The organism is Enterobacter sp. YSU (assembly GCF_016082135.1).
GTDB classification, from domain to species: Bacteria; Pseudomonadota; Gammaproteobacteria; order Enterobacterales; family Enterobacteriaceae; genus Enterobacter; species Enterobacter hormaechei_C.
Genome location: NZ_CP059487.1, coordinates 476,220 through 590,797 on the forward strand (window position 1 = coordinate 476,220; position 114,578 = coordinate 590,797).

The following is a 114,578-nucleotide window of genomic DNA, read 5'->3' on the forward strand; positions in this document are numbered from 1 at the left end:
AACCCCACCAGCAGGGAGATCGTCGTCATCGCGCCGATGGCCCACAGCCACGGCCAGAGGCTGGCAGGCGGTAATGCGGCGGGGAGTACCGGTTTGAGCAGCACCATCAGCAGCTTTTCAAACAGCAGCCCTATCGCCCCGCCGGTCAGAGCCGACAGCGCCAGCACCATTAGCCACTGGCCGACAATCAGCTTGCGCAGCTGCGCGCGGCCCGCGCCGAGGGTTTTGAGGATCGCCACCAGATCGTAACGGCTGCGGCAGTAGTGCCCCATCGCCACGGCAACCGCCGCAATGGCAAGCAGCAAGGTTAACAGCGCCGACAGCAGCAGGAACTGCTGGGAACGTTCGAGGGATTTGCCGAGCGCCCCGTCATCCTGCTCCAGCCCGTACCAGCGGTGTTCCGGCTTGAGCTGCGGCAGGAGCCATTTTTCGTACGCCTCCAGCTGAGCAGGCGTCCCGCCAAACTTATACCGCCAGGTGACACGGCTTCCCGGCTGGACGGCGTTGGTTTTCGCCACATCAGCGGTGTTCATCAGCAGGCGCGGCGCAAGCTGGAACGGATTAAATCCGGAGTCGGGCTCCTGCACTACTTCCCCGGCAATTTTGAGTGTCGCGTCGCCGACGTCGATACTGTCGCCGGGTTTCAGGTTCAGCAGCGCCATCAGTCGCGATGCCAGCAGGACCGTACCGGCCGTCGGTTTTAGCCCCGGCGGGCTGGTTTGTAAGTCACCATACATCGGGTAGATGTCACCCACGGCTTTTACGCTGGCAAGCTGCGGCGTGTCGCCCGCAAAGGTCATAGTCTGAAAGGTGATCTGCTCCCCTACCTTCAGCCCCTCTTTGCGCGCTTCCTCAATCCAGCCCGGCGGCACGGGGCGAGAACTTTGCAGAGCCCGGTCCCCGGCCATAAATTCCCGACTCTGCTGGCTAAGCCCTTTCTCCATACGATCGCTGACGCTGCCGAGCGCCAGCACGCAGGCCACCGCCAGGCTCAACGCCAGCCAGACAATCAGCAGCGAGGGCGAGCGCCACTCGCGCCAGAACCAGCGGGCAATCATGCTTCCTCCTGAAGAATACCGTTCACCAGCCGCAGGCGGCGGTCGCAGCGGGCGGCCAGCTGCGGATCGTGGGTAACCAGAATCAGCGTGGTGCCGTGCTCGCGGTTGAGGGAAAACAGCAGATCGGCAATCTTGTCTCCGGTTTTACGGTCAAGGTTACCAGTGGGTTCATCGGCAAACAGCACTTCAGGGCGCCCGTTAAACGCCCGCGCCAGCGCCACGCGCTGCTGCTCACCGCCGGAAAGCTGTGCCGGAAGATGGTCGAGACGTTTTCCCAGCCCCAGCTGTTCCAGCAACGCCTTGGCGTGATCGCGGCTTTCACGAGTATTGTCACCACGCAGCAGGCCGGGCAGCTCAACGTTTTCCAGCGCGTTCAGCGTCGGGATCAGCATGAATGACTGAAAGACAAACCCGATATGCCGGGCACGCAGCGCGGCGCGGGCCTCTTCATCAAGCGCGTGGAGGAGCTGGCCGACCAGGTTCACTTCCCCACTGCTGCCATCGTCCAGACCGGCGAGAATGGCCAGCAGCGTGGACTTACCGGAACCGGATTCACCAATCAGGGCGATGGTTTCGGCACGTTTGACAACGAGTTCAACTCCGGTGAGGATGGAAAGCTCGTGTTCTCCCTGACCGACGGACTTCTTAAGACGATGAACTTCAACAATGTTTTCCGCTGGCATTTGCCCTTCCTGTTTTTGATGCTGATGACCTTCCGCGCGGCGGCTGCGGACACGTTATTGATTCTGGGCGACAGCCTGAGCGCGGGCTATCGTATGGCCGCCAGTGCGGCCTGGCCCGCCCTGCTCAATGATAAATGGCAGTCCCGGGCGTCTGTCGTGAACGGCAGCATCAGCGGCGATACGTCGCAGCAAGGCTTATCGCGCCTGCCTGCCCTGCTTAAGCAGCATCAACCGCGTTGGGTGCTGGTTGAACTGGGCGGTAATGATGGTTTGCGCGGCTTCCAGCCTCAGCAAACGGAGCAAACGCTGCGGACCATTTTGCAGACCATTAAGGCCGCCAATGCCCAGCCGCTGCTGATGCAAATTCGCCTGCCCGCCAACTACGGCCGTCGGTATAATGAGGCGTTTAGCGCGATCTATCCTAAGCTTGCCAAAGAGTTTGATATTCCGCTGCTGCCATTTTTCATGGAAGAGGTCTATCTGAAACCCCAGTGGATGCAGGATGATGGCATTCACCCCAATCGCGATGCCCAGCCGTTCATTGCCGACTGGATGGCAACCCGGCTGGCTCCTTTAGTAAAACATGACTCGTCAAACAGCTGAGAACCTGACAGGTAAAGTTATGCAAAAATCGGTCTTAATAACAGGATGTTCCAGCGGAATTGGCCTTGAAAGCGCCCTTGAACTGAAACGTCAGGGGTTTTGGGTACTGGCAGCCTGCCGCAAACCCGAGGATGTCGAACGCATGCGAGGGCTGGGATTTACCGGCATTCTGCTGGATCTTGATTCGCCAGAGAGCGTAGAGCAGGCCGCCGATGAGGTTATCGCCCTGACCAACAACCGTCTTTACGGTCTGTTCAACAATGCGGGCTACGGCGTGTACGGCCCGCTACAGACTCTCTCACGGGAACAGCTGGAGCAGCAGTTCTCCGCAAACTTTTTCGGGGCGCATCAGCTTACCATGCGCCTTCTCCCCGCCATGCTGCCGCACGGCGAAGGGCGCATCGTGATGACCTCCTCGGTCATGGGCCTGATCTCCACGCCGGGCCGCGGGGCTTACGCCGCCAGTAAATATGCGCTTGAAGCCTGGTCCGATGCGTTGCGCATGGAGCTGCGCCACAGCGGTATTAAGGTCAGCCTGATTGAACCGGGCCCGATCCGCACCCGCTTTACGGAAAACGTTAACCAGACGCAGGCGGACAAACCGGTCGAAAACCCCGGCATCGCGGCGCGTTTTACGCTTGGGCCAGAAGCCGTCGTTGCCAAAGTGCGCCACGCGTTTGAGAGCGATACCCCTAAAATGCGCTATCCGGTCACGCTGGTAACCCATGCCGTCGGCTGGTTGAAACGCCTGCTGCCGGGGCGGATGATGGACAAAATTTTGCAGGGTTGAGTTGAAGCGACGACGCTTACCCCCATGTAAAGAGTAAACCGATAAAAGAGAATGCCGCATGTCCGTACAGAATATCGTCAACATAACTGAAGCTAACCTGCAACAGACGCTCGAACAGTCAATGATTAAACCGGTGCTGTTCTACTTCTGGTCTGAACGCAGCCAACACTGCCTGCAACTGACGCCGGTCCTGGAAAGCCTTGCCGCGCAGTACAACGGTCAGTTCATTCTGGCGAAGCTGGATTGTGACGCCGAACCAATGGTGGCTTCCCAGTTTGGCCTGCGCGCGATCCCAACCGTCTATCTGTTCCAGAACGGTCAGCCGGTGGATGGCTTCCAGGGGCCGCAGCCGGAAGAGGCGATCCGCGCCCTGCTGGATAAAGTTCTGCCGCGCGAAGAAGAGCTGAAAGCGCAGGAAGCCATGGCGCTGATGCAGGAAGGCAAGTACGACGAGGCGCTGCCGCTGTTAAAAGACGCGTGGCAGCTGTCGAACCAGAACAGCCAGATTGGTCTGCTGCTGGCAGAGACCCAGATTGCGCTGCACCGCCCTGAAGACGCGGAAGCCGTGCTGAAAACGGTGCCGATGCAGGATCAGGATACCCGTTATCAGGGTCTGGTGGCGCAGATTGACCTGCTGAAACAGGCGGCCGATACCCCTGAAATTCAACAGCTTCAGCAGCAGGTTGCGGACAACCCGCAGGATGCCGCGCTGGCAAGCCAGCTGGCGCTTCAGCTTCATCAGGTGGGGCGTAACGAAGAGGCGCTGGAGCTGCTGTTTAGCCATCTTCAGAAGGACCTGGGCGCCGCAGACGGACAGGCGCGGAAGATGTTCCAGGAGATCCTGGCCGCGCTGGGTACCGGTGACGCGCTGGCGTCGAAATATCGTCGTCAGCTGTACGCGTTGCTCTACTAGTAAAAAAATGCCCGGTGGCGCTAACGCTTACCGGGCCTACAAAAGCCGATATTACCCCGTCTTTTTCAACTGCGTCACCACCAGCTGGTGGCGCGCGTTGTAAAACTTCCGATAGGTCAGGTAGCAGGCAATGATGGTGGACAGGCTCGCCGTAGAGAGCAGCATAAACGTCACCATAATCTGGTACTTAATCGCTTTTACCGGATCGATACCGGCAAAAATCAGCCCCGACATCATGCCCGGCAGGCTCACCAGACCCACCGTTTTGGCGGAATCCACCGTTGGGATCAGCGAAGAGCGAATGCTGTCGCGGATCAACCGCGCAGAGGCCACCTTCGGCGTCGCGCCCAGGCTTAGCTTCTCCTGAAGCTGCTGCTGTTCACTGCTGAACCGTTGCCCCAGATTGTTGTAGCACAACCCGACCGCCACCATCGCATTGCCCGCAATCATCCCGGAAATGGGGATCACCTGCATCGGCGTAAATTCTATCGAGCCGGAGAGTACCAGTACCGCCAGCGTTAACGCGGTCCCGGTAGTGATGGCGATCAACGACGAAATGAACGCTTTATCGATGTATTTACTGCGTTTCTGCGCGTTCCATGCCGCGTTAAAGCAGATAAACAGCACCATCAACAGGGTCAGCACGGCATGATTGACGTTGAAGATGTATTTCAGCACATAGCCGACGATGATGAGCTGAATGACCGCGCGGGCGATACTCCAAAGAATATCTTTTTCCAGCCCCAGCTTTTCCCGGTAGCTGACCACAATCGCCACCAGCACCAGGACCATCGACAGCGCCAGCGATTCGTTGGTTATGTTATGTTCACCCACGATGAGCCTCCTCCATTTTCCCGCCCTGCGGCCTGAGCGTGATGACATCATCCGCATGGGTAATTTCATTTGAATCATGCGTCACCCACAGCACGGCAATATTCTGCTCCCGGGCGTAGCGATGGATAATGTCATTGACGTTGCGCTTGTTAGCGTCATCCAGCGCGCTGGTGATTTCGTCCAGCAACAGCGCCTTCGGCAAGAATTGCAGGTTACGGATCAGCGAGACGCGCTGCTTTTCCCCTCCCGACAGTTCGGCGATCGATTTGGTCAGCGTCTCCGGCGAAAGCCCGAACCGGGTCAGATCGTCGGTAAACTTTTTCGGATCAGGCGTTTGGTTGCGGATGTGCCAGGGGAAAACCAGATTGTCGTACACCGTGTCGCCAAACAGGGACGGCGTTTGCACGCAGTATGACACCTGCTGGCGATAGCTTTCCGGTGAAAGCGTGGCGATATCTTTTCCTGCAAACAGGATGGTTCCCTCCGTTGGGCTCAGTAGCGAAGCCACGATTTTCAGGAGGGTGCTTTTGCCGCAGCCGGAGGGGCCAGTTATCAGTTTAAATTCGCCCGGAGAGAGACAAAAATCAACGTGCTGAAGGATGGTGTTATCACCCACACGAAAGCCAACATCCGTGATATCCAGAAGATTTTTTTTATTATTCATTCCGATTCCATTAACCGCTGTAATAAGAACAGCCTTTAGCATAATCCTTTCCGCTACGCAGCGCGAATAGCCTTAACGTATAGCAAGTGTTAAACTTTTTGCTCGCTAATTGTCACCTCTATAACTACAGGAAGTCAGCAACATGACACATATCTTTTATGAGTTCTCTTCCCTGAAGCCTGGTGTTCCTGATGTGGAAACATTAATGGAAGTCATCAATTCTTCTGAACTCACGCGTTTTGTCATGGGTGCAGAGGTGGTCGATTTTGTTAAGAAGGCGCTCATCGTTAACACCACAATCGGTAGCTTTAAAAACTGCTATTTTGCATTCGATGATGGAGCGTACTTTCTCGAGTTTGACGGCAAGGGTAAATCCAGACGCTTTACTGAGGTGCCGGACTGGTTCGTTTCCCCCGCGGAATTTGCCCGCTCGCAATGGCTGATTAACCATGATCTGGCCGATGTGAAGGCGACGGCGTTTATTGACGTGCTGATGTCCTACCCGCTTAAAGAGCGCCGGGCGCACTGCAATCTGCTGTTTGGTCTGGATCTGCATAAGGTCAATGTGGTTCCGGCGCCTACAGCCCCTGCCGGAAAAATGGGCAATAAAAACGGAAAAACCACCAAGCCTCGCGTCACGGATCTCGGCTCTTTTGAGCTTTTTACCGCGTTCTTTGCGCGTATGAAAACCGCCGTCAATGCTAATGAATTCCCTACCCTACAGGTGCTGACCGGCCAGGAGGATCTTACAAAAGCGCCGCACAGCTTAAAGCAAGGGATCAGAACCTGGTTTAAGGCGATTACCGGCGATCTGCCGCCGAACAACAAACGTGTCGGGGCGGGCAATGCGGTATTGTTCTGCGCTCCCGTTCGCGAGCAGATCCAGCAGATAGAGGCCATCGGCCTGGAAAAATACTATCAGGGCTTATCAAAAGCTATCGCTGACGCCGGGGATGGGTTTATCACTGACTTCAGCTATACCTGGTCTGAAAAGTAACGCTTTGCGCCCCGCATCCCGAACGGGGCGTTTTATTTCTGCCAGTCCGGTTCCCACCTCTTTACAGGGGCGAAATCCTGTTCGTTAGCCGATATACTTACGTTCAACAAATACGCAGTTTTTCTCGTTACGGCATGCAAAACAGGAGGTTTTTATGCTCATCGTTGTTCCTGTCCTTATATTCGTTGCGCTGGTTATCGTGGGCGCAGGCGTCAAAATTGTCCCGCAGGGTTACCAGTGGACCGTCGAACGCTTCGGTCGCTACACCAATACTCTTCAGCCGGGTTTAAGCCTGATCGTCCCGTTCATGGACAGAATTGGGCGTAAGATCAATATGATGGAGCAGGTGCTGGATATCCCTTCCCAGGAAGTCATCTCCAAGGATAACGCCAACGTCACCATCGATGCGGTGTGCTTTATTCAGGTGATTGATGCGCCGAAAGCGGCCTATGAGGTGAGCAACCTGGAGCTGGCGATCGTCAACCTGACCATGACCAACATCCGTACCGTGCTTGGCTCAATGGAGCTGGACGAAATGCTCTCCCAGCGCGACAGCATAAATACCCGCCTGCTGCACATTGTGGATGAAGCCACCAATCCGTGGGGGATCAAAGTGACACGCATTGAGATCCGCGACGTGCGCCCACCGGCAGAGCTGATTGCTTCCATGAACGCGCAGATGAAGGCCGAGCGTACCAAGCGTGCCTATATTCTTGAAGCCGAAGGGGTGCGTCAGGCTGAAATCCTGAAAGCGGAAGGGGAAAAACAGTCGCAGATCCTGAAAGCCGAGGGCGACCGTCAGTCTGCCTTCCTCCAGGCGGAAGCGCGTGAACGTTCGGCAGAAGCGGAAGCCCGCGCGACGCAAATGGTCTCCGAGGCGATTGCCGCCGGGGATATCCAGGCCGTGAACTACTTCGTCGCGCAAAAATATACCGATGCGCTGAAGGAGATCGGCTCCGCGAACAACAGCAAGGTGGTAATGATGCCGCTGGATGCCAGCAGTCTGATGGGATCTATCGCCGGAATTGCCGAGTTGATCAAAGACGGCGGAAACGAGCGTAAAAAATGATAGAGCTCATCGTTGCACATCCTCATGCGTTCTGGCTAAGCCTTGGCGGCTTACTGCTGGCCGCCGAGATGCTTGGCGGCAACGGTTATCTGCTGTGGAGCGGGGTTGCCGCGGTGATTACCGGGCTGGTCGTCTGGCTGCTGCCTGTCGGCTGGGAGTGGCAGGGCGCGCTGTTTGCCGTGCTGACGCTGCTGGCCGCCTGGCTGTGGTGGCGCTGGCTGAACAAACGGGTGAAGGCGCAGAAGCCGGTCGACGCGCACCTCAACCAGCGTGGGCAGCAGATCGTGGGTAGACGCTTTACGCTTGATAACGCGCTGATCAACGGACGCGGTCATATGCGCGTGGGGGACAGTTCGTGGCCGGTGGTGGCCGACGATGACCTCAGCGCCGGCACGCGGGTTGAGGTCATTGCGGTGGAAGGCATTACCCTGCGGGTTAAAGCCTGTTAGGCGTGGGTTTTACGGTGGCAGCAGCCGGAAAGATTGTCGATAATCGGGCACTCGGCGCTGTCATCTCCCGGGCAGGATTCTGCCAGCTGTAACAGTTGCTCACGCATCGCCTGTAATTCGATGATATGGCGTTCGATCTCCGCCACTTTTTCCAGCGTACGTTTTTTCACGTCGGCACTGTGGCGTTTCGGATCGTTAAACAGGTTAACCAGCTCGCCGCACTCTTCAAGGTTAAATCCTACCTGTCTTGCCTGGCGCAGTAACGTCAGTTCATCAAGATGCAGCTGCGTATAGCTGCGGTAGCCGTTCTCACTGCGCAACGGTGGCGTCACCAGCCCTTTTTCCTCATAAAAGCGAATCGCTTTGCTGGTTAAGCCGGTTTTTTTCGCAACATCGCTGATATTCACATTTCCCCCTTGACCTTCCCCTTGATGGAAGGTTTAACCTTCATAACAGTTAGCGAAAAGCAGAGTGAAGGTCAACAATTGACCAGAACATTATACGGGAGTTTTGTTATGTCTCACACTATTGACCTGACACTGGACGGCCTCTCCTGCGGCCACTGTGTCAAACGCGTTAAAGAAAGCCTGGAGCAGCGTCCTGACGTGGAAAGCGCTGAGGTGACTATCGATCATGCCGCCGTGACCGGCAGCGCCAGCGCCGACGCGCTGATTGATACCATTAAACAGGCCGGTTACGGGGCGGAGTTAAGCCACCCAAAGGCTAAACCGCTGGCAGAGTCATCATCCCCGTCGGAAGCACTGACAGCGGCCACTCCTGAGCTTCCGGTAGCTGATGACATTGATGACAGCCAACAGCTGCTGATCAACGGCATGAGCTGCGCCAGCTGCGTCTCCCGGGTACAAAACGCCTTACAGGCGGTACCGGGCGTCGCACAGGCACGGGTAAACCTGGCGGAGCGTACTGCGCTGGTGATGGGCAGCGCCTCCGCCGCAGAGTTAGTGAAGGCCGTGGAGAAAGCGGGCTACGGGGCGGAGGCCATCGAAGATGATGCCGAGCGCCGCGAGCGCCAGCAGGAAACGGCTGTCGCCACTATGAAGCGTTTCCGCTGGCAGGCGATTGTCGCCCTGCTGGTCGGTATTCCGGTGATGGTGTGGGGCATGATGGGTGACAACATGATGGTCACCGCTGACAACCGCACCCTGTGGCTGGTGATTGGTCTGATTACCCTTGCGGTGATGGTGTTTGCTGGCGGACATTTCTATACCAGCGCCTGGAAGAGCCTGAAAAACCGCACCGCGACGATGGACACGCTGGTCGCGCTCGGTACCGGCGCGGCGTGGCTGTATTCGATGAGCGTGAACGTCTGGCCGCAGTGGTTCCCGATGGAGGCGCGCCATCTCTATTATGAAGCGAGTGCGATGATTATCGGTCTGATTAACTTAGGCCATATGCTCGAAGCCCGCGCGCGTCAGCGCTCGTCGAAAGCGCTGGAAAGATTACTCGATTTAACCCCGCCGACGGCCCGCGTGGTCACGGACGACGGGGAAAAAAGCGTTCCGCTCTCAGAGGTACAGCCGGGAATGACGCTGCGCCTGACCACCGGCGACCGCGTGCCCGTCGACGGTGAAATCACCCAGGGCGATGCCTGGCTGGATGAAGCGATGCTGACCGGCGAGCCGATACCCCAGCAGAAATCTCAGGGCGATGCGGTGCATGCGGGTACGGTGGTACAGGACGGCAGCGTACTGTTCCGCGCCAGCGCGGTCGGGAGCCATACCACGCTGTCACGCATCATTCGCATGGTCCGCCAGGCGCAGAGCAGTAAGCCGGAGATTGGTCAGCTTGCCGATAAAATCTCCGCCATTTTTGTGCCGGTGGTCGTCGGTATTGCTCTGCTGAGCGCGGCGATCTGGTATTTCTTCGGCCCGGCGCCGCAGATTGTCTACACCCTGGTGATCGCCACCACGGTGCTGATCATCGCCTGCCCTTGTGCCCTTGGCCTGGCCACGCCGATGTCGATTATCTCTGGCGTCGGACGCGCCGCCGAATTTGGCGTACTGGTCCGTGATGCTGACGCCCTGCAACGGGCAAGCACGCTGGACACCCTTGTCTTTGATAAAACCGGCACGCTCACCGAGGGCAAACCGCAGGTGGTGGCCGTCAGTACCGTTGGCTGTACGGAGACGGACGCCCTGCGCCTTGCCGCCGCGCTGGAACAAGGTTCCAGCCACCCGCTGGCGCGCGCCATCCTGGAGAAAGCCGGTGATGGCCGTCTGCCGCAGGTCAGCAACTTCCGCACCCTGCGCGGTTTAGGGGTCAGCGGTGAAGCAGAAGGCCATACGCTGCTGCTGGGCAACCAGGCACTGCTGACTGAACACGGCGTTGATACGTCCGCGCTGGACGCAGAGCTAAACGCGCAGGCCTCTCAGGGCGCGACGCCGGTTCTGCTGGCGAGGGATGGTCAGGTGGCGGCGCTGCTGGCCGTGCGCGATCCGTTACGCCAGGACAGCGTAGATGCCTTACAGCGCCTGCACCGCGCGGGCTATCGTCTGGTGATGCTGACCGGGGACAACCCGACCACCGCCAACGCCATTGCGAAAGAAGCCGGTATTGATGAGGTGATCGCGGGCGTGCTGCCGGACGGCAAAGCGGACGCCATCAAGAACCTGCAAAGTCAGGGTCGCCAGGTGGCGATGGTGGGCGACGGCATCAACGACGCCCCGGCGCTGGCGCAGGCTGACGTAGGCATTGCGATGGGCGGCGGGAGCGATGTCGCCATTGAAACCGCGGCGATCACCCTGATGCGCCACAGCCTGATGGGGGTGGCGGATGCGCTGGCGATTTCGAAAGCCACGTTGCGCAACATGAAGCAGAACCTGCTGGGGGCCTTCGTCTATAACTCGCTCGGCATTCCGATTGCCGCCGGGATTTTGTGGCCGCTGACCGGTACCCTGCTGAACCCGGTTGTTGCGGGTGCGGCGATGGCGCTCTCGTCAATTACCGTGGTGAGCAACGCTAACCGTCTGCTGCGGTTTAAACCGAAGGATTGAACCTTGTACCCGTACGCGCTAGCATGAACCTTTCCGATCATGGAGCGCGTATGGGTCTGTTTAATCGTCTAAAAACATCGTTTCGCGCCCTTTTTCCCCGCCGTTATGCCTGGCCCGGTATGGATATTTCGCTTCCGGGCGGGCAGCATCTGCACCTGGTGGGAAGCATTCATATGGGCACGCAGGACATGTCCCCCCTGCCCTCCGGCCTGATTAAACTGCTGAAGCGCGCCGACGCGCTGATCGTCGAAGCCGACATCTCCGGCCATGAATCGCCGTTTGCCGGGCTGGAAAGCGATCGCACCCTGGCGGAACGTCTTAACGAGACGCAGCTGGCTAAGCTTACCCGTCTTGCGGATGAGACCGGCGTCTCGCTCTCAATGCTCGACACTCTGCCCCTGTGGCAAATTGCCATGGTGCTACAGGCCACCCAGGCGCAACGCCTGGGGCTGCGCGGCGATTACGGTATCGATTATCAACTGCTGAATGCGGCAAGGGCGCGCAACCTGTCCGTCATTGAACTGGAAGGCACGGACAGCCAGATTGCGCTTCTTCGCCAGCTTCCCGATGACGGCCTGATGCTGCTGGATGATACCCTGACCCACTGGCACACCAACGCGCGTCTGCTGCAAACGATGATTGGCTGGTGGCTGGATGCGCCGCCCGCAGACGGTAAGCTGGCGTTACCGTCGACGTTCAGTGAATCGTTGTATGATGTGCTGATGAACGCGCGCAACCAGGCGTGGCGGGAGACACTATATGCCCTGCCTGCCGGTCGTTATGTTGTCGCGGTTGGCGCGTTGCATTTGTACGGAGAAGGGAATTTGCCGTCGCTGCTGAAATAAAAAAATGGCCAATATCTCTATTGGCCCGTCAAAGAGGAATTTCATCGTTTTTATTATACCGAAGTGACCTTCGGCTACGCCGATTGTCGCTCAAAGTAACCATCACTGCCAATACTATTGCGCAAGATGGTGCTATTTTTTAGACAAACGTCAGGCGTATGCTGCTGGTATGAATCGTCTGTCGTAAGAAGGATAGCCATGACTCCCGCCGTTAAATTACTCGAAAAAAACAAAATTTCTTTCCGGATCCACACCTACGATCACGATCCGAACGAAACCAACTTTGGTGATGAAGTGGTGCGCAAGCTGGGGCTGAACGCGGACCAGGTCTACAAAACGCTGCTGGTCGCGGTGAACGGCGATATGAAGCACCTCGCCGTGGCAGTGACGCCCGTCGCCGGACAGCTTGATCTGAAGAAAGTGGCCAAAGCGCTGGGAGCGAAAAAGGTCGATATGGCTGACCCGATGGTTGCGCAACGCACAACGGGTTATCTGGTCGGCGGGATCAGCCCGCTCGGCCAGAAAAAGCGTCTGCCGACGCTGATCGATGCGCCTTCGCAGGAATTTGAGACGATCTATATTTCTGGCGGCAAACGCGGGCTGGATATCGAACTGGCCGCAGGCGATCTGGCGAAAATGCTGGACGCGAAATTTGCGGATATTGCGCGCCGGGATTGAGAAAATTGCCCGGTGGCGCTGCGCTTACCGGGCCTACGATTCGAATGTAGGCCGGGTAAGGCGAAGCCGCCACCCGGCAAAAAAACGCACTACTGCCAGCTTACCTCGCCTTTCGGCTCATACATGTTCACGTCAATCGGTGAATTTTGCTGGATAAACTGCTTCAACACTTCCGCATCAATAAACCCGGTATTTACATAGCCCGGTTTGTTATCGATATGCGGATAGCCGTCGCCGCCGGTGGCGTTAAAGCTTAACGTTGCCAGGCGGTAGGTTTTCGCCGGATCAACCGGTTCGCCTTTGATTTTGAGATCGTTAAGCTTGCCGTCCTTCGCGACGAAGCTGACGTTAGCAAACTGCGGATACGCCCCGGAATCCGGCTTCATCTGCGCCACGGCGGTCAGGTAGTCAATCACCTCCTTCCCGCTCATGTCCGCATAGACCACCACGTTGCCAAACGGCTGCACTTTGAGCACGTCTTTATAGGTGATGTCTCCGCCTTCGATGGAATCACGAATACCGCCGCCGCTCATCACGCCGAAATCCGCATTCGTGCGCGCCATCTGCGCGGCCAGCACCAGACGCCCCATGTTGGTCTGTACGAAGCGGACTTTGCTGCGGTCCCCTTCCAGTCGTCCGTTAAGCGTGCCAATCTTCACGTCCAGCTGCGCTTTCCCTTTGCTCTGGAACGGCGTCAGCAGAGAGAGCATCTGCTGGTTTTCAGCGATCTCTGGCGTGTAGAGTACCCGCTCGCTTTTGCCGTCCGGGTAGGTCACTTTCTTCTTCAGGTTGACCGGGATGAGCTGATAGTGCACCAGCTTCATCTCGCCGTTACGGAATTCGAAATCCGCGCGGCCAACGTATTTACCCCACTCGTGGGCCTGTACAATCCAGATCCCGTTCTGACGATCCGGCGCGCACGGCGTGCCGGGCACATAATCTACCTGCTTTTTATTCTCAGAGGCCATGCAGACCGGATCCTGCGAATGACCGCCCACAATCATCGCCAGCGAGCCCGCAGGAAGGCTGCGCGCCATCTCCACGTCGCCCGGCGCGTTAGAGCCGTGCTGACCGTTATCGTAATGCCCCATGTGGGTGGTCGCGATAATCACATCCGGTTTTTCATTCTGCTGCAACTCCTGGATCACCAGCTTCGCTTCGTCCGCCGGTTTACGGAATTCGATGTCGGTGAAAAATTCAGGATTACCAATTTTGGCCGTATCGTCGGTGGTTAAGCCGATGACAGCGATCTTCAGATCCTGACGCTTAAACAGCGCCCACGGTTTAAACAGGCGCTCGCCGGTGCTTTTCTGATAAATATTGGCGGAAAGGAACGGGAATTTGGACCACTTCTCCTGCTGGCGCAATACGCTCAGCGGATTATCAAACTCGTGGTTTCCGACCGCCATCGCGTCGTAACCAATTAAATTCATGCCGCGAAAATCAGGCTCGGCATCCTGCAAATCAGATTCCGGCACCCCGGTATTAATATCCCCGCCCGACAGCAGCAGGACGCTGCCGCCCTGGGCCGCGACCTCTTTACGAATGCCGTCCACCAGCGTTTTTTGCGCCGCCAGGCCATATTCACCGTATTCGCTGCGCCAGAAATGGCCGTGATGATCGTTAGTATGCAGAATGGTAATTTTATAGGTTTTATCTTTTTCATACGCCTGCGCGGGCAGGCTTGTCAGCCCCCATGCGGCGATGAGCGCCAGCGCGACGCCACGCTTCATTAACTTCATCTTCTCTCTCCCTGACCCATAGACAAACGCAAAAATTACAGTGACTCACAAGAATAGACAAATAAGTTTTCAGAATTGCGACTTTCTTCAAATGTCACGGACGGGTATGTTAGTCGGATAATAATTACTCCCTGCATCTCTAATAACAAATCGACGTGGTATTTATGGCAATCAGTGAATCAACCCAGCCCGTCCAGGGCGCTCCGGCGTCGCCGCCGAAATCGCGCACTTCCTTTAAAGTATTAGGCGCAATCAGTCTCTCTCATCTGCTCAACGACATGATCCAGTCGCTGATTCTGGCGATCTACCCGCTGTTGCAGTCTGAGTTCTCATTAACCTTCGTGCAGATCGGGATGATCACCCTGACCTTCCAGCTGGCCTCTTCGCTGCTACAGCCGGTGGTGGGCTACTGGACGGACAAATACCCGATGCCATGGTCCCTGCCCATTGGGATGTGCTTTACCCTGAGCGGGCTGGTGCTGCTGGCCATGGCGGGCAGCTTTGAGGCGGTACTGGTTGCCGCGGCGCTGGTGGGAACCGGTTCATCGGTGTTCCATCCGGAATCGTCCCGCGTGGCACGTATGGCCTCCGGCGGACGTCACGGGCTGGCGCAGTCTCTGTTCCAGGTGGGGGGTAACTTTGGTAGCTCCCTCGGTCCTCTGCTGGCGGCGGTAATTATCGCGCCTTACGGCAAAGGCAACGTGGCGTGGTTTGTGCTGGCCGCGCTGCTGGCGATTGTCGTCCTGGCGCAAATCAGCCGCTGGTATGCCGCGCAGCATCGCGTAAATAAGGGAAAACCTGCCGCGAAGATAACCAATCCCCTTCCGCGCAATAAGGTGATCCTTGCCGTCAGCGTGCTGCTGGTGCTGATTTTCTCGAAATATTTCTATATGGCGAGCATTAGCAGCTATTACACCTTCTATCTGATGCAAAAATTCGGATTATCAGTACAAAACGCCCAGTTCCACCTCTTTGCCTTCCTGTTTGCGGTGGCGGCAGGCACGGTGATAGGCGGCCCTGTGGGGGATAAAATTGGACGTAAATATGTGATTTGGGGCTCTATACTCGGCGTCGCGCCGTTTACGCTTGTTTTACCGTACGCAACGCTGGAATGGACCGGAATATTGACGGTGATTATTGGTTTTATTCTCGCATCGGCATTTTCAGCCATCCTGGTCTACGCGCAGGAGCTGCTACCGGGACGTATCGGTATGGTTTCCGGTCTCTTTTTCGGTTTTGCCTTTGGCATGGGCGGCCTTGGCGCAGCCGTGTTGGGGATGGTTGCAGACCACACCAGCATCTTCCTGGTCTATAAAATCTGCGCTTTCCTGCCACTTCTGGGGATGTTGACCATATTCCTGCCTGACAATCGTCATAAAGCGTGACTTCACGGCTGCCAAAGTTAAACTTTGGCAGCCGGATAACCTGATGCCATAAGGCTTTCCTCTCCCTCCCCTCAGCAAATTTATCAAAATCTGCCTTTTTTCATGCTTATTGCTTTTTTATTGTGATTTCAACAATTATTCATAAACATAAGCGTAAAAATTGTCATAAACTATTAATCGGCTTTTTGGTATTTGCACCAAAAATGGATCACCCATCGCGAAAGGAGACGGAATGCACCACGCCACACCGCTTATCACCACCATTGTTGGTGGACTTGTGCTCGCTTTTATTCTCGGCATGATTGCCAATAAATTGCGTATTTCGCCCCTGGTAGGCTATTTACTGGCGGGCGTGCTGGCAGGGCCCTTTACGCCGGGTTTTGTCGCTGATACCAAACTGGCGCCTGAGCTGGCGGAATTGGGCGTGATCCTGCTGATGTTTGGCGTCGGACTGCATTTTTCCCTGAAGGATCTGATGGCGGTAAAGTCGATCGCCATACCGGGAGCGATCGCCCAGATAGGGGTGGCGACGCTGCTGGGCATGGCGCTTTCGGCGGTGCTGGGCTGGTCAATCATGACCGGTATCGTATTTGGGCTGTGTCTTTCAACCGCCAGTACCGTGGTGCTGCTGCGCGCGCTTGAAGAGAGACAGCTGATAGACAGCCAGCGCGGACAAATCGCGATAGGCTGGCTGATTGTTGAAGATCTGGTGATGGTGTTGACGCTGGTTCTGCTGCCTGCCGTTGCCGGGATGATGGAAAAAGAGAATATCGGCTTCGCCTCGCTAGCGCTGGATATGAGCATTACCATCGGTAAAGTCGTGGCGTTTATCGCCATCATGATGCTGGTGGGCCGCCGTCTGGTGCCGTGGATCATGTCCCGCAGCGCCGCCACGGGCTCGCGTGAACTGTTCACGCTTTCGGTCCTTGCGCTGGCGCTGGGCATTGCCTTTGGCGCCGTCGAGCTGTTTGACGTCTCCTTTGCGCTGGGCGCGTTCTTCGCCGGGATGGTGCTGAACGAGTCCGAGCTGAGCCACCGTGCCGCGCACGATACCCTGCCGCTACGTGATGCATTCGCGGTGCTGTTCTTTGTCTCCGTCGGGATGCTGTTCGACCCGCTGATCCTCATTCAGCAGCCGCTGGCCGTGCTGGGTACGCTGGCAATCATCATCTTTGGTAAGTCCGTTGCCGCCTTCTTCCTGGTACGGATGTTCGGCCATTCGCCGCGCACGGCGCTGACCATCGCCGCCAGCCTGGCGCAGATTGGCGAGTTCGCCTTTATTCTTGCTGGTCTGGGGATGGCCCTGAACCTGCTGCCACAGGCGGGGCAAAATCTGGTGCTGGCGGGGGCGATCCTCTCCATCATGCTAAACCCGGTATTGTTTGCCCTGCTGGAGAAATATCTCGAGAAGACCGAAACCCTCGAAGAGCAAACCCTGGAAGAAGCGATTGAGGAGGAGAAACAGATCCCCGTAGATATCTGCAACCACGCGCTGCTGGTCGGTTTTGGCCGCGTCGGCAGCCTGCTCGGTGAGAAGCTGATGGCCCAGGGAATCCCCCTGGTAGTGATTGAAACCTCCCGCACTCGCGTCGACGAGCTTCGCGAGCGCGGCATCCGCGCGGTGCTGGGCAACGCGGCTAACGAAGAGATTATGAATCTGGCGCATCTGGACTGCGCTCGCTGGCTGCTGCTCACTATCCCGAACGGTTACGAGGCTGGCGAGATTGTCGCCACAGCCCGTGAAAAATGCCCACATATCGAAATCATTGCCCGCGCCCATTATGATGACGAAGTGGAGTACATCACCGAGCGCGGCGCGAATCAGGTGGTGATGGGTGAGCGTGAGATTGCGAATACAATGCTGACAATGCTGACAAAACCGCCAGTTGAAGAGGCGGTGACGGGTTAAGTTTTGTGCGGCCTGATGCCCTCACCCTGGCCCTCTCCCACAGGGAGAGGGAACAAACACTAAAAACGGCAACCACAGGTTGCCGTTTTGCTTTTACCTGTCCCAATACGCCTCTTCGAGGCTGTCTTCCCGTTCCGGCAGCCCCCGCGTTAAGCGCGGTGAATGCTGGTTCAGCACCTGATAACTCACGCGGTTCGCGTACTTGCACACCTGCGCCAGCGAGGAGTAGGTCAGCCAGTTGAAGGTGTGCTTGCTGGAATTCGGCACATTGGTTTTGTGGTAGGCGTTGGCGGTGATGTCGTGCAGCAGCGCGGCCAGCGCGCCGTCGCCCGCGCCGTTGGTGTTCATGATCTTCTCGGGGCCACCCATATACGGTGCGATGTGGGAGAAGATACGCAGCGGGTTGATGCAGTCTTTATGACGCATGGCGCGGCTGAACTCGTACTGGTTAAATTCGGCGATTGCGCCCGGCAGCAGCGGGTGCTGGGTTTTCCGCTTGCTCTCTTCTTCCGTGAAGCCCGCCATATACAGCCCGACCGGCCCGGCGGTGCAGAGCACCAGATCTACCCAGTCCAGCGCCTTATCAGACGCCAGCAGCGGATCGCTTTCGCCGGTCAGCGCTTCGGCTTCTTCTTCATTCATCGCCAGAATCGAGACGTGTTCTTTCAGGAAGGCCTGCCACCACTCCGGGTTGTCGGCAATGACGAATTTGGTGCCCAGCGTCAGAACCACAGGCACGTTGTATTTCTTCGCGTACTCAATTGCCTTCATGGTTGCGTCCGGCATTGGTTCGCCCGGCTTGCAGCGCACCAGATAGGAGGTCAGTACCAGCGCAGACGCGCCCGCGATCACCTCTTCCGGGATACTTTCAGCGCGCAGCTTGTTCATATGGCCGGGGCTGATGGCAAAGGTACGCTCGCCGGAATCGCTTATCAGCGTAAAGCAGCGGCCAATCGGCCCGTCAACGCCCTGCAAATAGTTCAGATCGGTGCGGCTGGAGGTATTGCACAGGTAGCGGTAGGCATAGCCACCGATTTCGATATTGCTGCACATCACGCCAAGCAGCACCGAGCGGTCGTCTGCCAGTACGGAGTAGTTGTGCATGGTGTTGCCGATGGTGCCGCCGGCAAACTGGTGGGTGATAAGATTTTCGCGCACCAGCTCCTGATACAGCGCTTCAGCAACGTCATCCTCAATCACCAGCGAGTGCCCGGCGCTCAGACCGTAACGTGCGACAAACGCATCATCCACTTTGGCTTCAATGTCCACCAGCGTCTGATCGATACCGACCACCCAGGCAGCGCTGGTTTCGCTTTCCTGCTGAATTTGCTGTAACAGCGGATCGCGGGCATCGACGGGGAAATAGTGTTTGGACTTACGTTTACCGGGAAATTTCATGGTCTGAACTGTGCAAAGAATACGGGCCGGGAATGGTAGCACAAACCCGGCCCGTAACGCGATCAGCGGCGGGTGGTGACCAGTGACACCATCATGTCGATGTGTTCAGGGGAGTCGTTAAGCGCAGGAATGTATTCGTATTTCGTTCCGCCTGCCTCCATAAAGAACTCTTTGTTCTGGACAGCAATCTCTTCCAGCGTTTCCAGACAGTCCGCCGAGAAGCCCGGCGACATCACCTGAATGTGCTTCACGCCCTTCTCGCCCAGCATCTTAAGCGTTTCATCAGTATACGGGGTGAGCCACGGTTCACGGCCGAAGCGCGACTGGAAGGTCATCATCACCTTCTCAGGCGGCAGGCCGAGGGCGGAGACCAGCTCGCGGGTGGTATCGCGGCAACGCTGGGGGTAATCATCCCCTTCGTTCGCGAAACGCTGCGGAATACCGTGATAGGAGAGCAGCAGCAGATCCGGCTCGCCGTGTTTTTCAAACGACGCGCGCGCGCTGCTGGCAAGCGCCTGAATGTACAGCTCGTTATCGGCGTAGTCGCGGATAAAGGTGATACCCGGTATACGGCGGCGGGTCGCCAGAATGCGCGCCAGTTCGTCCCAGACGGCAGCTACCGTGGAGCACGAATACTGCGGATAAAGGGCCAGCACCACAATGTGTTCAACGCCCTGCGCCAGCAGAGAGTCGACGGCGCTTTCCAGGGACGGCTTACCGTAGCTCATGCCGAGCGCAACGGGCATGTCCGGCAGGCGGGCGGCCAGCGCCTTCTCCTGACGACGGCTGTACACCATCAGCGGCGAGCCCTCTTCCATCCACACGGACTGATAGAGCTTTGCCACACGCGGGGAACGAATCGGCAGAATGACGCCACGCAGCAGTGGCCACCACAGCAGTCTTGGGGTATCCACGACGCGCGTGTCGCTTAAAAATTGTCGCAGGTAGCGTTTGACCGCCGCTGGAGTAGGTGCTTCTGGGGTGCCCAGATTGGCAAGCAGGATGCCGGTTTTCGCCTGACTCATTCACGCCTCTTAACCATTTGATAGGCTGTCAATTGTAGCGGAAATGCGTTTAAACGAAACCCATTGCTGTAATAGGTAAGATGAGAATTTTTCTCACCCGGGGCTCCGGGTGAGAGAGGTGCGCTTAGCCGAGGATTTTTTCCAGCTCTGCACGTACGTCAGCCACGGCTTTGGTGCCGTCCACTTTCGCGTATTTGGTGTTACCCGCCTGCGCTTCTTTGGTGTAGTAGCCGATCAGCGGTGCGGTCATCTGATGATATTCCACCAGGCGTTTACGCACGGTTTCTTCCTGATCGTCTTTACGGGTGGTCAGCTCTTCGCCGGTCACGTCGTCTTTGCCTTCAACCTTAGGTGGGTTGAATTTGATGTGGTAAACGCGGCCAGAAGCAGCGTGTACGCGACGGCCAACGATACGGTCAACGATCAGCTCGTCTGGTACGTCGAACTCCAGCACGTAATCCACGTTGATGCCCGCTTCTTTCATGGCGTCAGCCTGAGGAATGGTGCGCGGGAAGCCGTCAAGCAGGAAACCGTTACGGCAGTCTTCCTGAGCAATGCGCTCTTTAACCAGCGCGATAACCAGTTCGTCGGTCACCAGTTTGCCTGCGTCCATGATGTCTTTCGCTTGTTTACCCAGCTCGGAGCCAGATTTAACAGCGGCGCGCAGCATGTCACCGGTGGAGATTTGCGGAATACCGTATTTCTCCATGATGAACTGAGCCTGAGTTCCTTTACCCGCGCCCGGAGCGCCAAGCAGAATAATACGCATTGCGAAAATCCCCTCAAAAGTCGATTCAATTTTTCAAAAAGCGCTAAACAATACCACCAGAACGGGTATGGCTCAAGGAAGGCGGGAAGGCTGAAACGGTTAACGGGGGGAGATAATTTGGCTTCGTGCGGTCTGGTGCCCTCACCCTAACCCTCTCCCACAGGGAGAGGGAACTCTTTCACCCTCTCCCTGTGGGAGAGGGCCGGGGTGAGGGAAGATTACGCCAGCAGCAGCGCATTCACACGTTTAATGAACAGGTTAGGATCTTCCAGCGTACCGCGCTCGGCCAGCAGGGACTGAGCCAGCAGCAGTTCAACCCACTCCGCAAAGCGGGCGTCGTCCTGGGTATCCGCCGCGCGTTTCACCAGCGGGTGATCCGGATTAAGCTCAAAGATATATTTCACTTCCGGCACGGCCTGGCCCGCCGCAGCGAACAGTTTCGCCATCTGGGTGCTCATTTCGTCCGCATCGGTGGTGACAATGGCTGGCGTATCGGTCAGACGGTGCGTGAAGCGCACCTCTTTCACGCGGTCGCCCAGCAGCGTTTTAACGCGCTCAACGAACGGCTCCAGCGCCTTCTCGGCTTCTTTCGCGCTGTCGTCCACTTCATCCGCCAGCTTATCGATAGACTCGTCGGCTTTGGCAACGGACTGGAAGGATTTACCGTCGAACTCGGTCAGGTAGTTCATCATCCACTCGTCGATGCGGTCAGACAGCAGCAGCACTTCGATGCCTTTCTTACGCAGCAGTTCCAGATGCGGGCTGCTCTTCGCTGCCGCATAGCTGTCGGCGGTGATGTAGTAGATCTTCTCCTGCCCTTCTTTCATGCGGGAGACGTACTCTTCCAGCGACACGGTCTGGGCGGAGGAGTCGTTGTGCGTAGAGGCGAAGCGCAGCAGTTTAGCGATAGCTTCCACGTTCGCAGTATCTTCCGCCGGACCTTCTTTCAGCACCAGGCCAAACTGTTTCCAGAAGGTCTGGTATTTTTCCGCATCGTCCTTCGCCAGTTTTTCCAGCATCTGCAACGCACGTTTGGTCAGGGCGTTGCGCAGGTTACGGGTGACGGTGCTGTCCTGAAGAATTTCACGGGAGACGTTCAGCGGCAGATCGTTGGAGTCTATCAGGCCACGCACAAAGCGCAGGTAGTTCGGCATGAACTGCTCGGCGTCGTCCATGATGAAGACGCGCTGCACGTACAGCTTCAGGCCGTGCTTGTGATCGCGGTTCCACATGTCCCACGGCGCCTGCGCCGGAATGTACAGCAGGCTGGTGTACTCCTGTTTCCCTTCCACACGGTTGTGGCTCCAGGTCAGCGGATCGGTGAAGTCGTGGGCGATGTGCTTGTAAAACTCGTTGTACTCGTCGTCTTTAATTTCAGCTTTATTACGCGTCCACAGCGCCTGCGCCTTGTTGATTTTCTCCCAGGAAACCACGGTTTCGCCGTCTTTCTCTTCCTGTTTTTCAATCTCTACCGGCAGCGCGATATGGTCGGAATATTTGCTGATAATGGAGCGTACGCGCCAGTCGTTCAGGAAATCGTCTTCGCCTTCACGCAGGTGCAGGGTGATTTCGGTGCCGCGATCCGCTTTGGTGATGTCATCAACGGTGTATTCACCTTCACCTTTAGACTCCCACAGCACGCCGTTCTCGACGCTGTCGCCCGCGGCGCGGGTGCGCACGGTGACTTTGTCCGCCACGATGAACGCCGAGTAGAAGCCTACGCCGAACTGACCGATCAGCTGGCTGTCTTTCGCCTGGTCAGAGCCCATGGACTCAAGGAACGCTTTGGTGCCGGATTTGGCGATGGTTCCGAGGTGGTCAATCACCTCGTCGCGGTTCATCCCGATGCCGTTATCGGCGATGGTCAGGGTGCGGTTCTCTTTATTAAACGAGACGCGCACGCGCAGCTCGCCGTCGCCTTCATACAGATCCGGGTTAGACAGCGCGCGGAAGCGCAGCTTGTCCGCCGCATCAGAGGCGTTGGAAATCAGCTCACGCAGGAAGATTTCTTTGTTGGAATACAGGGAATGGATCATCAGGTGCAGAAGCTGTTTTACTTCTGACTGGAAACCACGGGTTTCTTGTCCTTTCATCTAAGTCGACCTCAACAATGCCATTTAATGGGGTTGTAAAACGTTGAGTGAGAGATGGGGATAAGGGGAGGAATTTTCAAGCGGAGGCCGCGCGCGCAGCCTCCGTTTGGTCAGAAAATAATCTTGTGACGTCCGGCCAGCGAGTGTGACAGCGTGGTGCCGTCGACCATCTCCAGCTCACCGCCGACCGGCACGCCGTGGGCGATGCGGCTGGCGTCAACGCCGTACTGCGCGCACAGTTCGGCGATGTAGTTGGCGGTTGCCTCCCCTTCCACCGTCGGGTTGGTGGCGAGGATCACCTCTTTGATGGTTTCCGACTCCAGGCGCTGCTCCAGGCGATCGAGACCGATATCGTCCGGGCCGATGCCATCCAGCGGGGAGAGATGCCCCATCAGCACGAAATAGCGGCCGGAAAACTGCCCGGTTTGTTCGATGGCGTAGATGTCCGCCGGACTCTCCACCACGCAAATCTGACCGTTTTCCTGACGACGCGGGTTCGTGCAGATGTTACATACGTCCTGCTCGGTAAAGGTCCGGCAATCCGCACAGTGACCAATTTCTGACATGGCGCGGGTCAGAGCCTGCGCCAGGCGCATCCCGCCGCTGCGGTCGCGCTGCAATAGCGTAAACGCCATACGCTGCGCCGACTTCGGGCCAACGCCCGGCAGGCAGCGCAGTGCTTCCATTAACTGCGTGAGCAGCGGACTGGTTTGCATCAGAATGGCATCTTAAAGCCCGGCGGCAGTTGCATACCGCTGGAAACAGAGGCCATTTTCTCTTTCTGGGTTTCGTCGATACGGCGAGCGGCATCGTTAAACGCGGCTGCAACCAGATCTTCCAGCATCTCTTTGTCGTCTTCGAGCAGGCTCGGGTCGATTTCAACGCGACGGCAGTTATGCGCACCGTTGATGGTCACCTTGACCAGACCGGCACCGGATTCACCCGTGACTTCCAGCTGAGCGATCTCTTCCTGCATCTTCTGCATTTTTTCCTGCATCTGCTGAGCCTGCTTCATCAGGCCACCCAGACCGCCTTTTCCACCAAACATAGGCTTCTCTCTTCTTTCACGTTAAGGATTACAACCGTAAGTCAGACTCACGATCAAATGGGGCGAATACTCTCTTCATCCAGATCGGCGTCGAAGAACCGGCGCAGGGTCTGGATGTTGTTATCCGCAATAATCGCCTCGCGCGCCTGCGCGAGCTTCTCTTCATAAATGGCCTGACGCCACTCGAGCGGCGTTTTCACCGCCGGATTATCATCTTCAATGATAGTCAATTCAACCGGCACACCCTGTAATGCGGTAAGCGCCTCGGCCAGCGCCTTTTGCGCGCCAGGGGAGTTGAGGTGCCGCTGGCCAGGGCGCAGGTGCAGACGCACCTGATTACCGTCCTGCTCTTTCCAGGCGTTCAGCGCGACCTGCTCCACCAGCTTCGGCAGTTGCAGTTTGCTGACCTCGGCGGCCCAGGCATCGCGCTCAATGGATTCTTCCGCGAGCTTCGCGGACAGCTCCGGCGTTTTTTCATGCTCCAGCGCCTTTTTCAGCGCTTTTGGCGTGGCGACCACTTCCTTGACCGTTTCAACAACGGTGGTCGCCTTCCAGCGGTATGCCTCTTCTTTCGCCGGGGCTTTTTGCTCGAGCGCGGACGGTGCCGGACGCGACTGCACGCGCTCCGTTACCGAGGCCAGTCGTTCAAGCGCGGCGTTGTTCACCGGCCGCGCTCTTGCAGGCGCTGCCGGTTCACTCTTTTTTGGTTTGGTTGCTCCCTGCGCACGTTGCAACTGGCTTCGTGCGGCAAGCACCGAACTGGTGGCATCCGACAGCGGCACATTTTGCAGCGGCGGCGATGCCGGTTGCGGTGGCACCTGCTGCGGTGACATTACCGCGGTCGGCGCAACCGGCGCAAAGGACTGCCGGGGCGTTTCCGGCTCCGGCAATGGCTTGCGCGGATGGAAGGCCAGCGCGCGCAGCAGCGTCATTTCAACGCCCATCCGGCGATCCGGTGCAAACGGCAGCTCTTTGCGGCCAATCAGCAGCGTCTGATAATAAAGCTGAACGTCAGCCGGCGGCACGGTGCGCGCAAGTTCACGCATCCGCTGTTCAATGGTCGCCATGTCCGCGCCAATGGCCGACGGAGACAGTTGCAGCATCGCCACGCGGTGCAGCAGGCTGAGCATCTCGACCAGCAGCGCTTCCCACTCAATGCCACGGGCAGCGGCGTCGTTGACGAGGGTCATTACCCGCTCACCGTTGGCGGCAATCATCGCTTCAATAAGCGACAGCGCCTGATCGTCATCCAGCGTGCCGAGCATGGTACTGACCGCGTCGGTGGAGAGTTTACCGTCACCGCTGGCAATCGCCTGATCGGTCAGGCTCAACGCATCGCGCAGGCTGCCGTCCGCGGCACGGGCCAGCAGTTGCAGCGCACGCGGCTCGTGGACAATGTTCTCTTCATCGAGGATATGCTCAAGCTGAGCGCGGATCTGCTCAACGTCGAGCGCCTTCAGATGGAATTGCAGGCAGCGCGAGAGGATCGTGACCGGCAGCTTTTGCGGATCGGTGGTCGCCAGCAGGAATTTGACATGCGCAGGCGGCTCTTCCAGCGTTTTCAGCAGGGCGTTGAAGCTGTGGCGCGACAGCATGTGCACTTCATCGATCAGATAGACCTTGAAGCGGCCGCGCGCCGGGGCGTACTGCACGTTGTCGAGCAGATCGCGGGTATCTTCCACTTTGGTGCGCGAGGCGGCGTCGATCTCAATCAGATCGACAAAACGCCCCTGCTCGATCTCACGACAGTTGTCGCACACGCCGCACGGGGTGGCGGTGATCCCGGTTTCGCAGTTCAGACCTTTTGCCAGCAGACGGGCAATAGAGGTTTTACCGACGCCGCGGGTGCCGGAAAAAAGATAGGCGTGATGGATGCGACCTAGCGACAAGCCGTTCGCCAGGGCCGTCAGCACATGTTCCTGACCGACAACGTCAGCAAAGGTTTGTGGTCGCCATTTACGGGCTAACACCTGATAACTCATGGGCAGGCTCTGCAACGCTGGAAGGTGAATTAATGGAGGGGAATGCTATCACAACCTCACCCATTGAGCGAGGTTGTGAGATACGGGATTAATGTCCCGGGAATGGCACCAGGCTGTAGCTGGTAATACCCTGTTTTTCCAGGCGCTGCTCGCCGCCGAGATCGAACAGGTTGATGATGAATGCCGCGTCGGTCACTTCCCCGCCCAGACGACGGATCAGCTTCACGGTCGCTTCGATGGTGCCGCCGGTTGCCAGCAGATCGTCCACCACCAGCACTTTGTCGCCTGGCTTGATGGCATCAACGTGAATTTCCAGCTGATCGGTGCCGTATTCCAGCTCATAGCTCTCAGCAATGGTTTCACGCGGCAGTTTGCGCGGCTTACGCACCGGCACAAAACCCACGCCCATCGCCAGCGCAACCGGTGCGCCAAACAGGAAGCCACGGGCTTCAGTACCTACTACTTTGGTGATCCCGGCGTTTTTATAACGCTCAACCAGCAGTTCAATGCTGAGGGCGTACGCTTTCGGGTCTTCCAGCAAGCTGGTGACATCGCGGAAAAGAATGCCAGGTTTTGGATAGTCCTGGATACTTTTGATGCTATTTTTCAGATATTCAAGCTGCTGTGCAGTTGCGGTCATCGGTTTGTGCCTAAATGAAACAGTGTTACTCACGGCGCGCGACGAGTCGGTCAAAGTAACAGTTGTTTAACCTTTGACCAGGCGCACCTGTGCTCGAAAACGGTCGAATTTACTGGCTGTGCGCCATAATTGCAACCGCCATGATGAGGCTTCAGTGCTTTTGTTGCTTTTCATCAACCACGGGGATCCGCCACATAAAGATCAGCAGGCAAACCAGGATCGCCAGCAGCAGAATGCGCACCCACATCATTTTCACCAGCCATAACGAGACGGCGAAGGTGATCAGGATGAAGGCAATGGCGCGCGGCTTGGCCCCGGGCGGCATGGCCCGGTGTTTTTGCCAGTGCCGCAGGTAGCCGCCAAACCACGAGCGGTACAGAAGCCAGTGGTGAAAACGCGGCGACGAGCGGGCGAAGCACCAGGCGGCCAACAGGATAAACGGGGTGGTCGGCAGCAAGGGTAAAACCACACCCAGCGTGCCCAGCACTACCGCGAGCCAGCCAATGATGATTAAAATAGTACGCTGCATAATGCGAATCGTTATCAAACTGAACGGCTACTTTACCACTGGAGAGCGCCTTGAAAACAGCACTGCTTCTTGAGAGGCTGCAAAATCAGCTGATCGCGCTGCGGGCGCAGGCCACGCCGTTGATGGGCCACGCCACGCTGAAACCGCGCTTTGACCGACAGCTCTTCCGCACCCGCAGCACCGTCATTGAGGATTATCTTGCTGAAGCGCAGACCAATCTCGACGAGCTTCGTCACGCGGTTGAGAGTGAACAGCAGGAACAGGTCGCGTGGCTTGCGGAGCATCTTACCGAGCAGATCACCGCCCTGCACCGGGAAATCGCCGCCTGGCCGTTACGGGCGTGGGACAGCGCCTCGCCGGGGCTCGGTAAATGGCAGCGCAAGCGGCTGGAGAACCAGGAGTTTGAGCGCCGTCTGTTTGAGATGAAGCGCGAGCGCGAAGCCCGCCTGAACACCAGCGAAACGCTGGAAGAGCAGCAGTTATTAATGCGTGAAATCAGCGCGCTGGAAGGCCGCATCGTCCGCTGCCGTCAGGCGCTGGATGAGATTGAACGCGTCATTGAACGCCTGACCCGTTAACAGGAGCCACTGATGTCACTGGAAAATGCCCCCGACGAGGTCAAGCTGGCCGTCGATTTAATTATGCTGCTGGAAAATCACGAGATCCCGGCGGAGACGGTGCTGAAAGCGCTGGAGATTGTGCGACGAGATTTTGAGGGGAAACTTCCCCCTCACCCTACCCTCTCCCCAGAGGAGAGAGGGAAATAGATTAGGCGGGAGTAGGGTCGTCCCCCTTAATTTCGCGCTTCACTTCCGTATGCTCATCGCCTTTCTCGTTGCGCAGATGAACCTCAAGCTGGTTAAAGGCGATATTAATATCGTTTTCACGACACAGACGGTCAATGGTGCGGTTCAGCTCATCGACGGTGTAGCTGCGATCGCGCAGTTCGCGTACGTACAGGCGCAGCTCATGATCCAAAGTGCTCGGCCCGAAGGTGGTGAAGAATACCGCTGGCGCAGGATCGTGCATCACTTTTGGATGGTCAGCTGCCGCCTTCAGCAGTACCTCTTTCACCTTGTCCAGATCCGAGCCATAGGCCACCCCGAGTCGGATCACCACGCGAGTGGTGGTATCCGAGAGCGACCAGTTGATCAGACGCTCGGTCACAAACGCTTTGTTCGGGATGATCACCTCTTTACGATCGAAGTCGGTAATGGTGGTCGCACGAATGCGGATCTTGCTGACGGTCCCGGAGAAAGTACCGATGGTGACGGTATCGCCGATACGCACCGGACGTTCGAACAGGATAATCAGGCCAGAGACAAAGTTACCGAAGATCTCCTGCAAGCCGAAGCCCAGACCCACTGACAACGCCGCCGCCAGCCACTGGAGTTTATCCCACGAGACGCCCAGCGAGCCGAATACCGTCATCGCCCCGACAATAATAATGACGTAGTTCAGGATGGTGGTAATGGCGTACGACGCCCCCTGACGCAGGTTCAGCCTTGAGAGCACCAGCACTTCCAGCAGACCCGGCAGGTTGCGGATCAACGCCCAGGCAACCACTGACGACACCAGCGCAAAGAGCAGGCTGCCCATGGTGACGCTTTTCATTACCGCAGCGCCCGCTTCGGTACCGTTGTATTGCCAGAGCGTGATACTGTCGAGGTAGGCGAAGACGGTAATTAAATCAGACCAGATGGCCCAGAACATCACCGCAAACAGGGCGATCATCACCAGCATGGTAATACGCATCGTTTGCTGGTTAACCTGCTCCAGAGCAATGGTCGGCTCTTCCTGCGGCTCTGCCCCTTCAGCCCCCTCTTTCACCTGATGCTGCCGACGGGCAACAGCACGACGATACGCAATGCGGCGCGCCGCCACGCTCAAACCACGCAGCACGGTCTGGAACAGCAGGTTCCATACAATCACCAGATAAACCGTTTCGATCCAGCGACCGGACAGACGCAGCGTGGTATAGAAGTAACCCGTCGCCGTCAGCACCATCAGCGCCAGAGGAATGATCGCCAGTACCGTTACGGTAGCCAGACGAAGATTGTGGGACTCTTTATCCCGCCAGCTGTCGCGGCACATTGGCCACATCAGAACGGCAATCAGCAGCAGGTTCAGCATAATCACCAGTTGCCCCAGCACGTCATCCATCAGGTGCAGCGGGGAAAGCTCCGCCACAACTGACCAGAAGTGCAGCGGCAGCAGCGCGAGGCTGATGCGCACAATCTGGCGACGCCAGTGGCTGGTGAGTTTTTCCGGCATGTTGAAGTGGCGGACGGCGACGCCATCTTTTTCCAGCACTTTCCAGCACAGACCAAACACCAGCCAGAACAGCGCCAGCTTCTTGCTGAACGCCCACAGCAGATCGCTGATATTCAGCTGCATGGTCAGCAGGATCAGGCCCACGGCGAGTATCAACAGGCAGACCGGCAGAGCACGGATCAGATCGATCAGGATCGCTTTCGGGGTGTGCAGCTGGCTGTCGTTACGCAGTTGCCCCACTTCCGAGGCCAGCTTCGCCTGGTACTGTTTCAGCCATTTCAAACGCCAGCGTATGACGCCAGCGATGAGCAGCAAAGGCAGCCCCGTCAGGAAGGCGATCATCACCGCAGGCCAGGCTTTCTCCCAGTTCACGGTAATTTTCATGCTTTTGATCTGGGATTTCAGCGTTTCCGGGAAAGATTTAAACCAGTCCCAGTCCATGGGTTTATTGCTGTTCACCCAGAAAATCTGCTGGGTCAGGATCTCCTGGAGGCTTTTAGAAACGCTCACCAGCTGCTGCTGGTTGATTTGCAGGTTAATCGCCATCATCAGCTGGTTGCCCAGCTGCTTGTTAAGCTGATCGAGCAATTCGCGGCGCATGTCCACCACCTGCAACAGCGCGTCGTGAACTTCAGCGTTCACTTCACCTGAATGGCCCTCTTCCACTTTGGCAACGAAGGTATCGCTCTGAAATAGCGCATCGCGCTGCTGGTTAACGTCAAACTGTTCAAGACGCAAATCCGCAATGCGGTTGGTCATGTCTTCCAGCTCGTCGGCGGAAGGCAGCGTCTGCTGTTGCTGGTAGAGAATGCGCGACAGCAGCAGGCTGCCCTTCAGGACGGCAATCTGCTCCTTGACGTTGCGCTCGGCCTGCAAAGCGCGATCCAGCCAGTTTTTGACCTTAATATTTTGCTGCACCAGCGCGCTGCCGTTTTCAGTCGCCTGAATCAGACGCTCGCTCAGCTGGTGGTTAATCTCCAGCTCCTGCTTCACCAGCGGGTTGGCCTGAATACGGGCCGTCTCGTCTGGCGAAACCGCTTCCTGCGCCGTTTTTTCAGTCAGCGTCAGGCGCTTGCTGTTCACCGCTTCCTGCAACAACTGAAGCTGATGCTCAAGCCGGTTGATATTCGCGGTCACGTAGTCACGCTGTTTTTGCAGCGCATCCTGTAGCACCGTGTTGCCTTCCAGACTCTTACGCTGCTGTTCAATCTCCGCGTTTAGCAGCGTCTGCTGGATGTTCAGCAGCGTTTGCTGGGTGGGACGAAGCGCCCCTTCCCCCACGGTGATGCCATTCAGACGGTTACGTATCTGCTGTAGCTGTTGCGACGCCGAGTACATGGCGTTCTGCACGCGCTCAGGCTGGGTTTGCAGCGAAACCAGCTGGCTGTTGTAGGTTGAGAGATCGGATTGCGCCGTTTGCAGATCGTCCAGCAGCTGCGCCACGCGCGACTCAAGCTGGCGCAACGACAGCGTGGCAAGCGTTTTTCGGGTTTCATCGTCGTTATCGACGTCGCTGAGCGCACTCAGCGCCTCCGTTGCCTTACGCATGTTCTCCGGCGCCTGAGCGACCTTCTGCCGTAGCTGGGCCGTTTCGGCTTTGATGCGTTCGATCTTGTCCAGCGTTTCCAGGGTTTCCGTCAGATCCTGCTGAACGAGTTTTTCCTGGGCGGAGAGATCTTTTTGCTTATTCAGGGTGTCGAGTTGCGACTGAACATCAGCACGCGTGGGAATGTCACTGCCGTTGTCTGCACGGGCCCATGAAAGCGGCGCGGCTGCAAAGTAAAACAGCAGGATCAAAAACAGGGCCAGAACAGGATGTTGCGAGCGATTGATGTGCAGCATAGTTGTGAATGTGATGTGAGAAATGACCGGAAATAGTCGGGCATGAAGGATATCACGCCCGGCTGAAGCAGAATAGTACGACGGAAAGGGTCTACGATTTTTACCATGCCCGATCAGGCAGAGCGCGGGCTAAGTTTACTTTGAAGGGTCGGACAGAGCTGGCACATCTCAAGAAAAATTTCGACGTAGCTGCGCGCCTCTGATCTGAGATCGAACGACTCCGGAGCAAAAAGCCAGTTTTCCATCAGGCCGGAAATATAGCTGCGCATCAGGATCGCCGCCCGGCGGGTGAGTAATGTGGCAGGAAGCATTTTGGCCTGCATGCACTCCGTGAGGACCTGTTCGATGCGATCGTAGCTTTCCAGACACAGGTCGCGCTGCGCCTGTTGAACCACCGCCATTTCACCAACGAACTCACATTTATGGAAGATGATTTCCATCATCAGACGACGACGCTCTTCAACAACCGTCGCTTCAAGGATATATACTAGAATTTCTCTTAACACTGAGAGTGGATCGTGAGGGAATTTTGCCCGATACTCACTCTCAAGATCGCTAATGCTGGACTCTGAAAGCTCCCAGATTTCACCAAACAGATCGGACTTGTCTTTGAAATGCCAGTAAATCGCTCCCCGCGTGACGCCCGCGGCCTGAGCAATCTGTGCCAGCGAGGTTGCCGAAACACCCTGCTGTGAGAACAAACGCATTGCCACATCCAGAATGTGTTGTCGGGTTTCCAGCGCTTGTTGTTTGGTTTTTCGTGCCATACGTTGATGAATTTACAGGAGTCAGATTTACATACATTTATGAATGTATGTACCATAGCATGACGATAATATAAACGCAGCAATGGGTTTTTAGACTCAGGACCCTTGATCAATTTGAAATCGGACACTCGAGGTTTACATATGAACAAAAACAGAGGGTTAACGCCTCTGGCGGTCGTTCTGATGCTCTCAGGCAGCTTAGCGCTTACAGGATGTGACGACAAACAGGCTCAACAAGGAGCTCAGCAGGTGCCAGAAGTTGGCGTCGTGACGCTCAAATCCGAACCTCTCCAGATGACAACAGAACTACCGGGCCGCACCAGCGCCTACCGCATTGCGGAAGTGCGTCCGCAGGTGAGCGGTATCATCCTGAAACGTAACTTCACCGAAGGCGGTGATGTCAAGGCAGGCGAGTCTCTGTATCAGATTGATCCAGCAACCTATCAGGCGTCTTATGAGAGCGCTAAGGGCGATCTGGCTAAAGCCGAAGCGGCAGCCAAAATCTCGCAGCTGACGTTGAATCGTTACAAGAAACTGCTCGGCACGCAGTACATCAGCCAACAGGATTACGATTCTGCCCTGGCCGATGCACAGCAAGCCAACGCAGCCGTTGTGGCGGCGAAAGCGGCGGTAGAAACCGCGCGTATTAACCTGGCCTACACCAAAGTGACCTCCCCTATCAGCGGTCGCATTGGTAAATCAGCCGTCACCGAAGGTGCGCTGGTGCAGAACGGTCAAACCAACGCGCTGGCCACCGTGCAGCAGCTCGACCCGATCTACGTTGACGTCACCCAGTCCAGCAACGATTTCCTGCGTCTCAAACAGGAGCTGGCTAACGGCACCCTGAAACAGGAAAACGGTAAAGCCAAAGTGGAACTGGTTACCAACGACGGTATCAAGTTCTCACAGACTGGCACACTGGAATTTTCTGATGTGACCGTCGATCAGACCACCGGCTCTATCACCATCCGGGCCATTTTCCCCAATCCGGATAAAACCCTGCTGCCCGGTATGTTCGTACGCGCCCGTCTTGAGGAAGGGACTAACCCAAGCGCCATTCTGGTTCCTCAGCAAGGTGTGACCCGTACGCCACGCGGCGATGCGAGCGCACTGGTTGTGGGTGCCGATAACAAAGTCGAAACACGCAATATCACTGCAACGCAGGCGATTGGCGACAAGTGGCTGGTAACGGAAGGTCTGAAAGATGGCGATCGCGTAATTATTACTGGTTTGCAAAAAGTTCGTCCTGGTGCGCAGGTCAAAGCTCAGGAAGTGAAATCTGACGACAAACAACAAGCGTCGGCCGCTGGCCAGTCAGAACAAACCAAGTCTTAACTTAAACAGGAGCCGTTAAGACATGCCTAATTTCTTTATCGATCGCCCCATATTTGCGTGGGTGATCGCCATAATCATCATGCTGGCCGGGGGACTTGCGATCCTGAAGCTGCCTGTCGCGCAATATCCAACGATTGCGCCGCCGGCAGTGACGATCTCCGCAACCTATCCGGGCGCTGATGCCAAAACGGTGCAGGATACCGTTACGCAGGTTATCGAACAGAACATGAACGGTATCGATAACCTGATGTACATGTCCTCAAACAGTGACTCAACCGGTACGGTTCAGATCACCCTGACCTTTGAATCCGGTACGGATGCGGACATTGCACAGGTTCAGGTGCAGAACAAATTGCAGCTGGCGATGCCTCTGCTGCCGCAGGAAGTACAACAGCAGGGCGTGAGCGTCGAGAAATCGTCCAGTAGCTTCCTGATGGTTGTCGGCGTGATCAACACCAACGGCACCATGACGCAGGAGGATATTTCCGACTACGTGGGCGCCAACATGAAGGACGCCATCAGCCGTACGTCTGGTGTGGGTGACGTTCAGCTGTTCGGTTCCCAGTACGCGATGCGTATCTGGATGGATCCGAATAAACTGAACAACTTCCAGCTGACGCCGGTTGACGTTATCAGCGCAATTAAAGCGCAGAACGCCCAGGTTGCCGCCGGTCAGTTGGGTGGTACACCGCCGGTGAAAGGCCAGCAGCTTAACGCGTCGATCATCGCGCAAACGCGTCTGACCTCCGCCGATGAGTTCAGCAAAATTCTGCTGAAGGTGAATCAGGACGGTTCGCAGGTTCGCCTGCGTGACGTGGCGAAGGTTGAGCTGGGCGGTGAGAACTACGACATCATTGCGAAGTTCAACGGTAAACCGGCTTCCGGTCTGGGTATCAAACTGGCGACGGGCGCGAACGCCCTGGACACCGCGACGGCTATCCGTGCAGAACTGAAGAAGATGGAACCGTTCTTCCCGTCAGGTCTGAAAATCGTTTATCCGTATGACACCACGCCATTCGTTAAAATTTCGATTCACGAAGTGGTGAAAACCCTGGTTGAGGCGATCATTCTCGTCTTCCTGGTGATGTACTTGTTCCTGCAAAACTTCCGCGCAACGCTGATCCCAACCATCGCCGTGCCGGTTGTACTGCTCGGGACCTTCGCGGTGCTGGCGATATTTGGCTACTCGATAAACACCCTGACGATGTTCGGGATGGTGCTCGCCATCGGCCTGCTGGTGGATGACGCCATCGTGGTGGTCGAAAACGTCGAGCGTGTCATGGCGGAAGAAGGCCTGCCGCCGAAGGAAGCAACCCGTAAATCAATGGGCCAGATCCAGGGCGCGCTGGTCGGTATCGCGATGGTACTGTCTGCGGTATTTATCCCGATGGCCTTCTTTGGCGGCTCTACCGGTGCGATTTACCGTCAGTTCTCCATCACCATTGTTTCGGCGATGGCGCTGTCGGTACTGGTTGCACTGATCCTGACGCCAGCCCTGTGCGCGACGATGCTGAAGCCGATTCAGAAAGGCGGTCACGGCGAGCATAAGGGCTTCTTCGGCTGGTTCAACCGCATGTTTGATAAGAGTACGCACCACTACACCGACAGCGTGGGTAACATCCTGCGCAGCACCGGTCGTTACCTGCTGCTCTATATCATCATCGTGGTGGGGATGGCTTTCCTGTTCGTTCGTCTGCCAAGCTCGTTCCTGCCAGATGAAGACCAGGGCGTGTTCCTGAGTATGGCGCAGCTTCCGGCCGGTGCGACGCAAGAGCGTACGCAAAAGGTGCTGGATGAGATGACCGACTACTTCCTGACCAAAGAGAAAGACAACGTCGAATCCGTGTTTGCGGTTAACGGCTTTGGCTTCGCGGGTCGTGGTCAGAACACCGGTATCGCCTTCGTTTCTCTGAAAGACTGGTCTGAACGTCCGGGCGCAGAGAACAAGGTAGAAGCCATTACCGGCCGCGCGATGGGCACCTTCTCACAGATTAAAGATGCGATGGTCTTCGCCTTTAACCTGCCAGCGATTGTTGAACTGGGTACGGCGACCGGCTTCGACTTCCAGCTGATTGACCAGGGCGGTCTGGGCCACGAAAAACTGACTCAGGCGCGTAACCAGCTGTTTGGCGAGGTGGCAAAACACCCTGACCTGCTGGTGGGCGTTCGCCCTAACGGTCTGGAAGATACGCCGCAGTACAAGATCGATATCGACCAGGAAAAAGCGCAGGCGCTGGGTGTTTCCATCAGCGACATTAATACCACGCTGGGTGCAGCCTGGGGTGGCAGCTACGTCAACGACTTCATCGACCGTGGTCGCGTGAAGAAAGTCTACGTGATGTCCGAAGCGCAATACCGTATGCTGCCGAACGATATCAACAACTGGTATGTTCGCGGCAGCGATGGCCAGATGGTGCCGTTCTCCGCCTTCTCAACCTCGCGCTGGGAATACGGTTCACCGCGTCTGGAGCGTTATAACGGCTTGCCATCGATGGAAATCCTCGGTCAGGCAGCGCCGGGCCGAAGCACCGGTGAAGCCATGAACCTGATGGAAGAACTGGCCAGCAAACTGCCTGCGGGTGTCGGCTACGACTGGACCGGCATGTCCTATCAGGAACGTCTGTCCGGTAACCAGGCCCCTGCCCTGTACGCCATTTCACTGATTGTGGTGTTCCTGTGTCTGGCGGCATTGTATGAGAGCTGGTCGATTCCATTCTCCGTTATGCTGGTGGTTCCGCTGGGGGTTATCGGTGCGCTGCTTGCCGCAACGTTCCGTGGGCTGACCAACGACGTTTACTTCCAGGTGGGCCTGCTGACAACCATTGGCTTGTCGGCGAAGAACGCGATACTAATCGTCGAATTCGCCAAAGATCTGATGGAGAAAGAAGGAAAAGGCCTGATTGAAGCAACGCTGGAAGCCGTTCGTATGCGTTTGCGTCCAATCCTGATGACGTCCCTGGCATTTATCCTCGGCGTTATGCCGCTGGTTATCAGCTCCGGCGCGGGCTCCGGCGCACAGAACGCAGTAGGTACCGGCGTAATGGGTGGGATGGTAACCGCGACCGTTCTTGCGATCTTCTTCGTACCGGTGTTCTTCGTGGTGGTTCGCCGCCGCTTCAGCCGTAAGAATGAAGACGTTGAGCACAATCATTCGGTAGAACATCACTGATACCGGTTTCACATGATAAAAAGGCCGCATTTGCGGCCTTTTTCTTTTTCAGAAAAAATCATAAAATAGACCTATTGCCTTTCTATTTATTTTCCTCTTTTTTAATAAGGCCTATCATAATAGGCCGATAACTTACACCAGGAACTCAGCATTCTTTTATTATCATTTCGTGACGTAAATTATTCGGACTATTCCTAAGCAATGGAAAATATCTGAAGATATCTGGTTTCGGACTTCACATGAAACTTTGCGCTAACTCAATGAATTCTAAGGAACCGATAAAAATCGTCTTTTTTATTGATTAACGCGTTCGCTGCAAAAGGTAGATTTGCGTAAAGGCTCGAACAGTAACGATTTAATTGTAATTTTTCGTAATAGCGCGGTGAAATCTTGATCAGAGTGGCTTATAGTTAGAGTTATCAGGAACACAGCTCCCGTGTGGCTAAGCAAGTTGTATCCATCCCGACATGATGTTCGGTGAGTAAAAAATCACTCAGAAGGGGATGCGCTATGGACGAGTACTCGCCAAAAAGGCATGATATCGCGCAGTTGAAATTTCTCTGCGAATCCTTGTACCATGACTGCCTTACCAATCTTGAAGAAAGTAACCATGGCTGGGTGAACGATCCAACGTCTGCTATCAATTTACAGCTTAACGAGCTGATCGAGCATATCGCCACCTTCGCACTTAATTATAAAATTAAGTACAATGAAGATAATAAGTTGATAGAGCAAATTGATGAATACCTGGACGACACCTTTATGTTGTTCAGCAGCTACGGCATTAACGCACAGGATTTGCAGAAATGGCGTAAATCAGGAAACCGTCTATTTCGCTGCTTCACTAATGTCAGCAGAGCTAATCCGGTTAGTCTTTCCTGTTAAAATTATTACAATTACTAAGGTGAATTTATGTCTGATAAACCATTAACAAAAGTCGATTATTTGATGCGCCTGCGACGCTGCCAGTCAATTGACACTCTCGAACGTGTTATTGAGAAAAATAAATACGAGCTGTCTGATAATGAACTGGCGGTATTTTATTCAGCTGCCGACCATCGTCTTGCTGAGCTGACCATGAATAAACTGTATGACAAGATCCCCTCTTCGGTGTGGAAATTTGTTCGTTAATCGTTGAAGAGAGACTGTAAAGGCATTACGCCCGTTGTTAAGCTGAATTTACCTTTCGAATTACGCTTCAAATGCAAACGCCAGGTTCCCGTATAAAACGTATTTATGCGCAAGAATGTTGTGACTCCCGTCACAGCCACTTTTAGGGAACGTTCCCTTTCTGGTTAATCCTCTTTACGCTGCGTAAAACGATTCCAGAGAGGTTCCCATGAGTGAAGAAAAACAGAAGATGATTGCAGGTGAATATTACCGCCCTGGCGATGACACGCTGAGGGCTGACCGTTTACGCGCGCGTCATCTTGTTCACCGCTATAACCATACCGCACCCGATGAGAAGGCCGAACGTCGCGCCTTATTAGCTGACCTGCTGGGTCAAAGCGAAGGTGCCTATATAGAGCCAAGCTTCCGCTGCGACTACGGGTATAACATCTATCTGGGCAACAATTTTTACGCTAACTTCGATTGCGTCATGCTGGACGTCTGCCCTGTACGCATTGGCGATAACTGTATGCTTGCGCCGGGAGTGCACATTTATACGGCCACGCATCCTCTGGATGCGACCGAACGTAACAGCGGGCTGGAGTACGGTAAACCGGTCACCATTGGTGATAATGTCTGGATCGGCGGACGCGCGGTGATTAATCCAGGCGTGACCATTGGCGATAATGCCGTTATCGCTTCCGGCGCGGTAGTGACCAAAGACGTGCCGGCCAATGCGGTAGTGGGCGGGAATCCGGCGAAAATCATTAAAATGATCTAAGCGCATCCTGAGTAACTGTTATGCTTTTTCCTGGCATAACTGTTACTTTCATCGCATAAACCCCTCTCATAAAATAGGCAGATCACCTGTATTTTTAACAATCATAAAGGCAAAAAATGACAGAGATACAGCGCCTGCTTACCGCCACCATCGACGATCTCAATACCCGCGAAAAGCGCGACAATCGCCCGCGCTTTAGCATCAGCTTTATTCGCAAACACCCCGGATTGTTCGTCGCCATGTACGCCGCCTGGCTGGCAACGCTTATCGTCATGCTGAAGTCTGAAACACTGGTCGATTCCGTCTGGCTACTGGTTGTGCTGTTCGTGGTGTTTAACGCGTTTTTCTTTTTCGACGTCAATCCGCGTTACCGGTATGAAGATATCGACGTACTCGATTTCCGCGTGTGCTACAACGGGGAGTGGTACAACACGCGTTACGTGCCGAAGGAGCTGATCGACAATATCCTGCTCTCGCCGGCCGTCGAAGCCGGGCAAAAAGAGAAGTTGCAGAAAATGGTCATCACTAAGGGCCAGCTCTCTTTTTATGATGTCTTTACCCTTTCCCGCCCCACTGCTGTGTAATGAGCGTCTGAAGACGTCGGATACCCGGCGCAAACTGCGAAGCAGAGGTATTACCGTAACCTAAAACCAGACCGGTTTGCCCCTGCTTCGTCTCAAGGTAATACCCGCTCAGCGCAGCGGGTGCCAGCTGAAACGCTCTCGCCTGCTCCACCAGCCGCTGGTCGTCGATACCGTCAATCGCCAGCGTCAGGTGCATTCCCCCTTCCCAGGCAAGAACACGGTGCGGCGTATGAAGCTCTGCGCTCAGCACCTCCCGCAGCTGGCGGTAACGCTTACGATAAAGGCGGCGCATGGCGGCAAGATGTCGTGCATAGTGGCCTTCCTCAATAAACAGCGCCAGGGTGCGCTGTTCAGCGCGATGCCCGCCGCGCAGCAGCGAGCCGATGGCCGGACGCGCCGCCTTCGCCAGCGCTGGCGGTAACACCATGAACCCCATCCGGAGCGATGGAAACAGCGTTTTGCTGAACGTCCCCAGATACACAACGGGCGCATTGTTGACCATTCCGAGCATCGCCGGGACGGGCTCACCGGTATAACGAAATTCGCTGTCGTAATCATCCTCAATGATCCACGCGCTGTGCTGCCGGGCCAGTTCCAGCAGCGCCAGACGCCGCCGCGCGCTGAGCACGCTTCCGCAAGGGAACTGATGCGATGGCGAGGTAAAAATCAGCGTGGGTGAAGGCGCAGACAGCCCTTCCCAGCACATCCCCTCGTCATCCACCGGTATGCCGGTCATCGCCAGGCCGGTTTTGACGAAAGCGCTTTTGGCGCCGCTATAGCCGGGATTTTCCACCCAGGCAACATCCCCCGGCTCGCTTAACAGCATCGTGCACAGATTGACGCCCTCCAGCGCCCCTTCGGTTATCACAATCTGGCTGGCATCGCAGTCAATGCCGCGGGACAGCGCAAGATGGCGGGCAACGGCGGCCCGCAGCGTCGGCTCGCCGGCCGGGTCGCCATACCCTAACAGGGTGCTTCCCTCCTCGCGCAGAACACGATCGTACAACCGCCGCCACAGCGGTAAGGGGAAATAGTTGATGGCAGGCGTTCCCGGCGTAAACGCCATCACCGGGGTGTCGCGCGGCACAGGCGCGGGCAGCAGGGCGACACGTTTTGTCAGCCTGACGTCCGGGTCCGGTAATGTCCGGGTAATCGTACGAGGAGCGAATTGCCCCACCCGCGTACCCTGGCGGCTACGCAGCAAATAACCTTCGAGCGTGAGCTGGTCCAGCGCCGCGTTGACGGTGTTTCGGGACACCGAGATCTGCTGCGCCAGCGTTCGTGAGCCGGGCAAATGGCTGCCGGACCGAAGCCTTCCGCACAGTATGGCCTCCCGCAAAGCAAGATAGAGCGCACGCTGGAGCGTCTCTTCCCCACGTTTTTTCAGCGCAGCATGGAGCAAGGTGTAAAGCTCATCACCCGGTATATTCATCATTCCTCCTCGTGGTACCAGAAAAACATAGCCTGGTGGTTCTTTTTAAGGAACCAGCAATTCATTAATCTGGAGATCTTTTCAATTTGACGGGAATAAAGATGAATACATTCAATGAGTTTGGACAACCTGTAGGCGAAAGCCTCATCGACTGGCAGCCTCGCCCGCACCCGTCCCGGGTGGTACTTCAGGGTCGCTATTGTCGGCTTGAGCCTCTGCGCGTGGAGCATGCCCCGGCGTTGTTCTCTGCGTATTCCCTGGCCGGAGATACCCGAAGCTGGACGTGGCTGCTGCGTGAACCCGATACCACCGCAGAGGAGTTTGCCAAATGGGTGGCGAGCGTGAGCGAATTAGCCGATCCCATCCACTTTACCGTTATCGATAACCAGACCCAGTCTCCTGTCGGGACGCTGTCCTTGATGCGGATCGATCCTAAAAACGGCGTTGTGGAAGTGGGACATGTTCACTTCTCGTCACTGTTAAGTCGCACGCCCATGTCGACAGAAGCGCAGTATCTGCTGATGCGGTACGTGTTCGATACCCTGGGCTACCGGCGTTATGAATGGAAGTGCAACAGCCTGAACGAACCATCCCGCAAAGCGGCTCTGCGTCTGGGCTTTCAGTTTGAAGGGCGTTTTCGCCAGGCGCTGGTCATTAAAGGCCGAAACCGGGACACCGACTGGTTTTCAATTCTCGACAAAGAGTGGCCAGCGCTGGCGAGCGCGTTTGAAAGCTGGCTTGCCACCGACAATTTTACCGCCGATGGCAAACAGAAAAGCTCCCTGGAAAGCTGGCGAGAGACGCGCGTTTAGCGTCTTTTTTTACGTCCCTGCACCGCCTTAAAGCGCGGGTTAGATTTGCAGATCACGTATAAGCGTCCCTTGCGTTTGACTATCTGGCAATCCGGGTGACGCTGTTTTGCACTGCGTAATGAGTTCAGCACCTGCATGATTAGCCTCGCTTCGCATCAAGAAAGCCACCAAAACGCTTGCGGAAGCGTGCCGCGCTGCCATCCGTCGAGAAGGTCTTCTGCTTCCCGGTATAAAACGGATGTGATTTAGAGGAGACATCAAGGGTAACGTAGGGATACGTTTTCCCCTCCAGCTCAATTTCACGGTCTGTCTTAATTGTTGAGCCGACTTTAAAGTATTCATTAGCCGTGGTGTCGTGAAACACAACGGTGCGATAGGTTGGATGGATATTCGGTTTCATCTCTGGCCTTCATGTATTGTTATAACATAACAAAATACTATCTGAGCTTTGCTGCAAAAACAACCCCTGTCACGCACAGCCTGTTTTTGAAAGGTTGATTCAGATACCTGCTTGAGACTGTCACATGCTATAACTATATCATTTAGCGATAAAAAACTTTTTCTTCTGGCGCGCAAACTCCAGGCCCAAGGTGGGCATATGGAAAGGATAAAGCAGCATGCGAACCCGACATCTGGTCAGCCTGGTAACAGGCATACTGATCTTCTCTGTGCTGGTCCCTGTGTGCCTCAGTATCTGGCTGGCGCATCGTCAGGCAGAGGATAAATTTGTGGACGCTCTGGACAGCTATGCCTCGCGCGTCCTGATCCGTACCGACAGAGTCGTTGCGCAGGCAAAACAGGCGCTCACGCACCTACAGACATTCCACGCCCCCCCCTGCACTCCCCCGCATTTACGCGAAATGCGTCGGGTTGAATTCTCATGGCGCTATATTCAGGAAGTGATGTATATCGATAACCTGAAGCCGCTCTGCTCATCCCTTGAACAATCCAGTAATACGGCGATCTTACCGCCCCCGATGCGGATCACCGCAGACGGGTATAGCGCGTGGCTCACCTCGCAAAACGACCTCGGCATTCACCGCTATATGGCCGTTCTGGGGAAAGGACATTATCTGGTGATGGTTGATCCTGCCTCGCTTGTGGATGTTGTCCCGTTTGGTGAAATTTCGATGGATGCCGCCCTGGTGGGCAGTGAAACCCATCGGATATTTGCCAGAAGCAATATTGTCGACCCGTATATTCTTTCTGTCGTTAAGGAGCAGCAGGACGTTACGCGCGTACAATACAACGGCTCGATGTACGTGTTGAAACCTGTACCCGAACTGGGTTTTACGGTGATCGCGTGGGCGTCGTTAAAACCGCTGGCGGAATCCTGGCACCAGCAACTGATCATCTGGCTACCGGCTGGCATCTTGCTAAGCCTGGCTGCTGCCCTTATTGTCCTGCGCATCCTCCGCCGTTTGTTATCCCCGCGTAACCGCCTGATCGACGCAATCAACAACCGGGAGATCGAGGTTTACTATCAGCCCATCGTGGCGCTGTGCAGTGGAAAACTGGTGGGTGCTGAAGCGCTGATGCGCTGGCCGCAGCCAGATGGCAGTCACCTGTCGCCCAATCTCTTTGTGCCGCTGGCTGAGCAGACGGGGCTTATTTCAACGCTGACGCAGCTGGTGGTGAATAAGGTGTTTGAGGATTTAGGCGCCTGGCTGCATCAGCATCCGGAACTGCACATTTCTGTCAACCTTGCGCCATCGGATTTAACGTCCCCCGAGCTGCCTCGCCAACTGAGTCAGTTGCTCAACAAATGGGGCGTCCACCCGCGCCAGATCGCCCTTGAATTAACCGAGCGCGGCTTTGCCGATCCCGCCGTCAGCGTGCCTGCCATCGCTGCGTTTCGCCGCGCCGGGCACGCTATCTACATTGATGATTTTGGTACGGGTTACTCCAGCCTGAGCTATTTGCAGGACCTGGATGTCGATACCCTGAAGATTGATAAATCCTTTGTGGATGCGCTGGAGTACAAGAACGTGACTCCCCACATCATCGAAATGGCCAAATCGCTTAAACTGGCGATGGTCGCAGAAGGCATTGAAACTGAAGGGCAGATCGAATGGTTGCATCGCCACGGCGTGCAGTACGGCCAGGGCTGGTATTTCAGCAAGGCGCTGCCTAAAGAGGATTTCATTCTCTGGGCCGGGCACAACCTGGAGAAGCACATTACTTAAGGTACGATTTGATCACCTGCATCACGACCCCGAGATCGGCCTCGCGCTGCGCTTCCTCTGGCTCTTTCACCACGTGATCGGTTAAATGTCCCTCAATTACTTGCATCATCATGCCGTTTACCGCGCCCCTGATCGCCGCCAGCTGCTGTAACACCTCGGCGCATTCATGATCGCTGTTGAGCATTTTTTCCAGCGCAGCGCTTTGCCCCTGAATTTTTTTCAGGCGGGTCAATAACTTCTTTTTATCACGAACCGTGTGTGACATCGCTTAGCTCCTCTTTGGTGGCCTAAAAAGCATATCACGCTCTACTCCCCCTGGGTATTTTTCTACTGGGGGGTAGTATTATACTACTGGGGGGGGAGTAGTATTCTCGGCATGTTTTCCACCCCGGAATGTTCAATGAACGCTTTTTCTTCTCTTCTTCAGCAGGGTAACGCCTGGCTGTTTGTCCCCAGCGCCATCCTGCTTGGCGCGCTCCACGGCCTCGAGCCAGGCCATTCAAAAACAATGATGGCGGCTTTCATTGTGGCGATCCGCGGTACGCTGAAACAGGCTGTGTTGCTTGGGTTGTCCGCAACGCTGTCTCATACGGCGGTCGTCTGGATCATTGCGATGGCGGGATTATGGTTTGGTCGGGGATGGGATGCAGATACTTCTGAGCCCTGGTTTCAGTTGATTTCCGGGGTTCTGATCGTGTTGATCGCCCTGTGGATGGCGTGGCGAACCTGGCAGGAGAGCCAGCCGCATCACCACCATGATGATCATCATCACCATCATGATCATCACGACCACACGTCTCCTCTGGTTGAAGAGGAGTGGCAGGATGCCCACCAGCGCGCACACGCCCAGGACATTAACCGACGCTTCAACGGTAAAGAGGTCACCACCGGGCAAATCGCGCTATTCGGCCTGACCGGTGGGCTTATCCCCTGTCCGGCCTCCATTACGGTGCTGCTGATCTGCCTGCAACTGAAACATTTCGCGCTCGGCGCCACGCTGGTGTTCAGTTTCAGTATCGGACTGGCGCTCACTCTCGTCGCCTCTGGCGCAATTGCCGCATTAAGCATGAAACATGCGGCGAAGCGCTGGCCCGGCTTTAGCGCCTTTTCGCGCAAGGCGCCGTGGATCTCAGCGGCACTGATCGCGGTAGTCGGAGTTTATATGAGCATTCACGGCGTAATCGGGATCCTGAGATAAGCATTGCGGCCACGGCAGTGGCCGCACGTGTCGGCTCAGCCGTTCTGCTGCCAGCTAAACGTGTATCGCAGCCGGCGGTTTTGCAGAATGAAGGCCGGGGCTACGCTCGGGCTCCATGAGTCGTCTCCCCCTACGCCCATGTGAAACGCATCAAGATTTAACCAGCAGCCAGCCTCTTCCCGCAGCAAATGCTGATGCGTTGTCTCATGCAGCTGCCGCTGGCTATAACGGCTCAGGGAGAAATGGAACTGTCCCTGCAACTGATGGGAGCCAAACGTCAGCTCGCGGGTGTCGCAGCGCAAACCGTTCTCCGTCGGGAAGATATACGGCGTCTGCATCTCTTCCAGCGGTAACGCCCAGCGCCCCTGCTGCGCCGCCAGTTTTCTGTCCGGATAGTTCTCCAGCGGGCCTAGCCCCAGCCAGCGCACCGTTTCCGGGATATCCGCCAGCATAACGCTCAGGCCCACGCGAGCGGGCTCAGGAATGTCAGACGCCACCGTCACCTGCACATCACCGTGCAGCACCCCGTGGTCATCAATCCGCCAGAGCTTGCAGCTGATAAACAGCGCTTTACCCTGATGCTTCCACACGTGCTGCGTGGTCACCACCACCTCACGGGCATGCTGCTCCGCTTCACACTGGAGGAGGCGCGCGGACATCCCATACATCCCTGCCGCTTTCCAGCGTTCCACCCACGCGTTCGGATCGATGCGGGTCGCCTCGCTGACGCCAATGTCATTGTCCAGCGGCGCACGGGTGAAGTTATCCGTTAGCGGGGAACGGAGCGTTTCAGCGCCCTCGTTCCACCACTGGGTCAGGTTTCCGGTGAGACGGCTAAACTGCCAGCGCTGCTGCTGATGAGTAATATCCAGCGCTTCGTCCTGCACCGTTAGCTGCGGAGGGGTTCCGCCTGCTTTCGGTGGCGCAAGGTACAGCGGAGCCGGGAGCGGCCACTGATCCCAGGCACAACGGTGGCCGGGCGGCGACCACGGCGTGGCCTGCGGCTGAACGATCTCCACGTTGAGCCAGACCTCGCCCGGCTCAGCATCAAGCTCAGGCGGCGGGATCTCAACGCGCTGCGTCTCCTGAGGCGCAATAGAAAGGGGTGTTTCGCCGGAAGCCAATACCGCACCGTCACGCGCCACTGACCATCGCAGATGCTCGTTGTCAGTATGACGGAACAGATAATCGCTCTGGATATCGACGACCAGCGGAACGGTGCTCACCAGCGTAAAGGTAAAGAACTGCTGGGCACGCTGCGCCTCGTAAAGGGCGGGGTGCGGAGTGCGATCGGGAAACACCAGCCCGTTGAGGCAGAACTGACGGTCGTTGGGCTTATCGCCAAAATCGCCGCCGTAGGCCCAGTATGCCGTGCCGTCTTCCGCTTTTTTCGTCAGCGCCTGATCGACCCAGTCCCAGACAAACCCGCCCTGCAACCGGGGATGGCTGCGGAATGCCTGCCAGTAGCTGGCAAAGCCGCCAAAGCTGTTGCCCATCGCGTGGGCATACTCGCACAGGATCAGCGGACGGGTTTCGTCCGGCATGCCGATCCACTTTTTAATCGACCACTTTGGCACCGCCGGGAATGGCTGATCCTGATCGACGCGGGCATACATCGGGCAGACAATATCGGTAGCGGCCGTACTGGCGCCACCGCCTTCGTACTGCACCGGCCGCGTGGGATCGGCGGTTTTCAGCCAGCGGTACAGCGCATCGTGATTCGCCCCATGCCCGGACTCATTCCCCAGGGACCAGATGATGATGGACGGATGATTCCGGTCCCGCTGCACCATACGCGTTACGCGTTCGCTCATGGCAGGCAACCAGCGCGGATCGTCCGCCAGGCGGCTCATCGGCACCATGCCGTGGGTTTCAATATTCGCCTCATCGACCACGTACAGGCCGTAGCGATCGCAAAGCGTGTACCACAGAGGATGGTTCGGATAATGCGAGCAGCGCACGGCGTTGAAGTTATGCTGCTTCATCAGTTCGATGTCGCGGCGCATGGTCGCCTCATCCATCACCTGCCCCTTCTCAGGATGATGTTCGTGACGGTTCACGCCGCGGATCAGCAGCGGTTTGCCGTTAAGCTTCAGCAGGCCGTTGCTGATTTCGACGCGTCTGAAACCGACATCGCAGGCTTCAGTCTCCAGCACGTTACCCTGCGCATCCCGAAGCGACATTGTCAGCCGATAGCATTCCGGTGTTTCAGCGCTCCACAGCGCGGGAGCGTTCACGGGGATCGCCACCGTGAGCCGTTCTGCCCAACTGCCACGTTCGTCCACGATGGCCGATCCGGGCTGCTGCGTGGTTTGCGCGCAGGCTTCGCCGTTACGCCACAGGGTAAACGCCACCTCACATTCGGCGTAGCGTGAGCCTTCCAGCGCAACGTCAACCCGGAGTATCGCCCGATCGCATTCGGCATTCAGATCGGTCACGATCTGATAATCGGCAATTCGCGTTTCCGGCTTGTGCAGCAGCGAGACGTCACGGAAAATGCCGCTCATCCGCCACATGTCCTGATCTTCCAGGTAGCTTCCGTCGCACCAGCGTAACACCATCACCGCCAGACGGTTCTGCCCCGGTCGCAGCACCGCGCTGAGATCGAACTCCGCAGGCAGACGGCTGTCCTGCGAATAGCCCACCCACTGGCCGTTACACCACAGATGAAAAGCTGAATTCACCCCGTCAAAAATAATGCGGGTTTGCCCGCTGCACAGCCAGGCGTCATTCATCTCAAATGTGAGCGAGTAACAACCAGTTGGGTTTTCAGCCGGAACATACGGCGGGTTCACATTTATCGGATAGGTGACGTTGGTATAGATGGGAGTGTCAAATCCCTCCATCTGCCAGTTCGACGGCACGGGCATCTCAACGGCGTCAGCCAGATCGTCCGTTATCCATGCCTCGGGAACCTGCTCTGGCGCCGGGAAAAAGCTGAATCGCCAGACGCCGTTAAGCAGACGCTTGCTTAGCGAAAGTTTATCCTCGCGGGCGAAGGTTTCATCGCGCCAGCTATGAAAAGGCGCGTGTGTGGCCAGACGATTCCACTGCGTCACGCCCGGGTTTTCCCAGTCACGACGCGCCAGAAGTGCGCTGAGGGTCAGCGGCAATGTAGAAGACATATCAACCTCTTTGCGAAGCGCTCACAATTTTAGCCAACATGCCCTGGTAAACGGTGGCGGTAAAGACTTTGATCGTCACCAGGCGAGCACGATCACAAAAGTGCTAGCTGCGCGCCAGTTTCTCCGCCAGCAGCGCCAGCGTTCTGAGCTGTTGCGCCAGATCTTCACGATCGGCCTGCTGTGCGGCGCGCGGCGCGGTGGAATGACGTACTATCAACGTAACGGGAAGTTGTTCCTGCCAGCATTCGTCGTGATGGTCAGGTGCCATCAGCCACTCCACGCTGCGCTCACCGGCCTCGCGGAACGCCTGCCGAACGGTGGTGAGCGGAGGTGAAAACCACGCGCTGTCAGCCGTATCATCAAACCCGACAACCGAGATCTGCCCCGGTACCGCAACGCCTTTTTCCGCACAGGCGCGTAAAACGCCAAGCGCCATCTGATCGTTAGCGACGAGGATCGCCTCCGGCAGCTGCGCGCCCGCCAGGAGCTGATGCCCTTTCTCATAGCCCGAGGCCGCGCTCCAGTCGCCCTGCGCCACCGCAAACGCCTCCACGCCGGCCCGGGCCAGCGTGGTTTTCCATCCCGCCAGACGAGCCCGGGCAGAGACAGAACTTTCCGGCCCGGCGAGCAGCGCAATTCGCTGGTGCCCCAGCGAAAGCAGATGCTCTGCCCCCAGGCCAGCGCCCTGTTCGGCATTGAAAACAAGGCTGTTAACCCGAGCTGTGGGGGAAACATCGAGAAAAAGAACCGGGGTCGGCGAGGCCATTTCCTGAAGCATTTCTGCCTGTGCATCTTCCAGCGGAACGTTCACCAGCAGCGCCTCCACGCGCTGCGCCAGTAATTCCTGCAAAGCAGCCTGACACTGCGCGGGTTGCTCCACCATGGAGATGAGTACGCTAGCCCCCTGCTCCACTGCCCGGGATTTTACAGCTGAGGCGATTTGCGACGGCGCATGCAGCGCCAGATCGCTGGTCATCAGCCCCAGCGTGCGGGTACGTTTCCCGGCCAGCTGCTGCGCGCCACGGTTAGGCACATAGTGTAGCGCCGCCATGGCCTGCCGGACCTTTTCCCGCGTACGGGCAGAAACGTGTTCTGCGTCGTTAATCACCCGGGAAACGGTCTGATAGGAAACGCCCGCCACGCGGGCAACGTCATAAAGAGTGATCGCTTTCATACATTCTGGCGTCGTAAAAAGAGAAGTCTCTATTCTGACACAGTTACGCCATCATAGCCTGTGAGCGCTTCGCAAAATTAAACAATCCGCTCCGGCCGCGCGGCTTTCTGAAGGCGCGGTCCCTGACGAAACCACGGCAAACAGAGCTGGATCAGCGGGCCGATGGTTAATGCATACAGTACGGTTCCAACGCCAAACGCTCCCCCGAGGAGGTAGCCGACGATCAACACGGTCACCTCGATCGCGGTACGCACGCTGCGGATCGACCAGCCCAGCCGGGCATGTATGCCGGTCATCAGACCGTCGCGCGGGCCTGCGCCAAAACCCGCGCCGATATACATCCCGGTGGCAAGGGCGTTAACCACAATGCCGGAAACCAGCAGGGTGATGCGCACGGGCAGCGAGGTGAGCTCAGGGATCAGCGCCATTGACGCATCGGCCGCCAGACCAATACAAATCACATTACTGATAGTACCCAGTCCCGGCAGCTGACGCAGCGGGATCCACAGCAGCAGCACCGCGGCCCCGGTTAAAATAATCACCGTGCCGATACTCATCCCGGTCTGGATGGCGACGCCAAGGTGAAAGACATCCCACGGGTCGACACCCAGATCCGAACGAATAAACATCGCGGTTGAAAGCCCGTACAGGCCTAAACCGACATAAAGTTGTACCAGACGACGTACCATTTTCTCTTCTCCGAAGAACCAGGTTCCATCTTCGGTGAAAATGGCACTATGATTAATGTCCAGTTTTCAAATAGTGGACTGCATATGTCATCACGTCGTTTTGGAAGCCAGTCTCTGGTACGCCTGTTAGGGCACTGGCAGCAAGCCTCTTCCCGCACCCCGCTGTGGCGCCAGCTGGCTGACGCGTTACGCCTGTTAATTCTGGATGGCAGGCTGGCGTTAAACACGCGCCTGCCCGGAGAGCGGGAACTGGCCGCCGCTCTGAGCGTAAGCCGCACCACCATCAGCAGCGCGCTGGCGCATCTGCGGGAAGAGGGTTATCTGGAGAGCCGTCACGGCAGCGGTTCGCGGGCGATCCTGCCAGACCGCCGCGCCGTGCCCACGCTTTCTACTGCCAGCGCGGCGCTGGATCTCTCAACCGCCGCACTCAACGCGGGACCAGAGATCCACCAGGCCTACGCCCACGCGCTGACGGCCATCACGCCGAATCTGGCGCTGACCGGGTACGATCAGCTTGGGCTTCCGGCGCTGCGTGAAGCTATCGCCGCCCGCTACACCGCACGCGGTCTGCCCACCCGGGCAGACGAAGTGATGGTGGTGAACGGCGCCGTCAGCGGCTTCGCCCTGATCTTAAGAATGATGACCGGTCCCGGGGATCGCGTGGTGGTGGATCATCCCACCTACCCGCTGGCGATAGCCGCTATTCAGGGGGCGCTATGCCGGCCCGTGGGCGTCTCGCTGCCTGAAACGGGCTGGGATACCGACGGTTTTGCCGCAACGCTTGCCCAGACAGCCCCGCGTCTGGCCTATCTGATGCCGGATTTTCATAATCCAACCGGACGTTGCATGGATGCCGCGACGCGCCAGACCATAACCGACATCGCCGCGCAGACCCGCACCACGCTGGTGGTGGATGAAACCATGGTCGATCTCTGGTTCGATGTTCCCCCGCCGCCGCCGCTGGCCGCCTTTAACCCGGAGGCCACGGTGATGACGCTGGGTTCCGCAGGTAAAAGCTTCTGGGGTGGGCTGCGTCTCGGCTGGATCCGCGCCTCGTCACGCACTATCGCCACCCTCGCGCAAACGCGCGACACGCTGGATCTGGGCTCGCCGGTGCTGGAACAGCTGGCCACGCTGTGGCTTATCGAAAACAGTGCAACCTTCCTGCCTGCCCGGCGGCAAATGCTGGCAGAACGGCGCGACCGCTGCGGCCAGATGCTGCGGGAACATTTCCCCGAATGGCGGTTTCAGGAAGCGGAGGGAGGGCTTTCATACTGGATTGAATTACCCGGCATGCTGGCGACACAGCTGGCGGCACGCGCCGAAACGACAGGCATCATTATGGGCACCGGCACGCGTTTTGGACTATCAGGCGCGTTTGACCGCTACCTGCGTATGCCCTTCTCACTCAGTTCACCAGAACTTGAAGAGGCATTATTGCGGATCAAACCGCTGTGGCGTGCATTAAATAAAAGTGTAGCGCCAGTAAAACGGAGCCTGGTGTAAATTATTCGCCAGAAACAATAAAAACTGCTGATTGTATCGCATGCAGTCAGCAGTTTACATGAAGAACAACTTAATGTTGAGGAGGGATCGGGAAGCCTTTCAGCGAAATAATGAAATTATCCCCTTCTTTCTTTATTTTTGCACCGGTATCACACCAGTCAGACGCAATACGAAAGAACTCATCACTTCCTACATTCCAGCCAAGACGAACATGTTTCACGTAGCCGGAACGTAACAGGTTGCAGGCCTCGTTGTAGTCACTGGCAGTCGATAGTTGTTGTTTCATTTTCTCTTCTTCAGAAGTTTACGTAGTGCTTTGATTTCTTTAGGAGTAAATGGAGTTACGCTCTCTTCTTCCGTATGCTGATTATCAACATCCTCTTCCGATACTCCCGCCTCTTCTACTGCTTCAAATGCCAGCAGCAGCAGTTTCTCTGTGGTCACGCTTAAATTCTCATTATTGTCTTCCGCATAGTGGCGAAGTCTTTCTTTTAGCGCTTCATCAATTTTAACGTTTAAAACCGCAGTAACCATGATTGTCACATCCTTTCGGAACACGTTTTTAATTTAATACACGAAGATAAGTTTGTTATCCAGATATATATTTTTTAGCTTATGACAGAATAAAGGCATCGAAAAATAAAATGACAGTCTATTATTACAGGTTTATGACATTATTATTTCAGTTAAATGAAGGTTGCATTACAAAAAATACAATAGTCACATAATTTAGAAGGTTTATTCAGGGGAACGACTGGAGAGGAGCACAAATGGGTGGGGGCCCTGCCAGCTACATCCCGGCACCCACGTCGTCTGCCCTGGCTGCTTCCTTCCGGACCTGACCTGGTGAACAGAGTAGCGTTGCGGGAGAACCAACAGAGCCCCCATTGAGAGCGTTGATAACCAACGCGCTGGCGCATTATCCCTGTGGAGCACCTCAATTGCAAGCCGCTGGCAACCGGATGCTGGATTATTGCGCAAACTGCCCCGACAATCTTCTTTATCTTCGTATAACATTACCCTTCGCTGATTTCCCGCAGGAGAAACAATGGACGAACATGACACTTTCCCACAGCGAGTGTGGCAAATCGTAGCCTCGATCCCGGAAGGCTGTGTCACGACCTATGGGGAAGTCGCCCGGCTGGCGGGTTCTCCGCGCGCGGCGCGTCAGGTAGGCGGCGTGCTGAGGAGGCTACCGGAAGGAAGCACGTTACCGTGGCACCGGGTCGTCAATCGCCATGGCGCCATTTCCCTCACCGGGCCAGACTTGCAGCGCCAGCGTCAGGCTTTACTTTCAGAAGGGGTGCAGGTGTCCGGGGCAGGACAAATTGATATGCAGAAGTATCGCTGGGAGTACTGACGCCCTCTCCCGTCAACATAGAGAGGGCGAAAGAGAATTACAGCTGTGTTGGCGGTGTAGGCAGAGTCGGCTGATTGTTCTGCGTTGCAACAGGTACTTCAGTTTGCTGCACCGGTACCAGGGTCAGGTCGATTTTGGTGCCGCCTTTGTTGACCGCTTCCTGCACGGTATCGGTGATAAAGACCAGCTTATCGTTGATCGTTACCGCCGCGCTCAGGAGGATACGCGCATTGGGTTGCACGTCAGACGGGTTGTACGGCAGCACAAAGCTGAACGGCGCCTGTTTACCCTCTGTACGAACCGCGCGCTGCGCAAGCACTTTGGACGGCGCATCCGCCAGGGAAGCATCAGACAGCGTGACCGTTAAAACCGCATCCGGCGGCAGCGCAACCTTCTGTTTGATCCAGATCGTACCGGAAACATTTGGCTGCTGAATAGCTTGCTGTGAAAGGGTGTTAATCCCGTTTGCGCTTGCTGTTGGCACCGGTACATCGGCACTCTTACCAGCACAGGCGGACAACGCTACCGCAATTGCTACACCACTGAGCATAGGCACGAGTTTCATTGAAGTCTCCTTATCATCAATGCACCAGCGGGATCGATCCCATCTGATGTCGTTTTATTCACATAACGAATACAAGTGTGGCACAAATCACGGATTTATGCCTAATTTCGTCCGGATATTAAGATTATTCTACCCATCGGACCACTTTCATTTCTGGGTTATACTCAGCGTATCTTTCGCCACGGCGTTTATTGAGGACCACTATGAGTCAGGCACTGAACAATCTGCTGACATTACTGAACCTGGAAAAAATAGAAGAAGGGCTATTTCGCGGACAGAGCGAAGATTTAGGCTTACGCCAGGTTTTTGGCGGCCAGGTCGTGGGGCAAGCGCTGTATGCCGCCAAGGAGACCGTCCCGGCAGACCGTCTGGTGCACTCGTTTCACAGCTACTTTTTACGCCCCGGTGACAGTGCTAAACCGATTGTTTACGACGTGGAAGTTCTGCGTGACGGTCAAAGCTTCAGCGCCCGTCGCGTGGCGGCCATCCAGCATGGCAAACCCATCTTCTACATGACCGCCTCGTTCCAGGCGCCAGAGCCGGGCTATGAGCATCAAAAAAAGATGCCGTCTGCCCCGTCGCCGGACGATCTGAAATCGGAAACCGAAATTGCCCGCGCTCTCGCGCATCTGCTGCCGCCGCAGGTAAAAGAGAAGTTTCTGTGCGATAAACCGCTGGAGATCCGCCCGGTCGAATTTCATAACCCAATGAAGGGGCATACCGCTGAGCCCGCCCGCCAGGTGTGGATCCGCGCCAACGGCAGCGTACCCGCAGATTTACGCGTGCATCAGTACCTGCTGGGGTATGCGTCGGATTTCAACTTCCTGCCGGTTGCGCTACAGCCGCACGGTGTGGGCTTCCTCGAAAAAGGGATGCAGGTAGCCACAATTGACCATTCCATGTGGTTCCACCGTCCATTCGATATGAACGAATGGCTGCTTTACAGCGTGGAAAGTACCTCTGCGTCCAGCGCGCGCGGCTTTGTACGCGGGGAGTTTTACACTCAGGATGGCGTGCTGGTGGCTTCTACCGTGCAGGAAGGTGTGATGCGTAATCGCGGGTGATGTAAAAAGCCCGGTGGCGCTGCGCTCACCGGGCCTGCGAATTGTGCTTTTTCAGGCCGGGTAAGGCGAAGCCGCCGCCCGGCAAGGCACTCAAATTATGCGTTATAGGCATTCTCGCCGTGGCTGTTGACGTCCAGGCCTTCGCGCTCCTGCTCTTCCGGCACGCGCAGCCCAACGGTCATATCCGCCAGCTTGTAACCGATAAAGGCCACAACACCGGACCAGACAACGGTGATCGCGATGCTTTCCAGCTGTACCAGCACCTGATGCATCATGGTCACGCCTTCTGCGTAACCCACACCGCCCAGAGATTGGGCAGCAAAGATACCGGTCATGATACAGCCGACGATGCCGCACACACCGTGTACGCCGAATACATCACACGGATCGTCAACGCGCAGAACACGTTTCAGTGCGGTAACGCCCCACAGCCCCGCCAGTCCTGCGACGATACCGATCAGCAGCGCACCGCCCACGCCCACGTAACCGCACGCTGGCGTAATACCTACCAGACCGGCAATCGCCCCGGAACAGGCACCCAGCAGCGATGGCTTGCCGCGAACGGCCCACTCGCCAAATACCCATGAGAGGATAGCGCCGGCGGTTGCCACAACGGTATTCACGAAGGCCAGCGCGGCGATTTCGTTAGCGGCGCTGGCTGAACCTGCGTTGAAGCCGAACCAGCCAAAATAGAGGATGGCGGTGCCGGTAAAGACCATCGGCAGATTGTGCGGCTTGAATGCTTCCTTCCCGAAGCCCACGCGCTTACCAATCAGGTATGCGCCTACCAGACCTGCTACCGCGGCGTTGATGTGCACAACGGTACCGCCCGCAAAGTCCAGCGCGCCATGGGAAGCCAACAGACCACCTCCCCAGACCATATGCGCAATCGGGATATAGGAGAGCGTCAGCCAGACCACCACGAAAATCAGTACCGCAGAGAAGCGGATACGCTCAGCCAGCGCGCCCACAATCAGCCCCACGGTGATGCAGGCGAATGAGCCCTGGAACGCGACATGAATATACTGATAAAAACTGCCCATCACCGCGGTCAGTTCGATATTTTTCAGCATCGCCCAGTTAACGTTGCCGAAGAAGGCATTGCCCTCCCCGAAGGCCAGCGAGTAACCGTAAACCACCCACAGCACGCACACCAGCGCGAACGTGACGGCAACCTGCGTCAGCATGGAGAGTACGTTCTTGCCGCGGATCAGGCCGCCGTAAAACAGCGCGATCCCCGGAATCGTCATGAACAGCACCAGCGCGGTGCAAATCATCATAAAGGCGTTATCGGCTTTGTCTGCCACAGCAGGTGCAGCCATTGCCAGGCCCGGCAGCAGTGCCAGCGAACCCAGACCTGTTTTCATTGTTGCTTTCTTCATTTTCTCGATCCCTATCACTGTGTGCCAGGAGTTACTTACAACGCCGCTTCGTCAGATTCGCCGGTACGGATGCGAATGACGCGCTGTAGTTCGGCAACGAAAATTTTGCCGTCGCCAATTTTTCCGGTGTAGGCTGCTTTGCTGACGACATCAATCACCTCATCAAGCTGATCGTCGGCAATCGCCACATCAATCTTCACTTTTGGCAGGAAGTTAACGCTGTATTCCGCCCCGCGATAAAGCTCGGCATGACCTTTCTGACGCCCAAAGCCTTTCACTTCGGTGACAGTCAGTCCCTGAATACCCATGGAAGACAGCGCTTCACGCACGTCTTCGAGTTTGAATGGTTTGATTACCACCGTAACCAGCTTCATATATCCCCTCCAGTCAGAATTCGGTAATGGCCGCAGCTAACACGAAAGGGATATTGCAAAGGGTGTGCCAGAAGTGAAAGGTGAGGAGGAAAGCGCCGCGGCGCGCATGCGCCGGGAAGAGGCGAAAAAAAACGCACCATGGCAGTGCAGGGTGCGTTTCAGTTTTGCACCAACGGTTAAGTCTGTTAGCGCATTGCCTTGTTATGGTGCATCAGGCGCTGAGTGACTCTTCCTCGCGCTCGCTGGCGGCCAGTTCGTCGCCTGCCAGCTGCAACTGATACATCTGCCAGTAGCGTCCTTTTGCCTCAAGCAGCGCTCTGTGCGTCCCCCGTTCAACGGCCTGGCCACGGTGCAACACCAGAATGGTATCGGCATCGACGATCGTTGAGAGGCGGTGGGCGATTACCACCAGCGTAGTGCGATCCCGCACGGCAGCCAGCGCCTGCTGGATCGCCTGCTCGGTACCGGAGTCAATGCTTGCGGTCGCTTCATCCAGAATTAACACCTGTGGCGTCTCAATCAGCACGCGCGCCAGCGCAAGAAGTTGCTTTTGCCCGACCGAGAGATTATTGCCCTGCTCACCCAGCCGGGTATGGATCCCCTCGCTTAACCCGCGCGCCAGATCCGCAAGCTGCACCGTTTCCAGCACCTCCCATACCTGCTCAGGCGTGAAAGGTCGTCCCAGCGTCACGTTGGCATAAAAGGTATCCGCCAGTACCACCGGATCCTGCTGCACCATCGCGACGCCCTTACGTAACGCGTTGTGGCTAAGCGCGGCAAGCGGCCGTCCGTCCAGACGGATCTCCCCTTGCGTCAACGGATAGTAGCCCATCAGCAAACTGGCGAGCGTGCTTTTACCGCTGCCGGTATGCCCAACCAGGGCGACAAAACCGCGCGACGGTACCTCGAGGTTGATATCCTGCAAGACAAGCTGGTCGTCGCGGTAGGCAAACGAGACATGATCAAACGCTATGGATCCACTTTCCAGCGGGCGTTCGTCATCGCCATAGGTCTGACGCGGCCTGTCCATCAGCTCGAATACACGTTCGCCCGCGACCACTGCCTGTTGCAGCATCGATTGCTGCGTGGTGAGTTCAATCAGCGGTTCGTTAAGGCGTCCAAGGTAGCTGATAAATGCGTACAGTACCCCCACCTCGATGGTTCCGCGCGTCGTCAGGCCAAACAGCATCAACAGCCCGCACAGCACCAGCGCAGAGAAGAGGCTCAGCAGCGGGCGTAACAGGAAGCCATCCAGCCGTAACGTCTGCATCCGCGCCATATAGTGCGAGCGGCTGGCTTCTCCCATTCGCTCGCCAAAACGCGCCTGCTGGCGAAACTGCTGGATAACGCTCATGCCGTTGATCACTTCGTTGAAGCCATCATTGATATCTGCGAGGTAAGCGCGCACGCGACGAACAATCGGCGTGCTGTAGCGCTGGTAAATTACCATCACAATCAGCACCGCCGGGAAAATAGCGATCGCCACCAGCGCCATACGCCAGTCCAGGCTGAACATCGCCACCAGCATCGCGCCAATTAACGCGGCACTGCGCAGAACCGTTGCGACAACGGTTACATAGAGGTCGCGGATCACCTCGGTGTCATTGGTGACGCGCGAAATAACCTGCCCGACCGGCTGAGTATCAAACTCGCTCAGCGGCTGGCGCAGCGCGGCATCCATCACATCCGTGCGAAGCTGCTGGACCACGCCCACGGCGGCCCGGTTAAACAGCAGCGACTGCGCATAGTGCAGCCCCGCCGCCGTCAGCTGTAGGCCGACATACGCCACGCCCAGCCCCGCCACCAGCCCCAGCGGCAGATAGTTTTTCGCCACCATATTGTCGATGAAATAGCTGATAAGCAGCGGACCGGTCACCTCCGCAATCGCGGCGATCCACAGCAACAGCACGGCGATGGAAAGCGGTTTGCGCCACGGTGAGCCATAGGCCAGCAGCCGTTTTAACGTCGGCCACATCTGTCCAAACTTACGCATCGGCGACCTCCTCATCCAGCGCGGCTTCAAGCTGTTGATAGCGGTACATATCCCGATACCATCCGGTCTGCCCGGCAAGCTGCTCATGCTGACCACGCTGAGCAATATGCCCGTGCTGAAGCACCAGAATTTCGCTGGCTTCGGTAAGGGCCGACAGACGGTGCGCGCTGATGATGACCGTGCGCCCCTCTCCCCACTGGCGAAGGTTATGCAAAATTTGATGTTCAGTACGCCCGTCAACCGCGGACAGCGCATCATCCAGTATCAGGATCTCAGCGTCCAGCAGCAGCGCGCGGGCAATAGAGATACGCTGTTTTTGTCCGCCGGAGAGCATAACGCCCCGCTCACCCACTTCCGTGTCGTAGCCCTGCGGCAGGCGCAGAATATCCTCGTGGACGCTGGCCAGACGCGCCACGTGCTCGATCTGGTCCTGTGTCGCCGTCGGACACCCGAGCGCGATATTGTTGGCAATGGTGTCTGAAAACAAAAACGGCGTCTGGCTGACGACCGCCAGGCGGCTGCGCCAGTCATCCAGCAGCAGACGTGGCAGAGGGACGTCGTGGAAACGGATATCGCCTTCGCTCACGTCAAAATGGCGCTGAATCAGTGACAGAATGGTGCTTTTACCGGAACCCGTCGGGCCACAGATGCCCAGCATCTGACCAGGACGCAGCGTGAAACTGACGTTCTCAAGCACCGGATGTTCCGTTTGCGGGTAGATAAAGGCGCGGATATCAGCCTTGAGAATACCCGGACCTTCCGGCACCGGCTCGCTGCCATCGTTCACGACCGGCACTTCCGCCAGCATGGCGCGGATACGGCTGTAAGCGGCGCTCCCGCGTTCAACGATATTAAACATCCAGGCCAGCGCCAGCATCGGCCAGATCATCAGCCCAAGGTACATCGCAAAGCTGGTTAACTGCCCGAGGGTCATCGTGCCTTGCACCACCATCCAGCTGCCGCCGCCCACTGCCAGCAGGTTCGCCATGCCAATCGCAATATAAATTGTCGGATCGAAACGGGCATCAATACGCGCCACGCGCATGTTTTTCGCGCCGGTATCGGCGGCGTCGGCGGCAAACAGCGCGGACTGGCGGTCTTCCAGACCAAACGCTTTAATCATGCGGATGCTGGTCATGCTCTCCTGGGTGCGATCGTTCAGCGACGAGAACGCCGCCTGCGCCAGCTTAAAGCGTTCATGGAGCTGCTCGCCGTAGCGGTTAATTGCCAGCGCCATCAGCGGCATCGGCAGCAGCGCCAGCAGCGTGAGCTCCCAGCTAATTTGCGTAGACATCACAATCAGTACCGCACAGCCCATCACCAGGGAATCCACCAGCGTTAGCACCCCTTCACCGGCGGCAAACACCACGCGGTCTACATCGTTAGTGGCGCGGGCGATGAGATCCCCGGTACGGTGACGCAGATAAAACTCAGGGTGCTGGCGGCTCAGCTGGCGGTAAAAGTCCTCACGCAGCTCAACGGCAAGCTGATAGGACGCGCCGAACAGCAGCACGCGCCAGACATAACGCAGCAGGTAAACCACCACGGCCGTCAGCACCAGCGTACCGCCCCACATCATCACCCGTGCGGCGGTGTAATGTTGTTCCGTAACGCCATCCACGACGTAACCCACCACTTTGGGCGGGATCAGTTGCAGAATGGCAATGATAATAAGCAGGGCCACCGCGCCGAGGTAGCGTTGCCACTCCCGACGAAAGTACCAGCTTAATTGGGCAAATAATCGCACGCGGTCTTTTCCTGAAGGTATTTTAAGAAGTTATTCAATGGGTAACGCTGTGGTGTATTTAATCTGTTCCATGGCGAAACTGGAGGTGACATCGGACAAGCCTGGTACGCTATTGACCAGCCGCTTGTAGAAATCATCGTAGCGCTTCATGTCTGCCACCTGAACGCGCATCAGATAGTCGTATTCCCCCGCCATGCGCCAGAAGCCGAGCACTTCGGGCATGTCGGAAACCTGGGTGACGAAGCGGCAGTACCATTCGCTACTGTGATGCTGCGTTTTTATCAGGACGAAGGCGGTCAGGCCAAGCCCCAGTTTTTCGGGATCCAGCAACGCCACGCGTCCCAGCAGAATGCCATCATCTTCCAGCTTCTTGAGGCGCTTCCAGCACGGTGTGGTGGTCAGATTAACGGCATCTGCCAGCGCCTGCAAAGAGAGGGTGCAGTCGCTTTGCAGCAAAGAAAGCAGCTTACGATCAATTTTATCTAACATAGCCACCTCGAAGAGAAAATTATTCTCCTTACATTCTATTTTAAAGGTCAGATAGCAACAATTTTTTCTGTGCTTTTCGCTATGCTGGGCACAAAATGACAAACGGATAACTACGATGAATAGCACCTGGGTTAAACATGCCATCAGCGAAATAAATGCCGACTATCAGCGCTCGGCAGACACCCACTTGATCCGCCTGCCTCTGCCTGGATTTCCCGGCATTCAGCTTTACCTGAAGGATGAAAGCACCCATCCTACCGGCAGCCTGAAGCATCGCCTGGCGCGTTCACTCTTTTTATACGGTTTATGTAACGGCTGGATCAAAGAAGGCACCACGATTATTGAATCGTCGTCCGGATCAACTGCCGTCTCCGAAGCCTACTTTGCCCGCCTGCTGGGCCTCCCGTTTATCGCCGTGATGCCCTCCTGCACGGCGAAACGTAAAGTCGAACAGATCGAATTTTACGGCGGACGCTGCCACTTTGTGGAAAGCGCCTGCGAAATCTATGCGGCCTCCGAAATGCTGGCCCGCGAACTGAATGGTCACTATATGGACCAATTCACCTTCGCCGAGCGCGCCACCGACTGGCGCGGCAATAATAACATTGCGGACAGCATTTTCCGCCAGATGACCCACGAGCCGCATCCTGTTCCCTCTTACATTGTCATGAGCGCGGGCACGGGCGGAACCTCCGCCACCATCGGACGTTATATCCGCTGTCAGGGTTATGATACGCAGCTGATGGTGGTTGACCCGCAAAACTCGGTGTTCCTCGATTACTGGCAATCCCGCGATGCCAGCCTGCGCAGCCCCGTGGGGAGCAAGATCGAAGGGATTGGTCGCCCGCGCGTCGAACCCTCGTTCATTCCGGACGTTGTGGATGAGATGCTCCGCGTGCCGGACGCCGCCAGCGTCGCGACGGCGCACTGGCTGGAGACACAGCTTGGCCGTAAAGTCGGGGCTTCCACCGGCACCAATATGTGGGGCGCGCTACAGCTGGCCGCGAGGATGTGCGAAGAAGGCCGTACCGGCTCTGTCGTCACGCTGCTGTGTGACAGCGGGGAGCGCTACCTGGACACCTATTACAACGCAGAATGGGTGCAGGCAACTATTGGCGATGTAGAACCGTGGAAAGCGCAGATTTCGCAGCTGGTGAAATAAAAAAAAGCCAGGCTAAAGCCTGGCTTGCTGGAAGGGTCTCACTATTCGGGGGAATATGGGAGGTTATTTTTGTCCAGCCAATGCGTCAAAAAATGGGACACCGCTTCGTTACGACAGTGTCCGATAACCGGTAAATGCGGGAGCGCGGCAATAAGTTGCGGCATCGCGTTCCCCATAATCAGTCCACGACCCACGCTGCTCAGCATCTCGTGGTCGTTCATGGCGTCACCAAAGGCCATACAGTCCTGCATCGTCAGCCCCAGATGATCGCTCAGCACCGCCAGCGCAGATCCTTTGTTACAGCCCACCGGCAGCACTTCAAGGCAGTCCACCGCCGAGAAGGTAAGGTGCGCCCGGTCGCCCAGCGCCTCGTTAAGCTGAATACGCAGGCGGCAGAGATCGTCGTGATCGCCACAGAAGCAGATCTTGGTCACCTTGTGTGCCGGAATGCGGCGCAAATCGATAAGCTGATATTTAAAGCCGCTGTAAACGTGAGCGTGCAGCAAGGCCGGGATCTCACGCCCGGTAAACCAGCCTTCATCATTAAAAACATGCACGCTGGCCTGCGTATCCCAGGTGCTGTGCAGGACAATGTCCGCCACTTCCGGATTCAGATCCTGACGGTGCAGCATATCGCCGTCGACGGAGTGAATGCGCGTCCCGTTGCCGGTGATCAGGAACGCATCGAGGGCAAATGTTCCCAGCAGATGGCGCATCTCGAGAACATGACGACCAGTGGCAAACGTCAGGGTGACTTCACGCTCGCGCAGGCGCTTAAGTGTGTTCAGGGTTTTCTCCCCTAAACGGTGATCCGGCATTAACAGCGTGCCGTCCATATCAAATGCAGCGAGCCGAGCCATAATTACTCCCGAAATGTGATGCGGTTAACTTGTGCATCAGTATTACGTGAGATATACGGAAGTAATAGTGAATAGATGATAATTATTGTTCCGGGTTTTTCATGCGCCAGCTTAATCGTCTTAACCAGTATCAGCGTCTGTGGCACCCCTCCGCCGGCGCACCGCAGCAGGTGACCATCAGTGAACTTGCCAGCCGCTGCTTTTGCAGCGAGCGACATGTTCGCACCCTGCTGCGCCAGGCGCAGGAGGCGGGCTGGCTAAGCTGGCACGCCCGCTCCGGACGAGGTAAGCGTGGGGATTTACGCTTTCACGTCACCCCGGACTCGTTGCGTAATACGATGATGGAAGAGGCCCTGAAAAGTGGACAGCAGCACAACGCGCTGGAGCTGGCCCAGCTCGCGCCTGAAGATTTGCGATCGCTGCTGCATCCGTTTATGGGCGGGCAGTGGCAGAACGATACGCCGACGCTGCGTATTCCCTACTATCGCTCGCTGGAGCCGCTTCAGCCGGGGTTTCTCCCTGGCCGGGCGGAGCAGCATCTGGCGGGACAGGTATTCTCAGGTTTGACGCGTTTTAATGGTACCAGCAGTGAACCCACGGGCGATCTGGCGCATCACTGGGAAATCTCCGCTGACGGCCTGCGCTGGCATTTCTACATTCGCTCCACCCTGCACTGGCATAACGGCGATAAAATAGAGACGGCACAGCTCCGGAAAAGCCTGACGGCGCTGTTATCGCAGCCCGGCATGGGCACGCTTTTCCGCAGCGTCTTACGTATTGAAACCACGCATCCGCAGTGCCTGACGTTTATTCTCCATCAACCTGACTACTGGCTGGCGCACAGGCTGGCAACCTACTGTAGCCGTCTGGCGCATCCCGATTACCCCGTGGTGGGCAGCGGTCCCTTTCGACTGAGCGTTTTTGAGCCTGAACTGGTGCGTCTGGAAAGCCACGAGCAGTATCACCTTGGCCATCCGTTGCTTAAGGCTATCGAGTACTGGATCACGCCCCAGCTTTTTGACTACAGTCTGGGCACCAGCTGTCGCCACCCGGTGCAAATCGCCATTGGCGAGGCCGACGAGCTGGCCAGCCTGCGGCTGGTGAGTAACAGCACCAGTCTGGGTTTCTGCTACCTCACGCTGAAACAGAGTCCGCGTCTGAGCGAACTTCAGGCAAAGCGGCTGATTAATATCATCCACCTCTCAACGCTGCTGCACACGCTTCCTCTGAACGAAGGACTCATCACCCCTACCGAGGAACTGCTTCCCGGCTGGGCAATCCCCCAATGGCCTGATTTAACCGACGTTGCGCTGCCAGAGGCATTGACGCTCGTCTACCACCTGCCGGTTGAGCTTCACACCATGGCCAGCCAGTTAAAAGCATACCTTGCGCGGCAGGGTTGTGAACTGACCGTCATCTTTCACGACGCCAAAACGTGGGACGGGTGCCAGCAGCTTGCCGATGCAGACATCATGATGGGAGACAGACTGATTGGCGAAGCGCCAGCGTACACGCTTGAGCAGTGGCTCCGCTGCGATGCGCTCTGGCCGCATCTGCTGAGCGCACCGGCATACGCCCATTTGCAGGCCACGCTGGATGCGGTGCAGACGCAGGCCGACGAACGTGACCGACACGCAGGACTTCAGGCTATCTTCAGCCGGTTAATGGAGACAGCCGTCCTGACGCCGCTCTTTAACTACCAGTATCAAATCAGCGCGCCTCCGGGCGTCAACGGCATACGCCTTAACACTCGCGGCTGGTTTGACTTCACCGAAGCCTGGCTTCCTCCCCCAAACGCGTGAAGAAGCTGGTCGCCGCTTTAGCCAGGCGTTAACATGACGCTTTTACTGTAACTGTCGAGATGATCTATGAAACGTGCCGTCGTCGTGTTCAGCGGAGGACAAGATTCCACCACCTGCCTGATTCAGGCGCTTCACCAGTATGATGAAGTGCACTGCGTCACTTTTGATTATGGTCAGCGTCATCGCGCTGAAATCGATGTCGCTCGTGAACTGGCCCTCAAACTGGGCGCCCGCGCTCATAAAGTGCTGGACGTGACGCTGTTAAATGAACTTGCCGTCAGCAGCCTCACCCGCGACAGCATTCCGGTGCCTGATTACGAACCGGATGCCAGCGGCATTCCGAACACCTTCGTACCGGGCCGCAACATTCTCTTCCTGACCCTGACGGCGATCTATGCCTACCAGGTGAAAGCCGAAGCGGTGATCACGGGCGTGTGTGAGACCGACTTCTCTGGCTACCCGGACTGCCGGGATGAATTCGTGAAAGCACTCAATCACGCTGTCGATCTGGGAATGGCAAAAGAGACCCGCTTCGAAACGCCGCTGATGTGGCTGGATAAGGCTGAAACCTGGGCCCTGGCCGACTACTGGGGCAAGCTGGATGTTGTTCGCAACGAGACCCTGACCTGCTACAACGGCATTAAAGGGGACGGCTGCGGGCAGTGTGCCGCCTGTAACCTGCGCGCGAACGGTCTGAATCATTATTTTGCGGATAAAGCGGGCGTGATGGCCGCGATGCAGAAAAAGACCGGGCTGAAATAAGGGCTACCTGACCGTGCTGTCGAACAGTTTTACACCGGCAGCACGGGTAATTTTCATCAGTGTAGTCAGCGTTGGGTTACCATTTTCGGACAGGGTGCGGTATAGCTGCTGACGTGAAAGCCCCGCTTTGGCTGAAATCTCTCCGATACCGCCGCGCGCTTCGATAACGCGTCTGAGGGCAATCAAATAGGCTGGGATCCCCTGGTCTTCGTAAATTTCATCCAGTGCAATTTGCAGATAGAGTTGCGCGTAAGAAGGATTTTCGCGCAGCATTTTGACTACAGCTTCATCATGGCTGACGGTACTTGAGAATTTTCGCTCACTTTTGCTCATTGGGTTTATCCTTTTGATGATCTTTCCAGTAGTCTATTGCCAGCATCACATCCGCTTTCTGGCTCTTTTTATCACCGCCGATCAGCAACAATAAGATTTCCCGACGCTGGACTGCAAAATAGACTCGATAACCGGGACCACAATCAACCTTCAACTCCCAGACACCCTCTCTGAGATAACGGTAATCGCCAAAATTCCCCTTCTCCGCGCGGTCGATTCGCAGAAGGATCCGAAACGCCAGCTCCGGATCCTTTCGTCTCATCTTTGCTACCCAATCCTCAAACGGTATTTTTCCGTCGCGGGTTCGGTAACGTTTAACAACGTAGTCCCTGTTCATGATTTTATCCCTGAATACCCTTTTTGTCTTTTATAAAAGACAAAACTTTACGCGATCATCAGCTCCAGCTTTTCGCGCAACTCCCCTTCCAGCGGCAACGCTTTCTGGGTTTTGAGATCGATACAGACAAAGGTGATCAGCGCATCGGCCACCACCTGCCCTTCTGGCTCCAGCGTAACGACCTGGCTCAATACACCACTTTTGCCATTCAGTTGTTGGACCTCACTGGTCACGGTGAGCACATCCCCCAGCACAGCCGGGCGGCGGTAGTTAATGTTGATATTGACGACCACAAACGCGATGTTGTGTGCGGTCAGCCACTGGAAGCTTTCGCTGTTCTCCAGGCCGTCCCAGCGCGCCTCTTCAAGAAATTCAAGGTAGCGGGCGTTATTGACGTGTTGGTAAACATCGAGGTGATAACCACGGACTTTGATTTGTGTCTGCATAGCGCAATAGCCTTTCGTTGTTATAGGTTCAGAGGTCATAACTGGTATGACCTCTTTATCCTGGCAAATTTTTGCCGCAGTGCAAGTGATTACGCGATTACAGCGTCAGGTGTGCGAGATTGCGCTCAACCAGCGCGCTGCCCATACCCGGCACCTGCTTGAGATCGTCAAGGGTTTTGAAAGGGCCATACTCTTCACGATAGCTGACGATGGCCTGCGCTTTTTTTAGACCCACACCATTCATAACGCGAGCAAGATCGTCCGCAGAGGCAGTATTGATACTGACCCGCGTACCCTCGTCCTCAATGGCTTTCGTGCTGGCCGTCGCGTTGGCTTTAACATGACCTTGTGACGTTGCATCGGCCTGGTTTTGTGCAGCCTGCGCTTTAACCGAGGGGGACGCCGCCAGCGCGCCCGCACTCATCCCGGAAGTGGCAATAGCCAGTGTAATTAACAGTGCTTTGATTCCACATTTCATGCTGTTTTCTCCTTGTTTGTTGACAGCCACGCCACGATAACCGCACGGGAAAACAGGGACAAACAACAGATTGCAGAAATGGAAAAGGCCGCGAAAGCGGCCTTTAATTTTTGCAGAGCGTTACGAAAATCTGCGAGCAGATACGTAATTATTGCTCCTGAGTGACCACATCACCCAGTTTGATTTTGGCTTCTTTACGCAGGTTGCTCATCATCGCTTCGAAAGCAATCTGGGCATTGTTCTGGGTAATTCCCTGAACCATGGCCTTCTTCTGCGCGTCTGGCAGCGTACCGGCTTTTACTTCATCCAGCGCCAGAAGCACCACGTTACCCTGCATATCGGTCGTGGTACCATAGACAGGTTTGTCTTTCGCCGGCAGACTCAGACCAAACGCCGCCTGGCTGACAGGGTCCTGACCGGTACGGCTCAGCGTTTTTGCTTCGCCAAAGCTCAGGCCAGCCGCTTTCAGCGCATCGTTCTTACCGGCTTTCAGATCGGCCAGAATTTTCTCTGCATCCAGTTTTGCCTGCTGTGCCGCTTTGTTGTGTTTGACCAGCGCCACCACCTGATCTTTCACTTCCGCCAGGGGCTTCACTGCCTCGGCTTTGTGCTCGCTGACGCGCAGTACGAACGCTCGGTCACCATCAACGGTAATGATGTCTGAGTTGCTGCCCGGCGTACCGTTCTCACCGACCAGACCACCATTGAAAATGGCATCTGAAACCGGTTTGAAGTTCAGTTCTTCCGGCAGGTTTTCGTGGCTGAACCAGCCTGTCTCAACCGCTTTCACGCCAGCAGCCTGCTCAGCGCCCGCCAGTGATTCGTTGTCGTTGCTTGCGGCATCGCTCACTTTCTGTTGCAGAGCATAGAAGGCGTCCAGCGCTTTCTCCTGCTTCACTTTCGCAGCGATATCATCACGAACGTCAGCCAGCGGCTTGGTTTTCGCCGCCACAACATCGTCCAGACGCGCCACCAGGAAACCAACGGAGGATTTGATTACACCAGACAGTTGGCCTTTCTCTTTCAGGCCTGCATTTTTCAGCTCGTCCGGGGTAGTGGACTCTTCCAGCCAGCCCATATCACCGCCGTTTTTGGCAGAAATAATGTCGGTGGATTTTGCTTTCGCTAAGGTGGCGAAATCAGCGCCTTTGTTCAGCTCGTCCAGCACGGCTTTCGCTTCTGCTTCCGTTTTGGTCTGGATCACGCTGTAACGGTTACGCTGCGGCTGAGTGAACTGATCCTGATGCTGGTCGTAATAAGACTGGATCTCGGCGTCAGTCGCGTTTTCCTGCATCGCAGCTGCATCCAGCTTGATATAGCTTACGCGGAACTGTTCCGGAGAGATTAAGTTGTTCTTGTTTTGCTCGTAGTAAGCATTAACTTCAGCGTCGCTAACCTGCTGTTTCGCTGCCAGTGCGTTGACATCAATCGTCGCTTCACGCACCACGCGTTGCTGCGCCACCAGTGCCGCCAGCTCTTCAGTTTCGCCTTTCAGCATGAAATCGGTGCCCACCACCGCGTTGATCAGCTGTTGCGTGGTCAACTGGTTACGCAGCGCCTGAGCGTACTGGTCAGCCGTCATACCCATCTGGTTAACAATGCTGTTGTAACGCGCGTTGTCGAACTTCCCATTAGACTGGAAAGCCTGCGTCGAGAAGATGGCTTTTTTAACCTGCTCATCGCTGATGCCCAGACCGAGGCTTTTCGCGTACTGATCCAGCAGCGCTTCGTCGATAAGGCGGTTCAGCGTCTGCTGACGCAGGTTTTTCATATAGCCTTCGTTGGCTGCAAGTTCAGAGTATTGGTCGCCCAGTTGCTGCTGCATGCGGTTACGTTCACCAGCAAAAGCGTTCTCGAACTGCCCACGGCTAATTTCCTGGCCATTCACTTTTGCGGCGTAGTTCGCGCCACCGCCGATGAGGTAACTACTCACACCGGTCAATATGAACGACACGATAATGATACCGAAAATAATCTTGAGCACGAGACTGTTAGCAGCCGTGCGTAAGCTGTCCATCATGGTGTAACAACACTCCGCTGTAGGTGACTGGTTACCTGACGCTGACGGAAAATCCTGACCGTCGCGCGTAAAGGCGTATTGTGACAAGAAAACAGGGCAATTGTCAGCCCACAACTCGCATAAACTCGCACAAATCAGGTCTGGACAAACAAAAAAGGCACATCAAACGATGCGCCCTTGTACTTTTCAGCTTCCCTGGAGCGGGAAAGCAATCAGTTTACTGCGTCTTTCAGCGCTTTACCTGCACGGAAACCCGGCACTTTAGCGGCAGCAATGGTGATCTCTTTACCGGTTTGAGGGTTGCGGCCAGTACGGGCTGCACGCTCTTTAACCGCAAAAGTACCGAAGCCTACCAGTGCAACGTCGTCCCCAGCTTGCAGAGATTCAGTAACAGAAGCAATTAAAGCATCTAAAGCACGTCCAGCTGCAGCTTTAGAAATATCAGCACCCGCAGCAATTTTGTCAATCAGTTGAGATTTATTCACTGTTCTCTTCCTCTCTTTATAATTTATATCGCACCTGAATCCTTCACAGCGCGACCGCGCAGCAGTTATATCAGTCCTGCTATGACCTTACAACACCCGTTGTTGATGGCTAACCCAATCAGCAATCTAAATTAGCTATACAAAAAAAGGCTGGCAAGTACGAAATGACTTACCAGCCTTGTTTTTATTGGCGCTCTTTGCGCGAGGTCACTATTTTGCGGTTACAACCTGCATTCCGGACGGTTCATTTTGCAGTGCGAGAGTCAGAACTTCCTCAATGCGTTTCACCGGATGGATCTGCAAATCGGCAATAACGTTGTCCGGAATCTCTTCCAGATCGCGTTTATTTTCGTAAGGGATCAATACGGTTTTGATCCCACCGCGGTGTGCCGCCAGCAGTTTTTCTTTTAACCCGCCGATAGGCAGTACCTGACCACGCAGCGTAATTTCACCGGTCATGGCCACATCAGCACGAACCGGGTTCCCTGTCAGGCAGGAAACCAGCGCCGTACACATGGCAATACCCGCGCTTGGGCCATCTTTCGGCGTCGCCCCTTCCGGAACGTGAACGTGAATGTCGCGTTTTTCGTAGAAATCCGGGTTGATACCCAGTTTTTCCGCGCGCGCGCGCACCACGGTCAGCGCCGCCTGGATGGACTCCTGCATCACTTCACCCAGTGAACCGGTGTAGGTCAGCTTGCCTTTGCCCGGGACACAGGCGGTTTCGATGGTCAGCAGATCGCCGCCCACTTCCGTCCATGCCAGACCGGTCACCTGACCAACGCGGTTTTCGTTGTCCGCACGACCGTAGTCGAAGCGCTGAACGCCAAGGTAAGCATGCAGATTGTCGCCGTTAATCACGATGTGCTTCAGGCTCTTATCCAGCAGCAGCTGTTTCACCGCCTTACGGCACAGCTTAGAGATCTCACGCTCGAGGCTACGAACGCCCGCTTCACGGGTGTAATAGCGAATGATGCCGATAATCGCGCTGTCCTCGACGGTCAGCTCGTTGGCTTTCAGCGCGTTACGCTCAATCTGTTTCGGCAGCAGGTGCTGCTTAGCAATGTTCAGCTTCTCATCTTCGGTATAACCGGAGAGACGAATCACTTCCATACGGTCCAGCAGCGGGGCCGGAATGTTCATGGAGTTGGAGGTCGCCACGAACATCACATCGCTCAGGTCGTAGTCCACTTCCAGGTAGTGATCGCTGAACGCCACGTTCTGTTCTGGATCAAGCACTTCCAGCAGCGCCGACGCCGGATCGCCACGCATGTCCGAAGACATTTTGTCGATCTCATCGAGCAGGAACAGCGGGTTTTTAACCCCCACTTTCGCCATCTTCTGGATCAGCTTGCCCGGCATGGAACCGATATAGGTGCGACGATGGCCGCGGATTTCCGCTTCATCGCGTACGCCGCCCAGCGCCATACGGATATACTTACGTCCGGTCGCTTTGGCGATGGACTGGCCCAGAGAGGTTTTACCCACGCCTGGAGGCCCTACCAGGCACAGGATTGGGCCTTTGATTTTGTTCACACGGCTCTGTACCGCGAGGTACTCAAGAATGCGGTCTTTCACGCGTTCCAGGCCGTAGTGGTCGGTATCGAGGATTTCCTGCGCCTGACGCAGGTCTTTTTTGACCTTGCTGCGGGCATTCCACGGAACCTGCACCATCCACTCAATATAGCCGCGCACGACGGTCGCCTCTGCCGACATCGGAGACATCATTTTCAGCTTCTGCAACTCAGCTTCGGCTTTCTCTTTCGCCTCTTTCGGCATCTTCGCCGCGTCGATCTTACGCTTCAGCGCTTCGTTTTCATCCGGCGCATCGTCCATCTCGCCGAGCTCTTTCTGAATGGCTTTCATTTGCTCGTTCAGATAGTACTCACGCTGCGATTTTTCCATCTGCTTTTTGACGCGGTTGCGAATGCGCTTCTCAACCTGGAGCAGATCGATCTCAGACTCCATCATCGCCATCAGGTATTCCAGACGTTCGTTAACGTCGGACATTTCCAGCACGGACTGTTTGTCGGCAAGCTTCAGCGGCATGTGCGCAGCGATGGTATCCGCCAGACGTGCAGGATCGTCGATGCTGTTCAGCGACGTCAGCACTTCAGGTGGGATTTTCTTATTCAGCTTGATGTAGCCTTCGAACTGGCTGATCGCGGTGCGTACCAGTACTTCCTGTTCGCGCTCATCAAGTTCCGGTGAATCAAGGTACTCCGCCTTCGCAGAGAAGTGCTCGCCATCGTCTGACAGAGTGGTAATACGCGCACGCTGTAAGCCTTCCACCAGCACCTTCACGGTGCCGTCTGGCAGCTTCAGCATCTGCAAAATAGAGGCCACGGTCCCGACGGTGAAAAGATCGTTTACACCCGGCTCATCCGTTGATGCTTCCTTCTGCGCGACCAACATGATTTTTTTATCATGATCCATGGCGGCTTCGAGGCAACGGATAGATTTTTCCCGCCCTACAAATAAGGGTATGACCATGTGCGGATAAACCACCACATCGCGCAACGGCAATACGGGGATTTCAATGCGTTCAGAACGCTCAGGATTCATAGAGCTCTCTCTTAGTTTAGTGTCCGCCAGGTAAACTGGTCATGTAACTGTGCTTCACACAACCATTAACATGTAATCCAGTATATGGGGATGTTTCCCATACATTCAACGCCATGAATACGGAAAAAGTAAAGGGGAGATAAAATCCCCCCTTTTTGATTAACTGATTGTATGAAATGGTGAATTATTCGCCAGATGCCTGCTGCGCTTCCGGTTTACCGTAAATCAGTAACGGCTTGGACTGGCCACCAATGACGGACTCGTCGATCACGACTTTTTCAACGTCTTCCATAGAAGGAAGATCGTACATCGTGTCGAGCAATGCTGCTTCTACGATAGAACGCAGGCCACGGGCACCGGTTTTACGCGCCATCGCTTTCTTGGCAATCGCGTCCAGTGCTTCGTCACGGAATTCCAGCTCAACGCCTTCCAGATTAAACAGCGCCTGATACTGCTTGGTCAGCGCGTTTTTCGGCTCTTTCAGGATCTGAATCAGCGCGTCTTCGCTCAGTTCGTTCAGGGTCGCCACAACCGGCAGACGGCCGATAAATTCCGGAATCAAACCGAATTTGATCAGATCTTCCGGTTCAACCTGCGCCAGCAGCTGGCCTTCGTTTGGTTTTTCAGACGTGGCTTTCACCGTTGCGCCAAAACCAATGCCGGAGCCGGTTTCCACACGGTGAGAGATCACTTTATCCAGGCCTGCAAACGCACCACCACAGATAAACAGGATCTTGGAGGTATCAACCTGCAAGAATTCCTGCTGCGGATGTTTACGCCCACCCTGCGGTGGAACAGCCGCAACCGTACCTTCGATCAGCTTCAGCAGCGCCTGCTGCACGCCCTCGCCCGAGACGTCACGGGTGATCGACGGGTTGTCTGATTTACGGGAGATTTTGTCGATCTCATCGATATAGACGATCCCGCGCTGGGCTTTCTGTACGTCGTAATCGCACTTCTGGAGCAGCTTCTGGATAATATTTTCAACGTCTTCACCCACATAACCGGCTTCGGTCAGGGTGGTGGCATCCGCCATGGTGAACGGAACATCCAGCAGGCGCGCCAGCGTTTCCGCCAGCAGGGTTTTACCAGAGCCCGTAGGCCCGATCAGCAGAATGTTACTTTTGCCCAGCTCTACGCCATTGCTGGTATCGCCGTTACGCAGACGTTTGTAGTGGTTGTATACCGCCACCGCCAGCACTTTTTTCGCCTGCTCCTGACCAATGACATAGTCATCCAGGTGGTGGCGAATCTCGTGTGGCGTTGGTAACGCGCTGCGCTCACGGTGCGGCGCGACTTCTTTAATCTCTTCGCGAATGATGTCGTTACATAAATCGACGCATTCGTCGCAGATATACACGGACGGCCCGGCAATCAGTTTACGCACTTCATGCTGGCTTTTGCCGCAAAAAGAGCAGTACAGCAGTTTGCCCGAACCATCTTTGCGTTTATCTGTCATGAGTCCAAACCTCTTTTTAAGTTCTATGTGCCGCACATGACGACGCAAATGCCATTCTCAGACGCAAGCTGCTTACAGGCAACGTTCCGCCCTACCTTAGTATAGCGGCACACTCGCGTCGCGGGCATCAATTACGATGGGTCAAAATGGAGTCGACTAAGCCGTACTCAACTGCCTCTGGTGCAGAGAGGAAGCGATCGCGCTCGGTATCGCGCTCGATCTGCTCGAGAGGTTGACCCGTATGCTGCGCCATAAGTTCATTCATGCGCGCTTTTACTTTCAGAATTTCTCGGGCGTGGATTTCAATATCCGTCGCCTGGCCCTGGTAACCACCCAGCGGCTGGTGAATCATCACGCGGGAGTTAGGCAGGCAGAAACGCTTACCTTTCGCCCCTGCGGTTAACAGGAAAGCACCCATGGATGCCGCCTGCCCCATACAGATGGTACTGACATCCGGCTTGATGAATTGCATGGTGTCATAAATTGACATGCCCGCCGTAATCACACCGCCTGGCGAGTTGATGTACAGGTAAATGTCTTTTTCCGGGTTTTCCGCTTCCAGGAACAGCATCTGCGCCACGATCAGGTTAGCCATATGGTCTTCCACCTGGCCGGTCAGAAAGATAACGCGTTCCTTGAGCAGACGGGAATAGATATCGAAAGAACGCTCACCGCGTGAGGTCTGTTCAATAACCATTGGCACCAGCGCCATATGGGGTGCAAAGTTATCTCGTTCGCCACTGTATGACATTTCCGTCTCCTGGTTCAAAATTGAAAACACCTGCTGTACTGATTGTAACCTTATGGACGGATTATCAGCCAGTCTCAATCATCGTGATTACATACTAATGGGGGTCGTCATGCCCTATTTCAAGCATAACAACGTTTTGTTGTAACGCTAACACTGAAAGGGCGTTTTAGCACCCTTCCAGGACTAAAGCTGTGATAAAAAAAACCCGTCGCCGGAGGGCAACGGGTTTTTTGTTCAAACTTTAAACCGTCGGGGCGAAATTACGCCTGCTGGTTCATCAGTTCGGTGAAAGAGGTCTCTTTTTCGGTCACTTTCGCTTTCGCCAGTACCGCTTCAACAGCCTGCTCTTCCAGTGCGACGTTGCGCATGTTGTCCATCAGCTCTTTGTTCTTACCGTAGAACTCGATCACTTCAGATGGATCTTCGTATGCAGAAGCCATCTCTTCGATCAGGCCTTTCACACGCTCTTCGTCAGCTTTCAGCTCGTGGGTACGAATCACTTCGCCCAGCAGCAGGCCGACAACAACGCGACGTTTCGCTTGCTCTTCGAACAGCTCGCGTGGCAGTTCCATCGCTTGCTGCTGGTTGCCACCGAAGCGCTGTGCAGCCTGACGGCGCAGAACGTCGATTTCGCTGTCGATCAGGGCAGCAGGAACGTCGATGTCGTTCGCTTTCACCAGACCTTCAATCGCCTGAGACTTCACGCGGTTACGTACAGCGCCGTTCAGCTCGCGCTCCATATTTTTACGCACTTCGGTACGCAGGCCCGCAACAGAACCATCTTCCACGCCGAAACGCTTGATGAATTCTTCGGTCAGTTCTGGCAGTTCGCGCTCTTCCACTTTCTTCAGGTTGATAACGAACTTCGCTGCTTTACCTTTCAGGTTTTCAGCGTGGTATTCTTCAGGGAAGGTCACGTCAATGGTGAACTCTTCGCCCGCTTTGTGGCCTTTGATACCGTCTTCGAAGCCTGGGATCATACGACCCTGGCCCATCGCCAGTACGAAGTCAGACGCTTTACCGCCTTCGAACTCTTCGCCGTCTACAGAACCGGTGAAGTCGATGGTTACGCGGTCTTCCGCGTCAACAGCGCCTTCTTTCTCTTTCCAGTTCGCCTGCTGCTTGCGCAGGGTATCCAGCATGCCGTCAACGTCTTCGTCAGTCACGGAAACGATCGGTTTTTCAACTTCGATAGATTCCAGACCTTTCAGCTCAACTTCCGGGTACACTTCGAACTCTACGGAGTAGGTGAAGTCTTCGCCCTGCTTGTATTCACCTGGAACGTAGTTCGGCGCGCCGGCTGGATTGATTTTTTCTTTGATGATCGCGTCGATAAAGTTGCGGCTCATCAGTTCACCCAGCACATCCTGACGCACGGAAGCGCCATAACGCTGAGCAACAACATTCATTGGTACTTTGCCCTTGCGGAAGCCGTCAATACGTACTTTTTTTGCTACGTTGACCAGCTCGCTTTTCACAGCAGTTTCGATGCTGTCAGCAGCGATAGTAATCGTTACACGGCGGCCAAGGCCTTGAGTGGTTTCAACTGAAACTTGCATCTTGTTACCTCAAAAAAATCACAGTGCTCGGTCAACTCTGAATCTGTCTGTTATACCGGGATGCTCTCTTATGTGCAGATTCACATTCCCTGTCGCCAGAATCATCCCGAAGACATTCAATAAGACGCGGCATTATAGCGGCATCACTTAGGTGAGTCGAGAACGGTTGGAGCATGTTGCTGCGGCTTTTTTCACACTTTAAGGCTATTTTTAGCCTTAAAAACGCGCCATCCGCTCAAAACTCAGACAAAACAAAACGGCCCGAAGGCCGTTTTGACGAAATCTGTAAGCAACATACTGGAAAAACTCCGGCGGTTGCAAATCCGATTTATCAGGCGATGGTGCCTGCACCCCGACAAGGCGGTGATGCGAATACCGTATCCTGTAGCCCTTCCCATTCCTTAATGGTGTAGGTATGCAGCGCCAGCGCATGTACGGTTGTGGAGAGTTCTTCCGTCAAGGTGCTGTAGATCAAGCGGTGTCGGTTCAGGAAACGTTCTCCCGTGAAGCGATCGCTGACCAGAACCACTTTAAAGTGGCTTTCAGAACCTGCCGGCACGTTATGACGATAGCTTTCGTCGACAACTTCGAGAAACACAGGGTTGAACGCTGCCCTTAATTTTTCTTCTATCTGTTCACGTATCATCATGAAATCACTCCTCCGACAACGCTAAGGTGTCACCCATCCCTTTAAATATTAGCCGCTTTTACCGGTTCCATTACACCTTGACAACAAATATTTAGCTTTCGTCTGATTTTCTCATCCAAACGAATGAAGTTCACTATGAGGTTCATACGTTTTGTCACTTACAGGCAGAGAAAAGCGGAAAGGTGGTCAGTTTTCGGACAAGGCGATGAATTTACATGCGTTGACCACTTCCCCTGGCCGTTAGCGATGTTATGATGGCGGCAATTTTTCTCTCTTTGCTTACGATTCGTTGAGAACCCGAAAATGTTAAAAAAACTCTTCTTTCCGTTGGTAGCACTCTTTATGCTCGCCGGCTGCGCGACTCCGCCGACGACCATTGACGTTTCACCAAAAATTACCCTGCCTCAGCAGGATCCAAGCCTGATGGGCGTCACAGTCAGCATTAATGGCGCCGATCAGCGTCAGGACCAGGCGCTGGCGAAAGTGACTCGCGACAACCAGCAGGTCACGCTGACCGCCTCCCGCGACCTGCGCTTCCTGTTGCAGGAAGTGCTGGAAAAACAGATGACCTCCCGTGGCTACATGATTGGCCCAAGCGGCGCGGTTGATCTGCAAATCATCGTGAACAACCTGTACGCTGACGTCTCCCAGGGTAACGTTCGCTACAACATTGCGACCAAAGCCGATATCGCCATCATTGCTACCGCGAAGAACGGCAATAAAATGAACAAAAACTACCGTGCAAGCTATTCCGTTGAAGGCGCATTCCAGGCCTCCAACAAAAATATCGCTGACGCGGTTAACAGTGTGCTGACTGACACCATTGCCGACATGGCACAGGACACCAGCATTCACGACTTCATCAAGCAGAACGCCCGTTAATCCTGCTGACTGACCCGGTGCTTCACCGGGTCAGTTCATAAGAACATGTCCAGTCACTACTTACGTATTTTCCAGCAACCGAAATCAGCTATTCTGCTGATCCTTGGTTTCGCCTCCGGTTTACCCCTTGCGCTCACCTCCGGCACGTTACAGGCGTGGATGACGGTTGAGAACATCGATCTTAAAACCATTGGTTTCTTCTCGCTCGTCGGCCAGGCTTACGTCTTTAAGTTCCTGTGGTCGCCGGTGATGGATCGCTATACCCCACCGTTCCTCGGGCGCCGTCGCGGCTGGTTAGTGATGACGCAGGTGCTGCTGTTGCTGGCCATTGCCGCAATGGGTTTCCTTGAGCCGTCAACACAGCTGCGCTGGATGGCCGCGCTTGCGGTGGTCATCGCCTTCTGCTCCGCTTCGCAGGACATTGTTTTTGACGCCTGGAAGACGGACGTCCTGCCAGCAGAAGAGCGTGGCGCCGGTGCGGCAATTAGCGTGCTTGGCTACCGCCTGGGTATGCTGGTTTCCGGCGGGCTGGCCCTCTGGCTTGCCGACCGCTATCTCGGCTGGCAGGGAATGTACTGGCTGATGGCCGCTCTGCTGATCCCCTGCATTATTGCCACGCTATTCGCGCCTGAACCGAGCGATGTGATTCCGGTCCCCCGCTCGCTGGAGCAGGCCGTCGCCGCACCGCTCCGCGACTTCTTTGGTCGCAATAATGCCTGGCTGATCCTGCTGCTGATTGTCCTTTATAAGCTTGGCGACGCTTTCGCCATGAGTCTGACCACCACCTTCCTGATCCGCGGCGTCGGGTTTGATGCGGGCGAAGTCGGCGTGGTGAACAAAACCCTGGGACTGTTTGCCACGATCGTCGGCGCGCTGTACGGCGGTGTATTGATGCAGCGCCTGACGCTGTTCCGCGCTCTGCTGATCTTCGGCATCCTTCAGGGCGCATCGAATGCCGGTTACTGGCTGCTGTCGATCACCGACAAGCATATGATCAGCATGGCGACGGCGGTATTCTTTGAAAACCTGTGTGGCGGTATGGGCACTGCGGCATTTGTCGCCCTGCTGATGACGCTGTGCAATAAGTCATTTTCCGCCACCCAATTTGCGCTACTGTCTGCCCTTTCTGCCGTCGGGCGCGTATACGTTGGCCCCGTCGCGGGCTGGTTTGTTGAAGCTCACGGCTGGCCGACGTTTTATCTCTTCTCGGTGGTGGCGGCGGTGCCGGGGATTTTATTGCTGCTGGTCTGTCGCCAGACGCTGGAATATACCCAGCGGACGGAACACTTCATGCCGCGCACGGAATATCAGGCTGCCTATCGGTTTGCCCTGCGTCTGCTGATGGCTGGTTGTCTTGCGCTGGTAGTGTGGCTCGCGGTACTCATCTTGAATGCGACGACCACCTTGTCGCTTCCGTTTGAAACCCAGCTGCTTGATGCAGGGGTGTTACTCGCCATCGTGGGTATCCTGACCGGTGGGATGCTGGATTTCATGTCATTGCGGAAAACGCAGATGACATGAAGTAAAAAGCGAAAGGTTATTTCCCGTTGTAATAACGACACGAAATTATAACGGCGAAATAACCGCCATCGGCAAAAAAAATATTTGTTGTTTTGTGCGGGATAGCATTCGGAAATTATTGGAGCTTATTTCGCTACGCTATTTTCCGTTAAACGATTCAGCATTCGAAAGATTGAATTTTCGTTTTTTAGTTGTCTTTTTATTGATAATTAATTGTTAATTATTTGTGTATTTTTCACAATGGTTATACCAATTGTCCCTTTTGCGGTATGCTGGGGCACCCTTTCGTTATAACGCCCGCTCCGTGCGGCTTCCCCCGGAAAACGCGACATAATTTGCAACACTTGTGACATGTGCGGCAGAACCCGGTAACACCTTCCTGACACAGGGCTAATGATGTTTACAGTAATGTAACCTTCCCGTAAAATGCCCCCACACTTTAAACGCCACCAGACTCCCGTGGAATTGAGGTCGTTAAATGAGACTCAGGAAATACAATAAAAGTTTGGGATGGTTGTCATTATTCGCAGGCACTGTATTACTCAGTGGCTGCGATTCTGCACTACTAGACCCCAAAGGACAGATTGGACTGGAACAACGTTCATTGATACTGACGGCTTTTGGCCTGATGTTGATTGTGGTTATTCCTGCCATCTTGATGGCTGTTGGTTTCGCCTGGAAGTATCGTGCGAGCAATAAAGATGCGAAGTATAGCCCTAACTGGTCACACTCCAATAAAGTGGAAGCTGTGGTCTGGACGGTACCTATTCTGATCATCCTGTTCCTTGCTGTACTGACCTGGAAAACCACTCACGCACTTGAGCCGAGCAAACCGCTGGTTCACGATGAAAAACCTATTACCATTGAAGTGGTCTCCATGGACTGGAAATGGTTCTTCATCTATCCAGAACAGGGCATTGCTACCGTGAATGAAATCGCCTTCCCGGCGAACACTCCGGTTCAGTTCAAAGTGACCTCCAACTCCGTAATGAACTCCTTCTTCATCCCACGTCTGGGCAGCCAGATTTACGCGATGGCCGGTATGCAGACTAACCTGCACCTGATCGCGAATGAAGCAGGCACCTACGACGGTATCTCCGCCAGCTATAGTGGCCCGGGCTTCTCGGGTATGAAGTTCAAAGCTATCGCTACGCCAGACCGCGCGACTTTCGACCAGTGGGTTGCAAAAGCGAAGCAGTCTCCAAACACCATGTCTGACATGGCGGCGTTCGAAAAAGTGGCTGCACCTAGCGAATACAACAAGGTGGAGTACTTCTCTAACGTGAAACCGAATCTGTTCAAAGACGTTATTGGCAAATTTATGGATCACGGCATGAGCATGGACATGACCCAGCCTGAAGGCGAGCACAACACGCACCAGGGTATGGAAGGCATGGACATGAGCCACGCGGAAACCGCTCACTAAGGGGCCGAGGAAGAAAATGTTCGGAAAATTGACACTGGATGCAGTGCCCTACCATGAACCGATTATTATGGTTACGGTGGCTGCAATTATCATTGGTGGCGCGGCCTTAGTTGGCCTGATCACTTACTTCGGTAAGTGGAGCTACCTGTGGAATGAGTGGCTGACTTCGGTTGACCACAAAAAACTCGGTATCATGTACTGCATCGTCGGTATCGTCATGTTAATTCGTGGCTTTGCGGATGCAATCATGATGCGTAGCCAGCAGGCGCTTGCGTCTGCGGGCGAAGCCGGCTTCCTGCCACCGCACCACTACGATCAGATCTTTACCGCCCACGGCGTTATCATGATCTTCTTCGTGGCGATGCCGCTGGTAATCGGTCTGATGAACGTGGTCGTTCCGCTGCAAATCGGCGCGCGCGACGTTGCGTTCCCGTTCCTGAACAACCTGAGCTTCTGGTTCACGGTTGTCGGCGTTATCCTGGTTAACCTGTCACTGGGTGTGGGCGAATTTGCTCAGACTGGCTGGCTGGCCTACCCGCCGCTGTCGGGAATTGAGTACAGTCCGGGCGTGGGCGTTGACTACTGGATTTGGGCGCTTCAGCTCTCCGGTGTCGGTACCACCCTGACCGGTATTAACTTCTTCGTGACCATCCTGAAGATGCGTGCACCAGGTATGACGATGTTCAAGATGCCAGTATTTACCTGGGCATCTCTGTGCGCCAACGTCCTGATTATCGCGTCGTTCCCAATTCTGACCGTCACCATTGCGCTGCTGACCCTGGATCGCTATCTGGGTACCCATTTCTTCACGAATGATATGGGTGGCAACATGATGATGTACATCAACCTGATTTGGGCCTGGGGTCACCCGGAAGTGTACATCCTGGTTCTGCCGGTGTTCGGTGTGTTCTCCGAAATCGCGGCAACCTTCTCGCGTAAACGCCTGTTTGGTTACACCTCTCTGGTGTGGGCAACCGTATGTATTACCGTCCTGTCGTTCATCGTCTGGCTGCACCACTTCTTCACCATGGGTGCGGGTGCCAACGTAAACGCCTTCTTCGGTATTACCACCATGATTATCGCGATCCCGACCGGGGTTAAGATCTTCAACTGGCTGTTCACCATGTACCAGGGTCGTATCGTGTTCCACTCAGCTATGCTGTGGACCATCGGCTTCATCGTGACCTTCTCCGTAGGTGGGATGACCGGCGTACTGCTGGCGGTACCAGGTGCTGACTTCGTTCTGCACAACAGTCTGTTCCTGATTGCGCACTTCCATAACGTTATCATCGGTGGCGTGGTCTTCGGCTGCTTCGCTGGTGTGACCTACTGGTGGCCAAAAGCGTTCGGTTTCACCCTGAACGAAAAATGGGGTAAACGCGCGTTCTGGTTCTGGATCATCGGCTTCTTCGTGGCGTTTATGCCGCTGTACGTGCTGGGCTTCATGGGGATGACCCGTCGTCTGAGCCAGCAGATCGATCCGCAGTTCCACCCAATGCTGATGGTTGCAGCGGGCGGCGCAGCGCTGATTGCCTGCGGTATTCTGTGCCAGCTGATTCAGTACTACGTGTCTATCCGTGACCGTAACCTGAACCGCGACCTGACCGGTGACCCGTGGGGTGGCCGTACGCTGGAGTGGGCGACCTCTTCTCCGCCTCCGTTCTATAACTTTGCCGTAGTGCCGCACATTCACGAGCGTGATGCATTCTGGGAAATGAAAGAAAAAGGTGAAGCGTACAAGCAACCTGAGCATTACGAAGAGATCCATATGCCGAAAAACAGCGCCGCGGGCATGGTTATTGCCGCTTTCGCAACGGTATTTGGTTTCGCAATGATCTGGCACATCTGGTGGATGGCGATTGTTGGCTTCGCTGGCATCGTAATCAGCTGGATTGTGAAGAGCTTTGACGAGGACGTGGACTACTACGTACCAGTCCGTGAAGTTGAAAAGCTGGAAAACCAGCATTTTGACGAGATTTCTAAAGCGGGGCTGAAAAATGGCAACTGATACTCTGGCGCACTCAACTGCCCACGCGCATGAACATGCGCACCATGATACAGGACCGACGAAAGTCTTCGGTTTCTGGATCTACCTGATGAGCGACTGCATCCTGTTCTGCTGTCTGTTCGCAACCTATGCCGTTCTGGTGAACGGCACAGCGGGCGGCCCGACCGGTAAGGACATCTTTGAACTGCCGTTCGTTCTGGTTGAAACCGCACTGCTGTTATTCAGCTCCATCACCTACGGCATGGCGGCTATCGCCATGTACAAAAACAACAAGAGCCAGGTTGTCTCCTGGCTGGCGTTGACCTGGCTGTTTGGTGCTGGCTTTATCGGGATGGAAATCTATGAATTCCATCACCTGATCATGGAAGGTTTCGGCCCGGATCGTAGCGGCTTCCTGTCAGCGTTCTTCGCGCTGGTAGGCACCCACGGTCTGCACGTGACCTCGGGTCTGATCTGGATGGCGGTGCTGATGTTCCAGATCTCCCGTCGCGGCCTGACCAGTACTAACCGTACCCGTATTATGTGCCTGAGCCTGTTCTGGCACTTCCTGGACGTGGTATGGATCTGTGTGTTCTCTGTTGTCTATCTGATGGGGGCGATGTAATGAGTCATTCTAACGATCATGGCGCTTCCCACGGCAGCGTAAAAACCTACATGACAGGCTTCATCCTGTCGATCATTCTGACGGTGATCCCGTTCTGGATGGTGATGAACGGTTCTGCATCTAAGCCGGTTATCCTGGGCGCAATCCTGGTGACCGCGGTGATTCAGATTCTGGTGCATCTGGTTTGCTTCCTGCACATGAACACCAAGTCCGATGAAGGCTGGAACATGACGGCCTTTATCTTTACCGTGATTATCATCGCTATCCTGGTAGTCGGTTCCATCTGGATTATGTGGAACCTTAACTACAACATGATGGTTCACTAAGAGCGGCGAGTATGTTTAAGCAATACCTGCAAGTCACGAAACCAGGCATCATCTTTGGCAACCTGATCTCCGTAATCGGAGGGTTCCTGCTGGCCTCTAAAGGCAGCATTGATTACACCCTCTTTATTTACACGCTGGTCGGTGTGTCACTGGTGGTTGCGTCCGGTTGTGTATTTAACAACTACATCGACATGGATATCGACAAGAAGATGGAAAGGACCAAAAATCGGGTGCTGGTTAAAGGCCTGATTGCTCCTTCCGTCTCGCTGGTGTACGCCACCTTGCTGGGTATTGCTGGCTTTATGCTGCTGTGGTTTGGTGCTAACCCGCTGGCCTGCTGGCTGGGGGTGATGGGGTTCGTGGTGTATGTGGGCGTCTACAGCCTGTATATGAAACGTCACTCCGTCTACGGCACGCTGATTGGTTCTCTCTCCGGCGCTGCGCCGCCGGTGATTGGCTACTGCGCCGTCACGAACGAGTTCGACAGCGGTGCGCTCATCCTGCTGGCTATCTTTAGCCTGTGGCAGATGCCGCACTCCTACGCCATCGCGATTTTCCGCTTTAAGGATTATCAGGCGGCGAACATTCCGGTTCTGCCGGTCGTGAAAGGCATTTCGGTTGCCAAGAACCACATCACGCTCTACATCATCGCTTTTGCCGTGGCAACGCTGATGCTCTCTCTGGGCGGTTACGCCGGATATAAATATCTGGTGGTAGCAGCTGCGGTGAGCGTCTGGTGGCTCGGCATGGCCCTGCGTGGTTACAAAGTGGAAGATGACAAGGTCTGGGCACGCAAGCTGTTTGTGTTCTCGATTGTCGCCATCACCTCCCTGTCCGTGATGATGTCCGTAGACTTCATGGTGCCAGATTCACAACACCTGCTGACTTACGTCTGGTAAGAAGACTGATGTAAAAACGCCGGGTTTAGCCCGGCGTTTTTTATTGGTACGGCGTAACCCCTTTCTTTAACAGTATATTGCCGTATTTCGCGGTCTCGCCCGTCACCACGATGGCGTACGCTTTCTGTGCCCGCGCATAAAACGCATAACGGTCAATACGCGTAACCCCCTCCCCTTCCGCCTCACCAAAGAGTGCGTTGCGATAGCGCGCTTCTACCTGTATATCGAGCGTATCCTCGTCGACAGGGGCCATCATCACCAGCGGTGGCGCATAGCTGTCCAGTTCAAACAGCGGTATCACCGCGGCCAGCAAATCGCTGATGAGCAGGCCATCTGCGCGGATCGTCTTTGGCCCCAGGCTATGCGCGGGAAAGTGAGCATCTGCAAAAATAATCTCGTCACCATGACCCATTTCTGCCAGCGTTTTCAGCAGCTCGGGTGAAATCAGAGGGGATATCGTTTTAAGCACAAGGTTGCTCCTCAGGATAGAAATAACGGTAACGATAGTGGACCCGATCGCGAGCAGCCTCAGCGCTGGCCGTTTCTCCGACGCCCCACCATCCGTACAAAGACGCCCCCAGCACGGTCGTATCAGCCTCTTCAAGAACCTTCACCGGGATCCCAAGCGCATTGGACTTGAGCTGATTCCACAGCATATTGCGGCTACCTCCCCCCACCAGCAGGAGTTCACGCGCCTTAAATTGCGCGATCGCCTCCAGCGCCAGGCATTTTTCTTGCAGATGCACCGTGAGTCCTTCCAGGGCTGCGCGGTAAAAATGGGCTGGCGTTGTGGTGAGCGTAACGCCCTGCCAGCCGGCGAGTGGAGAATCGAGCAGTTGGGTATTCATCGTGACGCCATCCGCGCCGTTCGGAATTGCCGCCGCCTGAGCCAGAATAGTGTCCCAGTCGGTACCAGGCGACCAGAACAGCGCGCGGATCCACTCCAGTACGCCAGACGCCAGATATTGCATTCCCGGATTATAGAGCCCCGTCCGGCTATCCAGTTCGCAGGTCGCACCCGGGTATTGCCCCAGCAAAGCGGTATCAACCTGCGTGGTGCGCGCCATTAAAATCTCCCAGGTACCCGAAGAGAGAACTGGCTCATTAATTCCCGCCCCGGCGCCAAAAAGGGCAAACTGCGTGTCGTGCCCGGCGGAGATCACCGGCACACCGCAAGGCAATCCGAGCCTGGATGCAGCGTCGGGCCGCAATTCACCAATCCTTTCTCCGGGGGAAACCAGCGGCGGGAAAAGGGAATGAGGCACGCCGATCTTGCTTAAGATCGTTTCACTGAAGCGCTGCTGATGCAGATCGAACATCTGACTGGTACCGGCCATCGTGAGATCGGTCGTCATCTTTCCGGTCAGGCGATGGTTGATTAGCGAGGAGATAAAAAGCCAGGCGTGAGCACGCTGTAACAGATCGGGATGGTTGTCCTGAAGCCAGCCTAGCTTATACAACGTGTTAAAACTAAACTGCCCAACGCCGGTAATCTGCTGTAGTTCTGCCGGGGAGCATGAACGGGCAACCGCTTCCATCACCGGCACGGTTCGCGGGCACTTCCAGCTGATGATGGGGTAAAGCAGTTCTCCCCGCTCATCTACCAGTGCGCCATCCACGCCAAAGGTCGTCACACTCATTCCGCACAGGTGATGCTCGCTCAGCGCTGCGCTGATTTTCTGACAACAGACGGCAAACCGTTGCATGATGGCGTCGAGCGACCACTGGTGCCAGGCCGGATTTTCAGCGGCGCTTTCGCTTTCGTTCGCCACCGCGGCGCGCGCCACAATATTCCCTTCGGGATCCAGCGCAATGGCGCGCACGTTCGTCGCGCCACAATCGAGAACCAGAAAACATTTTTTCATCGCGGTCCCCACAGGCTGCCAGCCCGCCGGAGCAGGCTGGCAGGCCGGATTAATGTTTGTATAACGGTCCGTAATTTTCACAGGCGCGGTAATCCTGCCCTTCCGGATCCATACCGTGAGCGCCCCAGGCCGTCGGCCGATAAATCAGCGCCTCCGGTACGTTATGCATGCATACAGGGATGCGCAGCATGGACGCCAGGGTGATGAAATCAGCGCCGACGTGCCCGACGGTTAATACCCCGTGGTTAGCGCCCCAGTTCGCCATCACTGAATAGACGTCGCTGAACGAGCCTTTACCGGTCAGGCGTGGGGCAAACCAGGTGGTGGGCCAGGTTGAATCGGTGCGCTTATTCAGAATGTCATGTACGTGTTCCGGCAGCTCAACACTCCAGCCTTCCGCTATCTGTAATACCGGACCCACACCCTTGATGAGGTTTACGCGGGTCATGGTAAATGGCACGCCCCCCCGAGTGAGGAAGTTTGATGAGAAACCGCCCCCGCGGAAGTATTCATGCACCGCCGGACACCAGTGGGTTGCGGCCAGGCACGCGCTGGCTTCCTGCTCAGTAATGTCCCAGTGTGGTTTCAGGGTCGGTTTCCCCTCGGCGTCTTTCTGCTCCGCTGTACCGTCCAGCGCCGCCGAGCCGGAGTTGATCAGATGAATAATGCCGTGCTCAGCCCGTCCAGTGAGCTTCTGGCCGGTAACACGCTCAACCGACTCCGGCGACCAGTAGGTGCGTACATCAGCAAAAATCTGCGCGGTGCCGGTCATCAGATGCCCAAACAGCATCGCTACCCCGTTAAGGCTGTCATTTTCCGTCGCCACTACCAACGGCTGGCGAATACCGTTCCAGTCGAAAGAGCTGTTCAGCAGCGCCTCTGCGGTATCGCCATTTGGATACTGATCCGTCCAGTGGCGCTGCCCCTGGAAACCGGACGCAATGGCGTTATAGCCCAGCGATTCCTCCACGCGGCCCATCGCAGCGAGTTTAGGGTTGCCCTGCATCATGTCGCGGATGCACATCGCCATTAGCAGGCTCTCCCGCAGGATCGCGGCATTTTCCTGTTCATTGCGACGATACTGCTCTGCGTTTTTATCCTCGCCGAAACGGAAATGTGCCTTCGCCCAGCTCAGGGCCAGCTCAAGTTCTTGCTCGTCGTAAATCTTATGATCGATGCGGCGACGCAGTTCGGTCATATCCACCGCCTGCACCTTCATCCCCAGCCAGGATTCAAAGAAGTTGTGATCGACAATCGAGCCCGCGATCCCCATTGAGACACCGCCCACCGACAGATAACTTTTCCCCTTCATGCTGGCGACCGCCAGGCCCGCCCGGGCGAAGCGCAACAATTTTTCCTCAACGTCTGCCGGGATGGTCTCGTCGCCCGCATCCTGTACATCGTGGCCGTAAATGGAAAACGCCGGGATCCCTTTCTGGTTATGCGCTGCCAGCGCCGCTGCGAGGTATACCGCCCCCGGACGCTCGGTGCCATTAAAGCCCCAGATCGCTTTCGGGCGCAGCGGATCCATATCAATGGTTTCACTCCCGTAACACCAGCAGGGGGTGATGGTGATCGTCAGACCAACGTGGCACGTGCTGAACTTCTCTTCGCAAGCGGCGGATTCCGCCATTCCGGCAATGCAGCTGTCGGCAATTACGCACTCTACGGGCGTACCGCAGGGGTGGCGTAATTTTTCACTGAGTAGCGCCGCCGTGGCTTTCGCCATGTTCATGGTCTGCTCTTCCAGAGACTCACGTACGCCCATTCGGCGACCATCAATAACAGGTCGAATGCCAATCCGGGGTAACGCTTTTATCGTTTTCATAGCCCTTCCTCACGTTGGTTAACCTATCCGTCTCAGGGGCATAGCCGTGAAAAAGCGCCCGGGCAGCACCGTGAACGGAAAGCGGTGAAATTTGCTAACTCGAATTAGCTTAGGGTTCTCACTAAAAATGAGACAAGATAAATGTGCAGAATCTGTGAGCAGTTTCACGATGAGAGGTCAAAATTCGATCAGCGTCAGGTATTACGATTCAGCAAAAACTAAACATACCGTTTAAATTCAATTAAATAACAAAATACCTTTGCACGACGTCACAATTTGAATACAAATGATTTGGCTAAATTATGACCCTAAAATAGCTTTTAAGGACGAAAGCTAAGTCGAGTTAGCTTAATAACTAAATCACTGTGGCTTGTGATTCATTGCCTTTCCAACACAGGAATTTTGCAATGTCAGAGACTCTTATTCAGATGACGCGCATCACCAAACGCTTTCCCGGCGTGCTGGCGCTTAATCAGGTTGATTTCGATTTACGCCGCGGCGAAGTTCATGCCCTGTTAGGTGAAAACGGTGCCGGCAAATCGACGCTGATGAAAATATTATCCGGTGTTTACCAACCCGATTCCGGTGAAATTCGCTTTGAAGGGCAATCCGTATCATTCAGCGATCCGCTAAGTGCTCAGCACGCAGGTATTACGATTATCCATCAGGAATTTAATCTCTTTCCCGATTTAACCGTGGAAGAGAATATCTTTATTGGCCGTGAATTCTGCAAAAATAGTCGCTGGCAGTTAGATAAACGCGCCCAGCGACAGGCGGTTGAGAAAATACTGCACACGCTGAATTTAAAAATCGCCCCGGACGCCCGCGTCAGTGAATTAACCGTAGCCCAGCAGCAGATGGTGGAAATTGCCAAAGCGATTTCGGTCAATGCCAAAGTGCTAATCATGGATGAACCCACCGCCGCGCTGACCGAAAGTGAAATCGAGAGTTTATTTGACGTCACGCGGATGCTCAAGGCTCAGGGCACGGGGATAGTCTACATCTCGCACCGTCTGGAAGAATTGGCGCTGATCGCCGATCGCGCGACCGTCATGCGCGACGGACAATACATCGCCACCGTAGATTATGAAACGGTTCAGATCGGCGAGCTTATCGCCATGATGGTTGGCCGCAATCTCGATAACATCTACCCAAAACGCCCGCCGCATCAGCGCAGAGAAAAAGTGCTGGAGGTGAATGGCCTGACGCGAAATGGTGTACTGCACGACATCAACTTTACCCTCTGGCGCGGTGAGATCCTCGGCCTCGCTGGCTTAATGGGCGCAGGCCGAACGGAACTGGGCCGGGCCCTGTTTGGCGCCGATGCGATCGACGCCGGTACCCTGACGCTGAACGGCACCCCCACACGGATTAAAGACGTGGCTGACGCCATTGAGAAAGGCATCAGCTATTTAACAGAAGACCGCAAAAAAGAGGGACTCGCCCTCGGCCTTTCCGTTGAGATGAACATTATGCTCGGCAATTACCCGGACTACGCCGGCGCCGCGGGTAATGTCGATGAAAAACGCTGCCGGGAGTCCAGCCAGAAACTGGTGGATGCGCTGCGAATAAAAACGCCGCATCTGGAACAGGCGGCACTGAATTTAAGCGGCGGTAATCAACAGAAGATCATTATTGCCCGCTGGGTCTGTAAAGATACCGATATTTTAATTTTTGATGAGCCAACCCGGGGAATTGATGTTGGCGCCAAGCTGGAAATTTATGAACTAATGAACCGCCTTGTCGCTAAAGGTAAATCGATCATCATGATTTCATCCGAACTGCCGGAAGTATTAGGAATGTGCGACCGCATACTTGTGATGCGCAGCGGCCACATTGCCGGCGAAATAGAGGCTGAGCACGCCACCCAGGAAAAAATCATGCAATACGCCACGCTGGAGGATTAATCATGTCCGTTACCGTTCCATCGCCGCAAAGCGGAAGTCATACGATGAAAATAAATAAAGCGCTCCTGATGCGTCTGGCGCCTCTTTTTAGCCTGGTATTGCTGGTTCTGTTTTTCAGCTTCAGCTCACCGTTCTTCTTTAATACTGAAAATATCATGACCATCGCCTTGCAAACGGCGGTGATTGGCATCATGGCCATTGGCGTAACCTTTGTGATTATTACCGCCGGGATCGACCTGTCGCTCGGATCGGTGGTGGCGTTCTCAGGGGTTGCGGTGGGCATCGCCGCCGGATTTGGTATGCCGCTGCCGGTCTGTATTCTGGCAGGCGTGCTCGCCGGCGGGCTTTGCGGCTATGTGAACGCGTTTCTGGTCACCAAAATGACCATACCACCGTTTATTGCCACCCTCGGCTTAATGATGTCGGTACGCGGCATCAATATGGTGATGACCGATGGCCGCGCGATTTATTTTTCTGACTACCCGCAGTTCAAGCTGCTAGCGCAGGGTCGCCTGTTCGACGTCCTGCCTTACCCGGTGTTCTACCTGGTCATCGTGGCACTGATCGCCATGTGGATCCTGAAGAAAACGGTGATGGGCCGCTATATCTACGCTGTCGGCAGCAATGAAACGGCGGCACATCTTTCCGGGATTAAAGTCCAGCGCGTGAAAATTTTCGTTTACGCCTTATGCGGCCTGTTAACCGGCGTGGCCGGGGTGATCCTCGCCTCTCGTCTCAATTCAGGCCAGCCAACCGTAGGCGTGGGTTATGAGCTGGAAGCCATTGCGGCGGTAGTGATCGGCGGTACCAGTCTGATGGGCGGCGTGGGCACGATTGGCGGCACCATCATAGGCGCGTTCATTATGAGCGTGCTGAAAAACGGCCTCAATCTCATGGGCGTGTCCCAGTTCTGGCAGATGGTGGCGATGGGCGTGGTCGTCGTTGCCGCCGTCTACCTGGACACGTTACGTAAAAGAATGCGTTAGGTTCTCGATACAACAAGCCCTGCCAACCCTACAACGGAGCAAAATAATGAAAACCAGCCATATCCTGAGCGCCCTGTCGCTCGTTGCCATCCTGTCCAGCAGCGCGCTGGCAAAAGATTTAAACCTGCCGGTAGTCAGTAAAGGTTACCAGCACGAATTCTGGCAGACGGTCAAAATGGGGACGGAAGCTGCCGCAAAAGAGTTGGGTGACAAAACCAGCTACGTTGGCCCTGCCGATGAAACGCAAATCGCCGAGCAGATCCAGTTAGTCGAAAACACCATGGCACAAAAGCCAAACGGCCTGTTGCTGGCCGCGCTTGATGCAAACGCCCTTGCCCCGCTGGTCGAAACCGCCAACAGCCGGGGGATCAAAGTGGTGACCTTCGACTCGGGCGTGAACTCCGATATCCCGGCCAGCTTTGTCGCCACCAATAACCGTAAGGCGGGCGCACAGGCTGCGGATGCGCTGGCGGAGCAGGTAGGCCAGAAGGGGAAAGTGGGTATTATCGCCCACGTAGCCGGAACGACGTCCGCCATTGAGCGCTCTGAAGGATTCAGCGAGCGAATGAAAGAGAAGTACCCGAATATTCAGGTACTGCCGGTGCAATATAGCGATGGCGACCCGCAAAAAGCGATGGATAAAACCATTGATATGGTTCAGGCCAACCCGGATATCGCCGGTATTTATGCCACCAACGAAGGCTCAACCCTGGGCGTTGCGAACGCTATCGACAGCCAGAATCTGAAGGGCAAAGTGAAAGTCATCGGTTTTGACAGCACCGAAGCCATCATTAACTTCCTCAAAAACGGCGTGATTCAGGGCTTCGTGGTGCAGGACGCGTACCAGATTGGTTATCAGGGCATAAAGGCGCTGAATGCGGTGATTTCCGGACAGACGGTGGCTAAGGAAATTGATATTCCAGTGAAATATGTCAATGCGCAGAATATCAACACCCCTGAAATTGATAAACTGTTACATCCGTTTGGTAAAAAATAAGGAAGTTTATGATGAGTGACGGCTATTTCCTCGGGGTCGATGTGGGTTCAGCCAGCGTCCGTGCTGGGCTTTACTCTGCGCAAGGCGAGCGTTTGAGCTTCGCGACCCGTCCGATTTCGCAGTTTCACGCCAGCAACGCGCGCGTGGAACAGTCCTCCGCGGAGATCTGGCAGCAGGTTTGCGCGGTGGTGCGGGAAGCCGTCGACTCCTCTGGGATCTCACCCGACGCCATTCGTTCGATTGGCTTCGACGCCACCTGCTCGCTGGTCGCGCTGGATGCTGAGGGTAACGGCCTGAGCGTGTCCCCCGACAGTCCGGCTTCGCAGGACATCATTATGTGGATGGATCATCGTGCTCACGAAGAAACTGTTCGCATCAATGCCACACGCGATCCGGCCCTGTGCTACGTGGGCGGCGAGGTGAGTATTGAAATGGAACTGCCAAAACTGCTGTGGTTGCAGCGACATCATCCTGAAACATGGAATCAGGCCTGGCGCTTTTTCGACCTTGCCGATTTTCTGGTCTGGAAAGCAACGGGCCAGGACGCCGCCAGCCTGTGCACCCTCACCTGCAAATGGAACTACCTTGCGCATGAGGCGCAGTTCAGCGAATCGCTGCTCAGGGAGGTGGGGCTGGAGACCTTACTGACAAAAATTCCCGATACTATTCTGGACGTCGCTGAATGCGTCGGGAAACTCAGCCCACAGGCAGCGCAAGCTCTGGGGTTGCCCGAAGAGGTGGTTGTGGCAAGCGGCATGATCGATGCCCACGCGGGTGGCGTGGCGCTGACGGGCTCACACCCGGAGGGCACGCTGGCGCTCATCAGCGGAACCTCGAACTGCCATATGCTTGCCAGTCAGACGGAGATCCATACGCCCGGCGTCTGGGGGCCTTACTGGAGCGCCATGCTGCCGGGCTACTGGCTGACGGAAGGCGGGCAAAGTGCTGCCGGGGCGCTGGTCGACTGGACGTTGCGCGAGCACGGAGCCAGCGCAGACCTGTTTGCAAAAGCAGAAGCGGCGCAACGCCATCCGGTGGCGCTGCTCAACGACTGGGTAGCCGCGCTTGAACAGGAAGAAAAATATCCCACCCGCAACCTGCACATTCTGGCCGATCACTACGGCAACCGCTCGCCGCGTTCGCGTCCGGATGCGCGGGGCAGCGTGGTCGGTCTGACATTAGAAACCGGTGAACGTGCGCTGGCGAGGCTCTATCTGGCCACGCTACAGGCCATAGCCTATGGCACACGACATATTATGGATACCCTGAAACATCACGGGCACACCTTGTCGCGCATTGTCATTTGTGGAGGAGCCACCCATAACCGGCTCTGGCTGCGGGAGTATGCCGATGCCACGGGCTGCGATATTCATCTCTTAGCCGAAGAAGATGCCGTCACTCTCGGCGCGGCCATTTGCGGCGCTGTGGCGAGCGGTGCATGGGCAACGCTCACCGATGCCACCCGGGAAATGGTCAAAGCCGGCGACATCATCACCCGTCGGCCGGAAACCGCGGCTTTCCACAGGCAAAAATATGAGGCGTACCTGATGCTGTGGACCCAGCAGCAGGCGCTTAATCTCCTGATGCAGCAGGAAATGTAATGGCAGGATGCGTATGCTTTATCAGCAGTTTTTTACGTACGTTAAGGATTGAGGCGTAGCGATGGCCAAAACAGTTGAACAGATAGCGAAGGATCTGAATTTATCCGTCACCACCGTGCGGCTGGTACTGAGCGGGAAAGCCGAACAGTATCGGATCAGCGTGAAAACACAGTCCCGAATTAATGAACACGTCGAGCGCTTCGGCTATACCCTCAACCATTCGGCGCGCAGTCTTAAGCTAAACAAAACCGAGACGCTGGGACTCATCGTACCCAACATCTCGAACGTGTTCTTTGCAACGCTCGCCGAGAAACTCGAACTGCGCTGCCGCCGTTCGGGCTACCAGCTGATGATCAGCTGTACTTACAACGATGTGGATTACGAAAACAAGCTGGTCAAAGCCCTGATGGCGCGCAACGTGGACGGCTTGTTTATCGTTCCCTCGACGCTGGAAAACCAGCAGCATCATTTGCGGCAGATCCAAAAACCACTGGTGCTCCTCGACCGGGATTTTGGCTTTACTGACAACGCGCTGGTTGAGAGTCATAACGAGGCCGGGGGGGATGAACTGGCCCGCAACATGCTGGCAGAGAGAAAAACGCCGCTCTGGTTCCTTGTGGGCGATACCGCACTGCCCAGTATTACGAACCGTCTGAACGGCTACTTACAGGCCCTGAAAACAGCCGGTATTCACCATCGCGAGTGGGTCATCGAAGGGCCGGACAATACGCCGGAGGGCGGATATGCCCTGATGGATTCGCTTATCGACAGCCAGGGTGTTCCACAGGCGTTTATCGCCTCATCGTTACCCGTTCTGGAAGGGGCAATTGAAGCCCTGCGGACGCGTACCGGCACCGTGCCCCAACACATCAATATCGGCACCTTCGATGAGCACCCCATGCTGGGGTTCCTGCCTAACAGCGTCTGGTCCATGCAGCAGGATGAAGATACCTGGGCGGAAAAAGCGTTTGAACTGATGCAGCGAGCCATCGACGGCGAAGCGGTTAACGAGACGGCGAAAGTCGATATGAAGCTGGTCAAACGTTCCCGCCAGTAAAAATAAAACTGTACCCGGAGAATAAAAAATGGAACGAGCCCGATTAGCCAGAGACATTATCGACACCTGCCTTGAGATGACCCGCATGGGGTTAAATCAGGGCACCGCCGGCAATATCAGCGTTCGCTATCGCGACGGCATGCTGATTACGCCGACCGGAATTCCCTACGAGCATCTGACCGAAGAGAGTATCGTCTATGTAGATGCACAGGGGCGACACGAAGAAGATAAACTGCCCTCCAGCGAATGGCGTTTTCATCAGGTTGTGTATCAGACCCGCCCGGATGCTAACGCCGTCGTCCATAACCATGCGGTTAACTGTACCGCCGTCTCGATACTCAACCGCCCCATTCCTGCTATTCACTATATGATTGCCGCCGCCGGGGGAAACTCCATTCCCTGCGCCCCTTACGCGACCTTCGGGACGCGCGCGCTGTCAGAGCATGTCGCGGTCGCATTACGCAATCGCAAAGCGACGCTCTTACAGCACCACGGCCTGATAACCTGCGAAGAAAATCTTGAAAAGGCACTGTGGCTGGCGCAGGAGGTAGAGGTGCTGGCAAAACTCTACCTGGCCACGCTGGCGATAGTAGATCCCGTTCCTGTACTCAGTGACGATGAAATTGCCATTGTTCTTGAGAAATTCAAAAGCTACGGATTGCGCGTCGAGGCGTAATTTTTTATCCGGGGGTGCTTTTATCACACCCTCGTAATATCTCTTAAACAAACACCTATTTACCGCACTTATCACCCCGCCTAAACTATGGCCTGCTTTTTGGTAGAGGTGGTAATGAACGATTATAAAATGACGCCAGGCGAACTGCGTGCGACCTGGGGTTTAGGGACTGTTTTCTCGCTGCGGATGCTTGGCATGTTTATGGTCCTGCCCGTTCTGACCACATATGGCATGGCGTTACAGGGTGCCAGCGAAGCGCTGATTGGTCTGGCGATTGGTATCTACGGCCTGGCGCAGGCGATATTCCAGATCCCCTTTGGCCTGCTCTCCGACCGCGTGGGTCGCAAACCGCTGATTGTCGGCGGGCTGCTGGTGTTTGTACTTGGCAGCATCATCGCCGCCCTCTCCCACTCCATCTGGGGAATTATTCTTGGGCGCGCCCTGCAAGGTTCCGGGGCGATTGCCGCCGCCGTGATGGCGCTGCTGTCAGACTTAACCCGCGAGCAAAACCGCACCAAAGCCATGGCGTTTATCGGCGTCAGCTTCGGCGTCACGTTTGCCATTGCCATGGTGCTGGGGCCTGTCATCACTCATGCGCTCGGCCTGCACGCCCTGTTCTGGATGATTGCGGTGCTGGCGACCATTGGGATCGCACTCACGCTGTGGGTTGTGCCTGACAGTAAAAACCACGTCCTCAACCGTGAATCCGGGATGGTGAAAGGCTGCTTCAGCAAAGTCATCGCCGAGCCGCGCCTGCTTAAGCTGAACTTCGGCATTATGTGCCTGCACATTCTGCTGATGTCCACCTTCGTCGCCCTGCCCGGTCAACTTGCCGCAGCCGGTTTCCCGGCGGCAGAGCACTGGAAAATTTATCTGGTCACAATGCTGATCTCGTTTGTCTCCGTTGTGCCCTTCATTATTTACGCCGAAGTGAAGCGCAAAATGAAACGCGTCTTCGTGGGCTGCGTGGCGTTATTGCTGATTGCCGAGATTGTGCTGTGGGGCGCTGGCCCGCATTTCTGGGAACTGATCGCCGGCGTACAGCTGTTCTTCCTGGCGTTTAATCTGATGGAAGCCCTGCTGCCGTCGCTTATCAGCAAAGAGTCTCCGGCAGGATACAAAGGCACCGCGATGGGCATTTACTCCACCAGCCAGTTTCTCGGCGTGGCGATCGGCGGGTCGCTCGGCGGCTGGGTGGACGGTCTGTTTGACTCCCAGACCGTTTTCCTCGCCGGTGCGCTGCTGGCGATGCTCTGGCTGTTTGTTGCCAGCACCATGAAAGAGCCGCGCTATGTAAGTAGCCTGCGGGTAGAAATTCCCGATGACGTGGCAATCGGTGACGCGTTAAAACAGCGTCTGGAAGCGACAGAGGGCGTGAGCGAAGTGCTGATTGTCCCGGAAGAGCGCAGTGCGTATGTCAAAATTGACAGCAAAGTGACTAACCGCTTTGAGGTGGAGCAGGCGCTGAAGGCCTGAAAAAATGCCCGGTTTAGCCGGGCATGATTGTCTTAATCGCGGAAGTTTTTAAACTGGAATGGCTGACCGAGATCGCCGCCACGCACCAGCGCCATCACGGATTGCAGGTCATCACGGGATTTTCCGGTCACGCGGATCTCTTCACCCTGGATCTGCGCCTGCACTTTGAGCTTACTGTCTTTGATAAGCTTAACGATTTTTTTCTGTACCGCGCTCTCAATCCCCTGCTTCAGCTTCGCTTCCACAAACCAGGTTTTGCCGCTGTGAACAAAATCTTCCGGTACATCGAGTGAGGTCCCTTCAATGCCGCGCTTGAGCAGCTTGGCGCGCAGGATATCCAGCAACTGGTTGACCTGGAAATCAGACTCGCTCAGGACTTTGATCGTCTTGTTCGCGTCGTTCAGTTCAATGGTCGCCTCAACGCCACGAAAATCGAAACGTGACTCAACCTCACGGACAGCATTTTCTACGCCGTTACGCGCTTCCTGCAAATCAACTTCAGAAACAATATCGAAAGATGGCATCTTTTCTTCTCCCTTCATTTTTGTTGCGTTGCATAATACCCGCAACGAGGCATAACGAGAAGCTTAGCTGATGGCGCTATACTTAGCGTCATAGCACCTGGCGCCGTTGCAGGTGAGGAGGAACGATGAAAGTAACAGTGCTTGGATGCGGAGCCCTTGGCCAACTCTGGCTTACAGCGCTATGCAAACAGGGACACGACGTTCAGGGCTGGCTGCGAATTCCCCAGCCCTATTGCAGTGTGAACGTAATTGGTACAGACGGTTCAATTTTCAACGAGTCTTTGACGGCAAACGATCCGGAATTTCTTGCCACCAGTGATTTGCTGCTGGTCACGCTGAAGGCCTGGCAGGTCTCCGATGCGGTGAAAAGCCTGGCCGCCCAGTTACCTGAACGCACGCCAATCCTGCTGATTCACAACGGTATGGGTACCATTGAAGAGCTAAAATCTGTCCGACAACCGCTGCTGATGGGGACAACCACCCACGCGGCACGTCGCGACGGTAACGTCATTATCCATGTTGCCAGTGGTATCACCCATATCGGTCCTGCGCGTGAACAGACCGGCGATTACAGCTATCTTGCGGATACCCTGCAAAGCACGCTGCCTGACGTCGCCTGGCACAATAACATTCGCGCGGAACTGTGGCGCAAACTGGCGGTGAACTGCGCGATCAATCCGCTGACCGCCCTGCTGGATTGCCCTAACGGTGAGCTGCGCCAGCACCCCGATCGGGTAGCGCTGATTTGCCGGGAAGTTGCCGCCGTCATTGAACGCGAAGGCTACCACACCTCAGAATCCGATTTACGTTATTATGTCGACCAGGTCATTGAGAGTACGGCAGAAAATATCTCCTCAATGTTGCAGGATATCCGGGCTATGCGGCATACCGAAATTGATTACATAACCGGTTATCTGTTAAAACGCGCCCGGGCACACGGCATTACCGTTGCGGAAAACAGCCGTCTGTTTGAGTTAGTAAAACGAAAGGAGAGTGAGTATGAGCGCATCGGCACTGGTATGCCTCGCCCCTGGTAGCGAAGAGACAGAAGCGGTCACCACCATTGATTTGCTGGTGCGTGGTGGTATTAAGGTTACTACCGCCAGCGTCGCCAGCGACGGAAGTCTGGCGATTACCTGCTCGCGTGGGGTGAAGATCCTGGCGGATGCACCGCTTGTACAGGTGGCGGACGGTGATTACGACATTATCGTTCTGCCGGGTGGTCTGAAGGGGGCTGAGTGTTTCCGCGACAGCCCACTGCTGGTTGAAACCGTTCGTCAGTTTCATCTTTCCGGGCGTATCGTCGCGGCAATCTGTGCGGCCGCGGGCACGGTACTGGTTCCGCACGACATTTTCCCCATCGGCAATATGACCGGCTTCCCTGGCCTGAAGGACACTATTCCGCAAGACCAGTGGGTGGATAAGCGCGTGGTCTGGGATCCACGCGTTAACCTGCTCACCAGCCAGGGGCCGGGCACCGCCATTGATTTTGGCCTGAAGATTATTGACCTGCTGGTCGGGCGCGAGAAGGCCTACGAAGTGGCTTCGTCGCTGGTGATGGCGGCGGGTATTTATAATTACTATGAAGAGTAGTGCATAAAAAAAGCCGGGTGGCGGCTACGCCTTACCCGGCCTACAAATGCACGGTACCGTAGGCCCGGTAAGCGAAGCGCCACCGGGCGAGAAACTACGGGCGATACACCTTCACGTTCGCAAAGCCCTGCTCACGCAGATACAGCGCCTGCAAACGGCTCATGACCCCACGTTCGCACCACAGCAGATACGTTTTGCTCTGGTCGAGATCGCCAAACTGGGTGCTCAGCTTGTAGAACGGCAGCGAAACCACCTCGACGCCTCCCACCTGCAACGGCTTGTCATCCTGCTCATCAACAGAACGGATATCCAGAATCGTATCGTTAGCACCGAAGCCGCTGACCGTCTCCACCTCAACCACTTCCTGCTCGGTCTGCTGAGCGATCTCACGGATATCGATGTTGGACGCTTCCGCCACCACTTTTTCCAGGATGCTGAAATCGAAGTTCTCTTCTTCCGCTTCGATCTTCGCCTTCACCGCTTTGATGGTTGGACTTTTTGAGATCACACCGCAATATTCCGGCATGGTGCGGGCAAAATCTTCAGTACCTATTTTACGCGCCAGATCGATGATGTGCTCTTTATCGTGAGAGATCAGCGGACGCAGGATCAGCGTATCAGACACGTTATCGATAAGACGCAGGTTAGTCAGCGTCTGGCTGGAGACCTGCCCCAGCGCTTCACCGGTGACCAGCGCCTGCACGCCGTAGCGCTCAGCCACTTTGGACGCCGCACGCACCATCATACGCTTCAGCACCACGCCCATCTGGCCGTCGTCCACTTTTTCGAGGATTTCGCCGACCACCGGCTCAAAGTTGATCGCCACAAAACGCACGCGGTGAGAGCTGCCGAAGCGGTTCCACAGGTAATGCGCCACCTGACGTACGCCGATTTCATGCGCCGCGCCGCCCAGGTTAAAGAAGCAGTAGTGCACGCGGCAGCCGCGACGCATCAGCATATAGCTGGACACGCCGGAGTCGAAACCACCGGAGATCAGCGACAGCACATCTTCCTGAGTGCCGATAGGGAAACCGCCAATACCTTCGTAACGGCCCTTGACCAGCAGCAGGCGATCGTTTTCGATCTCAAGATTAACGGTGACGTCCGGGTTAGTCAGGCGCACGCGCGCCGTTTCAACGTGCTGGTTCAGACCACCACCGACGTAGCGCTCAACCTCAATAGAGCTAAACTCATGCTTACCCCGGCGCTTCACGCGCACGCAGAACGTTTTCCCTTCGATCTGGTCGCGGTACTGCACCAACGCCTTTTCGAAGATATCGTGCATATCGGTGAAGGGAACGTCTTCCACTTCCAGAATATGGTGAATACCCGGGATACGGGTCAGCGCGTCGCGAATATCAAGACGTTTGTTTTCGTCTTTCGCGCGGACTTCTACATGGTCCCAGTGACGCACCACGGCGAGCGTTTCGTCGTAGTGTTTTAATACGTTACGAATGTTCCCGGTGAGAATTTTAATAAAGCGCAAACGCACGGATTGGCTTTTGATAGTGATTTCAGGGAACAATTTAATGATAAACTTCATGGCGGCAATGTTTCTTAGGCAAGCTTATAAAGGCTTGTAGTGGAAAATGATACAGCAGCCCACACCCGTGGCTGCATCCAGGCGCGCAAGTATACCACCATCGCGCCACTCGCGTTATTTGATAATTGCCCCGAGTCCGTTACCATGTCAGGGCGAAAAATTTAAGAGTCAATTCACTATGCCGAAGAAAAACGACGCACCGGCCAGTTTCGAAACTGCGCTGAGTGAACTGGAGCAGATCGTTACCCGTCTTGAGAGTGGCGATCTCCCGCTGGAAGACGCGCTCAACGAATTTGAACGCGGCGTGCAGCTCGCGCGCCAGGGGCAGGTAAAACTCCAGCAGGCCGAGCAGCGTGTGCAGATCCTGCTTTCCGACAGCGAAGACGCTAAAACCACGCCATTCACACCGGACGCCGAGTAAATGGATTTTTCCAACGCGCTTCAGGCGCGCGTCATCCGCGCCAACGATGCGCTGCGCCGATTCATTGAGCCGCAGCCTTTTCAGAACACTCCACTGGTTGAAGCCATGCACTATGGCGCACTCTTGGGGGGTAAACGCCTGCGTCCGTTCCTGGTGTATGCCACGGGCAATATGTTCGGTATCAGCGATAACACGCTGGACGCCCCGGCAGCCGCCGTGGAGTGTATCCACGCCTATTCGCTGATCCACGATGATTTGCCGGCCATGGACGATGACGATCTGCGTCGCGGTCAGCCAACCTGCCATATCAAATTTGGCGAAGCGAATGCCATTCTGGCGGGGGATGCGCTGCAAACCCTGGCCTTCTCCATTCTGAGCGATGCGCCGATGGTTGAGGTGAGCGATCGCGATCGTCTGGCAATGGTGTCCGAACTGGCAATGGCCAGCGGCGTCGCCGGGATGTGCGGCGGCCAGGCGCTGGATTTAGAGGCTGAAGGGCGTCAGGTTACTCTGGAACAGCTGGAGCGCATCCACCGTCACAAAACGGGCGCACTGATTCGTGCAGCCGTTCGCCTGGGCGCGCTGAGCGCGGGTGAACGCGGGCGTAAAGCCCTGCCGGTTCTGGACAGATACGCAGAAAGTATCGGTCTGGCATTCCAGGTTCAGGATGACATTCTGGATGTGGTGGGCGATACTGCAACATTGGGAAAACGTCAGGGTGCGGATCAGCAGCTTGGCAAAAGTACCTACCCCGCCCTGTTGGGCCTTGAGCATGCCCAACGTAAAGCCCGGGATCTGATAGACGATGCCCGCCGGTCGCTGAATGAGCTGGCCGCGCAATCGCTGGATACCTCGGCACTGGAAGCGCTAGCGGACTACATAATCCAGCGTGATAAATAAACTATAAATCTCGATGAGCCTTTGATGAGTTTTGATATTGCCAAATACCCGACACTGGCGTTAGTTGACTCCACTCAGGAGTTACGTCTGTTGCCGAAAGAGAGTCTGCCGAAGCTGTGTGACGAGCTGCGTCGCTACCTGCTCGACAGCGTTAGCCGCTCCAGCGGCCACTTCGCCTCCGGACTTGGCACGGTTGAGCTGACCGTGGCGTTGCATTACGTCTATAACACGCCGTTCGATCAGCTGATCTGGGATGTAGGCCACCAGGCCTATCCGCACAAAATTCTGACCGGACGTCGCGATAAAATTGGCACCATTCGCCAGAAAGGGGGCCTGCACCCGTTCCCGTGGCGCGGCGAGAGTGAATATGATGTGTTAAGCGTCGGCCACTCTTCCACCTCCATTTCTGCGGGCATTGGTATTGCCGTTGCCGCCGAAAAAGAGAATAAACAACGCCGCACCGTCTGCGTGATTGGCGACGGGGCGATCACCGCCGGGATGGCCTTTGAGGCCATGAACCACGCGGGCGATATCAAACCGGACATGCTGGTGATCCTCAACGATAACGAAATGTCGATCTCCGAGAACGTCGGCGCGCTGAATAACCATCTGGCGCAGCTGCTGTCCGGCAAGCTTTACTCCTCACTGCGTGAAGGTGGTAAAAAAGTCTTCTCCGGCGTACCGCCGATTAAAGAGCTGCTTAAGCGTACCGAAGAACACATCAAAGGCATGGTCGTGCCGGGTACGCTGTTCGAAGAGCTGGGCTTTAACTATATTGGCCCGGTGGACGGCCACGATGTGCTGGGCCTGGTGACGACGCTTAAAAACATGCGCGACCTGAAAGGCCCGCAGTTCCTGCATATCATGACCAAAAAAGGGCGTGGTTACGAACCGGCGGAAAAAGATCCGATCACCTTCCACGCGGTGCCTAAGTTCGACCATACCAGCGGCTGCCTGCCGAAAAGCAGCGGCGGGATGCCGAGCTACTCAAAAATCTTTGGCGACTGGCTGTGCGAAACGGCGGCGAAAGACAACATGCTGATGGCGGTGACGCCTGCCATGCGTGAAGGCTCCGGCATGGTGGAGTTTTCCAAAAAATACCCGGACCAGTATTTCGACGTGGCTATCGCCGAGCAGCACGCGGTAACCTTTGCTGCGGGCCTGGCGATTGGCGGCTACAAACCGGTGGTAGCGATCTACTCTACCTTCCTGCAACGCGCCTACGATCAGGTTATCCATGACGTTGCCATCCAGAAGCTGCCGGTGCTGTTTGCTATCGATCGCGCGGGCATTGTGGGGGCTGATGGCCAGACGCACCAGGGCGCGTTTGATCTCTCCTTCCTGCGCTGCATCCCTGATATGGTGATCATGACGCCAAGCGACGAAAACGAGTGTCGTCAGATGCTGTATACCGGTTACCACTATCAGGACGGCCCCTGCGCGGTACGTTATCCGCGCGGTAATGCCCTTGGCGTTGAATTACAGCCGCTGGAAAAACTGGATATCGGTAAAGGTCTGGTGAAACGCCGTGGTGAAAAAGTGGCGATCCTGAACTTTGGTACGTTGATGCCGGAAGCGGCAAAAGTCGCTGAAAACCTGAATGCGACGCTGGTCGATATGCGCTTCGTGAAGCCGCTCGATGAATCTCTGATTCTGAGCATGGCGGAAAGCCATGACGTTCTGGTCACGCTGGAAGAGAACGCCATCATGGGTGGAGCGGGTAGCGGCGTGAACGAAGTGCTTATGGCGAACCGTAAAGCCGTTCCGGTGCTTAATCTCGGCCTCCCTGACCACTTCATCCCGCAAGGCACCCAGGATGAGGCGCGCGCCGACATTGGTCTGGACGCCGCCGGTATCGAAGCTAAAATCCGCACCTGGCTGGCCTGATCCCTCCCCTTTTCTGCTCCTGCTATGCTTAAACGTATTGTTTAAACAGCAGGAGCGGAACCATGCAATACACGACATTAGGAAAAACGGACCTTAAGGTGTCCCGGCTTTGCCTGGGATGCATGACGTTTGGCGAGCCTGACCGGGGAAATCATGCCTGGACGCTGCCGGAAGAGAGCAGCCGCCCTATCATCAAGCGCGCCATTGACGGCGGCATCAACTTCTTCGATACCGCCAACAGCTACTCAGACGGCAGCAGCGAAGAGATTGTGGGCCGCGCCCTGCGAGATTTTGCCCGTCGTGATGACGTTGTGGTCGCCACTAAGGTGTACTACCCGTCAGGCGATCTGGCGGAAGGCCTTTCTCGCGCGCAGATCCTGCGTTCCATTGATGACAGCCTCAGACGCCTGAACATGGATTACGTCGACCTGCTGCAAATCCACCGCTGGGATTACAACACCCCGATCGAAGAGACGCTTGAAGCGTTAAACGACGTTGTGAAAGCCGGTAAAGCGCGCTACATCGGCGCATCGTCCATGCATGCCTCACAGTTTGCCCAGGCGCTCGATCTCCAGGCGCAGCACGGCTGGGCGCGCTTTGTCACTATGCAGGATCACTACAACCTGATTTACCGGGAAGAAGAGCGCGAGATGCTGCCGCTCTGCTACCAGGAAGGCGTGGCGGTGATCCCGTGGAGCCCTCTGGCGCGCGGAAGGTTAACCCGTCCGTGGGGGGAAACTACCGCCCGGCTGGTATCGGATGAAGTGGGTAAAAACCTGTATGACGATACAGAAGCCAGCGATGCGTTAATTGCCGAACGCTTAGCCGGGATCGCCGACGATATCGGTGCAACGCGCGCGCAGGTGGCGCTGGCGTGGCTGCTGAGCAAGCGCGGTGTCGCCGCGCCGATTGTGGGCACGTCGCGGGAAGAACAGCTGGATGAGTTGTTGAGTGCGGTGGACTTATCGTTGACGCCGGAGCAGATTGCCGAGCTGGAGACGCCGTATCAGCAGCATCCGGTGGTAGGGTTTAAATAAACACTTGCCGGGTGGCGCTGCGCTTACCCGGCCTACAAATAAAGTGCGATCGTAGGCCGGGTAAGGCGAAGCCGCCACCCGGCAAAACACTCACCCAAAGTGATCGTACCCTTTCCAGTCAAGCGTAACCGGGGCGCCGTCGCGGACAAACAGCAACCCTTCACTTTCCGGCATTACCTGCCCGATGCAGGTAAATTTCGCCCCCAGATGCGCTAGCGCCACATCCAGCGTCCCGCGATTCAGCTCAGGCACGGTGAAGCACAGCTCATAATCTTCTCCACCGGATAACGCCCAGCGCAGCGCCTGTTCAGGTTCGACATGGCGAAGCAGTTGCTCCGACAGCGGGAACAGATCCAGGTCAACGCGTGCGCCCACGCCGCTGGCCTTCAGGATATGGCCGAGATCGGAGATCAGCCCGTCAGACAAATCGATAGCCGAACTGGCCCGCTCGCGCAGCGCCTGACCGTGCAGAATACGCGGCGTTGGCCGCAGATGGCGCTTCACCAGATACGCCGCATCGTCAGCATCTTCAACCGTTAAACGGTTCTGAAGGATCGCCAGCCCTGCCGCGCTGTCGCCCGGCGTACCGGTCACGTAGATCCAGTCGCCTGGTTTTGCACCCGAGCGCTTCAGCGCGCGCCCGGCAGGCACATAGCCGTGGATTGCCAGGGTCATGGACAGCGGACCGGCGGTGGTATCACCGCCAATCAGCTGCATATCGTAATAATTCAGCTGTTCAAACAGGGCATCGCTGAAGGCTTCAAGCCAGGCTTCATCCACCTCCGGCAGGGTCAGAGCCAGCGTCAGCCAGGCCGGGTCGGCGCCCATTGCCGCCAGATCGCTGACGTTCACCGCCAGCGCTTTATACGCCAGATCGGCAGGATCGATATCCGGCAGGAAATGACGCCCACACACTAAGGTGTCGGTGCTGATTGCCAGCGTCTGTTTTTCGGGAATATTGAGAAGTGCGCAGTCATCGCCAATGCCGGTTTCAACATCAAGACGAGAGGTTCTGACACGGTCGAAATAACGGGCAATCAGGGAGAATTCGCCGCATGCCATACGTTATGCCTCAGCAAATTAAATAAAAAAACCGGAGCCGCACTGCCAAAAAGGCAATGCAAGACTCCGGTTTGCGGATCACTTTTTGTGGGGACGGATCGCAGGTGCGGCTTTATCCAGCACGCCGTTAACAAACTTGTGGCTGTCTTCAGCGCCGAAGGTTTTCGCCAGTTCGATCGCTTCGTTGATGGCCACTTTGTACGGCACATCATCACGTTTAGACAGCTCAAACAGCGCGATACGCAACACTGCTTTTTCGACCTGGCCCAGCTCTTCGAGCAGACGGGACAGGTATGGCTTCATCAGACCATCGAGATACGCGCTATTAGTCGCCACTCCCGACAGCAGTTCACGGAAGTACAGAACGTCAACGTCTTTCACGTCCTGTTCTGACAGGAACTGGTATTCAACATCAGCGATGTCGTTCTGGGACAACTGCCAGGAGTAAAGTGCCTGGACGGCACATTCACGGGCGCGGCGACGAGCAGCAGGTTTCACGGAATTCCCCTTACAAAAAAATCAGGCCTTGATGGCTTTCAATACATTGATCATTTCAAGCGCGGTCAGTGCAGCTTCTGCACCTTTGTTACCGGCTTTAGTGCCAGCACGTTCGATGGCTTGTTCAATACTTTCGGTGGTCAGCACGCCGAACGCGACAGGGATTTCAGCATCCTGTGCAACGTGCGCCAGACCATTGCTTGCACCGCCCGCAACGTATTCGAAGTGCGCAGTGCCGCCACGAATAACGGTACCCAGCGCAATCACCGCGTCGTATTTACCGGTTTTCGCCAGCGCGCCCGCTGCCAGTGGCAGTTCGTAAGCACCTGGTACCCAAACGACGGTAATGTTGTCATCTTTAACCTGGCCGATACGTTTCAGGGCGTCAACCGCACCTTCCAGCAGGCTATCGTTGATGAAGTTGTTGAAACGCGCAATGGTGATGGCGACGCGAGCGTCCGGGGTAGCTACAGCAGCTTCAATAATGTTCATACTCTTCCTTTACGGGTTCATTTGGCCCCGCAGGGGGGCGGATTTTATCATAATACTTTGCGCACTGCTTCCCTATTTCAGGAGCAATTACGCTGTCGTTAAATGGAGGCAGACATCCGGGCCTACCGGACGAATCTCGCTGAATGAGAGTTGCGGCGCATCGGCCAGTTTTTCAAGGCCGGGCAGCACAAACAGGCCGCGCGCGTCATTACCTAACAGTTTAGGCGCAACGTAGACGAGAAGCTCATCCAGCAGCCCCGCCTGAAGCAGTGCGCCGGCGAGCGTCGGACCGGCTTCAACCCAGATGCTGTTGACCTGCTGTTTGCCGAGCAACATCATCAGCACCACGAGATCGAGATGCCCGTTATGTTCCGGCACCATAATGCTGCGCACGCCTTCCGGCCACTCGCGCGTATCTTCTTTGGTGCGGGCAATCCAGGTTTCACCCGGCTGCTGCACGATGCGGTGCTCCGGCGTCACGCGGTTCTGGCTATCAACAATAATGCGCAGCGGCTGACGCAGGTTCTCCTGCGGATAGAGCGCCTGCGTATCCGCATTCAGCTCTTCCCAGCGCACGGTCATGGCCGGATCGTCAGCCAGTACCGTTTCACTGCTGGTGAGAATAGCATGGCTTTGCGCGCGCAGACGTTGCACATCGCGCCTTGCCTGCGGCGAGGTGATCCACTGGCTCTCGCCGTTCGCCATCGCCGTGCGGCCATCCAGTGACGCGCCAAGCTTAAGCTGGATAAACGGGAAGCCGGTGCGCATACGCTTCAGGAAGCCTTTGTTGATGTTTTCGGCATCCTGCATCATCAGGCCGTGGCTGACGTCGATGCCTTCCTGTTGCAGACGATACAGCCCGCGGCCCGCCACCTGCGGATTAGGATCCTGCATGGCGGCGACAACGCGCGAGACGCCCGCCGCAATCAGCGCCTCACAGCACGGCGGCGTACGTCCGTGATGACTGCATGGCTCCAGCGTCACATAGGCCGTCGCGCCACGCGCTTTCTCACCTGCCATGCGCAGGGCATGCACTTCAGCATGCGGCTCGCCTGCGCGGTAGTGAAAACCTTCCCCCACGATCTCGCCATCTTTAACAATGACGCACCCGACATTGGGGTTAGGGTGAGTGGTAAACCGACCGCGCTGCGCCAGCTTCATGGCGCGCGCCATGTACATCTCATCGTGCATGGGCTTAATCCTGTAAGCGGGCGATCTCTTCGCCAAACTCTTTGATGTCTTCGAAGCTGCGGTAAACGGAGGCAAAGCGGATATAGGCGACTTTATCGAGCTTCTTCAGCTGTTCCATCACCAGATTGCCGATCATTTTGCTCGGCACTTCGCGCTCGCCTAACCCCCGCAGATAAGATTTAATATGGTTTAACGCCATTTCGACATCATCGGAGCTGACGGGCCGTTTTTCCAGCGCCTTGAGCATCCCGCTACGCAGTTTCTCTTCATTGAACGGTTCGCGCACATCGTTACTTTTTACCACGCGCGGCATTACCAGCTCTGCCACCTCAAAGGTGGTAAAACGCTCGTTGCACACCAGACACTGCCGACGACGACGCACGGAAGACCCTTCGCCTACAAGACGCGAGTCGATGACTTTGGTATCCACAGCGGAGCAAAATGGGCAATGCATACGATGTCCCTGTTATCTGGTTAACTGATTTCTATTTTACCCTGAACTGGCCCGACAACAAAGGAAGAGCTTTTTGAGACAAAGGATCTATGCCTGACGGCACTATCCTGTCTACCATTGCAGCAATCTGTGATTTCAAGGAATTAAACGCAATGACAAGACGTTACCTGAAAATAGTGCTGGTGGGGAGCCTGTTCACGCTCAGCGCCTGCGCACAGCAAAGCGAAGTCCGCGAGATGAAACAAAGCGTGAATACGCTTAACGTGGCGATGGACAAACTTAACAAAGAAACCGTGAAGATCACCCAGCAGAACGCGCTGAATGCCAAATCCAGCAATGGCGTTTATTTATTGCCAGGTGCAAACACGCCCGCGCGTCTGAACAGCCAGATTGGCACGCTAAAGATGTCTGTGGTGAATGTTGCAGCGAATGCCGATGGTACTCGCGCAACATTACGCATTCAGGGTGAGTCCAACGATCCGCTTCCCGCGTTCAGCGGCACCGTAGAGTGGGGCCAGATTCAGGGCACCACGGAGAGCTATCAGGAAGTGAACGTGAAGAATCAGCTCTTCACCGCCCCCGCCAGCACGCTGGCGCCGAGCGATGTTGATATCCCGCTCCAGCTGAGCGGACTGACCCCAGAACAGCTGGGCTTTATCCGTATTCACGACATTCAACCCGCCGCGCAATAACCCGCCCTTCTAGCGGAGTGAAATGTCACTCCGCTAACATTTACATTTCGTATGGATTGGCAACATAAATGATTGCCGCTACAATCCCGCCCGTCTAAAGTACGCAAACGTGAACGCAATCGATTACGTATGTGAGAGATATGTGAAACAACACATATTTTTGTGAGCAAGGATTCCTATAATAGGCTCCGCAGAAATACGAAATATTTAGAAACGCAATTCGCGCATTTTTCACTCCCGGAAGGGAATTTCAATCAGTGGCATGATTATGAAAAAAACATTACTCGCAGCCGGTGCAGTTCTGGCACTCTCCACCTCTTTCACTGTTAACGCAGCGGAAAACGACAAACCACAATACCTTTCCGACTGGTGGCATCAGAGCGTTAACGTTGTAGGCAGCTACCATACCCGTTTCGGACCGCAGATCCGTAACGATACCTACCTCGAGTACGAAGCATTCGCTAAAAAAGACTGGTTTGATTTCTATGGCTACATGGACGCACCGGTATTCTTCGGCGGTAATACCGACGCGAAAGGTATCTGGAACCACGGTTCCCCACTGTTCATGGAGATCGAACCCCGCTTCTCCATTGATAAACTGACCGGTACCAGTCTGGCGTTTGGTCCGTTCAAAGAGTGGTATTTCGCAAACAACTACATCTACGACATGGGTCGCAACAAGTCCGGTCGCCAGAGCACCTGGTACATGGGTCTGGGTACAGACATTGAGACTGGCCTGCCGATGAGCCTGTCCATGAACGTCTACGCAAAATACCAGTGGCAGAACTACGGCGCCGCGAACGAGAACGAGTGGGACGGCTACCGTTTCAAAGTGAAATACTTCGTGCCAATTACCCAACTGTGGGGCGGCAACCTGAGCTATATCGGCTTCACCAACTTTGACTGGGGTTCAGACCTGGGCGATAACGATTTCCGCGACCTGAACGGCAGAAAAGCGCGCACTAACGACTCCATCGCGTCCAGCCACATTCTGGCGCTGAACTACGATCACTGGCACTACTCTGTTGTTGCGCGTTACTGGCACAACGGTGGCCAGTGGAACGACGACGCCAGCCTGAACTTTGGCAACGGCGACTTCAGCGTTCGCTCTACCGGTTGGGGTGGTTACCTGGTCGTGGGTTACAACTTCTAATCAGTGCGGATTCCGCCCGGTGGCGCTACGCTTACCGGGCCTACGATCCGAATGTAGGCCGGGTAAGGCGTAGCCGCCCCCCGGCTTTTTACTGCCTCACCTTGCGCAAAAAATCTGCCAATGACCTGTCCGCACTCTCGCTAAACCGCCTCTCCGTCTGCACAATATTGAGGCATCGGTCGAGCCGGAAACAGCGGTAGTCATCGCGTCGCTCGCACCACGCAGCCAACAGCCAGTGCTCCCCCCAGAAGAACAGCCCAAGCGGCTGCACCTCACGCCAGGTTAACTGCCCGGCCTCATCACGATAATGCAGCGCCAGCACGCGCTGGGCGGAAATCGCCTGATGGATCACGTCGAAACCACTACGGGAATGGGGCTGAAGGGCAATATCCGGCGCGTAAATCCGCGTCTGCTCAGCTTTGCGGCGGCTCTCTTCTGGCAGGATCGCCAGCACTTTTTCCTGGGCCGACTCCAGCTCGCGCGACAGCGATTCCCCGCCCCAGGTTTTGAGCAGGCGAATCGCCACCATCAGCGCCTCGGACTCTTTGTTGGTCAGCATCAGCGGGGGTAAATCAAAACCCGACATCAGCCGATATCCGCTTCCCGCCTCGCCTTCCACCGGCAAGCCGGAAAGCGACAGGTCGCGGATATCGCGGTACACCGTGCGCTCGGACACGCCAAGCCTTTCCGCCAGATGCGCTGCCGTTGTCAGACGCCTGCCCCGAAGGATCTGCACAATCTGGAACAAACGGTCAGCGCGTCGGGTCATCGGTTTACTCTCATACCGGTTGATGGAGGCCGACGCGATTACCTTCGCTGTCGGTAAACAGGGCTATAGTGCCAATGCCTTGCGGCAGTTCCAGCGGGCCAAACACGCACTCACCGCCCGCAGAAGCAATACGATCGAGCGTGGCCGCCAGATTGTCAGTATGCAGGTAAATAATAGCGCCCTGCGAAGACGGTGTAACGCCGTCAAATTTCGCCAGCGCGCCGCCGGTGGCCGGATCCTGGTGCGGGAAAATCGCCAGATCAGCCACGTCCATCTTCTCGCGCCGCAGCGCGACCTGCATCACCGACTCATAAAATTTGATGGCGCGATCCATATCGGCGACCGGAATTTCAAACCAGTTAATAACACTTTTCATACGTCCTCCTGCCTGTTGTTAGGGTTCAGAAGGAGTCTACGACAGGGCTCCTGACAGCATACTGTCAGGAGTGTTTGTGAGATGCAGACAAAAAAAATCCCGGCCAACAGGCCGGGATTTCGATACTACATAAGACTCTTACGGCAGAATGGACGGCTGATCCGCCCCTTCTTTCTCGACTTTCTGCTGGATCAGATGCTCGCGCTTCATGCCCAGCTTCAGCGCCAGTGCGGACGCGACGTAGATAGACGAGGCCGTACCGATAGACACACCGATCAGCATGGTCAGCGAGAAGCCTTCCAGCACCGGGCCACCGAACAGGAACAGCATCAGGATCACCATCAGGGTGGTGCCGGAGGTGATCAAGGTACGGTGCAACGTCTGGGTCAACGACACGTTAAAGATTTCGTACGGCGTGCCGCGACGGATCTTACGGAAGTTTTCACGAATACGGTCAGATACCACGATACTGTCGTTCAGTGAGTAACCGATAACGGACATCAGGGATGCCACAATCGTCAGGTCAATCTCAATGTGGAACAGAGACAGTATGCCCATGGTGATCACCACGTCGTGCGCCAGGGCGATAACCACGCCTGCCGCCAGTCGCCACTCAAAGCGGAAACCGACGTAAATCAGGATCGAGATCAGCGCCACCAGCAGCGCCATCGCACCGGTCTGCGCCAGGTCAGCACCAACGCTCGGGCCGACAAACTCAATACGCTTAACCGTTGCATCCTGGCTGGTCGTTTCGTTAATAACCTGGACGACCTTGCTGCCCAGCTCCTGGCTGCCGTTGGCATCGTGTACCGGCGGCATACGCACCATGATGTCGCGGCTGCTGCCGAAGTTCTGTAGCAGCGGCTCTTCAAAGCCCGCTTTTTGCAGAGACTCACGCATCTGGTCCATATCGACCGGTTTTTCCAGGGTAATTTCGATCACCGTACCACCGGTGAAATCCAGACCCCAGTTAAAGCCTTTCACGCCCATAATGACGATGGACAAGATCAGCAGAAAACCTGAAATGCCGAAGGCCCAGTAGTCCCAGCGCATAAAGTCCCAGACTTTACGGCCGTGGTTCAATTGTTCAACAGTATATTCCTGTGCCACAACGCACTCCTCAGATAGACAGCTTTTTGACGCGCTTGCCGCCGTACAGCAGGTTCACGATGGCACGGGTGCCGACAATAGCGGTAAACATCGACGTTGCGACACCGATACCGGTAGTAATCGCAAAGCCTTTGATCGCGCCAGTACCCACTGCATACAGGATAAGAACCTTAATCAGTGTTGTTACGTTCGCATCGAAGATGGAGCTGAACGCCCCTTTGTAGCCTTCTTCGATCGCCTGCTGTACAGAACGACCGTTGCTCAGCTCTTCTTTGATACGTTCGTTTATCAGTACGTTGGCGTCGACCGCCACCGCAAGGGTTAGAACGATACCCGCAATCCCCGGCATGGTCAGCGTCGCCCCCGGCAGCAGGGACATGATACCGATGATCAGCACCAGGTTGGCAATCAGCGCGGAGGTCGCAATCAGGCCGAACTTCTTATAGAAGAAGATCATGAAGATGATGGACACCGCCAGACCGGCCAGACACGCTTCCAGACCCTGTTTGATGTTCTGCATACCCAGGGTTGGACCGATGGTACGTTCTTCAACAATCTGAATTGGCGCAATCAGCGCACCGGCACGCAGCAGCAGAGAGAGCTGACGCGCTTCGTTCGGGTTGCTGATACCGGTAATACGGAAGCTGTTACCCAGACGAGACTGGATGTTGGCGATGTTAATCACCTCTTCCTCTTTCACCAGCACGGCACGGCCATTGGCGTCTTTCTTACCGCTGTCTTTGTACTCCACGAACAGGGTCGCCATCGGCTTGCCGATGTTGTCCTTGGTGAAGTTAGACATGATGTTGCCGCCTGCGCTATCCAGCGAGATGTTAACCTGCGGCTGGTTGTACTCATCCTGGCTTGAAGTGGAGTCGGTGATATGGTCACCGGTCAGGATCACGCGTTTGTACAGCACAACAGGCTGGCCTTCGCGGGTCTGTTTCACTTCAGAATCGCCCGGCACACGGCCTGAAGCCGCAGCAGCCTGGTCGACATTGGAGTTAACCAGACGGAACTCCAGGGTCGCCGTCGCGCCCAGAATCTCTTTCGCACGGGCGGTATCCTGGATACCCGGCAGTTCGACCACGATACGGTCAGCACCCTGACGCTGTACCAGTGGCTCAGCCACGCCCAGCTGGTTTACACGGTTACGCAGAATGTTAATGTTCTGCTGAACGGCGTATTCACGTGCTTCACTCAGACGCGCGTCGGTCATTACCGCACGCAGCTGGTTGCTGCCCTGAGAGGTGATCACCAGATCGCGGTGACGCTGAGACAGATACGTCACAGCCTGATCGCGTGCCGCGCTGTCGCGGAACGTGATGCTCAGGCCGTAGTTATCTTCTTTACGTACGGTGGTGTACGGAATGCCCTTATCGCGCAGATCGCTGCGCAGGCTGTCGATATTCTGTTCCTGTAGCTTGCCGAGCGCGGTATCCATATCCACTTCCATCAGGAAGTGAACGCCGCCACGCAGGTCAAGACCCAGTTTCATTGGCTCTGCGTTCAGCGCAGCCAGCCAGCGTGGGGTTGCAGGAGCAAGGTTAAGCGCCACGACATATTTATCACCCAGCACGCCCATCAGCGCTTCACGTGCGCGGAGCTGCGTGTCGGTGGTGTCGAAGCGAGCAAGAATTGCGCCCTCTTCCAGTGCCACAGACTTAGCGGTAATTTTTTCTTCTTGTAACGTTTTCTGGACCTGGATCAGCGTTTGCTCACTGGCGGCGACACCGCGCGCGCCAGTGATTTGAACGGCCGGATCCTCACCATACAGGTTGGGAAGCGCGTACAGCAGGCCGACGATAATCACGACGACCAGCATGATGTACTTCCACAAAGGATAACGGTTTAACACGGCAGTTCCCTTTGGGAAAAGTTGGGATTACAGCGCCTTCATGGTGCCTTTCGGCAGAACGGCAGCTACGAAGTCACGTTTGATAACCACTTCAGTGGTGTCGTTGAGGGCGATAGCAATGTAGCCGTTTTCCGCTACTTTGGTTACGCGACCCACCAGGCCACCATTGGTCAGGACTTCATCGCCCTTCGCGATGGAGTTCATCAGGTTTTTGTGCTCTTTAGTACGCTTCTGCTGTGGACGCAGGATCATGAAGTAGAAGATCAGACCGAACACAACCAGCATCAGAATCAGAGACATCGGGCTGCCCTGCGCTGGTGCACCCGTTGCTGCTACCGCATCAGAAATAAAAAAGCTCATTCAAATTCCCTCATTATTAAAATTAATCAACGTTCAACGGTGGAACATCCCGCCCCTGACGTTGGTAGAAATCGGTCACGAAGCTCTCTAATTTACCCTCTTCGATAGCCTTACGTAAACCAGCCATTAAGCGCTGATAATAACGAAGATTATGAATGGTATTGAGACGCGCCCCCAAAATCTCGTTGCAACGATCGAGATGATGCAGATACGCGCGAGAATAATTGCGACAGGTATAGCAATCGCACTCGGAATCGAGCGGGCTGGTGTCACTCTTATGCTTCGCGTTACGGATTTTCACCACGCCATCGGTAACGAACAAATGACCGTTACGCGCGTTTCGGGTTGGCATAACGCAGTCGAACATATCAATGCCGCGACGTACGCCTTCCACCAGATCTTCTGGTTTACCCACACCCATCAGGTATCGTGGTTTATCCGCCGGGATTTGCGGGCAGACATGCTCCAGAATGCGGTGCATGTCTTCCTTCGGCTCACCCACAGCCAAACCGCCGACAGCGTAGCCATCAAAGCCTATCTCTACCAGACCTTTAACCGAGATATCGCGTAAATCTTCGTAAACGCTGCCCTGGATAATGCCGAACAGCGCATTTTTGTTTTGCAGGGAGTCAAAACGGTCGCGGCTACGCTTCGCCCAACGCAGGGACATCTCCATGGAGCGTTTGGCGTAGTCCCAGTCCGCCGGGTATGGCGTACATTCGTCGAAGATCATTACGATATCGGAGCCGAGATCGTACTGAATCTCCATGGATTTTTCCGGATCGAGGAAGATTGGATCGCCGTTGATCGGGTTACGGAAGTGTACGCCCTGCTCGGTGATCTTACGGATATCACC

At 55.7% G+C, this 114,578-nt stretch carries 110 protein-coding genes, 1 other RNA gene and 1 other annotated feature (2 of these 112 cut by a window edge); of the genes, 50 read left to right on the forward strand and 61 right to left on the reverse strand.

The window, feature by feature from the left end; all coding sequences use genetic code 11:
* On the reverse strand, positions 1-1,058 hold the beginning of the coding sequence (ybbP, locus tag H2Z33_RS02270) for a putative ABC transporter permease subunit YbbP (RefSeq protein WP_063134760.1). It extends 1,357 nt beyond the left edge of the window; only the first 1,058 of its 2,415 coding nucleotides appear in the window; the start codon lies at positions 1,056-1,058; its stop codon lies off the left edge, out of view.
* Positions 1,055-1,741 (reverse strand): putative ABC transporter ATP-binding protein YbbA, encoded by a 687-nt coding sequence (gene ybbA, locus H2Z33_RS02275; RefSeq protein WP_063134759.1) that lies wholly within the window; start codon positions 1,739-1,741, stop codon positions 1,055-1,057. The genes ybbP and ybbA overlap by 4 nt, the downstream gene beginning before the upstream one ends.
* Between ybbA and tesA the strand changes: the two genes are divergently transcribed.
* The 3 genes from tesA to H2Z33_RS02290 are packed head-to-tail and all read left to right on the forward strand — an operon-like array spanning position 1,712 to position 4,047.
* On the forward strand, positions 1,712-2,344 hold the full coding sequence (tesA, locus tag H2Z33_RS02280) for a multifunctional acyl-CoA thioesterase I/protease I/lysophospholipase L1 (protein WP_003858933.1): 633 nt from the start codon (positions 1,712-1,714) through the stop codon (positions 2,342-2,344). The two genes, ybbA and tesA, sit on opposite strands and share 30 nt — an antisense overlap.
* Positions 2,325-3,134, forward strand: coding sequence for an SDR family oxidoreductase (locus H2Z33_RS02285; protein ID WP_006809829.1), 810 nt, complete (start codon positions 2,325-2,327; stop codon positions 3,132-3,134). The genes tesA and H2Z33_RS02285 overlap by 20 nt, the downstream gene beginning before the upstream one ends.
* Positions 3,135-3,192: 58 nt before the next feature.
* Complete coding sequence (locus tag H2Z33_RS02290; RefSeq protein WP_017383224.1) at positions 3,193-4,047, forward strand: co-chaperone YbbN; 855 nt, start codon at positions 3,193-3,195, stop codon at positions 4,045-4,047.
* Positions 4,048-4,098: 51 nt separating this feature from the next.
* Here the strand turns inward: H2Z33_RS02290 and fetB are convergent, their stop codons facing one another.
* A complete protein-coding gene (gene fetB, locus H2Z33_RS02295; protein WP_017383223.1) occupies positions 4,099-4,881 on the reverse strand; it encodes an iron efflux ABC transporter permease subunit FetB in 783 nt (260 codons plus the stop codon).
* Positions 4,874-5,545: an iron efflux ABC transporter ATP-binding subunit FetA gene (fetA, locus tag H2Z33_RS02300; RefSeq protein ID WP_063134758.1), complete on the reverse strand. Its 672-nt coding sequence runs from the start codon at positions 5,543-5,545 to the stop codon at positions 4,874-4,876. Before fetA ends, fetB begins: the two co-directional genes overlap by 8 nt.
* 142 nt (positions 5,546-5,687) lie before the next feature.
* Here fetA and H2Z33_RS02305 point away from each other — a divergent pair, with 142 nt between their 5' ends.
* From H2Z33_RS02305 to H2Z33_RS02315, 3 genes are all read left to right on the forward strand, one after another.
* Positions 5,688-6,542, forward strand: coding sequence for a hypothetical protein (locus tag H2Z33_RS02305; protein ID WP_015571236.1), 855 nt, complete (start codon positions 5,688-5,690; stop codon positions 6,540-6,542).
* Between the two features lie 154 nt (positions 6,543-6,696).
* The gene (locus H2Z33_RS02310; protein WP_003858941.1) at positions 6,697-7,611 is read left to right on the forward strand and encodes an SPFH domain-containing protein; all 915 of its coding nucleotides are present in this window, start codon (positions 6,697-6,699) and stop codon (positions 7,609-7,611) included.
* Positions 7,608-8,060, forward strand: a complete 453-nt coding sequence (locus H2Z33_RS02315; RefSeq protein WP_015571238.1) for an NfeD family protein — start codon at positions 7,608-7,610, stop codon at positions 8,058-8,060. The genes H2Z33_RS02310 and H2Z33_RS02315 overlap by 4 nt, the downstream gene beginning before the upstream one ends.
* Here the strand turns inward: H2Z33_RS02315 and cueR are convergent.
* The gene (gene cueR / locus H2Z33_RS02320) at positions 8,057-8,467 is read right to left on the reverse strand and encodes a Cu(I)-responsive transcriptional regulator (protein ID WP_017383222.1); all 411 of its coding nucleotides are present in this window, start codon (positions 8,465-8,467) and stop codon (positions 8,057-8,059) included. The genes H2Z33_RS02315 and cueR overlap by 4 nt on opposite strands.
* Before the next feature lie 108 nt (positions 8,468-8,575).
* On the opposite strand from cueR, the gene copA reads away from it, so the two are divergent.
* The 3 genes from copA (at position 8,576) to ybaK (ending at position 12,597) form a co-directional block, all read left to right on the forward strand.
* On the forward strand, positions 8,576-11,074 hold the full coding sequence (copA, locus tag H2Z33_RS02325; protein ID WP_063134757.1) for a copper-exporting P-type ATPase CopA: 2,499 nt from the start codon (positions 8,576-8,578) through the stop codon (positions 11,072-11,074).
* Between the two features lie 50 nt (positions 11,075-11,124).
* Positions 11,125-11,919: a TraB/GumN family protein gene (locus H2Z33_RS02330; RefSeq protein WP_063134756.1), complete on the forward strand. Its 795-nt coding sequence runs from the start codon at positions 11,125-11,127 to the stop codon at positions 11,917-11,919.
* A 198-nt stretch (positions 11,920-12,117) separates the two neighbouring features.
* The gene (gene ybaK, locus H2Z33_RS02335) at positions 12,118-12,597 is read left to right on the forward strand and encodes a Cys-tRNA(Pro)/Cys-tRNA(Cys) deacylase YbaK (RefSeq protein ID WP_010428207.1); all 480 of its coding nucleotides are present in this window, start codon (positions 12,118-12,120) and stop codon (positions 12,595-12,597) included.
* An 89-nt stretch (positions 12,598-12,686) separates the two neighbouring features.
* On the opposite strand, the gene ushA is transcribed toward ybaK, so the two are convergent.
* A complete protein-coding gene (gene ushA / locus H2Z33_RS02340; protein WP_045907183.1) occupies positions 12,687-14,339 on the reverse strand; it encodes a bifunctional UDP-sugar hydrolase/5'-nucleotidase UshA in 1,653 nt (550 codons plus the stop codon).
* A 164-nt stretch (positions 14,340-14,503) separates the two neighbouring features.
* Between ushA and H2Z33_RS02345 the strand changes: the two genes are divergently transcribed.
* Positions 14,504-15,724 carry an MFS transporter gene (locus tag H2Z33_RS02345; protein ID WP_015571242.1) on the forward strand — a complete coding sequence of 407 codons (1,221 nt, stop codon included), beginning with the start codon at positions 14,504-14,506 and terminating at the stop codon, positions 15,722-15,724.
* Positions 15,725-15,956: 232 nt separating this feature from the next.
* Positions 15,957-17,633, forward strand: coding sequence for a YbaL family putative K(+) efflux transporter (gene ybaL / locus H2Z33_RS02350; protein WP_017383218.1), 1,677 nt, complete (start codon positions 15,957-15,959; stop codon positions 17,631-17,633).
* A gap of 93 nt (positions 17,634-17,726) precedes the next feature.
* On the opposite strand, the gene H2Z33_RS02355 is transcribed toward ybaL, so the two are convergent.
* The 9 genes from H2Z33_RS02355 to H2Z33_RS02395 all read right to left on the reverse strand — a co-directional run bounded on the left by H2Z33_RS02355 (position 17,727) and on the right by H2Z33_RS02395 (position 27,117).
* On the reverse strand, positions 17,727-19,031 hold the full coding sequence (locus H2Z33_RS02355) for an inosine/guanosine kinase (protein WP_032104066.1): 1,305 nt from the start codon (positions 19,029-19,031) through the stop codon (positions 17,727-17,729).
* A 62-nt stretch (positions 19,032-19,093) separates the two neighbouring features.
* Positions 19,094-20,056 (reverse strand): ferrochelatase, encoded by a 963-nt coding sequence (hemH, locus tag H2Z33_RS02360; RefSeq protein ID WP_017383216.1) that lies wholly within the window; start codon positions 20,054-20,056, stop codon positions 19,094-19,096.
* A 124-nt stretch (positions 20,057-20,180) separates the two neighbouring features.
* Entirely contained in the window at positions 20,181-20,825 is a 645-nt protein-coding gene (adk, locus tag H2Z33_RS02365) for an adenylate kinase (protein ID WP_006809841.1), read from the reverse strand.
* Positions 20,826-21,043: 218 nt separating this feature from the next.
* Positions 21,044-22,918: a molecular chaperone HtpG gene (gene htpG, locus H2Z33_RS02370; protein ID WP_063134755.1), complete on the reverse strand. Its 1,875-nt coding sequence runs from the start codon at positions 22,916-22,918 to the stop codon at positions 21,044-21,046.
* A 110-nt stretch (positions 22,919-23,028) separates the two neighbouring features.
* Positions 23,029-23,634 (reverse strand): recombination mediator RecR, encoded by a 606-nt coding sequence (gene recR, locus H2Z33_RS02375; protein ID WP_006809843.1) that lies wholly within the window; start codon positions 23,632-23,634, stop codon positions 23,029-23,031.
* Positions 23,634-23,966, reverse strand: a complete 333-nt coding sequence (locus tag H2Z33_RS02380) for a YbaB/EbfC family nucleoid-associated protein (protein WP_003858972.1) — start codon at positions 23,964-23,966, stop codon at positions 23,634-23,636. Before H2Z33_RS02380 ends, recR begins: the two co-directional genes overlap by 1 nt.
* A gap of 53 nt (positions 23,967-24,019) precedes the next feature.
* The gene (gene dnaX, locus H2Z33_RS02385; protein ID WP_062938184.1) at positions 24,020-25,948 is read right to left on the reverse strand and encodes a DNA polymerase III subunit gamma/tau; all 1,929 of its coding nucleotides are present in this window, start codon (positions 25,946-25,948) and stop codon (positions 24,020-24,022) included.
* Positions 24,626-24,690: a sequence feature (DnaX frameshifting element), on the reverse strand. Its footprint overlaps the gene before it by 65 nt.
* 88 nt (positions 25,949-26,036) lie before the next feature.
* Positions 26,037-26,588, reverse strand: a complete 552-nt coding sequence (gene apt / locus H2Z33_RS02390) for an adenine phosphoribosyltransferase (protein WP_000127359.1) — start codon at positions 26,586-26,588, stop codon at positions 26,037-26,039.
* Positions 26,589-26,739: 151 nt separating this feature from the next.
* The gene (locus tag H2Z33_RS02395) at positions 26,740-27,117 is read right to left on the reverse strand and encodes a DUF454 family protein (protein WP_015571246.1); all 378 of its coding nucleotides are present in this window, start codon (positions 27,115-27,117) and stop codon (positions 26,740-26,742) included.
* A gap of 50 nt (positions 27,118-27,167) precedes the next feature.
* Between H2Z33_RS02395 and priC the strand changes: the two genes are divergently transcribed.
* Together priC and rsmS are read left to right on the forward strand one after the other, a co-directional pair.
* Complete coding sequence (gene priC, locus H2Z33_RS02400; RefSeq protein ID WP_017383213.1) at positions 27,168-27,695, forward strand: primosomal replication protein N''; 528 nt, start codon at positions 27,168-27,170, stop codon at positions 27,693-27,695.
* Positions 27,696-27,707: 12 nt separating this feature from the next.
* Positions 27,708-27,884 (forward strand): pleiotropic regulatory protein RsmS, encoded by a 177-nt coding sequence (rsmS, locus tag H2Z33_RS02405; RefSeq protein WP_017383212.1) that lies wholly within the window; start codon positions 27,708-27,710, stop codon positions 27,882-27,884.
* 1 nt (position 27,885) lies between these two features.
* On the opposite strand, the gene mscK is transcribed toward rsmS, so the two are convergent.
* The gene (gene mscK, locus H2Z33_RS02410) at positions 27,886-31,233 is read right to left on the reverse strand and encodes a mechanosensitive channel MscK (protein WP_033486648.1); all 3,348 of its coding nucleotides are present in this window, start codon (positions 31,231-31,233) and stop codon (positions 27,886-27,888) included.
* A gap of 113 nt (positions 31,234-31,346) precedes the next feature.
* A complete protein-coding gene (gene acrR / locus H2Z33_RS02415; protein ID WP_015571247.1) occupies positions 31,347-32,000 on the reverse strand; it encodes a multidrug efflux transporter transcriptional repressor AcrR in 654 nt (217 codons plus the stop codon).
* Positions 32,001-32,141: 141 nt separating this feature from the next.
* Here acrR and acrA point away from each other — a divergent pair, with 141 nt between their 5' ends.
* From acrA to H2Z33_RS02445, 6 genes are all read left to right on the forward strand, one after another.
* Positions 32,142-33,335, forward strand: a complete 1,194-nt coding sequence (gene acrA / locus H2Z33_RS02420) for a multidrug efflux RND transporter periplasmic adaptor subunit AcrA (protein WP_017694395.1) — start codon at positions 32,142-32,144, stop codon at positions 33,333-33,335.
* A 22-nt stretch (positions 33,336-33,357) separates the two neighbouring features.
* The gene (gene acrB / locus H2Z33_RS02425; RefSeq protein WP_015571248.1) at positions 33,358-36,504 is read left to right on the forward strand and encodes a multidrug efflux RND transporter permease subunit AcrB; all 3,147 of its coding nucleotides are present in this window, start codon (positions 33,358-33,360) and stop codon (positions 36,502-36,504) included.
* A 510-nt stretch (positions 36,505-37,014) separates the two neighbouring features.
* The gene (gene tomB / locus H2Z33_RS02430) at positions 37,015-37,389 is read left to right on the forward strand and encodes an Hha toxicity modulator TomB (protein WP_063134752.1); all 375 of its coding nucleotides are present in this window, start codon (positions 37,015-37,017) and stop codon (positions 37,387-37,389) included.
* A 27-nt stretch (positions 37,390-37,416) separates the two neighbouring features.
* The gene (locus H2Z33_RS02435) at positions 37,417-37,635 is read left to right on the forward strand and encodes an HHA domain-containing protein (RefSeq protein ID WP_015571250.1); all 219 of its coding nucleotides are present in this window, start codon (positions 37,417-37,419) and stop codon (positions 37,633-37,635) included.
* A gap of 208 nt (positions 37,636-37,843) precedes the next feature.
* Positions 37,844-38,395, forward strand: coding sequence for a maltose O-acetyltransferase (gene maa / locus H2Z33_RS02440; protein ID WP_015571251.1), 552 nt, complete (start codon positions 37,844-37,846; stop codon positions 38,393-38,395).
* Positions 38,396-38,511: 116 nt separating this feature from the next.
* Complete coding sequence (locus H2Z33_RS02445; RefSeq protein WP_023296041.1) at positions 38,512-38,979, forward strand: YlaC family protein; 468 nt, start codon at positions 38,512-38,514, stop codon at positions 38,977-38,979.
* Here the strand turns inward: H2Z33_RS02445 and H2Z33_RS02450 are convergent.
* Positions 38,951-40,411: a PLP-dependent aminotransferase family protein gene (locus H2Z33_RS02450; protein WP_063134751.1), complete on the reverse strand. Its 1,461-nt coding sequence runs from the start codon at positions 40,409-40,411 to the stop codon at positions 38,951-38,953. The two genes, H2Z33_RS02445 and H2Z33_RS02450, sit on opposite strands and share 29 nt — an antisense overlap.
* A 101-nt stretch (positions 40,412-40,512) precedes the next feature.
* Here H2Z33_RS02450 and H2Z33_RS02455 point away from each other — a divergent pair, with 101 nt between their 5' ends.
* Complete coding sequence (locus H2Z33_RS02455) at positions 40,513-41,223, forward strand: GNAT family N-acetyltransferase (RefSeq protein WP_047738029.1); 711 nt, start codon at positions 40,513-40,515, stop codon at positions 41,221-41,223.
* Here H2Z33_RS02455 and ykgO read toward each other — a convergent pair.
* Together ykgO and H2Z33_RS02465 are read right to left on the reverse strand one after the other, a co-directional pair.
* Positions 41,220-41,360 (reverse strand): type B 50S ribosomal protein L36, encoded by a 141-nt coding sequence (gene ykgO, locus H2Z33_RS02460; RefSeq protein WP_003859006.1) that lies wholly within the window; start codon positions 41,358-41,360, stop codon positions 41,220-41,222. The genes H2Z33_RS02455 and ykgO overlap by 4 nt on opposite strands.
* 2 nt (positions 41,361-41,362) lie before the next feature.
* A complete protein-coding gene (locus H2Z33_RS02465; RefSeq protein WP_015571255.1) occupies positions 41,363-41,623 on the reverse strand; it encodes a type B 50S ribosomal protein L31 in 261 nt (86 codons plus the stop codon).
* Positions 41,624-41,840: 217 nt separating this feature from the next.
* On the opposite strand from H2Z33_RS02465, the gene H2Z33_RS02470 reads away from it, so the two are divergent.
* Complete coding sequence (locus H2Z33_RS02470) at positions 41,841-43,409, forward strand: EAL domain-containing protein (protein ID WP_045907188.1); 1,569 nt, start codon at positions 41,841-41,843, stop codon at positions 43,407-43,409.
* On the opposite strand, the gene H2Z33_RS02475 is transcribed toward H2Z33_RS02470, so the two are convergent.
* Positions 43,402-43,674, reverse strand: coding sequence for a metal-sensing transcriptional repressor (locus H2Z33_RS02475; protein ID WP_015571258.1), 273 nt, complete (start codon positions 43,672-43,674; stop codon positions 43,402-43,404). The two genes, H2Z33_RS02470 and H2Z33_RS02475, sit on opposite strands and share 8 nt — an antisense overlap.
* A gap of 135 nt (positions 43,675-43,809) precedes the next feature.
* On the opposite strand from H2Z33_RS02475, the gene H2Z33_RS02480 reads away from it, so the two are divergent.
* Positions 43,810-44,607 carry a nickel/cobalt efflux protein RcnA gene (locus H2Z33_RS02480; RefSeq protein WP_063134750.1) on the forward strand — a complete coding sequence of 266 codons (798 nt, stop codon included), beginning with the start codon at positions 43,810-43,812 and terminating at the stop codon, positions 44,605-44,607.
* Positions 44,608-44,642: 35 nt separating this feature from the next.
* Here H2Z33_RS02480 and H2Z33_RS02485 read toward each other — a convergent pair whose 3' ends face one another.
* The 3 genes from H2Z33_RS02485 to H2Z33_RS02495 form a co-directional block, all read right to left on the reverse strand.
* Positions 44,643-47,732 carry a beta-galactosidase gene (locus H2Z33_RS02485; protein ID WP_063136066.1) on the reverse strand — a complete coding sequence of 1,030 codons (3,090 nt, stop codon included), beginning with the start codon at positions 47,730-47,732 and terminating at the stop codon, positions 44,643-44,645.
* Between the two features lie 103 nt (positions 47,733-47,835).
* Positions 47,836-48,906, reverse strand: a complete 1,071-nt coding sequence (locus H2Z33_RS02490) for a LacI family DNA-binding transcriptional regulator (protein ID WP_015571260.1) — start codon at positions 48,904-48,906, stop codon at positions 47,836-47,838.
* 77 nt (positions 48,907-48,983) lie between these two features.
* Entirely contained in the window at positions 48,984-49,595 is a 612-nt protein-coding gene (locus tag H2Z33_RS02495) for a YczE/YyaS/YitT family protein (protein ID WP_063134749.1), read from the reverse strand.
* An 84-nt stretch (positions 49,596-49,679) separates the two neighbouring features.
* Here H2Z33_RS02495 and H2Z33_RS02500 point away from each other — a divergent pair, with 84 nt between their 5' ends.
* Positions 49,680-51,101 (forward strand): PLP-dependent aminotransferase family protein, encoded by a 1,422-nt coding sequence (locus H2Z33_RS02500; RefSeq protein ID WP_045614997.1) that lies wholly within the window; start codon positions 49,680-49,682, stop codon positions 51,099-51,101.
* Between the two features lie 70 nt (positions 51,102-51,171).
* Here H2Z33_RS02500 and H2Z33_RS02505 read toward each other — a convergent pair whose 3' ends face one another.
* The 3 genes from H2Z33_RS02505 to ffs all read right to left on the reverse strand — a co-directional run bounded on the left by H2Z33_RS02505 (position 51,172) and on the right by ffs (position 51,979).
* Positions 51,172-51,387, reverse strand: coding sequence for a hypothetical protein (locus tag H2Z33_RS02505; RefSeq protein WP_015571263.1), 216 nt, complete (start codon positions 51,385-51,387; stop codon positions 51,172-51,174).
* The gene (locus tag H2Z33_RS02510; protein WP_006809862.1) at positions 51,384-51,635 is read right to left on the reverse strand and encodes a hypothetical protein; all 252 of its coding nucleotides are present in this window, start codon (positions 51,633-51,635) and stop codon (positions 51,384-51,386) included. Before H2Z33_RS02510 ends, H2Z33_RS02505 begins: the two co-directional genes overlap by 4 nt.
* A 247-nt stretch (positions 51,636-51,882) precedes the next feature.
* Positions 51,883-51,979: signal recognition particle sRNA small type (ffs, locus tag H2Z33_RS02515), an RNA gene on the reverse strand.
* Positions 51,980-52,149: 170 nt separating this feature from the next.
* Between ffs and H2Z33_RS02520 the strand changes: the two genes are divergently transcribed.
* On the forward strand, positions 52,150-52,461 hold the full coding sequence (locus H2Z33_RS02520; protein WP_003859016.1) for an MGMT family protein: 312 nt from the start codon (positions 52,150-52,152) through the stop codon (positions 52,459-52,461).
* Positions 52,462-52,498: 37 nt separating this feature from the next.
* Here the strand turns inward: H2Z33_RS02520 and H2Z33_RS02525 are convergent, their stop codons facing one another.
* Entirely contained in the window at positions 52,499-53,026 is a 528-nt protein-coding gene (locus H2Z33_RS02525) for a YbaY family lipoprotein (RefSeq protein ID WP_017383199.1), read from the reverse strand.
* 203 nt (positions 53,027-53,229) lie between these two features.
* On the opposite strand from H2Z33_RS02525, the gene tesB reads away from it, so the two are divergent.
* Positions 53,230-54,090 carry an acyl-CoA thioesterase II gene (gene tesB / locus H2Z33_RS02530; protein ID WP_015571264.1) on the forward strand — a complete coding sequence of 287 codons (861 nt, stop codon included), beginning with the start codon at positions 53,230-53,232 and terminating at the stop codon, positions 54,088-54,090.
* A 95-nt stretch (positions 54,091-54,185) separates the two neighbouring features.
* Here the strand turns inward: tesB and amtB are convergent, their stop codons facing one another.
* The 5 genes from amtB to H2Z33_RS02555 form a co-directional block, all read right to left on the reverse strand.
* Positions 54,186-55,472: an ammonium transporter AmtB gene (gene amtB, locus H2Z33_RS02535; RefSeq protein ID WP_015571265.1), complete on the reverse strand. Its 1,287-nt coding sequence runs from the start codon at positions 55,470-55,472 to the stop codon at positions 54,186-54,188.
* 35 nt (positions 55,473-55,507) lie between these two features.
* Positions 55,508-55,846, reverse strand: coding sequence for a P-II family nitrogen regulator (glnK, locus tag H2Z33_RS02540; protein WP_006809867.1), 339 nt, complete (start codon positions 55,844-55,846; stop codon positions 55,508-55,510).
* Between the two features lie 211 nt (positions 55,847-56,057).
* Positions 56,058-57,839, reverse strand: coding sequence for a SmdB family multidrug efflux ABC transporter permease/ATP-binding protein (locus H2Z33_RS02545; RefSeq protein WP_023296031.1), 1,782 nt, complete (start codon positions 57,837-57,839; stop codon positions 56,058-56,060).
* The gene (locus tag H2Z33_RS02550; RefSeq protein ID WP_017383197.1) at positions 57,832-59,586 is read right to left on the reverse strand and encodes a SmdA family multidrug ABC transporter permease/ATP-binding protein; all 1,755 of its coding nucleotides are present in this window, start codon (positions 59,584-59,586) and stop codon (positions 57,832-57,834) included. The genes H2Z33_RS02545 and H2Z33_RS02550 overlap by 8 nt, the downstream gene beginning before the upstream one ends.
* A gap of 30 nt (positions 59,587-59,616) precedes the next feature.
* A complete protein-coding gene (locus H2Z33_RS02555; RefSeq protein ID WP_015571267.1) occupies positions 59,617-60,075 on the reverse strand; it encodes an Lrp/AsnC family transcriptional regulator in 459 nt (152 codons plus the stop codon).
* A gap of 115 nt (positions 60,076-60,190) precedes the next feature.
* On the opposite strand from H2Z33_RS02555, the gene H2Z33_RS02560 reads away from it, so the two are divergent.
* Positions 60,191-61,237, forward strand: coding sequence for a PLP-dependent cysteine synthase family protein (locus H2Z33_RS02560; protein ID WP_063134748.1), 1,047 nt, complete (start codon positions 60,191-60,193; stop codon positions 61,235-61,237).
* Between the two features lie 41 nt (positions 61,238-61,278).
* Here H2Z33_RS02560 and cof read toward each other — a convergent pair whose 3' ends face one another.
* Complete coding sequence (gene cof / locus H2Z33_RS02565; RefSeq protein WP_063134747.1) at positions 61,279-62,097, reverse strand: HMP-PP phosphatase; 819 nt, start codon at positions 62,095-62,097, stop codon at positions 61,279-61,281.
* Between the two features lie 101 nt (positions 62,098-62,198).
* Between cof and H2Z33_RS02570 the strand changes: the two genes are divergently transcribed.
* Positions 62,199-63,899: an SgrR family transcriptional regulator gene (locus H2Z33_RS02570; protein WP_063134746.1), complete on the forward strand. Its 1,701-nt coding sequence runs from the start codon at positions 62,199-62,201 to the stop codon at positions 63,897-63,899.
* Positions 63,900-63,965: 66 nt separating this feature from the next.
* Entirely contained in the window at positions 63,966-64,661 is a 696-nt protein-coding gene (gene queC, locus H2Z33_RS02575; protein ID WP_015571271.1) for a 7-cyano-7-deazaguanine synthase QueC, read from the forward strand.
* Positions 64,662-64,664: 3 nt separating this feature from the next.
* Here the strand turns inward: queC and H2Z33_RS02580 are convergent, their stop codons facing one another.
* From H2Z33_RS02580 to bolA, 11 genes are all read right to left on the reverse strand, one after another.
* On the reverse strand, positions 64,665-64,994 hold the full coding sequence (locus H2Z33_RS02580) for a DNA-binding protein (RefSeq protein ID WP_022650480.1): 330 nt from the start codon (positions 64,992-64,994) through the stop codon (positions 64,665-64,667).
* Entirely contained in the window at positions 64,981-65,331 is a 351-nt protein-coding gene (locus H2Z33_RS02585) for a type II toxin-antitoxin system RelE/ParE family toxin (RefSeq protein ID WP_032670484.1), read from the reverse strand. The genes H2Z33_RS02580 and H2Z33_RS02585 overlap by 14 nt, the downstream gene beginning before the upstream one ends.
* A gap of 47 nt (positions 65,332-65,378) precedes the next feature.
* The gene (locus tag H2Z33_RS02590) at positions 65,379-65,777 is read right to left on the reverse strand and encodes a YbgC/FadM family acyl-CoA thioesterase (protein ID WP_017694410.1); all 399 of its coding nucleotides are present in this window, start codon (positions 65,775-65,777) and stop codon (positions 65,379-65,381) included.
* A 97-nt stretch (positions 65,778-65,874) separates the two neighbouring features.
* A complete protein-coding gene (locus H2Z33_RS02595; RefSeq protein ID WP_017383193.1) occupies positions 65,875-66,255 on the reverse strand; it encodes a helix-hairpin-helix domain-containing protein in 381 nt (126 codons plus the stop codon).
* Positions 66,256-66,403: 148 nt separating this feature from the next.
* Entirely contained in the window at positions 66,404-68,275 is a 1,872-nt protein-coding gene (gene ppiD / locus H2Z33_RS02600; protein WP_033486674.1) for a peptidylprolyl isomerase, read from the reverse strand.
* Between the two features lie 212 nt (positions 68,276-68,487).
* A complete protein-coding gene (gene hupB / locus H2Z33_RS02605) occupies positions 68,488-68,760 on the reverse strand; it encodes a nucleoid-associated protein HU-beta (RefSeq protein WP_002444653.1) in 273 nt (90 codons plus the stop codon).
* A gap of 210 nt (positions 68,761-68,970) precedes the next feature.
* Positions 68,971-71,325, reverse strand: a complete 2,355-nt coding sequence (gene lon, locus H2Z33_RS02610; RefSeq protein ID WP_014882775.1) for an endopeptidase La — start codon at positions 71,323-71,325, stop codon at positions 68,971-68,973.
* A 184-nt stretch (positions 71,326-71,509) separates the two neighbouring features.
* Positions 71,510-72,784: an ATP-dependent protease ATP-binding subunit ClpX gene (clpX, locus tag H2Z33_RS02615; protein WP_015571275.1), complete on the reverse strand. Its 1,275-nt coding sequence runs from the start codon at positions 72,782-72,784 to the stop codon at positions 71,510-71,512.
* Between the two features lie 127 nt (positions 72,785-72,911).
* Positions 72,912-73,535 carry an ATP-dependent Clp endopeptidase proteolytic subunit ClpP gene (gene clpP / locus H2Z33_RS02620; protein WP_006809880.1) on the reverse strand — a complete coding sequence of 208 codons (624 nt, stop codon included), beginning with the start codon at positions 73,533-73,535 and terminating at the stop codon, positions 72,912-72,914.
* A 260-nt stretch (positions 73,536-73,795) separates the two neighbouring features.
* On the reverse strand, positions 73,796-75,094 hold the full coding sequence (gene tig / locus H2Z33_RS02625) for a trigger factor (RefSeq protein WP_015571277.1): 1,299 nt from the start codon (positions 75,092-75,094) through the stop codon (positions 73,796-73,798).
* A 331-nt stretch (positions 75,095-75,425) separates the two neighbouring features.
* Positions 75,426-75,743 (reverse strand): transcriptional regulator BolA, encoded by a 318-nt coding sequence (gene bolA, locus H2Z33_RS02630; protein ID WP_003859051.1) that lies wholly within the window; start codon positions 75,741-75,743, stop codon positions 75,426-75,428.
* A gap of 303 nt (positions 75,744-76,046) precedes the next feature.
* On the opposite strand from bolA, the gene H2Z33_RS02635 reads away from it, so the two are divergent.
* From H2Z33_RS02635 to cyoE, 7 genes are all read left to right on the forward strand, one after another.
* On the forward strand, positions 76,047-76,625 hold the full coding sequence (locus H2Z33_RS02635; RefSeq protein WP_003859052.1) for a lipoprotein: 579 nt from the start codon (positions 76,047-76,049) through the stop codon (positions 76,623-76,625).
* A gap of 45 nt (positions 76,626-76,670) precedes the next feature.
* On the forward strand, positions 76,671-78,146 hold the full coding sequence (ampG, locus tag H2Z33_RS02640) for a muropeptide MFS transporter AmpG (RefSeq protein WP_017383190.1): 1,476 nt from the start codon (positions 76,671-76,673) through the stop codon (positions 78,144-78,146).
* A 478-nt stretch (positions 78,147-78,624) separates the two neighbouring features.
* Positions 78,625-79,572, forward strand: coding sequence for a cytochrome o ubiquinol oxidase subunit II (cyoA, locus tag H2Z33_RS02645; protein WP_006809886.1), 948 nt, complete (start codon positions 78,625-78,627; stop codon positions 79,570-79,572).
* A 16-nt stretch (positions 79,573-79,588) separates the two neighbouring features.
* Positions 79,589-81,580 (forward strand): cytochrome o ubiquinol oxidase subunit I, encoded by a 1,992-nt coding sequence (gene cyoB, locus H2Z33_RS02650; RefSeq protein ID WP_017383189.1) that lies wholly within the window; start codon positions 79,589-79,591, stop codon positions 81,578-81,580.
* Positions 81,570-82,184, forward strand: coding sequence for a cytochrome o ubiquinol oxidase subunit III (locus H2Z33_RS02655; protein ID WP_003859057.1), 615 nt, complete (start codon positions 81,570-81,572; stop codon positions 82,182-82,184). The genes cyoB and H2Z33_RS02655 overlap by 11 nt, the downstream gene beginning before the upstream one ends.
* The gene (locus H2Z33_RS02660) at positions 82,184-82,510 is read left to right on the forward strand and encodes a cytochrome o ubiquinol oxidase subunit IV (protein ID WP_006809888.1); all 327 of its coding nucleotides are present in this window, start codon (positions 82,184-82,186) and stop codon (positions 82,508-82,510) included. The genes H2Z33_RS02655 and H2Z33_RS02660 overlap by 1 nt, the downstream gene beginning before the upstream one ends.
* 11 nt (positions 82,511-82,521) lie before the next feature.
* Entirely contained in the window at positions 82,522-83,409 is an 888-nt protein-coding gene (gene cyoE, locus H2Z33_RS02665; RefSeq protein WP_017383188.1) for a heme o synthase, read from the forward strand.
* A gap of 40 nt (positions 83,410-83,449) precedes the next feature.
* On the opposite strand, the gene fucU is transcribed toward cyoE, so the two are convergent.
* The 3 genes from fucU to fucI are packed head-to-tail and all read right to left on the reverse strand — an operon-like array spanning position 83,450 to position 87,102.
* Positions 83,450-83,878 (reverse strand): L-fucose mutarotase, encoded by a 429-nt coding sequence (fucU, locus tag H2Z33_RS02670; RefSeq protein WP_017383187.1) that lies wholly within the window; start codon positions 83,876-83,878, stop codon positions 83,450-83,452.
* Complete coding sequence (fucK, locus tag H2Z33_RS02675; protein WP_048220440.1) at positions 83,871-85,274, reverse strand: L-fuculokinase; 1,404 nt, start codon at positions 85,272-85,274, stop codon at positions 83,871-83,873. Before fucK ends, fucU begins: the two co-directional genes overlap by 8 nt.
* Before the next feature lie 49 nt (positions 85,275-85,323).
* Positions 85,324-87,102 (reverse strand): L-fucose isomerase, encoded by a 1,779-nt coding sequence (fucI, locus tag H2Z33_RS02680; RefSeq protein ID WP_063134745.1) that lies wholly within the window; start codon positions 87,100-87,102, stop codon positions 85,324-85,326.
* 407 nt (positions 87,103-87,509) lie between these two features.
* Here fucI and H2Z33_RS02685 point away from each other — a divergent pair, with 407 nt between their 5' ends.
* The 7 genes from H2Z33_RS02685 to H2Z33_RS02715 all read left to right on the forward strand — a co-directional run bounded on the left by H2Z33_RS02685 (position 87,510) and on the right by H2Z33_RS02715 (position 95,802).
* Positions 87,510-89,009 carry a sugar ABC transporter ATP-binding protein gene (locus H2Z33_RS02685; RefSeq protein WP_017383184.1) on the forward strand — a complete coding sequence of 500 codons (1,500 nt, stop codon included), beginning with the start codon at positions 87,510-87,512 and terminating at the stop codon, positions 89,007-89,009.
* A gap of 2 nt (positions 89,010-89,011) precedes the next feature.
* A complete protein-coding gene (locus H2Z33_RS02690; RefSeq protein WP_017383183.1) occupies positions 89,012-89,995 on the forward strand; it encodes an ABC transporter permease in 984 nt (327 codons plus the stop codon).
* Between the two features lie 46 nt (positions 89,996-90,041).
* Positions 90,042-90,992, forward strand: a complete 951-nt coding sequence (locus H2Z33_RS02695; protein WP_000858088.1) for an ABC transporter substrate-binding protein — start codon at positions 90,042-90,044, stop codon at positions 90,990-90,992.
* Positions 90,993-91,003: 11 nt separating this feature from the next.
* Positions 91,004-92,593, forward strand: coding sequence for an FGGY-family carbohydrate kinase (locus H2Z33_RS02700; protein ID WP_063134744.1), 1,590 nt, complete (start codon positions 91,004-91,006; stop codon positions 92,591-92,593).
* 61 nt (positions 92,594-92,654) lie between these two features.
* The gene (locus H2Z33_RS02705; RefSeq protein ID WP_063134743.1) at positions 92,655-93,650 is read left to right on the forward strand and encodes a LacI family DNA-binding transcriptional regulator; all 996 of its coding nucleotides are present in this window, start codon (positions 92,655-92,657) and stop codon (positions 93,648-93,650) included.
* 28 nt (positions 93,651-93,678) lie between these two features.
* A complete protein-coding gene (gene fucA / locus H2Z33_RS02710) occupies positions 93,679-94,326 on the forward strand; it encodes an L-fuculose-phosphate aldolase (RefSeq protein ID WP_033486681.1) in 648 nt (215 codons plus the stop codon).
* 114 nt (positions 94,327-94,440) lie between these two features.
* Positions 94,441-95,802, forward strand: coding sequence for an MFS transporter (locus tag H2Z33_RS02715; protein ID WP_017694418.1), 1,362 nt, complete (start codon positions 94,441-94,443; stop codon positions 95,800-95,802).
* Positions 95,803-95,834: 32 nt separating this feature from the next.
* On the opposite strand, the gene H2Z33_RS02720 is transcribed toward H2Z33_RS02715, so the two are convergent.
* Complete coding sequence (locus H2Z33_RS02720) at positions 95,835-96,326, reverse strand: YajQ family cyclic di-GMP-binding protein (protein ID WP_017383179.1); 492 nt, start codon at positions 96,324-96,326, stop codon at positions 95,835-95,837.
* A 125-nt stretch (positions 96,327-96,451) separates the two neighbouring features.
* On the opposite strand from H2Z33_RS02720, the gene panE reads away from it, so the two are divergent.
* Positions 96,452-97,363 (forward strand): 2-dehydropantoate 2-reductase, encoded by a 912-nt coding sequence (panE, locus tag H2Z33_RS02725; RefSeq protein WP_063134741.1) that lies wholly within the window; start codon positions 96,452-96,454, stop codon positions 97,361-97,363.
* Positions 97,326-97,919, forward strand: coding sequence for a protein deglycase YajL (gene yajL / locus H2Z33_RS02730; protein WP_047637563.1), 594 nt, complete (start codon positions 97,326-97,328; stop codon positions 97,917-97,919). The genes panE and yajL overlap by 38 nt, the downstream gene beginning before the upstream one ends.
* A gap of 94 nt (positions 97,920-98,013) precedes the next feature.
* On the opposite strand, the gene thiI is transcribed toward yajL, so the two are convergent.
* The gene (gene thiI, locus H2Z33_RS02735) at positions 98,014-99,462 is read right to left on the reverse strand and encodes a tRNA uracil 4-sulfurtransferase ThiI (protein ID WP_063134740.1); all 1,449 of its coding nucleotides are present in this window, start codon (positions 99,460-99,462) and stop codon (positions 98,014-98,016) included.
* Positions 99,463-99,640: 178 nt separating this feature from the next.
* Here thiI and xseB point away from each other — a divergent pair, with 178 nt between their 5' ends.
* The 4 genes from xseB to H2Z33_RS02755 all read left to right on the forward strand — a co-directional run bounded on the left by xseB (position 99,641) and on the right by H2Z33_RS02755 (position 103,707).
* Positions 99,641-99,883 carry an exodeoxyribonuclease VII small subunit gene (xseB, locus tag H2Z33_RS02740; RefSeq protein ID WP_003859094.1) on the forward strand — a complete coding sequence of 81 codons (243 nt, stop codon included), beginning with the start codon at positions 99,641-99,643 and terminating at the stop codon, positions 99,881-99,883.
* Positions 99,884-100,783: a (2E,6E)-farnesyl diphosphate synthase gene (gene ispA, locus H2Z33_RS02745; RefSeq protein ID WP_017383172.1), complete on the forward strand. Its 900-nt coding sequence runs from the start codon at positions 99,884-99,886 to the stop codon at positions 100,781-100,783.
* A 24-nt stretch (positions 100,784-100,807) separates the two neighbouring features.
* A complete protein-coding gene (dxs, locus tag H2Z33_RS02750) occupies positions 100,808-102,670 on the forward strand; it encodes a 1-deoxy-D-xylulose-5-phosphate synthase (protein WP_015571294.1) in 1,863 nt (620 codons plus the stop codon).
* Between the two features lie 62 nt (positions 102,671-102,732).
* A complete protein-coding gene (locus tag H2Z33_RS02755; RefSeq protein ID WP_017383171.1) occupies positions 102,733-103,707 on the forward strand; it encodes an aldo/keto reductase in 975 nt (324 codons plus the stop codon).
* Between the two features lie 90 nt (positions 103,708-103,797).
* Here the strand turns inward: H2Z33_RS02755 and thiL are convergent, their stop codons facing one another.
* From thiL to nrdR, 5 genes are all read right to left on the reverse strand, one after another.
* Complete coding sequence (gene thiL, locus H2Z33_RS02760) at positions 103,798-104,769, reverse strand: thiamine-phosphate kinase (protein ID WP_023296013.1); 972 nt, start codon at positions 104,767-104,769, stop codon at positions 103,798-103,800.
* A 78-nt stretch (positions 104,770-104,847) separates the two neighbouring features.
* Positions 104,848-105,267, reverse strand: a complete 420-nt coding sequence (gene nusB / locus H2Z33_RS02765) for a transcription antitermination factor NusB (RefSeq protein ID WP_006809908.1) — start codon at positions 105,265-105,267, stop codon at positions 104,848-104,850.
* 21 nt (positions 105,268-105,288) lie between these two features.
* Positions 105,289-105,759 carry a 6,7-dimethyl-8-ribityllumazine synthase gene (gene ribE, locus H2Z33_RS02770; protein WP_003859098.1) on the reverse strand — a complete coding sequence of 157 codons (471 nt, stop codon included), beginning with the start codon at positions 105,757-105,759 and terminating at the stop codon, positions 105,289-105,291.
* Positions 105,760-105,846: 87 nt separating this feature from the next.
* On the reverse strand, positions 105,847-106,950 hold the full coding sequence (gene ribD, locus H2Z33_RS02775) for a bifunctional diaminohydroxyphosphoribosylaminopyrimidine deaminase/5-amino-6-(5-phosphoribosylamino)uracil reductase RibD (RefSeq protein WP_045347518.1): 1,104 nt from the start codon (positions 106,948-106,950) through the stop codon (positions 105,847-105,849).
* Between the two features lie 4 nt (positions 106,951-106,954).
* Positions 106,955-107,404, reverse strand: a complete 450-nt coding sequence (nrdR, locus tag H2Z33_RS02780) for a transcriptional regulator NrdR (protein WP_003859099.1) — start codon at positions 107,402-107,404, stop codon at positions 106,955-106,957.
* A gap of 152 nt (positions 107,405-107,556) precedes the next feature.
* On the opposite strand from nrdR, the gene H2Z33_RS02785 reads away from it, so the two are divergent.
* Positions 107,557-108,096 carry a DUF3251 domain-containing protein gene (locus tag H2Z33_RS02785; RefSeq protein ID WP_032649957.1) on the forward strand — a complete coding sequence of 180 codons (540 nt, stop codon included), beginning with the start codon at positions 107,557-107,559 and terminating at the stop codon, positions 108,094-108,096.
* A 268-nt stretch (positions 108,097-108,364) separates the two neighbouring features.
* Entirely contained in the window at positions 108,365-109,249 is an 885-nt protein-coding gene (locus H2Z33_RS02790) for a nucleoside-specific channel-forming protein Tsx (RefSeq protein WP_026080602.1), read from the forward strand.
* A gap of 88 nt (positions 109,250-109,337) precedes the next feature.
* Here the strand turns inward: H2Z33_RS02790 and H2Z33_RS02795 are convergent, their stop codons facing one another.
* From H2Z33_RS02795 to tgt, 6 genes are all read right to left on the reverse strand, one after another.
* The gene (locus tag H2Z33_RS02795; protein ID WP_047740518.1) at positions 109,338-110,018 is read right to left on the reverse strand and encodes a helix-turn-helix transcriptional regulator; all 681 of its coding nucleotides are present in this window, start codon (positions 110,016-110,018) and stop codon (positions 109,338-109,340) included.
* Positions 110,019-110,028: 10 nt separating this feature from the next.
* The gene (locus H2Z33_RS02800) at positions 110,029-110,394 is read right to left on the reverse strand and encodes a VOC family protein (protein WP_045338283.1); all 366 of its coding nucleotides are present in this window, start codon (positions 110,392-110,394) and stop codon (positions 110,029-110,031) included.
* 138 nt (positions 110,395-110,532) lie between these two features.
* Entirely contained in the window at positions 110,533-111,504 is a 972-nt protein-coding gene (gene secF / locus H2Z33_RS02805; protein WP_003859105.1) for a protein translocase subunit SecF, read from the reverse strand.
* Between the two features lie 10 nt (positions 111,505-111,514).
* The gene (gene secD, locus H2Z33_RS02810) at positions 111,515-113,362 is read right to left on the reverse strand and encodes a protein translocase subunit SecD (protein WP_017383164.1); all 1,848 of its coding nucleotides are present in this window, start codon (positions 113,360-113,362) and stop codon (positions 111,515-111,517) included.
* A gap of 27 nt (positions 113,363-113,389) precedes the next feature.
* Entirely contained in the window at positions 113,390-113,722 is a 333-nt protein-coding gene (gene yajC / locus H2Z33_RS02815) for a preprotein translocase subunit YajC (RefSeq protein WP_003859109.1), read from the reverse strand.
* A 22-nt stretch (positions 113,723-113,744) separates the two neighbouring features.
* Positions 113,745-114,578: the 3' portion of a tRNA guanosine(34) transglycosylase Tgt gene (gene tgt, locus H2Z33_RS02820; protein WP_047740515.1), read on the reverse strand. Its footprint extends 294 nt past the window's final position; only the last 834 of its 1,128 coding nucleotides appear in the window; its start codon lies off the right edge, out of view; the stop codon is at positions 113,745-113,747.

Coding starts and splice junctions, on each gene's coding strand:
- H2Z33_RS02795 (WP_047740518.1), bottom strand. CDS start 110,018: ATGACCCGACGCGCTGACCGTTTGTTCCAGATTGTGCAGATCCTTCGG.
- H2Z33_RS02755 (WP_017383171.1), top strand. CDS start 102,733: ATGCAATACACGACATTAGGAAAAACGGACCTTAAGGTGTCCCGGCTT.
- hemH (WP_017383216.1), bottom strand. CDS start 20,056: ATGAGTCAGGCGAAAACCGGCATCCTGCTTGCCAATCTGGGCACCCCA.
- H2Z33_RS02455 (WP_047738029.1), top strand. CDS start 40,513: ATGAATACATTCAATGAGTTTGGACAACCTGTAGGCGAAAGCCTCATC.
- amtB (WP_015571265.1), bottom strand. CDS start 55,472: ATGAAGAAAGCAACAATGAAAACAGGTCTGGGTTCGCTGGCACTGCTG.
- H2Z33_RS02475 (WP_015571258.1), bottom strand. CDS start 43,674: ATGTCACACACGGTTCGTGATAAAAAGAAGTTATTGACCCGCCTGAAA.
- H2Z33_RS02470 (WP_045907188.1), top strand. CDS start 41,841: ATGCGAACCCGACATCTGGTCAGCCTGGTAACAGGCATACTGATCTTC.
- thiL (WP_023296013.1), bottom strand. CDS start 104,769: ATGGCATGCGGCGAATTCTCCCTGATTGCCCGTTATTTCGACCGTGTC.
- H2Z33_RS02525 (WP_017383199.1), bottom strand. CDS start 53,026: ATGAAACTCGTGCCTATGCTCAGTGGTGTAGCAATTGCGGTAGCGTTG.
- mscK (WP_033486648.1), bottom strand. CDS start 31,233: ATGCTGCACATCAATCGCTCGCAACATCCTGTTCTGGCCCTGTTTTTG.
- H2Z33_RS02695 (WP_000858088.1), top strand. CDS start 90,042: ATGAAAACCAGCCATATCCTGAGCGCCCTGTCGCTCGTTGCCATCCTG.
- H2Z33_RS02705 (WP_063134743.1), top strand. CDS start 92,655: ATGGCCAAAACAGTTGAACAGATAGCGAAGGATCTGAATTTATCCGTC.
- H2Z33_RS02800 (WP_045338283.1), bottom strand. CDS start 110,394: ATGAAAAGTGTTATTAACTGGTTTGAAATTCCGGTCGCCGATATGGAT.
- fucI (WP_063134745.1), bottom strand. CDS start 87,102: ATGAAAACGATAAAAGCGTTACCCCGGATTGGCATTCGACCTGTTATT.
- H2Z33_RS02520 (WP_003859016.1), top strand. CDS start 52,150: ATGGACGAACATGACACTTTCCCACAGCGAGTGTGGCAAATCGTAGCC.
- adk (WP_006809841.1), bottom strand. CDS start 20,825: ATGCGTATTATTCTGCTTGGCGCTCCGGGCGCGGGTAAAGGAACTCAG.
- ribD (WP_045347518.1), bottom strand. CDS start 106,950: ATGCACGATGAGATGTACATGGCGCGCGCCATGAAGCTGGCGCAGCGC.
- nrdR (WP_003859099.1), bottom strand. CDS start 107,404: ATGCATTGCCCATTTTGCTCCGCTGTGGATACCAAAGTCATCGACTCG.
- H2Z33_RS02570 (WP_063134746.1), top strand. CDS start 62,199: ATGCGCCAGCTTAATCGTCTTAACCAGTATCAGCGTCTGTGGCACCCC.
- H2Z33_RS02655 (WP_003859057.1), top strand. CDS start 81,570: ATGGCAACTGATACTCTGGCGCACTCAACTGCCCACGCGCATGAACAT.
- H2Z33_RS02450 (WP_063134751.1), bottom strand. CDS start 40,411: ATGAATATACCGGGTGATGAGCTTTACACCTTGCTCCATGCTGCGCTG.
- H2Z33_RS02590 (WP_017694410.1), bottom strand. CDS start 65,777: ATGCAGACACAAATCAAAGTCCGTGGTTATCACCTCGATGTTTACCAA.
- H2Z33_RS02290 (WP_017383224.1), top strand. CDS start 3,193: ATGTCCGTACAGAATATCGTCAACATAACTGAAGCTAACCTGCAACAG.
- ribE (WP_003859098.1), bottom strand. CDS start 105,759: ATGAACATTATTGAAGCTGCTGTAGCTACCCCGGACGCTCGCGTCGCC.
- lon (WP_014882775.1), bottom strand. CDS start 71,325: ATGAATCCTGAGCGTTCTGAACGCATTGAAATCCCCGTATTGCCGTTG.
- H2Z33_RS02690 (WP_017383183.1), top strand. CDS start 89,012: ATGTCCGTTACCGTTCCATCGCCGCAAAGCGGAAGTCATACGATGAAA.
- queC (WP_015571271.1), top strand. CDS start 63,966: ATGAAACGTGCCGTCGTCGTGTTCAGCGGAGGACAAGATTCCACCACC.
- ispA (WP_017383172.1), top strand. CDS start 99,884: ATGGATTTTTCCAACGCGCTTCAGGCGCGCGTCATCCGCGCCAACGAT.
- H2Z33_RS02660 (WP_006809888.1), top strand. CDS start 82,184: ATGAGTCATTCTAACGATCATGGCGCTTCCCACGGCAGCGTAAAAACC.
- tesB (WP_015571264.1), top strand. CDS start 53,230: ATGAGTCAGGCACTGAACAATCTGCTGACATTACTGAACCTGGAAAAA.
- htpG (WP_063134755.1), bottom strand. CDS start 22,918: ATGAAAGGACAAGAAACCCGTGGTTTCCAGTCAGAAGTAAAACAGCTT.
- recR (WP_006809843.1), bottom strand. CDS start 23,634: ATGCAAACCAGTCCGCTGCTCACGCAGTTAATGGAAGCACTGCGCTGC.
- tig (WP_015571277.1), bottom strand. CDS start 75,094: ATGCAAGTTTCAGTTGAAACCACTCAAGGCCTTGGCCGCCGTGTAACG.
- ppiD (WP_033486674.1), bottom strand. CDS start 68,275: ATGATGGACAGCTTACGCACGGCTGCTAACAGTCTCGTGCTCAAGATT.
- dnaX (WP_062938184.1), bottom strand. CDS start 25,948: ATGAGTTATCAGGTGTTAGCCCGTAAATGGCGACCACAAACCTTTGCT.
- H2Z33_RS02635 (WP_003859052.1), top strand. CDS start 76,047: ATGTTAAAAAAACTCTTCTTTCCGTTGGTAGCACTCTTTATGCTCGCC.
- xseB (WP_003859094.1), top strand. CDS start 99,641: ATGCCGAAGAAAAACGACGCACCGGCCAGTTTCGAAACTGCGCTGAGT.
- H2Z33_RS02480 (WP_063134750.1), top strand. CDS start 43,810: ATGAACGCTTTTTCTTCTCTTCTTCAGCAGGGTAACGCCTGGCTGTTT.
- H2Z33_RS02505 (WP_015571263.1), bottom strand. CDS start 51,387: ATGAAACAACAACTATCGACTGCCAGTGACTACAACGAGGCCTGCAAC.
- dxs (WP_015571294.1), top strand. CDS start 100,808: ATGAGTTTTGATATTGCCAAATACCCGACACTGGCGTTAGTTGACTCC.
- rsmS (WP_017383212.1), top strand. CDS start 27,708: ATGTCACTGGAAAATGCCCCCGACGAGGTCAAGCTGGCCGTCGATTTA.
- H2Z33_RS02555 (WP_015571267.1), bottom strand. CDS start 60,075: ATGTTAGATAAAATTGATCGTAAGCTGCTTTCTTTGCTGCAAAGCGAC.
- H2Z33_RS02790 (WP_026080602.1), top strand. CDS start 108,365: ATGAAAAAAACATTACTCGCAGCCGGTGCAGTTCTGGCACTCTCCACC.
- tomB (WP_063134752.1), top strand. CDS start 37,015: ATGGACGAGTACTCGCCAAAAAGGCATGATATCGCGCAGTTGAAATTT.
- ushA (WP_045907183.1), bottom strand. CDS start 14,339: ATGAAGTTAATGAAGCGTGGCGTCGCGCTGGCGCTCATCGCCGCATGG.
- H2Z33_RS02490 (WP_015571260.1), bottom strand. CDS start 48,906: ATGAAAGCGATCACTCTTTATGACGTTGCCCGCGTGGCGGGCGTTTCC.
- H2Z33_RS02330 (WP_063134756.1), top strand. CDS start 11,125: ATGGGTCTGTTTAATCGTCTAAAAACATCGTTTCGCGCCCTTTTTCCC.
- H2Z33_RS02355 (WP_032104066.1), bottom strand. CDS start 19,031: ATGAAATTTCCCGGTAAACGTAAGTCCAAACACTATTTCCCCGTCGAT.
- fucA (WP_033486681.1), top strand. CDS start 93,679: ATGGAACGAGCCCGATTAGCCAGAGACATTATCGACACCTGCCTTGAG.
- H2Z33_RS02285 (WP_006809829.1), top strand. CDS start 2,325: ATGACTCGTCAAACAGCTGAGAACCTGACAGGTAAAGTTATGCAAAAA.
- H2Z33_RS02785 (WP_032649957.1), top strand. CDS start 107,557: ATGACAAGACGTTACCTGAAAATAGTGCTGGTGGGGAGCCTGTTCACG.
- H2Z33_RS02305 (WP_015571236.1), top strand. CDS start 5,688: ATGACACATATCTTTTATGAGTTCTCTTCCCTGAAGCCTGGTGTTCCT.
- clpX (WP_015571275.1), bottom strand. CDS start 72,784: ATGACAGATAAACGCAAAGATGGTTCGGGCAAACTGCTGTACTGCTCT.
- H2Z33_RS02500 (WP_045614997.1), top strand. CDS start 49,680: ATGTCATCACGTCGTTTTGGAAGCCAGTCTCTGGTACGCCTGTTAGGG.
- tesA (WP_003858933.1), top strand. CDS start 1,712: ATGAACTTCAACAATGTTTTCCGCTGGCATTTGCCCTTCCTGTTTTTG.
- H2Z33_RS02435 (WP_015571250.1), top strand. CDS start 37,417: ATGTCTGATAAACCATTAACAAAAGTCGATTATTTGATGCGCCTGCGA.
- glnK (WP_006809867.1), bottom strand. CDS start 55,846: ATGAAGCTGGTTACGGTGGTAATCAAACCATTCAAACTCGAAGACGTG.
- H2Z33_RS02310 (WP_003858941.1), top strand. CDS start 6,697: ATGCTCATCGTTGTTCCTGTCCTTATATTCGTTGCGCTGGTTATCGTG.
- H2Z33_RS02580 (WP_022650480.1), bottom strand. CDS start 64,994: ATGAGCAAAAGTGAGCGAAAATTCTCAAGTACCGTCAGCCATGATGAA.
- cyoE (WP_017383188.1), top strand. CDS start 82,522: ATGTTTAAGCAATACCTGCAAGTCACGAAACCAGGCATCATCTTTGGC.
- fetA (WP_063134758.1), bottom strand. CDS start 5,545: ATGAATAATAAAAAAAATCTTCTGGATATCACGGATGTTGGCTTTCGT.
- H2Z33_RS02445 (WP_023296041.1), top strand. CDS start 38,512: ATGACAGAGATACAGCGCCTGCTTACCGCCACCATCGACGATCTCAAT.
- clpP (WP_006809880.1), bottom strand. CDS start 73,535: ATGTCATACAGTGGCGAACGAGATAACTTTGCACCCCATATGGCGCTG.
- H2Z33_RS02700 (WP_063134744.1), top strand. CDS start 91,004: ATGAGTGACGGCTATTTCCTCGGGGTCGATGTGGGTTCAGCCAGCGTC.
- ykgO (WP_003859006.1), bottom strand. CDS start 41,360: ATGCAGGTGCTGAACTCATTACGCAGTGCAAAACAGCGTCACCCGGAT.
- fucK (WP_048220440.1), bottom strand. CDS start 85,274: ATGAAAAAATGTTTTCTGGTTCTCGATTGTGGCGCGACGAACGTGCGC.
- H2Z33_RS02715 (WP_017694418.1), top strand. CDS start 94,441: ATGAACGATTATAAAATGACGCCAGGCGAACTGCGTGCGACCTGGGGT.
- H2Z33_RS02380 (WP_003858972.1), bottom strand. CDS start 23,966: ATGTTTGGTGGAAAAGGCGGTCTGGGTGGCCTGATGAAGCAGGCTCAG.
- cyoA (WP_006809886.1), top strand. CDS start 78,625: ATGAGACTCAGGAAATACAATAAAAGTTTGGGATGGTTGTCATTATTC.
- H2Z33_RS02465 (WP_015571255.1), bottom strand. CDS start 41,623: ATGAAACCGAATATCCATCCAACCTATCGCACCGTTGTGTTTCACGAC.
- panE (WP_063134741.1), top strand. CDS start 96,452: ATGAAAGTAACAGTGCTTGGATGCGGAGCCCTTGGCCAACTCTGGCTT.
- cyoB (WP_017383189.1), top strand. CDS start 79,589: ATGTTCGGAAAATTGACACTGGATGCAGTGCCCTACCATGAACCGATT.
- thiI (WP_063134740.1), bottom strand. CDS start 99,462: ATGAAGTTTATCATTAAATTGTTCCCTGAAATCACTATCAAAAGCCAA.
- H2Z33_RS02585 (WP_032670484.1), bottom strand. CDS start 65,331: ATGAACAGGGACTACGTTGTTAAACGTTACCGAACCCGCGACGGAAAA.
- maa (WP_015571251.1), top strand. CDS start 37,844: ATGAGTGAAGAAAAACAGAAGATGATTGCAGGTGAATATTACCGCCCT.
- apt (WP_000127359.1), bottom strand. CDS start 26,588: ATGACCGCAACTGCACAGCAGCTTGAATATCTGAAAAATAGCATCAAA.
- yajC (WP_003859109.1), bottom strand. CDS start 113,722: ATGAGCTTTTTTATTTCTGATGCGGTAGCAGCAACGGGTGCACCAGCG.
- H2Z33_RS02345 (WP_015571242.1), top strand. CDS start 14,504: ATGGCAATCAGTGAATCAACCCAGCCCGTCCAGGGCGCTCCGGCGTCG.
- H2Z33_RS02720 (WP_017383179.1), bottom strand. CDS start 96,326: ATGCCATCTTTCGATATTGTTTCTGAAGTTGATTTGCAGGAAGCGCGT.
- copA (WP_063134757.1), top strand. CDS start 8,576: ATGTCTCACACTATTGACCTGACACTGGACGGCCTCTCCTGCGGCCAC.
- ybaK (WP_010428207.1), top strand. CDS start 12,118: ATGACTCCCGCCGTTAAATTACTCGAAAAAAACAAAATTTCTTTCCGG.
- cof (WP_063134747.1), bottom strand. CDS start 62,097: ATGGCTCGGCTCGCTGCATTTGATATGGACGGCACGCTGTTAATGCCG.
- H2Z33_RS02495 (WP_063134749.1), bottom strand. CDS start 49,595: ATGGTACGTCGTCTGGTACAACTTTATGTCGGTTTAGGCCTGTACGGG.
- acrR (WP_015571247.1), bottom strand. CDS start 32,000: ATGGCACGAAAAACCAAACAACAAGCGCTGGAAACCCGACAACACATT.
- ampG (WP_017383190.1), top strand. CDS start 76,671: ATGTCCAGTCACTACTTACGTATTTTCCAGCAACCGAAATCAGCTATT.
- acrB (WP_015571248.1), top strand. CDS start 33,358: ATGCCTAATTTCTTTATCGATCGCCCCATATTTGCGTGGGTGATCGCC.
- ybaL (WP_017383218.1), top strand. CDS start 15,957: ATGCACCACGCCACACCGCTTATCACCACCATTGTTGGTGGACTTGTG.
- acrA (WP_017694395.1), top strand. CDS start 32,142: ATGAACAAAAACAGAGGGTTAACGCCTCTGGCGGTCGTTCTGATGCTC.
- yajL (WP_047637563.1), top strand. CDS start 97,326: ATGAGCGCATCGGCACTGGTATGCCTCGCCCCTGGTAGCGAAGAGACA.
- H2Z33_RS02560 (WP_063134748.1), top strand. CDS start 60,191: ATGAATAGCACCTGGGTTAAACATGCCATCAGCGAAATAAATGCCGAC.
- H2Z33_RS02510 (WP_006809862.1), bottom strand. CDS start 51,635: ATGGTTACTGCGGTTTTAAACGTTAAAATTGATGAAGCGCTAAAAGAA.
- H2Z33_RS02545 (WP_023296031.1), bottom strand. CDS start 57,839: ATGCGTAAGTTTGGACAGATGTGGCCGACGTTAAAACGGCTGCTGGCC.
- ybbA (WP_063134759.1), bottom strand. CDS start 1,741: ATGCCAGCGGAAAACATTGTTGAAGTTCATCGTCTTAAGAAGTCCGTC.
- H2Z33_RS02395 (WP_015571246.1), bottom strand. CDS start 27,117: ATGCAGCGTACTATTTTAATCATCATTGGCTGGCTCGCGGTAGTGCTG.
- H2Z33_RS02485 (WP_063136066.1), bottom strand. CDS start 47,732: ATGTCTTCTACATTGCCGCTGACCCTCAGCGCACTTCTGGCGCGTCGT.
- H2Z33_RS02315 (WP_015571238.1), top strand. CDS start 7,608: ATGATAGAGCTCATCGTTGCACATCCTCATGCGTTCTGGCTAAGCCTT.
- H2Z33_RS02595 (WP_017383193.1), bottom strand. CDS start 66,255: ATGAAATGTGGAATCAAAGCACTGTTAATTACACTGGCTATTGCCACT.
- bolA (WP_003859051.1), bottom strand. CDS start 75,743: ATGATGATACGTGAACAGATAGAAGAAAAATTAAGGGCAGCGTTCAAC.
- H2Z33_RS02685 (WP_017383184.1), top strand. CDS start 87,510: ATGTCAGAGACTCTTATTCAGATGACGCGCATCACCAAACGCTTTCCC.